Annotated in this window: 94 protein-coding genes, 1 tRNA gene, 4 pseudogenes and 1 riboswitch (1 of these 100 running past the window's edge); of the genes and pseudogenes, 54 read left to right on the top strand and 45 right to left on the bottom strand. The window is 39.9% G+C overall.

The genetic code is table 11. From position 1 onward, the window contains the following. Together FTV32_RS05785 and FTV32_RS05780 are read right to left on the bottom strand one after the other, a co-directional pair. A protein-coding gene (locus FTV32_RS05785) for a UvrD-helicase domain-containing protein (protein ID WP_035264042.1) crosses the window boundary here: on the bottom strand, positions 1-2,591 show its 5' portion. The gene continues 1,129 nt to the left of window position 1, outside the view; 2,591 of the gene's 3,720 nt are visible here — the first part of the coding sequence; it begins with the start codon at positions 2,589-2,591; its stop codon lies beyond the left edge, outside the window. Further along, a complete protein-coding gene (locus FTV32_RS05780) occupies positions 2,588-6,256 on the bottom strand; it encodes an exodeoxyribonuclease V subunit gamma (protein ID WP_035264039.1) in 3,669 nt (1,222 codons plus the stop codon). Before FTV32_RS05780 ends, FTV32_RS05785 begins: the two co-directional genes overlap by 4 nt. Before the next feature lie 187 nt (positions 6,257-6,443). Between FTV32_RS05780 and FTV32_RS05775 the strand changes: the two genes are divergently transcribed. Beyond that, positions 6,444-6,956 carry a hypothetical protein gene (locus FTV32_RS05775; protein WP_035264037.1) on the top strand — a complete coding sequence of 171 codons (513 nt, stop codon included), beginning with the start codon at positions 6,444-6,446 and terminating at the stop codon, positions 6,954-6,956. Between the two features lie 64 nt (positions 6,957-7,020). Here FTV32_RS05775 and FTV32_RS05770 read toward each other — a convergent pair whose 3' ends face one another. Then, positions 7,021-8,475 (bottom strand): phosphate--AMP phosphotransferase, encoded by a 1,455-nt coding sequence (locus FTV32_RS05770; RefSeq protein ID WP_051586494.1) that lies wholly within the window; start codon positions 8,473-8,475, stop codon positions 7,021-7,023. Between the two features lie 195 nt (positions 8,476-8,670). Here FTV32_RS05770 and FTV32_RS05765 point away from each other — a divergent pair, with 195 nt between their 5' ends. The 14 genes from FTV32_RS05765 (at position 8,671) to FTV32_RS05700 (ending at position 24,466) form a co-directional block, all read left to right on the top strand. Continuing rightward, positions 8,671-9,381, top strand: coding sequence for a hypothetical protein (locus tag FTV32_RS05765; protein ID WP_035264035.1), 711 nt, complete (start codon positions 8,671-8,673; stop codon positions 9,379-9,381). Between the two features lie 224 nt (positions 9,382-9,605). Beyond that, on the top strand, positions 9,606-10,550 hold the full coding sequence (ubiE, locus tag FTV32_RS05760; RefSeq protein WP_035264034.1) for a bifunctional demethylmenaquinone methyltransferase/2-methoxy-6-polyprenyl-1,4-benzoquinol methylase UbiE: 945 nt from the start codon (positions 9,606-9,608) through the stop codon (positions 10,548-10,550). 19 nt (positions 10,551-10,569) lie between these two features. Further along, positions 10,570-11,226, top strand: a complete 657-nt coding sequence (locus FTV32_RS05755; protein ID WP_035264026.1) for an SCP2 domain-containing protein — start codon at positions 10,570-10,572, stop codon at positions 11,224-11,226. A 19-nt stretch (positions 11,227-11,245) separates the two neighbouring features. Then, a complete protein-coding gene (locus tag FTV32_RS05750) occupies positions 11,246-12,865 on the top strand; it encodes an AarF/ABC1/UbiB kinase family protein (RefSeq protein WP_035264024.1) in 1,620 nt (539 codons plus the stop codon). Between the two features lie 58 nt (positions 12,866-12,923). Continuing rightward, the gene (locus tag FTV32_RS05745; protein ID WP_035264022.1) at positions 12,924-14,009 is read left to right on the top strand and encodes a patatin-like phospholipase family protein; all 1,086 of its coding nucleotides are present in this window, start codon (positions 12,924-12,926) and stop codon (positions 14,007-14,009) included. 91 nt (positions 14,010-14,100) lie between these two features. Next, a complete protein-coding gene (gene hisIE / locus FTV32_RS05740) occupies positions 14,101-14,883 on the top strand; it encodes a bifunctional phosphoribosyl-AMP cyclohydrolase/phosphoribosyl-ATP diphosphatase HisIE (protein WP_035264019.1) in 783 nt (260 codons plus the stop codon). Positions 14,884-15,046: 163 nt separating this feature from the next. Next, the gene (locus FTV32_RS05735) at positions 15,047-16,540 is read left to right on the top strand and encodes a UvrD-helicase domain-containing protein (protein WP_035264016.1); all 1,494 of its coding nucleotides are present in this window, start codon (positions 15,047-15,049) and stop codon (positions 16,538-16,540) included. A gap of 27 nt (positions 16,541-16,567) precedes the next feature. Beyond that, the gene (locus FTV32_RS05730) at positions 16,568-17,935 is read left to right on the top strand and encodes an AAA family ATPase (protein ID WP_035264013.1); all 1,368 of its coding nucleotides are present in this window, start codon (positions 16,568-16,570) and stop codon (positions 17,933-17,935) included. A 314-nt stretch (positions 17,936-18,249) separates the two neighbouring features. Then, positions 18,250-21,087, top strand: coding sequence for a monovalent cation/H+ antiporter subunit A (locus FTV32_RS05725; RefSeq protein WP_035264010.1), 2,838 nt, complete (start codon positions 18,250-18,252; stop codon positions 21,085-21,087). A 3-nt stretch (positions 21,088-21,090) separates the two neighbouring features. After that, positions 21,091-21,456 (top strand): Na+/H+ antiporter subunit C, encoded by a 366-nt coding sequence (locus FTV32_RS05720; protein ID WP_035264007.1) that lies wholly within the window; start codon positions 21,091-21,093, stop codon positions 21,454-21,456. Further along, the gene (locus FTV32_RS05715; protein ID WP_035264005.1) at positions 21,456-23,267 is read left to right on the top strand and encodes a monovalent cation/H+ antiporter subunit D; all 1,812 of its coding nucleotides are present in this window, start codon (positions 21,456-21,458) and stop codon (positions 23,265-23,267) included. Before FTV32_RS05720 ends, FTV32_RS05715 begins: the two co-directional genes overlap by 1 nt. Further along, positions 23,268-23,792 carry a Na+/H+ antiporter subunit E gene (locus FTV32_RS05710; RefSeq protein WP_035264002.1) on the top strand — a complete coding sequence of 175 codons (525 nt, stop codon included), beginning with the start codon at positions 23,268-23,270 and terminating at the stop codon, positions 23,790-23,792. Further along, positions 23,789-24,064, top strand: coding sequence for a monovalent cation/H+ antiporter subunit F (locus tag FTV32_RS05705; protein ID WP_035263999.1), 276 nt, complete (start codon positions 23,789-23,791; stop codon positions 24,062-24,064). The genes FTV32_RS05710 and FTV32_RS05705 overlap by 4 nt, the downstream gene beginning before the upstream one ends. A gap of 9 nt (positions 24,065-24,073) precedes the next feature. After that, positions 24,074-24,466 (top strand): Na+/H+ antiporter subunit G, encoded by a 393-nt coding sequence (locus FTV32_RS05700; protein ID WP_035263996.1) that lies wholly within the window; start codon positions 24,074-24,076, stop codon positions 24,464-24,466. Between the two features lie 32 nt (positions 24,467-24,498). On the opposite strand, the gene FTV32_RS05695 is transcribed toward FTV32_RS05700, so the two are convergent. The 11 genes from FTV32_RS05695 to FTV32_RS05640 all read right to left on the bottom strand — a co-directional run bounded on the left by FTV32_RS05695 (position 24,499) and on the right by FTV32_RS05640 (position 40,043). Beyond that, the gene (locus FTV32_RS05695; RefSeq protein ID WP_035263995.1) at positions 24,499-25,389 is read right to left on the bottom strand and encodes a metal-dependent hydrolase; all 891 of its coding nucleotides are present in this window, start codon (positions 25,387-25,389) and stop codon (positions 24,499-24,501) included. 281 nt (positions 25,390-25,670) lie between these two features. Next, the gene (locus FTV32_RS05690) at positions 25,671-27,092 is read right to left on the bottom strand and encodes an FAD-dependent oxidoreductase (protein ID WP_035263992.1); all 1,422 of its coding nucleotides are present in this window, start codon (positions 27,090-27,092) and stop codon (positions 25,671-25,673) included. A gap of 72 nt (positions 27,093-27,164) precedes the next feature. Beyond that, positions 27,165-31,640: a glutamate synthase large subunit gene (gltB, locus tag FTV32_RS05685; protein ID WP_171076729.1), complete on the bottom strand. Its 4,476-nt coding sequence runs from the start codon at positions 31,638-31,640 to the stop codon at positions 27,165-27,167. Between the two features lie 413 nt (positions 31,641-32,053). Then, positions 32,054-32,899: a hypothetical protein gene (locus FTV32_RS05680; RefSeq protein ID WP_035263987.1), complete on the bottom strand. Its 846-nt coding sequence runs from the start codon at positions 32,897-32,899 to the stop codon at positions 32,054-32,056. A 14-nt stretch (positions 32,900-32,913) separates the two neighbouring features. Further along, entirely contained in the window at positions 32,914-33,993 is a 1,080-nt protein-coding gene (gene aroB / locus FTV32_RS05675) for a 3-dehydroquinate synthase (protein ID WP_035263978.1), read from the bottom strand. Positions 33,994-34,018: 25 nt separating this feature from the next. Further along, on the bottom strand, positions 34,019-34,561 hold the full coding sequence (aroK, locus tag FTV32_RS05670) for a shikimate kinase AroK (protein WP_035263975.1): 543 nt from the start codon (positions 34,559-34,561) through the stop codon (positions 34,019-34,021). A 36-nt stretch (positions 34,562-34,597) separates the two neighbouring features. Beyond that, complete coding sequence (gene pilQ / locus FTV32_RS05665) at positions 34,598-37,087, bottom strand: type IV pilus secretin PilQ (protein WP_257227593.1); 2,490 nt, start codon at positions 37,085-37,087, stop codon at positions 34,598-34,600. Between the two features lie 19 nt (positions 37,088-37,106). Then, positions 37,107-37,634 carry a pilus assembly protein PilP gene (locus tag FTV32_RS05655; RefSeq protein ID WP_035263973.1) on the bottom strand — a complete coding sequence of 176 codons (528 nt, stop codon included), beginning with the start codon at positions 37,632-37,634 and terminating at the stop codon, positions 37,107-37,109. After that, positions 37,634-38,362 (bottom strand): type 4a pilus biogenesis protein PilO, encoded by a 729-nt coding sequence (locus FTV32_RS05650; protein ID WP_035263971.1) that lies wholly within the window; start codon positions 38,360-38,362, stop codon positions 37,634-37,636. The genes FTV32_RS05655 and FTV32_RS05650 overlap by 1 nt, the downstream gene beginning before the upstream one ends. Further along, a complete protein-coding gene (locus FTV32_RS05645; protein ID WP_035263969.1) occupies positions 38,359-38,985 on the bottom strand; it encodes a PilN domain-containing protein in 627 nt (208 codons plus the stop codon). Before FTV32_RS05645 ends, FTV32_RS05650 begins: the two co-directional genes overlap by 4 nt. Beyond that, positions 38,985-40,043, bottom strand: coding sequence for a pilus assembly protein PilM (locus FTV32_RS05640; protein WP_035263966.1), 1,059 nt, complete (start codon positions 40,041-40,043; stop codon positions 38,985-38,987). The genes FTV32_RS05645 and FTV32_RS05640 overlap by 1 nt, the downstream gene beginning before the upstream one ends. A 168-nt stretch (positions 40,044-40,211) precedes the next feature. Here FTV32_RS05640 and ponA point away from each other — a divergent pair, with 168 nt between their 5' ends. Beyond that, complete coding sequence (gene ponA / locus FTV32_RS05635; RefSeq protein WP_180028178.1) at positions 40,212-42,737, top strand: penicillin-binding protein PBP1a; 2,526 nt, start codon at positions 40,212-40,214, stop codon at positions 42,735-42,737. A gap of 32 nt (positions 42,738-42,769) precedes the next feature. Here the strand turns inward: ponA and FTV32_RS05630 are convergent, their stop codons facing one another. The 9 genes from FTV32_RS05630 to FTV32_RS05590 all read right to left on the bottom strand — a co-directional run bounded on the left by FTV32_RS05630 (position 42,770) and on the right by FTV32_RS05590 (position 53,205). Further along, a complete protein-coding gene (locus FTV32_RS05630; RefSeq protein ID WP_180028177.1) occupies positions 42,770-43,576 on the bottom strand; it encodes a putative RNA methyltransferase in 807 nt (268 codons plus the stop codon). Between the two features lie 71 nt (positions 43,577-43,647). Then, a complete protein-coding gene (gene mraY / locus FTV32_RS05625) occupies positions 43,648-44,766 on the bottom strand; it encodes a phospho-N-acetylmuramoyl-pentapeptide-transferase (protein ID WP_092767279.1) in 1,119 nt (372 codons plus the stop codon). Continuing rightward, positions 44,767-46,170 carry a UDP-N-acetylmuramoyl-tripeptide--D-alanyl-D-alanine ligase gene (gene murF / locus FTV32_RS05620; protein WP_180028176.1) on the bottom strand — a complete coding sequence of 468 codons (1,404 nt, stop codon included), beginning with the start codon at positions 46,168-46,170 and terminating at the stop codon, positions 44,767-44,769. 9 nt (positions 46,171-46,179) lie between these two features. Further along, positions 46,180-47,676 (bottom strand): UDP-N-acetylmuramoyl-L-alanyl-D-glutamate--2,6-diaminopimelate ligase, encoded by a 1,497-nt coding sequence (locus tag FTV32_RS05615; protein ID WP_180028175.1) that lies wholly within the window; start codon positions 47,674-47,676, stop codon positions 46,180-46,182. Between the two features lie 7 nt (positions 47,677-47,683). Beyond that, positions 47,684-49,513 carry a penicillin-binding protein PBP3 gene (gene ftsI, locus FTV32_RS05610; RefSeq protein WP_035263956.1) on the bottom strand — a complete coding sequence of 610 codons (1,830 nt, stop codon included), beginning with the start codon at positions 49,511-49,513 and terminating at the stop codon, positions 47,684-47,686. Positions 49,514-49,522: 9 nt separating this feature from the next. Further along, positions 49,523-49,867 (bottom strand): cell division protein FtsL, encoded by a 345-nt coding sequence (gene ftsL / locus FTV32_RS05605; RefSeq protein ID WP_035263955.1) that lies wholly within the window; start codon positions 49,865-49,867, stop codon positions 49,523-49,525. Beyond that, positions 49,867-50,790, bottom strand: coding sequence for a 16S rRNA (cytosine(1402)-N(4))-methyltransferase RsmH (gene rsmH / locus FTV32_RS05600; protein ID WP_035263954.1), 924 nt, complete (start codon positions 50,788-50,790; stop codon positions 49,867-49,869). The genes ftsL and rsmH overlap by 1 nt, the downstream gene beginning before the upstream one ends. A 184-nt stretch (positions 50,791-50,974) precedes the next feature. Further along, on the bottom strand, positions 50,975-51,991 hold the full coding sequence (locus FTV32_RS05595; protein WP_035263952.1) for a sulfate ABC transporter substrate-binding protein: 1,017 nt from the start codon (positions 51,989-51,991) through the stop codon (positions 50,975-50,977). Positions 51,992-52,230: 239 nt separating this feature from the next. Continuing rightward, positions 52,231-53,205: a sulfate ABC transporter substrate-binding protein gene (locus FTV32_RS05590; protein WP_155756936.1), complete on the bottom strand. Its 975-nt coding sequence runs from the start codon at positions 53,203-53,205 to the stop codon at positions 52,231-52,233. Between the two features lie 405 nt (positions 53,206-53,610). Between FTV32_RS05590 and FTV32_RS05585 the strand changes: the two genes are divergently transcribed. The 5 genes from FTV32_RS05585 (at position 53,611) to FTV32_RS05565 (ending at position 56,663) form a co-directional block, all read left to right on the top strand. Beyond that, on the top strand, positions 53,611-53,925 hold the full coding sequence (locus FTV32_RS05585) for a hypothetical protein (RefSeq protein WP_035263950.1): 315 nt from the start codon (positions 53,611-53,613) through the stop codon (positions 53,923-53,925). A gap of 127 nt (positions 53,926-54,052) precedes the next feature. Then, a complete protein-coding gene (gene gltX, locus FTV32_RS05580; protein WP_035263948.1) occupies positions 54,053-55,561 on the top strand; it encodes a glutamate--tRNA ligase in 1,509 nt (502 codons plus the stop codon). 114 nt (positions 55,562-55,675) lie between these two features. Continuing rightward, positions 55,676-55,751, top strand: a tRNA-Glu gene (locus FTV32_RS05575). Between the two features lie 106 nt (positions 55,752-55,857). Next, the gene (locus FTV32_RS05570) at positions 55,858-56,199 is read left to right on the top strand and encodes a membrane protein (protein ID WP_035263946.1); all 342 of its coding nucleotides are present in this window, start codon (positions 55,858-55,860) and stop codon (positions 56,197-56,199) included. 158 nt (positions 56,200-56,357) lie between these two features. Continuing rightward, positions 56,358-56,663, top strand: coding sequence for an SEL1-like repeat protein (locus FTV32_RS05565; protein ID WP_051586493.1), 306 nt, complete (start codon positions 56,358-56,360; stop codon positions 56,661-56,663). Positions 56,664-56,714: 51 nt separating this feature from the next. On the opposite strand, the gene ettA is transcribed toward FTV32_RS05565, so the two are convergent. After that, entirely contained in the window at positions 56,715-58,376 is a 1,662-nt protein-coding gene (ettA, locus tag FTV32_RS05560; protein ID WP_035263944.1) for an energy-dependent translational throttle protein EttA, read from the bottom strand. 297 nt (positions 58,377-58,673) lie between these two features. Here ettA and FTV32_RS05555 point away from each other — a divergent pair, with 297 nt between their 5' ends. From FTV32_RS05555 to FTV32_RS05540, 4 genes are all read left to right on the top strand, one after another. Beyond that, on the top strand, positions 58,674-59,951 hold the full coding sequence (locus FTV32_RS05555; RefSeq protein WP_035263942.1) for an O-acetylhomoserine aminocarboxypropyltransferase/cysteine synthase family protein: 1,278 nt from the start codon (positions 58,674-58,676) through the stop codon (positions 59,949-59,951). 241 nt (positions 59,952-60,192) lie between these two features. Continuing rightward, complete coding sequence (locus tag FTV32_RS05550) at positions 60,193-61,080, top strand: SDR family NAD(P)-dependent oxidoreductase (protein WP_035263940.1); 888 nt, start codon at positions 60,193-60,195, stop codon at positions 61,078-61,080. Positions 61,081-61,196: 116 nt separating this feature from the next. Then, on the top strand, positions 61,197-61,496 hold the full coding sequence (locus FTV32_RS05545) for a hypothetical protein (protein ID WP_035263939.1): 300 nt from the start codon (positions 61,197-61,199) through the stop codon (positions 61,494-61,496). Between the two features lie 113 nt (positions 61,497-61,609). Continuing rightward, positions 61,610-61,927 (top strand): hypothetical protein, encoded by a 318-nt coding sequence (locus FTV32_RS05540; protein WP_035263938.1) that lies wholly within the window; start codon positions 61,610-61,612, stop codon positions 61,925-61,927. Positions 61,928-61,985: 58 nt separating this feature from the next. Here FTV32_RS05540 and FTV32_RS05535 read toward each other — a convergent pair whose 3' ends face one another. Beyond that, a complete protein-coding gene (locus FTV32_RS05535) occupies positions 61,986-64,181 on the bottom strand; it encodes a bifunctional SulP family inorganic anion transporter/carbonic anhydrase (RefSeq protein ID WP_180028174.1) in 2,196 nt (731 codons plus the stop codon). A gap of 195 nt (positions 64,182-64,376) precedes the next feature. Continuing rightward, complete coding sequence (locus FTV32_RS05530) at positions 64,377-66,743, bottom strand: Tex family protein (RefSeq protein WP_035263936.1); 2,367 nt, start codon at positions 66,741-66,743, stop codon at positions 64,377-64,379. Positions 66,744-67,225: 482 nt separating this feature from the next. Between FTV32_RS05530 and ompR the strand changes: the two genes are divergently transcribed. The 3 genes from ompR (at position 67,226) to FTV32_RS05515 (ending at position 71,284) form a co-directional block, all read left to right on the top strand. Then, entirely contained in the window at positions 67,226-67,990 is a 765-nt protein-coding gene (gene ompR, locus FTV32_RS05525) for a two-component system response regulator OmpR (RefSeq protein ID WP_035263934.1), read from the top strand. Between the two features lie 107 nt (positions 67,991-68,097). After that, entirely contained in the window at positions 68,098-69,558 is a 1,461-nt protein-coding gene (locus FTV32_RS05520; protein WP_092767308.1) for an ATP-binding protein, read from the top strand. A gap of 208 nt (positions 69,559-69,766) precedes the next feature. Next, entirely contained in the window at positions 69,767-71,284 is a 1,518-nt protein-coding gene (locus FTV32_RS05515) for an acetyl-CoA hydrolase/transferase family protein (protein WP_092767310.1), read from the top strand. 396 nt (positions 71,285-71,680) lie between these two features. Here the strand turns inward: FTV32_RS05515 and phoU are convergent, their stop codons facing one another. Together phoU and FTV32_RS05505 are read right to left on the bottom strand one after the other, a co-directional pair. Then, the gene (gene phoU, locus FTV32_RS05510) at positions 71,681-72,406 is read right to left on the bottom strand and encodes a phosphate signaling complex protein PhoU (protein ID WP_180028173.1); all 726 of its coding nucleotides are present in this window, start codon (positions 72,404-72,406) and stop codon (positions 71,681-71,683) included. Between the two features lie 96 nt (positions 72,407-72,502). Continuing rightward, positions 72,503-73,843, bottom strand: coding sequence for a TolC family outer membrane protein (locus FTV32_RS05505; protein WP_092767312.1), 1,341 nt, complete (start codon positions 73,841-73,843; stop codon positions 72,503-72,505). Between the two features lie 279 nt (positions 73,844-74,122). On the opposite strand from FTV32_RS05505, the gene FTV32_RS05500 reads away from it, so the two are divergent. The 7 genes from FTV32_RS05500 to FTV32_RS05470 all read left to right on the top strand — a co-directional run bounded on the left by FTV32_RS05500 (position 74,123) and on the right by FTV32_RS05470 (position 80,813). After that, positions 74,123-75,175, top strand: coding sequence for a hypothetical protein (locus tag FTV32_RS05500; protein WP_218947367.1), 1,053 nt, complete (start codon positions 74,123-74,125; stop codon positions 75,173-75,175). 40 nt (positions 75,176-75,215) lie between these two features. Beyond that, positions 75,216-75,335: riboswitch (TPP riboswitch) on the top strand. 87 nt (positions 75,336-75,422) lie between these two features. Further along, positions 75,423-77,318 (top strand): phosphomethylpyrimidine synthase ThiC, encoded by a 1,896-nt coding sequence (thiC, locus tag FTV32_RS05495; RefSeq protein ID WP_092767314.1) that lies wholly within the window; start codon positions 75,423-75,425, stop codon positions 77,316-77,318. 73 nt (positions 77,319-77,391) lie between these two features. Continuing rightward, positions 77,392-78,018: an NUDIX domain-containing protein gene (locus FTV32_RS05490; RefSeq protein ID WP_180028172.1), complete on the top strand. Its 627-nt coding sequence runs from the start codon at positions 77,392-77,394 to the stop codon at positions 78,016-78,018. A gap of 3 nt (positions 78,019-78,021) precedes the next feature. Further along, positions 78,022-78,828, top strand: coding sequence for a 3',5'-cyclic-AMP phosphodiesterase (cpdA, locus tag FTV32_RS05485; protein ID WP_180028171.1), 807 nt, complete (start codon positions 78,022-78,024; stop codon positions 78,826-78,828). A 206-nt stretch (positions 78,829-79,034) separates the two neighbouring features. Continuing rightward, the gene (gene dksA / locus FTV32_RS05480) at positions 79,035-79,556 is read left to right on the top strand and encodes an RNA polymerase-binding protein DksA (protein ID WP_035263919.1); all 522 of its coding nucleotides are present in this window, start codon (positions 79,035-79,037) and stop codon (positions 79,554-79,556) included. Between the two features lie 59 nt (positions 79,557-79,615). After that, a complete protein-coding gene (gene gluQRS / locus FTV32_RS05475; RefSeq protein ID WP_257227592.1) occupies positions 79,616-80,479 on the top strand; it encodes a tRNA glutamyl-Q(34) synthetase GluQRS in 864 nt (287 codons plus the stop codon). 79 nt (positions 80,480-80,558) lie between these two features. Then, positions 80,559-80,813, top strand: coding sequence for a zinc-ribbon domain-containing protein (locus FTV32_RS05470; protein WP_180028169.1), 255 nt, complete (start codon positions 80,559-80,561; stop codon positions 80,811-80,813). A 16-nt stretch (positions 80,814-80,829) separates the two neighbouring features. Here the strand turns inward: FTV32_RS05470 and ftsW are convergent, their stop codons facing one another. From ftsW to FTV32_RS05445, 5 genes are all read right to left on the bottom strand, one after another. Further along, entirely contained in the window at positions 80,830-82,026 is a 1,197-nt protein-coding gene (gene ftsW / locus FTV32_RS05465) for a putative lipid II flippase FtsW (RefSeq protein ID WP_035263915.1), read from the bottom strand. A 10-nt stretch (positions 82,027-82,036) separates the two neighbouring features. Next, entirely contained in the window at positions 82,037-83,392 is a 1,356-nt protein-coding gene (gene murD, locus FTV32_RS05460) for a UDP-N-acetylmuramoyl-L-alanine--D-glutamate ligase (protein ID WP_180028168.1), read from the bottom strand. 150 nt (positions 83,393-83,542) lie between these two features. Continuing rightward, entirely contained in the window at positions 83,543-83,791 is a 249-nt protein-coding gene (locus FTV32_RS05455; protein WP_035263913.1) for a DUF6587 family protein, read from the bottom strand. A 24-nt stretch (positions 83,792-83,815) separates the two neighbouring features. Continuing rightward, entirely contained in the window at positions 83,816-85,672 is a 1,857-nt protein-coding gene (gene feoB / locus FTV32_RS05450) for a ferrous iron transport protein B (protein ID WP_092767324.1), read from the bottom strand. After that, on the bottom strand, positions 85,669-85,920 hold the full coding sequence (locus FTV32_RS05445) for a FeoA family protein (protein WP_092767423.1): 252 nt from the start codon (positions 85,918-85,920) through the stop codon (positions 85,669-85,671). Before FTV32_RS05445 ends, feoB begins: the two co-directional genes overlap by 4 nt. Before the next feature lie 170 nt (positions 85,921-86,090). On the opposite strand from FTV32_RS05445, the gene xerD reads away from it, so the two are divergent. From xerD to thrC, 4 genes are all read left to right on the top strand, one after another. Continuing rightward, positions 86,091-87,008, top strand: a complete 918-nt coding sequence (xerD, locus tag FTV32_RS05440) for a site-specific tyrosine recombinase XerD (RefSeq protein WP_180028167.1) — start codon at positions 86,091-86,093, stop codon at positions 87,006-87,008. Between the two features lie 109 nt (positions 87,009-87,117). Continuing rightward, on the top strand, positions 87,118-87,933 hold the full coding sequence (locus tag FTV32_RS05435; RefSeq protein WP_180028166.1) for a DsbC family protein: 816 nt from the start codon (positions 87,118-87,120) through the stop codon (positions 87,931-87,933). Positions 87,934-88,057: 124 nt separating this feature from the next. Beyond that, positions 88,058-89,362, top strand: a complete 1,305-nt coding sequence (locus tag FTV32_RS05430; RefSeq protein WP_035263907.1) for a homoserine dehydrogenase — start codon at positions 88,058-88,060, stop codon at positions 89,360-89,362. Between the two features lie 60 nt (positions 89,363-89,422). Beyond that, positions 89,423-90,562 (top strand): threonine synthase, encoded by a 1,140-nt coding sequence (thrC, locus tag FTV32_RS05425; RefSeq protein ID WP_092767330.1) that lies wholly within the window; start codon positions 89,423-89,425, stop codon positions 90,560-90,562. A 48-nt stretch (positions 90,563-90,610) separates the two neighbouring features. Here thrC and FTV32_RS05420 read toward each other — a convergent pair whose 3' ends face one another. Beyond that, a complete protein-coding gene (locus FTV32_RS05420) occupies positions 90,611-91,672 on the bottom strand; it encodes a serine hydrolase (protein WP_180028165.1) in 1,062 nt (353 codons plus the stop codon). A 217-nt stretch (positions 91,673-91,889) separates the two neighbouring features. Between FTV32_RS05420 and FTV32_RS05415 the strand changes: the two genes are divergently transcribed. The 4 genes and pseudogenes from FTV32_RS05415 to FTV32_RS17730 all read left to right on the top strand — a co-directional run. Further along, positions 91,890-92,525, top strand: coding sequence for a response regulator (locus FTV32_RS05415; RefSeq protein ID WP_092767334.1), 636 nt, complete (start codon positions 91,890-91,892; stop codon positions 92,523-92,525). 18 nt (positions 92,526-92,543) lie between these two features. Next, positions 92,544-94,115 (top strand): PAS domain-containing sensor histidine kinase, encoded by a 1,572-nt coding sequence (locus FTV32_RS05410; RefSeq protein ID WP_092767336.1) that lies wholly within the window; start codon positions 92,544-92,546, stop codon positions 94,113-94,115. Between the two features lie 17 nt (positions 94,116-94,132). Then, positions 94,133-95,261 (top strand): annotated as a pseudogene (locus tag FTV32_RS05405) (sigma-54-dependent transcriptional regulator); the annotation flags it as partial. A 107-nt stretch (positions 95,262-95,368) separates the two neighbouring features. Next, positions 95,369-95,548: pseudogene (locus FTV32_RS17730) on the top strand (helix-turn-helix domain-containing protein); the annotation flags it as partial. Positions 95,549-95,576: 28 nt separating this feature from the next. Here the strand turns inward: FTV32_RS17730 and FTV32_RS05400 are convergent. The 4 genes from FTV32_RS05400 to lptF form a co-directional block, all read right to left on the bottom strand. Further along, positions 95,577-96,752 (bottom strand): S41 family peptidase, encoded by a 1,176-nt coding sequence (locus FTV32_RS05400; protein WP_257227591.1) that lies wholly within the window; start codon positions 96,750-96,752, stop codon positions 95,577-95,579. 20 nt (positions 96,753-96,772) lie between these two features. Continuing rightward, positions 96,773-98,317 carry a 2,3-bisphosphoglycerate-independent phosphoglycerate mutase gene (gene gpmI / locus FTV32_RS05395; RefSeq protein ID WP_180028163.1) on the bottom strand — a complete coding sequence of 515 codons (1,545 nt, stop codon included), beginning with the start codon at positions 98,315-98,317 and terminating at the stop codon, positions 96,773-96,775. A gap of 123 nt (positions 98,318-98,440) precedes the next feature. Then, the gene (gene lptG, locus FTV32_RS05390; RefSeq protein ID WP_035263894.1) at positions 98,441-99,511 is read right to left on the bottom strand and encodes an LPS export ABC transporter permease LptG; all 1,071 of its coding nucleotides are present in this window, start codon (positions 99,509-99,511) and stop codon (positions 98,441-98,443) included. Beyond that, positions 99,511-100,611 (bottom strand): LPS export ABC transporter permease LptF, encoded by a 1,101-nt coding sequence (gene lptF, locus FTV32_RS05385; protein WP_092767342.1) that lies wholly within the window; start codon positions 100,609-100,611, stop codon positions 99,511-99,513. Before lptF ends, lptG begins: the two co-directional genes overlap by 1 nt. A gap of 143 nt (positions 100,612-100,754) precedes the next feature. Between lptF and FTV32_RS05380 the strand changes: the two genes are divergently transcribed. The 4 genes from FTV32_RS05380 (at position 100,755) to FTV32_RS05365 (ending at position 103,568) form a co-directional block, all read left to right on the top strand. Continuing rightward, the gene (locus tag FTV32_RS05380) at positions 100,755-102,194 is read left to right on the top strand and encodes a leucyl aminopeptidase (protein WP_092767344.1); all 1,440 of its coding nucleotides are present in this window, start codon (positions 100,755-100,757) and stop codon (positions 102,192-102,194) included. Further along, entirely contained in the window at positions 102,194-102,601 is a 408-nt protein-coding gene (locus FTV32_RS05375; protein WP_180028162.1) for a DNA polymerase III subunit chi, read from the top strand. The genes FTV32_RS05380 and FTV32_RS05375 overlap by 1 nt, the downstream gene beginning before the upstream one ends. Before the next feature lie 30 nt (positions 102,602-102,631). After that, positions 102,632-103,240, top strand: coding sequence for a hypothetical protein (locus FTV32_RS05370; protein ID WP_180028161.1), 609 nt, complete (start codon positions 102,632-102,634; stop codon positions 103,238-103,240). A 109-nt stretch (positions 103,241-103,349) separates the two neighbouring features. Then, positions 103,350-103,568, top strand: a complete 219-nt coding sequence (locus FTV32_RS05365) for a hypothetical protein (RefSeq protein ID WP_180028160.1) — start codon at positions 103,350-103,352, stop codon at positions 103,566-103,568. Positions 103,569-103,612: 44 nt separating this feature from the next. Here the strand turns inward: FTV32_RS05365 and FTV32_RS05360 are convergent, their stop codons facing one another. From FTV32_RS05360 to glnK, 7 genes are all read right to left on the bottom strand, one after another. Beyond that, positions 103,613-104,161, bottom strand: a complete 549-nt coding sequence (locus FTV32_RS05360) for a VTT domain-containing protein (protein ID WP_180028159.1) — start codon at positions 104,159-104,161, stop codon at positions 103,613-103,615. Between the two features lie 111 nt (positions 104,162-104,272). Further along, the gene (locus FTV32_RS05355; RefSeq protein WP_092767353.1) at positions 104,273-104,932 is read right to left on the bottom strand and encodes a riboflavin synthase; all 660 of its coding nucleotides are present in this window, start codon (positions 104,930-104,932) and stop codon (positions 104,273-104,275) included. 28 nt (positions 104,933-104,960) lie between these two features. Then, positions 104,961-106,253 carry a DNA adenine methylase gene (locus tag FTV32_RS05350; RefSeq protein WP_180028158.1) on the bottom strand — a complete coding sequence of 431 codons (1,293 nt, stop codon included), beginning with the start codon at positions 106,251-106,253 and terminating at the stop codon, positions 104,961-104,963. Continuing rightward, a complete protein-coding gene (gene ribD / locus FTV32_RS05345) occupies positions 106,250-107,347 on the bottom strand; it encodes a bifunctional diaminohydroxyphosphoribosylaminopyrimidine deaminase/5-amino-6-(5-phosphoribosylamino)uracil reductase RibD (protein WP_180028157.1) in 1,098 nt (365 codons plus the stop codon). The genes FTV32_RS05350 and ribD overlap by 4 nt, the downstream gene beginning before the upstream one ends. 31 nt (positions 107,348-107,378) lie before the next feature. Next, positions 107,379-107,843 carry a transcriptional regulator NrdR gene (gene nrdR / locus FTV32_RS05340; protein WP_092767359.1) on the bottom strand — a complete coding sequence of 155 codons (465 nt, stop codon included), beginning with the start codon at positions 107,841-107,843 and terminating at the stop codon, positions 107,379-107,381. Between the two features lie 138 nt (positions 107,844-107,981). Next, complete coding sequence (locus FTV32_RS05335; protein WP_092767361.1) at positions 107,982-109,376, bottom strand: ammonium transporter; 1,395 nt, start codon at positions 109,374-109,376, stop codon at positions 107,982-107,984. A 59-nt stretch (positions 109,377-109,435) separates the two neighbouring features. After that, on the bottom strand, positions 109,436-109,774 hold the full coding sequence (gene glnK / locus FTV32_RS05330; RefSeq protein ID WP_004650081.1) for a P-II family nitrogen regulator: 339 nt from the start codon (positions 109,772-109,774) through the stop codon (positions 109,436-109,438). 272 nt (positions 109,775-110,046) lie between these two features. Between glnK and FTV32_RS05325 the strand changes: the two genes are divergently transcribed. The 7 genes and pseudogenes from FTV32_RS05325 to FTV32_RS05295 form a co-directional block, all read left to right on the top strand. Beyond that, positions 110,047-110,274, top strand: a complete 228-nt coding sequence (locus tag FTV32_RS05325) for an accessory factor UbiK family protein (RefSeq protein WP_092767430.1) — start codon at positions 110,047-110,049, stop codon at positions 110,272-110,274. An 89-nt stretch (positions 110,275-110,363) separates the two neighbouring features. Further along, positions 110,364-111,203, top strand: a pseudogene (locus FTV32_RS05320) (YifB family Mg chelatase-like AAA ATPase); the annotation flags it as partial. A 100-nt stretch (positions 111,204-111,303) separates the two neighbouring features. After that, positions 111,304-113,091, top strand: coding sequence for a hypothetical protein (locus tag FTV32_RS05315; protein WP_180028155.1), 1,788 nt, complete (start codon positions 111,304-111,306; stop codon positions 113,089-113,091). 72 nt (positions 113,092-113,163) lie between these two features. After that, positions 113,164-114,015 (top strand): annotated as a pseudogene (locus tag FTV32_RS05310) (universal stress protein). Between the two features lie 223 nt (positions 114,016-114,238). Then, on the top strand, positions 114,239-114,673 hold the full coding sequence (gene arsC / locus FTV32_RS05305; RefSeq protein ID WP_180028154.1) for an arsenate reductase (glutaredoxin): 435 nt from the start codon (positions 114,239-114,241) through the stop codon (positions 114,671-114,673). A gap of 57 nt (positions 114,674-114,730) precedes the next feature. After that, positions 114,731-115,051, top strand: coding sequence for a metalloregulator ArsR/SmtB family transcription factor (locus tag FTV32_RS05300; protein WP_180028153.1), 321 nt, complete (start codon positions 114,731-114,733; stop codon positions 115,049-115,051). Between the two features lie 6 nt (positions 115,052-115,057). Beyond that, on the top strand, positions 115,058-115,343 hold a 286-nt coding region (locus FTV32_RS05295), incomplete at its 3' end, for an arsenate reductase ArsC (protein ID WP_180028152.1).

The raw sequence follows: 115,343 nt of genomic DNA, 5'->3' as shown, positions 1-115,343 counted from the left end.
GATTGCCCTTTTTGATCACTCATCATTGAATAAACGCGGTGTTGTGCTCGAGTTAAGGCCACATACCATAATCGTCGATGCTCTGCCAAAGCACGTTGGTCATGTTGCTCAACCTCTAATGGTTCCAATAATTCTTCACGCTTTAACGCCACGACACGTTGTGCGACGGACTTTCCAGTTCCATGATCCTGCACTTCACGAATTGAAAAGTTAAGTTCGCTTCGATCTGACAGTTTACGATCTGCGCCAAGCAAGAATACAATCTTAAACTCCAATCCTTTAGATTGGTGAATAGTTAAAAGGTGAACGCCCGCTTGATTACTCAACTGTCTTTCAATTTCCCACTCTCTTTCCATCGGATTTGAAAGCTGCCGCATATACCAATGATAAAGGGTATGCATACCTCTTAACTCATCACTGTTTTGGCTCAACAACTCTGAAATGTGTCGTAGATTGACTACTTCGCGTTCATTGTCATAGCTGAATTGCTCAACCAAGTTTGTCCAAACTTTGAATTCTGTGAGGAAACTTTGCCATGCTGTTAAAAAGCCTTGGCCCATCCACATTTCACGAATTTCTTCAAATTTCGTGATAAATAAACTTAAGCCATCTGCTTGAATTTGAAGTTGCAAAAAACGATGTAAATTAAAACCCATCAATCGTGTAAGTAAAGCTCTCTTTAATTTAGCTTCATCAAATGGATTCATGATGGCTGTCAAAATTGCACCAACATCTCGAGCAATTCCACTTTTGAAGACACTTTTTCGTGAAGGTCGATTTACAGGAATGCCTAACATCAATAAGTGATGATGAACTTTATCTAAATCAGGATTGTTACGAGACAAAACAGCGATATCATCTGCCTGAAGCTCAATACGTTGCCCCTGCTTTTCGAAATATAGCTGACTTTGGGCAGCCTGATTGAGCAAATCCCGTATCTTCCAAGCAACCTGCTCTAACTCGTGTTCCTTATCATTTACTTGAACCCAACGAAGCGGAGCATAATTTTCTAAACCGGATTGGATCAATACTGGATGCGGTCGAGTACCTGCTGTAACAGGCGTATATTCAACTTGCTCACCAAAATCCATTTGTTGTTGAAACAAAGCATCGACGACTTCGACCAATGGTTTCACTGAGCGATGATTATGCACAAGTTGGTAAAAACGCCCTGCTTTAGTTCCAACATCTTGATATGCTTTTAGGAACGTGAGCATGTCTCCACCGCGGAAACCGTAGATCGCTTGCTTACGGTCTCCCACCATAATCATACAACCCTGCTTCACACGACTTGGATGTCTCCAAATCTGCGCCAACATATCATCTTGATCTTGGTTGGTATCCTGAAACTCATCCACTAAAATAAGTGGGTAACGCGCGTGAACGTACTTTGCAAACTCCTGACCTTGCGCTCCCTGCAGTGCTTCGGCCAAAGTTCGAATTTGCTGTGAAAATGTGGTTTCTGATTTTTGCTGTAACAACTCTGGCAAACGTTGTTTTACTTGTTGTGCTAAATAATATTGTAAATAACTCTCCAAATGCTCGAGTTGTTGGTTGAGCTTGTCAAACTGTTTAAAAAACTCAGCAAGTTCAACAATAATAGGATGTTGCTCAAATGCCGCCAAAACATCGACGGGACATTTATTGAGAACTTTTTTTCTTAATTCATTCAACTGACTAAGATGAGTGCTGAGATGCGACGCAAAAATGACTTCAATGCCTTGGGATTTAACTTGATCAAGGAATTCAGGCAACAACTGCGTGAGTGTAATTTTTAATTTATCTTGATCGCGCCACTTCTTTGCGACTACAGCATAATACTGCCCTTCAGGATCATAAAAGTCTGTTAATGAATCTAGCGTTTCAAGCTCGATCTGTATGAAGCGCTCTGCATGAGTTCTGAAAGCGTCTACATCTATGGTCGGCGCTGGCACTGCTTTGAAATAAGCAGAGGAAAAATTCAAACTCGTTTCAATTAAATCGATATAAGCATCTTGTGACTTAATTTTTTTCTTAAGCAGCAAATAATCTACAGTTGATTGAGGCTGCTGTTGAATCCATGCCCGTAATTCATCATGAATTAACTGAACCGTATATTGTTTTGCATCATTGGTGATTTGCATTCGTTCAATTTTACCGCTCTCAAATGCAAATTCACGAAGAAGCTTTTGGCTAAAGCTATCCAAGGTCCCAACAAAGAGTTCTTCAAGCTGATCTATCACCAATTTTAAACGTGCACATGCATGTGCAATCAAGCCAGAAAATTGATTTAAAATCACTTGATATAAAATATCTGATTCTAATTTTGCACGCGCCTGAACTTGATCTTGAGTTAGCTCACGACATGACTCTAAAAGTCCAAGTACCTCGATTAAACGTGCACGAATTCGACTTTTCAATTCAGCCGCTGCTTTGCGTGTAAATGTCGTCGCAATAATCTGCTTTGGTAAATATTCTTCTAATAAAATTCTGACCATGAGGCTGGAGAGCGTATACGTTTTTCCAGTCCCCGCAGAAGCCTCAATCCAATGCAATCCAGTGAAATGCATATCCACAATTGGCTGATATGAGACTATAGGCTTTTGACTCATATTTCAGCCTCCGATTGATACATATATATCGGCTGATATAAGACATAAGCAAACTGATCACACGCTTGTTTTAATAGGTGCTCAGCATCTAAATCTTGTAAAATATACTGCCAATCTCGGTGCAAATGACTTTCTTCGCTGTCATTTAAACTATAACTCAGAAAGGCATCGCTTTTATTCCACTCATTTAATAGCTTATCGAAGTTGTTTAACTGCTGATGACCCTCTTCATCAGTGACCCATTCTAATGCTTTTCCATCTACCGCAAGTTTCATCAGCAATGCTGCAGGTAAAACGAGAGGCTCTATCTGAGCTTGTTTATATGCATGAATCCATTGGGAAAGCATATCCTTAGCTTGTTTCGTCGTCACGCCAGTACACATGATGGTTTTATCGCTAAAGATTTGGATGCGCTGCATTTCAGTTGCAAGGTGATCTGGTAAGTCTCGATAACTTAACCAAAATAAGTATTCTAACCACACATGTGCTCGTCGTTGTGCGCGTGCACTGGATGTTGAAACACTCACCCAACTCGTCTCATCCCCTTGAGGAACGGTCACTTGAAGATGTATATCATCTATTGCTATGACGCGCTGAGTGATTTTGGTCGGCTCATCAATATAGTACTTTTGCCTTTTTAATAACTGCTGATGTTCTAACAGACTCATTTTCAAACTGACTTCTTGTAATTTACCGACAGGAAGCTGGTCACTGAGTAATTCAGTCTGAAGCTTCGAAACATTAGGCTGCTGTTGTAAAAAGTCACGAATAGAGTATCGCGCCAATCCATCTAATAACAACGGCTCATTCACCTCAGGTAAATCCTGATCCTTTAAATTAGATACGCCTACGGTTTTTAAATAAAGACGCGCAGGAAAACAAATATCTTTGATCCATTGTTCAGCATCCAAGACCATGATGTCCTGATTCAATTCAAGCGTGGTATTAATCCAAGCCTCTCTATGACCACGTTGATCCTGACGATTGAGGTTAGAAGCCACGGCATACCATTCATCTTCATAGCGCTGATGCTGTTGCTGAAAACCATCAGGATCAAAGGGTTGCAAAGGATGTACCGTGTAGAGTGTGCTCAAATTCTGATGAACTTGAATGCCATCAATATCAATGAGAGGATTCGAGGAAGATTGATCTGATGTTTTTATGATCCACGCGAGATGTTGGAGTAATTCCTGAACACTACTCGATGGATCTCGTACTTCACCATCGGCTACATCAAAACCATTATAGAATAGCCAGAGATTATCTTTGGCCAATAACAAAGCGTCTAAAAAAGCACCTTGATCATCGTCCAAACGTGATCGATCACCAATCATTGGCTTGAGTAAATCCATTAAATCAAAAGGTAAATGACTCTCCCGATTTGGAAACTTCCCCCCATCTAAATTCATCATGACGATTAACTTATACGGTATTGGCCGAATCAAACCAATTTGACTAAATGTAATTTGTCCAGTTGGCAATGCATAATCAAGTTGCGATTCAAGGGTGCTTTGGATTTCAGTCAGAATATAGCTCAAAGGCAAACGTATGTTTTTAAGAATGGCTTGATCATGTTCTTCATAGAAATTTGCCAGCGTTAGCATTCTTATTTGCTTTTGAATAATCTCTTTAATCATCTCTAACGAGCTTACACCAGCGCTTTCAAACTCATTAACTTCTAAAATTAAACGATTGAGCCAAAATTCAACATGCTCTGACGTCTCTTGATCATTTTCGATTTCAATCATCGTGAGCCAATCTCGACGCTCTACAAAGTGCTTATATATTTCAATGAGCGTGGCAATTAAGTGAAAATCACCCGAGTCCACTACATGAGAACTTAAGGTCTCCTGAAACATCGCATGAACTGGAACAGCCACACCCAGCGCCAAACGATCTAAGGCATACTTAAAACTGAACCGATAGTCTTGATCATACTCCGCCAATGTTTTTTGCAGATGTTGCTCATCCAAACCTCGTCGAAATCCCGCTTGTCTCAACAACGATAAGATGCGCTCAGTCCCGTTAATGTCTAAGCAATATCTCACCTGGGTCGCTGCTAAGTTCAACCAATCAGCAAAATCATCAATGGTAAATCGACTTTGTATCAGTTCAATTCGCCCTAACACTGAACGCCATGCCAATACTGTATCTAACTGCGTGATACCAGCTAGCTTTACTGGCAGATAAACACCTGTTGCAGTATTTTTTTGCGGAAACACACTCCGTATCAAAGGCTCAATTTGTTTCAGATCAGGCGCAAGAACTAAAATATCACTCGGACGGCGTGGTGCTTCTGCTGTTGACTGAGCAAGCCATCGGGTCAATTGATCTTTTAAGACTTCAAGCTGTCGTACAGCGGAATGACAAACATGAATGTGGATTGAATCGTCTGCTGGATCTAATACATAACTTTGAGCTTGAGGTTCAACCAAATGTAAAATATCTGATTGCAATTGGCTCAGTAAATGCTGCGGTGCTTCATCCACAAAAGCATCTATCCATTGCCCCTCATCACCCGAGGAAAGGTTAGACAACAGAGAAAAGTGATCACGTGCCTGCTTTCCCATTCGTGTTAATAAGGGATGTCTGGACTCACGTGCCAGCCCATTAAAGCTCAGACTAAAATTCTCAAAAAACTGCTCAACTTCATTATCAGCTGGTTTTCTTTGATGCTTTTGCTGAAACTTTTCGATATATCGCTCTTTGAGCTTTAAGTCATATTTTTTTTTCCAATTCGGATCGACACTATCCGCCCAATATTCTTGTGAGGGATTGTAATGCAAAATCAACACATCAATGTACTGACCCAAACGGCGCAAAAACTGTAATTGACTTGGTGGTAAATCCAAGAGTGTAAAAACGATCAGTTGCTGTGGTAGTTTTTTGAGGGCTATTTTCTGTTGCTGTTCATCACGAAGTACACCCCAAAAATCATGATCAATACTTTGCATTTCAACAAAGTCTTCATGAAAAATATTGAGCCATAACCAACGTTGCCAAGCCTCTAATTGTTGTGCCTGCGAAAATTTAAAACTGGAATCTTGATCGTTTAGATATTGTAATTGTTGTTCAATATTGAGTGCTTCATTACGCCCCCATACCTGAATCCAATTTTCAGGACAACGACAATCATATTCACATGCTCGGCGACAATCTGCTCGATAAATCATGTAATTGCTGAACAATTTTGACACTTGATCAGACACCCAATACAACATGCTCATTTTTTTTCGATATTGTTCATTTGACTGTTCAATACGTGCTGCGCTGTCATAGATACGTGTGATTAATGGGAATAAAGGATGTTCAACCTCAAGCTGATTATGCGCACGCTGTATAAAAGGTTTGAGTGCTTGGAAAATACGCCACTTCATAATCAGACGTGGAATATTCGCTTTACGTACTTTATCTTTGTCACTCAAAATTTGCTGGTAGGCATACCATTGAAAGCCACGAATACGTTGATGGAAAAATGTATTTGCACTGATGCCTTGGTGCTCAGATAACCGTTGGGTTAACCACTCTTGCATTGCCGCAGAAGGCACCACAAAATGTTGTTGCTGTAGGACTGCAAATGGGTTGTTCGTGGGACGCTTTTGAGTTGTGATGATGCCTTGTACCAAAACTTCAATGCGCTGACTTTGAATTACATGAATTCCCATAAGGTCCCTTTCACCATACAACGAACACGTTATGAAGTTGTGTGAACAAAATCATAAACATAAATTACTATACATCTTAATCTGACTATGTCACTTTTACTTTATGACTTTAATAAAACTTTCATCTCGCGCTATGTTCATCATGTGATGGATCGAGAACCATAGACTTTGATTAGGTGATAAATAAATGAAAATTGATAAAATTCCAGAAACAATCGACCCAAATTTAAATTTAGAACAAATTCGAGATGAATGTCTTGAACTCGTCAAAAAACGCTCTTATGTTTCAGCAGGTGTTGCTGTCATTCCTGTGCCCTTTTTAGATGTTGTGATTGACGTAGGTATGTTGTCAATTTTAATTCCAGAAATTAATGCTCGCTTTGGCTTAGCTCCTGAACAAATCAGCGTTTTTGATCCTCAAACCAAAAAAATCCATTGGAACGAACTACGCAAACGCGGTTTCGAGTTTTCTGGTCTAGTCGTGGCTCGTACTGCCGCTAAAGCTTCGCTGAACAATATGGCAGCCAAAGTGTTGACCAAGCAAGTGACTAAGTTTATTCCATTGGGCGGTTCAATTATTGCAGCTAGCTTGGGTTATATTGTCATGAAAAAAGTGGCTGAGGCTCATGTTGAAGAAAGCTATAAACTTGCCAAAAGCATTCAACAAAAACAACAAGCAAATGTTGTGAAATACGCTTAACCCATAAAACCTTATACGTATAAATAAAGCCCTGTAAGGGCTTTATTTATACCTCTCACCAGCTCTAAACATCTACTTTTAATTGTTTCAAAATTGCCTTCAAAATTTCAAGGCGTGCAGTATATTTATCATTGGTAGCAATGATATACCACGGCGCATCTTCGGTATTTGTTCGGTGGAGCATGTCTGCTGCAGCCAATAAATAATCATCCCAACGTTTGCGATTACGCCAATCTTCAGCCGTAATTTTAAAACGCTTATGCGGTGTTTCCTCTCGTGCTTTGAAACGATTGGCTTGCTCTTCTTGACTGATGGCCAACCAAAACTTAATAACGACTGTTTGCGTATCTACTAGATCTTTTTCAAAGCGATTAATCTCATCATATGCACGTTTCCACTCCACATCCGTTGCAAAACCTTCAACTCTTTCCACCAATATACGACCATACCAAGAGCGATCGAAAATCGAGATTTTTTCATCTTCAAGCAGTTTATTCCAAAAACGCCAGAGATAAGGCCGCGCCAATTCATACTTTTCGGGCGCAGAAATGTTATAAATTCCATATTCTCTTGGATCGAGCTTTTTCACAATACGCTTGATCGCACCACCTTTACCTGCGGCATCCATCCCCTCAAAAACGATCACCGTTTTTTGTCCTTCTGCGCGTAATGCTTCAGCGACCTTCTTGGTCAGTTTCTTGAGTTCAGCCTTATACTGATCTTTTTCAAGTACTGCTTCATTGGGGGACGTTAAAATTTCTGGGATATCCGCTTGATGCCATTTTTGGCGCTTTTTTTGAGGATGATTTGGCAAATCTTTCAGTCGCGCTAATACAACTTCTGCGAATTTCTGATCACGACATACTTCATCTTCACAATCGATAATGACCCAGTCTTGGGTAAATTTTTGACGCAATCGTTGCACATTTTCATATTGTTTTTTATTGCGCCAATCCAGCCCATGCAATTTATGCCAACGCTGCTCCGAAGGTTCAATTTTATCTAAACGCTTCTGTAATGATTTCCACGATAAATCAAACCAAACTTTCACGACATCAACATGATTATTTTTTAAATCCTGCTCAAAGCTTTGCATTTGCTGCAAATAATTTTCGAACATGGTTTCATCAAATGGTTTTGAAACATGTAAGGATGTGGCTAAAAGATCACTATACCAATTTCCAAACATGACGATCATTTGTCCTTCAGCAGGAATATAACGTGCATAAGGTTGCCAATATGGGATATTCGGCTGAATAAGGTGAGGAGGGTCAGCTTTGACTTTCAAATATCGTGGATCAACCCATTCTCTTAATTGCTTAACCGATTCTCCTTTACCTGCTAACTCAATGCCACTTACCAACACCACTAAGCTTTTGGCATTTTTCTTACCACGTGTATCTTTGAGAGCATATTGCGCTTCAATTAAGTCTAAATTGATCTGATCTGCATCAAATATTTTGTTCTTATCTTCGGGTTGATCAGTATTTTTATCAAATTGTTGTTTTGGTTCAGACATAGCCCACTCAAAATTATTGTATTTTCGACAGTATACGCAAGGAACAGTATCAACTTAAATCTTCAGGTACAATTTATTGCAATTGTCTTTTCATCCATGACTGACCTGAAAGGTTTTATTTTAGATTTCAACAGTCATAGTCGAGCGCAATCCAACCTATTATGCTTTTTTCAGTCCTTTTAATTGAGCTAGAACATGTCCAAACTTGCTGCATTAGATCAACTTTTAGAACAATACAAACAACTCAATTATCATCAGGATCCGGCACTTAAACAAAGGTTAAATGATGCTCAAAATTGGCTAAAACAGCGCATACTTCACACACATGCTGAGTTATTCGCTGAAGACAAAAATAAGCTGATGGCTCAATATTTTATTAACCGTCTTTATGGTGGCCCTGAATTTGATGACCTAGCATTGCAAATCGAACGTTTACTAAAATACGCACACAAAGCTGAAAAAATCATTCCAGAAAATGCCATTAAAACTGGGTTAAAATCTGTAGGACTGGCGGTCTTGGCGATGCAACTGGATGAACAAGTTGCACAGTATTTACTCCAACATTATCCAAAAGACCAACCAATTACTGATGAAATGATGCGTGAAACTTTAGTGGCTTTAGATCAAGAGCAAGCGCGCCATGAACAACTCAATCTGTTGGATGAGCTCGGTCTGAGTCTGGACAAATACATGCGTTCATTCATCATGCACACAGCGTTTAAAATGTGTAAAGGTGCAGCAAGCAAATATAATTTTGAACTGATGTATGACTTTATTGGTGAAGGCTTTGTCGCTATGAAACCAATGAAATCGGCTGCGACCTTTATTCGGAGTTTTACAGAAAAAGAGCGAATCATTGTAAATAATGTCCACTCAGGGAAAGAAAATCCCTTCCAAATCGCTTAATTAGAAATCATTAGCAAAGATTCTGATCAGCCGAAAAAGCGTAAAAGCGTCTGGTCAGAATATCGAAAATAAAAGAACATCTTCTCATTTCATGGATGAAACTTCGATTTAATTCTGTATATTATTCATATCAATTGCATAATCTAGACTGAAAAAAACTGAAGAATCTGTCATTATGCAGTTTAATTCAGATTTAATATTATTTGTGTTCAGGAGTGACTCGAATGTCTAATGAAAATCAACAGCCTCATGCTCAGGTTGAGCCGGCAAATAATAAAGACAACGTGAGTCCTTTTTTAACAGATCCATTACCAACTGGCGCACCTCAAGGTCAGCAACAATCGCTACAAGAGCAACTGACAGATACGCCAGTACATTCTTCAGTGCCGAAATATAATTTGCCACGTGGTGCGAATACTGGAAACGTTGGACCAACGACACACTTCGGTTATAAAACCGTAAATTCTGAAGAGAAAGCGCAAAAAGTCGCTGAAGTTTTCCATTCAGTTGCCGCGAAATACGACATTATGAATGACTTAATGTCATTTGGTATTCATCGTTTGTGGAAACGTTTTGCCATTAATATGTCTGGCGTTCGCCGTGGGCAACGCGTTTTAGATATCGCTGGTGGTACTGGTGATTTAGCGAAAGTATTTAGCCGTGAAGTTGGTCCTACTGGGCATGTTGTATTATCTGATATTAATGAATCCATGCTGAATGTAGGTCGCGACCGTCTGATCGACGCGGGTTGTACCAACGTTGATTTTGTACTGGCGAATGCTGAAACCCTCGAGCCTTTCGAAGACAACAGTTTTGATTTACTCACCATCAGTTTTGGTCTACGTAATGTAACAGACAAAGATGCAGCGCTTGCAGCAATGTATCGTGTACTTAAACCAGGTGGTCGCTTACTTGTATTAGAGTTTTCAAAACCAGTCTTTGAGCCTTTCTCAAAACTCTATGATTTGTACTCATTCACTGCTTTACCAATCATGGGTAAAATTGTGGCAAATGATGCTGAAAGCTATAAATATCTTGCTGAATCAATTCGTATGCACCCAGACCAACGCACATTGAAAAGCATGATGGAAAATGCGGGCTTCCAAAACTGCGATTATCACAATTTAACAGGTGGTATTGTTGCAGTTCACCGTGGTTTTAAACTCTAACCACAGGTAGCACTTCGTCATGTGGTCAATCTTAGCACTGGGTGCAGTTGAAAAAACCATACATCATTGGATTAATTTGGATGCGATTACTCGTATCCAATTTAACCAATTACAAGGGAAAATCCTTCGTGTTGTGATTGATACACCACAGCTTTCCGTTGATGTGTTTTTTGATGAAAATAAAGTTCGTTTAGAACCAACAGTAACAGGTCATAGCACTCAACCCTCTATTTTCGAACAGCGGCCTTGGGAGCAAGCTCACACGATTACTGAAGCAGACTCCACATTGCATGTTAATAATGTGGTCGACTTGTGCAAACTATTTCTAGCAAATGACATTGGCAATATCCCCGTTCAAGGTGACTATCGCCTTCTGCAAGACATTCAAAAAATTATACAAAATGCTGAGCCAGACTTCGCTTCGCAATTGAGTGATTGGATCGGACCTAATCTTGCAAGTCAAATCGGCAAGGTTCAATTAGCACCACAACATTTAATTAAGTCACTTCAATCTCATCTTTTTTTTGCGGAAGACTTTTTAAAAGAAGATACCGGACTATTCGCACCACGTTGGCAAATGGACGATCTTCTCCATGGAACTCGCCAGCTTAATCAAGATATTGATCGACTAGAAGCAAAAATTCAGCTTTTAAAATCAAAATTTAACCCTTCGTAGATTTCAGGTAATTGCATATATGATTCCGCACATTAGACGTTTAATCGAACTTTGGCGTATAGCTGCGCACTATAGACTCGACACGTTGGTTCCTGCGGAAGATATTCCTGCAAAGGTTCGCCCCCTGCTGAATCTTATACGTTTGCATCCTGCTGCACTTTCTAGTCGAGAACGTAAAAATCCTTTAAAGCTTAAAGAAGCTTTAGAAGAAATGGGGCCACTCGCAATTAAATTAGGGCAGCTCCTCTCTACGCGTCGCGATCTAATTCCACCAGAAATATTACAACAATTGGTGTTATTACAAGATCGTGTTAAACCTTTCGATCTTGGAGTGGCTAAGCAAAGAATTCAAGATTCGCTTAAAGCAAATGTTTCCACATTATTTGCGCGCTTCGATGATAAGCCGCTAGCTGCTGCTTCAATTGCTCAAGTACATACCGCTGCTCTTCACGATGGGCGTGAAGTTGTCGTGAAAGTAACTCGCCCGAATATACGTGCTCAAATTATTCAAGATTTTGAAATTTTAGAATGGCTTGGTCACTATTTAGAAAAAAGGCTAGAAGCTGCCCGTGCTTTGCATCTATCAGAAATTATTCAAGATTATCGTCAAATCATTTTAAATGAACTCGACTTGACTCTTGAAGCCGAAAATACACGACGTATGCGCCATTATTTTACTGGCTCAAGCATGATGTATGTGCCTGAAGTGTATATGGATAGTCTGGATGTGATGGTGGCAGAGCGCATCACCGGTGTGCCTATATCAGATACTGCGACCTTTGATCGTTTAGGAATGAATCGTGCAGACTTAGCAGAAAAAGGCTTAACAATCTTCTTTACTCAAGTGTTTCGCGATAATTTTTTCCATGCAGATATGCATCCGGGTAATGTTTTCGTAGAAACGATTAATCCGCAAAACCCAAGATTTATTGCGCTCGATTGCGCCATCATGGGCGAGCTTTCCAAGCATGATCAAATGACGATAGCACGTATGTTGCTGGCAGTCATGAACAGTGATTTCATGCAATTGATTCAGATTGTGCATCAAGCAGGTTGGATTCCACCAGGCACGGATCAAGATGCTTTAGCACGTGAAATGCGTCGTACAGTAGGACCTATGGTTTCGAAACCGATGCATGAGTTAGATTTCGCAGGCATATTGATCCAAGTGATGGACATCGCTCGACGTTTTCATTTAGAAATCCCACCGCAACTGATGTTATTGCTTAAAACCTTAGTGCATGTTGAAGGCTTAGGTACAGACCTTTATCCTGAATTAGATATTTGGAAGTTAGCAAAGCCAATTCTAACGGATTGGGTTAAAGCCCAAATGAATCCTCAAAAAAATATTAAAGAATTAGGACAAAAAATTCCCGACTTATTATTAGGTGCTCAGGATTTACCAACTTTACTGATTGACAGTCTTAACGGTTTAAAAAATCAGTCTGCATGGCATGCTAAACAATTGAATGAACTTCAAACACTGCGCTTGCAAATGGAACATCAGCAAAAGCGTAGTTGGATTTTCGGAAGTGTAATCGCAATTTTGCTCTCAATCGCTGTGATTGCACCATGGTTCATCTCCATGATTTTAATTGTGTTGGCATCCTTCATTGCTATGTGGCGTATGGTGAAATAAGTTCACTATCTCATGTCAAAACTTACTACTTCAATAGGTTTTAGTCGCTGAATTGCTTATGATACAGATCCTCAAGACCACTCAACCTTGCTTGAATATTCATGTAGGTTATAAAGCAAAACAGGTCATTGAAGAACAAGGTTTACAAGCCAGTGCGGTTGATTTTGTTCCTGGAGCAGCAGGTGGTCCTAAAGGTATTGGAATTCAAGGATTGGACCAAGCTGTTTTTGGTGAGTTCTTTGCTCAAGCACCGAAAAAGCGAACTTTAATAGGCTCATCCATTGGGAGTTGGCGTTTTGCAAGTATTGCAGCGCATGGTGCACAAGCAGGCACATCCAAATTAGCAGACTTATATACCCATCTTGAATTTCGACCTAAGATGAATATTATTGAAGTTGGAGACGTCTGTCGCGGCATGCTTAAAGCCCTCCTTCAAGGTAAAACCAATCAAATTATTGATCATCCCGACTACCATTTGGCTATTTTGTCAGTAAAGTCATCGAAAAAATTTCAAAGTGATCATCCTCTTATGCTTGCCCGTGCAGTTGCTGGCATTATCGGTCTCAATACTTTTTCGAGAGCTAAAATTGGGCACTTCATGCAACGTACAATTGCCCAACCACACAACGCTTCACGACTTTCACTCATCAAAAATGAATTCGAACATCTTGATTATGCGTTGACTGAAAAAAATTTAGAAGATTGGTTAATGGCATCTGCATCCATTCCATTTTTGATGCCGGCGGTCAGAAATATCGAAGGTGCAGATGTCGCTGCTTATCGTGATGGCGGGCTAATCGATTATCATATTGATCTACCTTTACCGAGTCATGGGATTGTCCTCTACCCTCATTTTACAGATCAAATAACACCAGGTTGGTTCGATAAGTTCCTCAAAAAACGTAGATCTAATGCTGAATATCAAGCACGAACCGTATTGATTTCACCCTCTGAGTCTTATTTAAGATCACTTCCTTTAGGACGTCTTCCTGATCGCAAAGATTTCACACTGAAAGGGCTTGATCAAAAAAAACGAATCGAGCTTTGGAAACAGTCTGTAGCTGAAAGTCAACGATTAGGGGATGCATTCCTAGAAATGATCCATAAGCAAAACTTTGAAGAATACATGCAAGATCTTAAATAAATTAATTTCTACTCTCCCCTACAAAGATTTATTCGCTTAAACTAATGACCTACAATTTTGTAGTGTCTCATTTAATTCTGGTGAAATCCTTATGAACAATACGCAATGGCTCGATGAAGTAAAATTTAACGAACAAGGTTTAATCCCTGCCATTGCTCAGCATCATCAAACAGGTCGAGTGTTGATGGTGGCTTGGATGAATCGTGAGTCTTTGGCACTTACAGCAGAAAAAAGTCAAGCTGTTTACTACTCTCGTTCACGCAGCAAATTGTGGCATAAAGGCGAAGAATCAGGTCACTTCCAAACTGTGCATGAAATTCGTTTAGATTGTGATGCTGATGTGATCGTTCTTCAAATTGAGCAACATGGTGGCATTGCTTGCCATACGGGACGTGAATCATGTTTTTATCGCCGCTTAACATCAAACGGTTGGGAAATTGTAGACGCTCAATTGAAAGATCCGAACCAAATTTATGGCGAAAAGTCTGAGAATGCGCATAGTAAAGTGATGAATGCATCAACAGCTCAAGCTGAGCAAGTCGATGTATTACATTATCTTGGTCAAATGATGGCAGAACGTAAATCTGCAGATCCTGACTCTTCTTATGTGGCAAAGCTTTATCATAAAGGTCTCAATAAAATATTAGAAAAAATTGGTGAAGAAAGTTTTGAAACGGTAATTGCTGCTAAAGATTTCAAACAAGAAGCGACGCTGGATCACCAAAATGATTTAATTTATGAAGTTGCTGATGTTTGGTTCCATACCATAGTCATGCTGGGTTACTTCGATCTTGATATTCAACTCGTTTTAAATGAGCTTGCACGACGTCAGGGTCTATCAGGACTTGTTGAAAAAGCGAATCGCACGCATTAATTTACTCTTATAAAGCCATGTTCAAACATGGCTTTTTTATTTAATTCGGCTTTTTAAGTCGCCGAAGACTCCCCATCCAAAAAGAAGAAGATTGAACTCTCCCCTTTGTAAATTCTTGCTATACTCACTGATCATTTTAAAACCATTGAAGATTTATTAACCTGTGTCTGTCATTGTCAAACCCACCTTAGAACAAGAAATTGCGATTCAACAAGCGCAATCTGGTCAATCCTTCAAAGTGATTGCCTATGCAGGTACAGGTAAAACAACAACGCTTAAATTAGTCAGTGATGCGATGCAACAGCGTCGCGGTATGTATCTTGCCTTTAACAAAGCGATTGCCAGCGAGGCTCAACAAAAATTTCATCAGCGCGTGGATTGTCGTACATTCCACTCTTTAGCATTTCGAAGCGTTCCACGTGGAGTGACTGATAAACTTAGACTCCCACGCTTGAGCCCGAGCTTTATTGCCAAAGAATACCGTTTGCAACCCATCACATTACGCCGACTCATGGGGGGGCGTTACGAAAAATATGCGCTTATGCCTAGTCGTTTGGCGGGCTTAGTTGCAAATGCTGTCAGTTATTTCTGTTCAACAAGCTCGCAATATCCTGCACCCCGCCATATTCAAGCACCAAGTTGGCTACATGCTGACGATATTGCGGTATTACAGCAACACCTTTATCCTGCAGTCGAACGTCGTTGGTTAGAATCAATCGACCCTAATCATCAGGCTGGCATTGGGCATGACATCTATCTCAAATTATGGGCTTTATCAGATCCTTTTATACCCGCAGACTATGTATTATTTGATGAAGCACAGGATGCTGACCCCCTAATGCTGGGGATTTTACTCAAACAAAAAAGTACGCAAGTCATCTATGTCGGCGATGCACATCAACAAATTTATGCATGGCGTGGGGCAGTCAATGCGATGCAACAAATGCCTTTACCCGAATCGCGCCTAACCACTTCATTCCGTTTTGGTGATGATATCGCTGAAGTTGCTAATCACTTATTAGGCGCACTCAATGAGACTGTTCCGTTGATTGGCAACCCCGAACTCCAATCAAAAGTCGTCAACAAGCCTCATACCAAAATGCGAGATGCGATTTTGTGCCGTACTAACGCACGCGCGATGGAACTTTTACTCTCAGGATTAGTTCAAGGAGAAAAAGTGAGCCTGCAAGCCGATCATGCGAAATTAAATCGCTTTGTTGACGCTGCAAGCTTACTTAAACAAGGTAAAAGAGTAACAGACGTTCCAGAGTTAGCTTGGTTTAACTCTTGGCATGATGTGCATGAATATTGTGAAACAAATGATGGTAGTGACATCAAGCCTTTGGTTAAATTGGTCGATGAACATGGTACAGACCCACTCAAACGAGCACTTGCCAAAATCACACCCATTGAACAAGCGGACTATGTAATCTCAACCGCTCATAAAGCCAAAGGTTTAGAGTGGAATAGCGTGCATTTAGAAGATGATTACCAATTTAAAATTAATGGACTAGAACATAAAATTAGCGATGAAGAATTACGTTTACTTTATGTTGCATGCACACGAGCAAAAAGCAGCTTAAATATTCATCATATTTATGATTTAATACAACAACTCAAACTTAAATCCACGATTAAAACGAAAGCAACAGCATAATCCCCTACGATAAGTTGCAGGCAAAATATGAAAGTTCAATCTATTCAGTTACGTCACTGTTATCATTTTTCAGATATAAAAATTAAATTTGATCCAACTCAACGACCAATATCTATTATTTTAGGTGATCAGGCCTCCGGTAAAACTGCGATTATTAAAAATATTTATCAAGCTTTAACATGGTTTGCTGCACGTGCCAAAGATTTAAGAACCGCTGGTGTAGTTATGCTTGATTCTGATATTAAGCACAAACACATTCAAGCCAAAATAGATATTTGTGTTCAATATCCCATGGATATTGGATCTATTGAACAGGCTGCGACTGTGCAACACAATGAAGAGGGTTTGTGCGAATGGCAACTCTATAAAACATTAACCAGTAAAGGTGTAGGTCATAGTAAAGCGCTAACGACTCAATTAGAATCACTCGTTCATCTTTATCAACAAGCGATCAAACAAGATCCTGCTCAAGGCATGCCTATGGTGGCCTACTATCCTTCTGATCGCTTTATCAACGAAGTGAATTTACTAAGCAAAAATAATCCTGCTGTATTACAAACACATGCAGCCTACGAACTTGCAGCACTCCCTTATACAACCTTTGCTCGGTTCTTCGAATGGTTTCGTGAAATTAGCGACATCGAAAATGCACGATTAGCACAAGTTTTTCAAAAAATTCAAACCAATCAAAAATTATCCTCTCATCATGACCAAGAGGATTTAGTTGCAAAATTATTGAATCTTGAAGCAGAGATGCAACTACCATCACTCAAAGCACTCAAGAAAGCCATCCATACATTATTGCCATCGATCAGTGACATTTATATTGAATACACGCCCAAGATCCAATTGATGCTGGTACAAAATGGTCAAGAAATTCCTTTTTCGCAATTATCTAATTCGTATCGTCAATGGTTGTGTTTAGTGGGTGATATTGTTAGACGACTTTGTCTCCTCAATCCTCATAGTATTGACCCATGCCTTGATGGTGAAGGCATTCTATTAATTGACAATATTGATGCACAAGTGGATGAAGATTTTGTGCAAAACGTACTCAGCCGTTTGCATGAAGCATTCCCGCAAATTCAAATTATCGCATCCGCATGCTCTGAATTGATTTTAAACAATGAAGTAGATGTACAACATTTTAAATTAGAAAATCGAAAAATTGTTGAAATAGAACAAAACCAAATCAGGGAACAATATGATGAACTATTTGCTCAACTCATGGCTAATGATTTACAAGATGACCAAATCTCTGAAGTGAATCGACCTACTGATACGCTTGATGGCTTGCGTTTGTTTGAACACTTCAAAAATTTATCAGTGTCAGAAAAACAGCGCTTCATTGAGTATCTCCAAGCTGGAGATTTATCGAGTATTTCATCACCCTAATTGATTGGAAATAGATGAGTTAATCGGGTATGACTCACTCAATTTAAACAGAAATTTAAGCTTTTTTTCGCTATAATTCTGAATTGTGTAGCTAAAAAGTTTGATGTAATTTTATACATGTAATAAAATCTACTCATTCATTTTTTAATCAAAAAATGTCTATTTCTTTGCATTAGCTTTCCAAGTTGCGCAACACAACTTGTTTTTGTTTTTAAAATTCGTTCGGCTTTCAAAGTTTAAGTAGTTGGATGACTCTTTGCCATCCTCAAGCTTTTGAAAGATAAAACTCATCATAGGTTCCGGCCTACAACTCTATGGATACGAGTGTGCTACCGATTATTATATTGTTACCATTAATACTTGGCACTTTTCTTGTCCTCTGGCTGCAAAAAATCTCTCGCGGGGCGACAGCATTAGGGGCAATTGGAGTCAGCTTAACAAGTTTTATCTTGTTGCTGACTCAAGCCAAAGACGTCTTTCAAGGTCAAGTCATCTCTGAGCACTGGTCATGGTTACCACAGTTTGGTATCGACTTAAGCTTTAGACTTGATGCATTAGGCTTGATCTTCTCCCTCCTTATTACAGGGATTGGGACGCTCATTTATATTTATGCTTATTATTATTTAAATCATAAAAACTCTCTAAGTAAGTTATATTTCTTACTGATGCTGTTCATGGCCGCCATGCTCGGCATTTCACTTTCTAATAATTTACTTATTCTTCTTGTCTTTTGGGAAATGACCAGTATTTCGTCATTCCTTTTAGTGGGTTATTGGAGTAACTACGAAGCAGCACAGCGCGGCTCAAGAATGGCCTTAACCATCACGGGTATGGGTGGTTTAGCCATGCTCGGTGGTTTTATTCTATTAGGTCAAATCACTGGCACATATCAAATTGATCAAATCCTCAATATGACGACGCAGATTCAATCGAGTCATTTATTTGTGCCAGCCTTGCTACTTATTCTTTTAGGTGCATTCACCAAAAGTGCTCAATTTCCTTTCCATTTTTGGTTGCCAAATGCGATGGCTGCGCCGACACCTGTGTCAGCTTATTTGCATTCAGCGACAATGGTGAAAGCCGGGATTTTCTTACTTGCACGCTTAATGCCGATCTTTGTTGGTTCTGCCCTGTATCACAACCTTGTCACCTTTGTTGGTTTATTTACCTTATGTATGGCCGCGTTCTTTGCCATTTTTAAGGAAGATCTGAAAGGGTTACTCGCTTATTCCACCATTAGTCATTTAGGCTTGATCGTTTGCTTACTGGGAATTGGTTCACCACTCGCTGTGGCTGCAGCTATTTTTCACATCATTAACCATGCGACCTTTAAAGCTGCATTATTCATGATCGCTGGTATTATCGACCATGAAACAGGTACACGTGATTTACGAAAACTCAGTGGTGTATGGCAGTTACTTCCATTTACAGCCACTTTAACCATGATTACCGCTGCATCAATGGCTGGTGTACCACTGACCAATGGATTCTTATCTAAAGAAATGTTCTTTACTGAACTATTAGCGAATCTCTCGGGTGGTATAGGTGTCTTCGCAGCAATTATTGCAACACTCGCAGGTTTGTTTGCTGTCGCGTATTCCGTTCGTTTAGTTCATGGCGTATTTTTTGATGGTGATTTAGGCAAAGCGATTCCAAATAAAGATGCGCATGAACCACCAATTGGTATGCGTGCACCTGCAATTTTATTAGCTATATTATGTATTGCAGTGGGTCTATTACCAGCGCTCTTAGTAGGCGATATCGTTAATGCTGGTGCACGAGCAAGCACCAACCTTCCAGCTTTTGAAGGCGTACATCTAGCAATCTGGCATGGCTTTAATGTGCCTTTATTGATGAGTGCAATTGCACTGATTGGCGGTATTATTTTTTATTTTAGTCTTGCGAAGAACAGTAGAATTCGTGACATTGACCTTGATCCAATACTTGGCAAACTGCAAGGTAAAGTCCTGTTTGATCTCTTTCTAAAACATTTGCTCTTAAATTCGCGAAAATTAAAAAGAGCAACAGAAACAGGTTCTCTACAAAACTATTTATTGTGGATATTAATTTTTGCTGTTGCTTTAGTCTCTATGCCACTCATTGGTCAAGGTATTTATGCAGGTACACGTGAACTGACGCATGCACCATTGGTTGCAATCGTGCTTTGGTTATTATTGTTTTCAGCCTGCTGGATGATGCTTTGGTTTCACCATGAACGCATTAAAGCCGTTCTCATCAGTGGAGCCATCGGTCTTGTCGTGACGATGGTCTTTGTTACGATGTCAGCACCAGACCTCGCACTCACACAAATCACAGTCGATGTTGTCACAACTGTTTTACTTCTGATGAGTCTATCCCTCTTACCGCAACTTACACCTTATGAATCTTCACGCACTCGTCGTTGGAGAGATGCGGTGATTGCAATCATCGGAGGTCTAGGAATCGGTTGGATCACTTGGATGATTCTGACGCGTGATCACAATTCAATCTCATGGTTCTTTGTTCAACAATCTCTACCGCTCGGTGGTGGTTCAAATATTGTGAACGTGATTTTGGTCGATTTCCGTGGATTTGATACTTTCGGTGAAATTGCCGTTCTCGGTATTGCGGCGATTGGGACACTGTGTTTAATGGATGGAATGCGTGCTCATGGTACGACCATTACACAAGGCTTAACCTATCGCTTTAATCCATCACCGTTGATGTTCCGAATGACCGCATCTTGGGTCCTTCCGATTGCCTTAGTCGTCAGCTTATATATTTTCTTACGCGGACATAATCTTCCAGGTGGTGGATTTATCGCAGGTCTTATTACATCCATGGCGCTTGTGATTCAGTACATTGCGCTAGGTCAAGATCACACTGAACAACTCTTACGAGCAAAGTCTGGGCGTCTTTATGAAATTTGGATTGGTACTGGCCTAACCGTTGCTGGTTTGACTGGTGTCGCTGCGTGGTTCTGGGGTCGACCATTCCTGACCAGCGCTCATATTTATGTAGAGCCGATCATTCTCGGAAAAATGCATTTGCCATCTGCTGCAGCATTTGATGTTGGTGTCTATGTCACAGTCGTTGGTGCAACAATGCTCATGATTTCCGTTTTAGGCGACTCACGCAACTCAAGCATCACCGGCCCTGTACCGAAGGAGTAAAGAATGATTAGTTTAGAATTTTTACTCGCCTCCGCTATTGGATTATTGGTTGCCACTGGTATTTATCTGATTTTGCGTGCCCGTACTTTCCCTGTGGTATTAGGCTTGGCCATGATTGGCTATGCAGTGAATATGTTTTTATTCGCTATGGGGAGAATCCACCTCAATGCACCTGCTATTTTAACCAATGCCACTCAGGTTACAGATCCATTACCTCAAGCATTAGTTTTGACCGCAATTGTAATTGGTTTTGCAACCACTGCTTTTATCGTTCAACTGGCGCTAAGAAGTCGTTATGAATCTGGTACTGATCACGTCGACTCAAAAGAAGAGATTATTAATACAGACCCACGCGAGGATGAGCCTTAATGATGAATTTTTATGATTTATGGCTCACTCACTCGCCAATTTTAAGTATTTTAATTCCGACATTTACTGCATTTATTTTGGTGCTACTGGGTAACCCTGGTTCAGGGTCTTTAGCACATGACTGGCGTCAACCTTGGCGTCGTGGAATCAGTTTAACATCGGTTTTCCTTGGTTTAGTAACTGCAATTATCTACTTAATTCAGGCGAGCTCTGGTCAAATCTTTGTTTATAACTTAGGTGAGTGGTCTGCCCCTTTCGGTATTGTACTTGTACTAGATCGTTTGGCAGCTTTTATGCTCGTGCTCACCTATGCCCTTGCGACACCCATTATTTGGTTTGCAAGTAAAGAATGGGATGAACGTGGACGCTATTTCCATGCGATGAGCCATTTTTTACTCATGGGATTATGTGGAGCATTTCTAACAGGCGACTTATTTAACCTGTTTGTTTTCTTTGAAGTGCTGTTGATGGCTTCATATGTATTGCTTCTACATGGTCAAGGCAAAGCACGTTTCCAACTTGGTATTCACTATGTAACGATCAACCTATTAGCGTCTGCATTCTTTTTGATTGGCTTAGGGATGATTTATGGTAATACTGGTAGCCTGAATATGGCTGATGTGGGTCGAATTGTACGTACACTCGAAGGTGATCAGTACAATATGGCTGTTGCAGGCGGATTAATGCTGTTTGTAGTCTTTGGTATCAAGGCTGCAATCCTCCCTGTCGGACTATGGTTACCTAAAACTTATGCCGTCGCCACGACCCCTGTAGCCGCATTATTCACCATCATGACCAAAGTGGGGATCTATGCCATTTTACGTGTGAATGGAACCGTATTCACCGATGAGCTTTCACGAGAAATTCTCAGCACTTGGCTGCTTCCAATTGGTTTAATTACGACTATTTATGGTGTAATTGGTGCGATTGGTGCAGAGCGCATGCGTCGTTTTGTTGGCTTTATGATCCTATCGTCTATTGGAACGATTGCAATCGCACTTTCCCTGATGACAGCAGATGCTTGGGCAGCAGCGCTATATTACCTCGTGCATAGTACGATTATTGCCGCTGCATTCTACTTACTATGCGGTTGGATTACTTCACAACGTGGCGCATTTAAAGATCATCTAAAAATCGCACCAATCATGAAACAGCAGACGCTAGTTTCGATTTGCTTCTTCATTATTGCGCTCATGATGGCAGGTCTTCCACCTTTCAGTGGTTTTTTAGGTAAGATCTTTATTCTGCAAGCGGCTTCTGTATCTAGCTATCAATTGCTCATTATTATTGTCATTCTGATTGTGAGCTTGCTTAGTATCATTGCTTTTACGCGCTTAGGATTTGTCATTTTCTGGCGTTCTACAGCACCTGAAAACAATCCTAAAGAAGAAGCATATTTGGAATATCAAAAATTACCAAATCAGGCACCACCTCGTAATCACACCACGATTTATATTTTCCTGATTGGCCTTGTCGCTTATGTGGCATTCGCAAATCCAATTACTCAGTATATTCAATATACCGCAGTCCAACTGAATGATTCTGAGCAATATATTTCAGCTGTCCTGAAAAAAGATGAACAAGGCAAAGTGATTAGTGTGCAACAATTTGATCCAAATTATCTGCCAGAAACAAAATATGGCGGGGAATCTGCAGATCAAAATGCGCATTATATTCCACATATCGTAAGCGAGAAGGCACTCGAAGGAGAACATATCTCTGAGTACAAGCAACGTCAAATTAAAGAGCAAGAATTGAATCAGCTTCAGCCTGAAGAAGTTCAATCTAAACTTCAACCGATGGAGCAATAAATGAAACAACAAAGTTCTCTACTCGATCGAGTTTTCCCGCATCCATTTGTTTCTGTGATTGTGGGAATAAGTTGGCTAATGCTGGCACAAAGCGCTCAGTTTTTTGATATTTTAGTTGCCATTGTGATTGGTTTAGTCATCCCAAAATTGGTACAACCTTTTATCGTTCGCACACCCAATATTCATTGGGATTTAGCGTGCAAATTAATTTTGGTCGTACTTTGGGACATTATCATTAGTAATATCCGTGTCGCTAAGCAAGTGCTTGGACCAACTGACCGTCTACATCCCAAGTGGTATCGTGTTCCATTAGATACTGATCATGATCAGGTCAACAGCTTATTGGCAATGATCATTACGACTACACCTGGCACAGTGAGTGCTGGAATCGACCAAGAACGCGGTGACATTTTAGTTCATTCAATTAACTCAGATGATCCCGAAGCTGATATTTTGGAAATCAAACAACGCTATGAAGCACCACTTATGGCGATTTTCCATGTGAAACAAGGAGATTCAGCATGACGATCTTACTTTATGCATTGGGAATTAGTTTGATTGGCATTACGATTTCCATGTTGCTCTGCTTAATGCGTTTAGTCATTGGTCCTTCTATGGTAGATCGACTACTCGCACTAGATACTTTATTTCTGAATGCAACCTGCTTGGTCGTGGTACTTGGAATTTTTTGGGCAAGTACTTCATTGTTCGAAGGTGCATTGTTGGTGGCAATGCTTGGATTCGTATCCACAGCAGCATTGGCTCGTTATTTTACGACAGGCCATGTGGTGGACTAGGAGAACAATATGAATACTCAGCTCATCATGGAAATCTTAGTTTCATTCTTCCTTCTTATCGGTGCCTTCTTTACCCTTGTAGGTGGAATTGGAATCGTAAAGTTACCCGATCTGTTCATGCGTCTGCATGCACCTACAAAGTCGAGCACACTAGGCTTAGGTAGTTTTTTAATAGCAGCCATGATTTATTCAGCTTTTCATAGTCGCTTTGGGTTTGCTGAACTACTGATTACATTACTTGCCTTTATTACGGCACCTGTATCGGCAAATTTAATTGCACAAGCTGCATTACATTTACGTTTACGCTCTACATCAGGCGATGTCCCCGAAGCACTAGACCGCCCTCTCCCTTGGCAGCGCCAAAGAAGAATGCGTCAGTTTAATCAAGACTCATCTAAGTAATAAAAAACCTAGCTTTCGCTAGGTTTTTTTTGTTAGCTATACAGTACAGGTTGGGGATGCTCTTGGAAGCCTTCCACTTGATATTCTTCAGCTAATTTTGCCTTCCAATGATTCACGATATCCGTATAGTCAATTTCAGAAGGATGAAAATCTTCTTTGTAATATGATAAATATTCTGGAATTAGCTCGATCATCATTTTAGAAATTAAGTAAATACCATATAAGTTTCCACTGACCTTCGGTAAGCTTTTTCGACGATCTTGCCAAAATAATCGAGTTGCTGAATAAAATGTAAGACTCGCAAAACCTGTGGTTACGCTACGCATAATATTGCGGCGCACTTTGGTATCTTTATATACCGCTTGGTAGACATCAAATGCAACTGCTCGATGCTCGATTTCCTCAATTGCATGCCACACCCAAAGCTTAGTTGCATCTTCATCTAAGGTCGACAGCACTTCAGGATGACGAAGAATATAACCACCCAATAACGCTGTAAAATGCTCAAAAGCACAGGTAATTGCTAACTGCAATTTTGGATGGGTAGTACGAATAAATTCATCGCGTCGCGCTAACCATGCTTGAAAGTTATCAAGTTGATAATCATCACGGCGCCAAGCGTCATTAAATTCCGCATGTGCTTTTGAATGCATCGCTTCTTGACCAATAAATGCTGCAATCTGCGCTTGTAATTTTTCATCTTTCACTTTATCTCGTACATTACGAACACTATGAACAAAGAATTGTTCACCAATTGGAAAGGTAGAAGAAAGTGCCGTCAACAAGTGTGACATGACAGGAGAATTCGCGAAAAAATGGCGTCGTATGGCTTTAGGATTATAATTTAAACGTCGTATGGTAATCCCAATCGCTTTTGGACGATTTAAATAAGATTTATCTTTGGCGATTTGTGTAGTTGTCATTTTAGAGCCTATATGGATATAGCATTTCTTATTCATACTGTCAGAATAAATCAGATTTAATATTGCAAAAATAACCACACAGACAAATAAATTATATTTTTTGCCAATAAAGTCGCAAATTAAATTACAACTCCATTCTCTTTTTTAATTTAATTACATGATTCTTAAGATAGTTCTTGAATTGGATACTTTTGAATATTCAACAAGAGATTGTCAAACAAGTCATGCATATAAATGAAAAATCCTACCGAAGTAGGATTTTTTGTAAGGCATGTTTTCGTTTAAACATCAAGATAATCTAAAATACCTTCAGCAGCCTGACGTCCTTCCCAAATCGCAGTTACGACCAAGTCAGAACCACGCACCATATCTCCACCGGCAAAGATTTTCGGATTAGAAGTTTGGAACTTGTATTGTTGATGCTCAGGAGCAACGACACGACCTGAACCATCTAAATTAATACTTACATCATTAAACCATTCTGCAGGGCTTGTACGGAAACCAAAGGCCAACAGCACTGCATCAGCAGGTAAGATTTCCTCTGAACCTGGGATCGGTTCAGGACTGCGACGACCACGACTATCAGGCTCACTGAGTTGAGTCGTCACAAATTTAACACCTGTGACCTTTCCATTCTCACCCACGATTTCGATCGGCTGACGATTGAACTGAAATTCAACACCTTCTTCTCGCGCATTTTTAACTTCACGGCGTGAACCTGGCATGTTTTCTTCATCGCGGCGGTATGCACAAGTGACAGATGTTGCACCTTGGCGGATTGAAGTACGGTTACAATCCATAGCAGTATCACCGCCACCGAGTACAATAACTTTCTTACCTTCCACACTGATAAATTCTGAAGGATCTTTTTCCCAACCTTGGCAACGATTCACATTGGCAATTAAGAAATCAAGGGCATCATAAACACCTTCCAAATCTTCACCTGCGAAACCACCTTTCATGTATGTGTATGTTCCCATACCCATGAAGACAGCGTCATAATCAGCAAGCAATTGATCAATGGTGATGTCTGTGCCAATTTCTGTATTTAAACGGAATTCAATCCCCATGCCTGTAAAGATTTCACGACGACGTTTCATCACGTCCTTTTCCATCTTAAACTCAGGGATACCAAAGGTCAGCAAACCACCTATTTCTGGGCGCTTATCAAATACGACAGGTTTAACACCATTGCGCACCAAAATGTCCGCACAACCTAGACCTGCAGGGCCTGCACCAATAATCGCGACTTTTTTATCTGTCCATTTGACATGAGACATGTCAGGACGCCAGCCCAATGCAAATGCCGTATCATTAATATACTTTTCAGCATTTCCAATGGTCACCGCACCAAACCCATCATTTAGTGTACATGCACCTTCACACAAACGGTCTTGAGGACAAACTCGACCACACACCTCCGGTAGTGTATTAGTTTGGTGGCAAAGCTCTGCTGCTTGAAAAATACGACCTTCAGCAATCAGTTTTAACCAGTTTGGAATATAGTTATGTACTGGACATTTCCATTCACAGTAAGGGTTACCACAACCTAAACAGCGATGTGTTTGGTTTTTCGCAACTTCGGCTGTAAAAGGTTTATAAATTTCCACAAACTCAGCTTTGCGGACGTTGAGATCTTTTTTCTCTGGATCTTGGCGTGCGACATCCAGGAATTGAAAGTCATTATTAAGGCGTTCTGCCATGTCTCTCTCCGTGGGTAGATGCAGTCTGTTGTTAGTTCAGCTGCATCTGCCTATATATCTGCAGTAGTGGAATTATTGAGGATCAGCTTGAGTTGTTTTTAATAAAGTCTGCAAGTTTGCAGCTTTCGGTTTCACCAACCAGAATTTACGGCTGTAGAAATCAAACTCATTACGGATCTTATACGCCCAAGCACTGCCAGTTTCCTTAATATGCTCATCTAAAATGCGGCTTAAGAACTCTTTATGTTCTTCCATTGATTCGGTCGAAATACGATTAAGCTCGATCAACTCGTGGTTATAATGATCAACAAAGTCATTATCTAAATCAAGTACATAAGCAAAACCACCTGTCATACCTGCACCGAAGTTATGACCAACTTTACCCAGTACCGTCACAATACCACCTGTCATGTATTCACAGCAGTGATCGCCTGCACCCTCAATCACCGCGAACGCACCTGAGTTACGAACAGCAAAACGTTCACCAGCTGTACCTGCAGCAAATAATTTACCGCCTGTTGCACCATATAAACATGTGTTACCAATGATCGCTGTTTCTTGTGTTTGGAATGGAGAACCCTTCGGTGGGAAAATTGAGATACGACCACCCGCCATACCTTTACCCACATAGTCATTCGCATCACCCTCAAGCTTGATATGCAGACCACCCGCATTCCATACACCAAGTGATTGTCCAGCAGTACCTGTCAAATTCACTTTAACAGGGTGTGCTTCCATACTTAAATTACCATAGCGACGAGCGATCTCACCTGAAACACGTGCCCCAATAGAACGGTCACAGTTACCAATACTAAAACTGTATTCACCACCTGTACCAGCTTCAATCGCAGGCAATATTTCTGCGATCATAGACTCAGCCAAAACACCTTTATCAAATGGTGCATTTCCTTCGACTTCGCAATATTGAGCTTTGCCTTCAGCAGCTGGATGTGATTCAAGTAAAGCACTTAAATCTAGGTGAGCATGCTTATCTGTTTCGCCAGGTAGCATTTCTAGTAAATCGGTACGACCAATCAAGTCTTTCAAACTTGATACACCTAATGCAGCCAACCACTCACGTGTTTCTTCAGCAATAAAGGTGAAGAAGTTAATGAGCATTTGTGGTTCACCGATATAGTGCTCTTGACGCAAATGATCTTGCTGAGTCGCTACACCAGTCGCACAGTTATTTAAGTGGCAGATACGGAGGTATTTACAACCCAACGCAATCATTGGTGTAGAACCAAAACCGAAGCTTTCCGCACCTAAAATAGCTGCTTTCACGACATCTAGACCCGTTTTTAAACCACCATCCGTTTGAACGCGAACTTTACCACGCAAATCATTTACACGAAGGGCTTGATGCGCTTCAGAAAGACCAAGCTCCCATGGCGAACCCGCATGATGAATTGAAGACAATGGCGATGCTGCTGTACCACCGTCATAACCAGAGATGGTAATAAAGTCAGCATAGGCTTTTGCAACACCCGCAGCAATCGTACCCACACCTGGCTCGGATACCAGTTTTACAGAGACCATCGCTTGAGGGTTAACTTGTTTTAAATCAAAAATTAACTGCGATAAATCTTCGATTGAATAAATATCGTGGTGCGGTGGTGGAGAAATTAATGTCACACCCGGTACAGAGTAGCGTAAACGTGCAATTAAGCCATTCACTTTACCACCTGGCAACTGACCACCTTCACCCGGTTTTGCACCTTGTGCCACTTTAATTTGCAGTACTTCTGCAGAAGTTAAGTAAGCAGGCGTTACACCAAAACGACCTGATGCGATTTGTTTGATTTTTGAGTTCCGGATTGTGCCGTAACGCGCTGGATCTTCACCACCCTCACCTGAGTTCGAACGACCACCAATTGTATTCATTGCAATGGCAATCGCTTCATGTGCTTCTGGTGATAATGCCCCTAAAGACATCCCTGCAGAGTCAAAACGCGGAAGAATCGCTTCTACAGATTCAACTTGATCCAGTGGAATTGAATTTTCTGTTTTGAGTTTAAATAAATCACGAATGGTTGCCACTGGACGATTATTTACAAGCTCAGCATATTCTTTGAAATCTTCATATTTCCCAGAACGTACAGATTTATGTAGAGCATTAATTACATCAGGATTAAAAGCGTGATATTCCTTATCAAATACAAATTTCAGCAAACCACCTTGCTCAATTGGCTTACGTGATTTCCAAGCGGTTTCTGCTAATTTTTTCAAATCATTTTCAAGATCAACAAAAGTCGCACCTTTAATACGGCTTGGAACACCTGTGAAGCATTTATTAACAACTTCTTCAGATAAACCGACAGCTTCAAATAACTGCCCACCACGATATGAAGCAACAGTCGAAATACCCATTTTTGAAAGGACTTTCAGCAATCCTTTTTCAATCCCTTTACGGAAATTCGCTTGTGCATGAATCGGATCACCTAACAACTCACCTTTCGCAATTAAATCATTAATGACGTCATATGCAAGATATGGGTAAATTGCTGTTGCGCCAAAGCCAAGCATTACGGCAAACTGATGTGGATCACGCGCTAAAGCTGTTTCAACAATAATGTTTGCATCTGTACGTAAACCTGCATGGATGAGGTAATGGTGGATAGCACCCGTTACCATCGCTGCATTGGCTGGTAAGAACCCTTCACGGATTTTCTTATCGGAAATCACCAATAGGGTTTTGCCATCACGAATTGCTTGCGCTGCTTCTTCACAAATACGTGTAATCGCGGCTTCTAGACCTTCAGTCTCTGCATAGTTTAGATCAATATCTGCAATCTCATAGCCCTTACGACCTAAAGTGCGAATTTGATGCATTTTAGAGTTTGACAGTACAGGACTTGAAATAATTAATCGATCCGCATGCTCTGGACCTTGTTCAAATACATTTTGTTCACGACCCAAACATGTTTCTAAAGACATTACGATCGATTCACGTAATGGATCGATTGGTGGGTTAGTTACTTGAGCAAACTGTTGACGGAAGTAATCTGTTACATGGCGTACTTGACGAGACAATACTGCCATCGGCGTATCATCGCCCATCGAACCTACTGCTTCTTGACCACTTTCAGCGATTGGACGTAATAACTGATCTCGCTCTTCAAATGTCACCATAAACATTTTTTGCGCTGCTTTTAAAGCATCGCCTTTTAAGCCTTGATCACATAGATATTCTTCTAGCTCTGGGCTGCCTTGGATACGCACTGAATTTTCACGCAACCATTGACGATAAGGACGCATTTTTTTCAGATGATTACTGACGTCTTTAGTATCCAGCAATTTGCCAGTGAAAGTGTCAATGACTAAGATCTGACCTGGTCCAACACGACCTTTAGATACTACGTCTTCTGGTTCATAACCCCAGACACCAATTTCTGATGCAAGTGTGATGTAACCATTCTTAGTAATTACCCAACGTGCAGGACGTAAGCCATTACGGTCAAGCATACAAATCGCATGACGACCATCTTGAATCACAAGACCTGCTGGCCCGTCCCATGCTTCCATATGTTTAGAGTTGAACTCATAGAATGCACGTAAATCAGCATCTAAAGTTTCAACGTTTTGCCATGCTGGTGGAACGAGCATGCGTAGTGCACGGAATAAATCCATACCTCCACCAACCAAGATCTCGAGCATGTTGTCTAAACTTGAAGAGTCAGAGCCAGTACGGTTTACGATTGGGTTGAGCTCAGTTAAACCAGGCAAGAGCGGGTTTTCAAACTTTGGTGTACGTGCCATCGCCCAGTTACGGTTTGCTGTAATGGTATTAATTTCACCATTGTGCGCTAAGTAACGGAAAGGTTGTGCCAATGGCCAACGTGGCAATGTATTGGTTGAGAAACGCTGATGGAACACTACAATGTGTGATTCCAAACGTGGATCAGCTAAATCTGTATAAAAATCTGCAATCGCTTCAGGCATCATTAAGCCTTTATAAGAGATCACAGTTGAACAAAGTGTTGTAACGTAGAATGAACTATCTTGACTTAATTTTTGTTCAGCACGACGTCGAGCCAAGAATAACTTACGATTAAACTCAACTTCTTCAACACCCATTGGACAGTTAACAATTACTTGTTCAAAAGCTGGCAAAGACTGCATCGCAATTGAGCCTAATGCTTCATTATTGGTTGGCACTAAGCGCCATGCAATTACACGCAAACCTTCTGATTCAATTTCTTTAGTCAGCACTTGTTTTGCATGTGCAGCAATTGCAGGATCTAGGCTAAGAAAAACTGTACCTACTGCAAAAATTTCACTGAGTGTAATATCACTTAAACGTTTTGCTTCTTCACGGAAGAATTGCTTAGGCATAGCCAACAGTAGACCACATCCATCACCCGTCTTACCATCTGCAGCAATACCACCGCGGTGCGTCATACAACTTAAACTATGAATCGCGGTCTTGACCAAGTCATGACTCGCATCACCTTGCATATGGGCGATTAATCCGAAACCACAGTTATCTTTAAACTCATCCGGTTGGTATAGACCTTTAGCGGGAGCTACAGTATTAGGCGATGGCATGTGCATAGCGTACCCTTCTTCAACATGGCCCTCATTGGGCAAAACTTATCTATTCTTCAAATACGATTTCTTTATAAAACAAAGACATGATTCTGTATGTCTTTCGTTATTGAACGTCTTTTCTGATTTAATTTCACAAATGTACGAGACGATTTGCACTCATTTAAAGCAGATCAATTTGACTAAATCGCACACTAAATTAAGGTCTTCGCTCCAAAATAGGGACAATTTACTTAATCAGTGCACCAATAAAGCAAAATCTATGCCAATATTTATTTATTCCGTGCAAGCGTTTTATTTCAATTATTTTGTCATTATTAACCGAAAAGGCACCAAATTAGAACCACTTTATCGCACCAATGATGTGCAAATTTATTATGCTTTCGTTTAATTTTGCGCCATTTTATACCATTTTAATTAAATGGATCACTAATTTGAGCCTCTTGATTCCGTTTATCCGTATTATTCTTTGAATTATCGCTCGAAATAGGGTCAACATTCGATTGCGAACGTCTCACATCAACCACATTTCCTGACTGATCTTTTCTTGTAATAGTCACATTGGTTGTTGCCTTAGCAGGATCAGCCACAGGGGTTGGCTTAGGACGAACCAGCAATGACTCATCAATCAATGGTACCGCTGCAGGTCGTAATTTAATTTCGTATAATTTTGCAGTTGTTAGTTCTTCAGAACCCATGTCATTGACTTGACCCACAAACTGATTAAAGCCAGCAACTTTAGGCGCTACAGAAGGTGGTAACTTTAAATCCAATCCATTTAAAGTTGTCTTGGCAGCACCTTCCCCCATAAACAGCCCATAACCCAAAATGTACTGTTCAACTTGATCCTCACCACTCAAACGAAAATAAATGTATGGTTTACGATCAGTTTGCTTATTAAGAAAACTTTTAATTACATCTTCATTGGTAACGCGAAATAGTTCGATAAAATAATTATTTTTATTGTCTTGAATAAACTTTGTGCCTCTAAATTCAGGCAAATGGTTTCCTGAAGCCACTTTACGCGCAGTTAATTCCAAAGGTCGCACTTGATCAGTCAGCCCGCCCAAATAATTTGTTGCTGCCACCTTTTCAGGTTGAATCTGGACTTGAGTTTCTTCAATTTGCTTAGACTGAGTAACCAACTCTTTGCTATCAGTCAAAATCCAGAATACAAAAGATGCGACTAAAAACAGTATGCCACCGATCAACCAAATATATTGTTGCGCTGTGCGTGGGGATGAGTGGCGTACCGTCATGAGAAAACCTAAGATTATGCTTGATTACGTAAAATCGCTTGTTTCATTAATTCCACATCAAACTCTTTGGTAATTACTGCTTGCCCTAGCGACTTCAAGAGCACTAAACGTAATTGACCATTCAGGACTTTTTTGTCATGAGACATATATGCCAAAAATTCATCAAGTGGAATTTGAGGACATTTTATCGGTAATTTCGCACGTTGAATGATAATTTTTGTACGTTCAAGGTCAGCTTCTGTGATCCACCCCATTAAATAAGATAAATCTGCCGCCATCACCATTCCCGTCGCCACAGCCTCACCATGTAACCACTCACCATATCCCAGATAAGATTCAATCGCATGTCCAAAGGTATGACCTAAATTCAGTAATGCACGCTCACCCTGTTCTTTCTCGTCATTGGCCACAATTCGCGCTTTGTGTGCACAAGAGCGGTACACTGCTTCAGCAAGTAATTCTGGATGTTGTGCAACGAGACCATCCATGTTTTCCTCAAGCCATGCAAGAAAATCAACATCTCCTAATAGGGCATACTTAATGACTTCAGCCAAACCTGCTGATAACTCACGCTCAGGCAATGTTTTAAGTTGCGCCATATCCGCAAGTACGACCTGTGGCTGCTGGAATGCGCCAATCATGTTTTTGCCTAATGAGTGGTTGATTCCAGTTTTACCGCCAACGCTCGAATCGACTTGCGATAGCAGCGTAGTCGGGACTTGAATAAAATACACTCCGCGTTGGAAACAAGCTGATGCAAATCCAGCCATGTCACCAATCACCCCTCCACCCAAGGCAAGCACTGTACAATCTCGGTTAAATCCTGCCTCAAGCAAGGCATCAAAAATTAAATTCAAATGTTCAATATTTTTATAACATTCACCATCAGGTAGAACACATGTCTCAACTTTTTTACCTAAACCTTCCACAGCTGATACATAGTGATTTAAATACAACGGTTTAACCGTTTCATTGGTGACAATCATGACCTGTTGCCCATGAATATAGGGTTCAAGTAATTGTTGCGGATCTAAATCACTACCAATGAAAATAGGATAACGGCGTTCACCGAGTTCAACGAATAAGGTTTGCATGATGTTATAAGCCAATAAAACAAATTTAATTCAATTCTTTTGCGACAATCACATTAAGAATACGTTGTGCCAAATCACGCGCAGCACCTTGATTCGTTTCAATAATATGATGTGCAACTTCACGATACAGCGGATCACGAATATTCAATAATTCACGTAATTTCTGTTCAGGATTTTCGACTTGTAATAAAGGTCGATTTTTATCACGGTAGGTTCTTTGAAGTTGTATTTCTACGGGAGTATAAAGATAAATCACAATACCTCGATCTTTTAGATAAGATCGATTAATCGACTGAGTAACTGCACCGCCACCCGTCGCAACAACTAAATTTTGTTTTGATGTTAAATCATCAATTACCAGTGATTCACGATGTCTGAATCCCTGTTCACCCTCTTTCTCAAAAATCCATGGGATGGTCGCCCCAGTTTTTCTTTCTATCTCATGATCACTATCAAGAAACTCTCGATGAAGTAAATCTGCAAGATGTCGACCAACGGTTGTTTTACCAGCTCCCATGGGCCCTACCAAATAAATATTCGGTAGGGTTTCAAACTCTTTGCTTGGCAAGGAGTCACCTATTGAATTGCTTTCATTGAAACTATATTAATTGTTTCTAGTTTGCCTGTCATTAACAATTCTTGGTGTCACAAAGATTAATAACTCACGCTTATTCTCTGTTTTACTGTCTTTTCGGAATAGACGACCAACAGCAGGAATATCACCAAAGAAAGGCACCTTGGTTTGGTTAAAAATCGTTTCTTGCTCGAAAATACCACCTAGCACCACAGTTTCACCGTTGTTCACAAGCACATTGGTATCAATTTGATTTTTATTCAAAATGATTTCCCCATTCTGTGCATAACCTGCTGGTGAATCACTGGTAATGTTCAATTTCATTTGAATTTTACCATCAGGCGTAATACTTGGTGTTACCTCTAAGCTTAACAACGCTTCTTTAAAGGAAGTCGTCGCCGTTGCAGCACCACCTGCAGTTTCAGTGGTTTGGTAAGGGATTTCCTGACCTGAAGCAACTTTCGCTTGTTGCTTATCAGCAGTGAGAACTTTTGGGGTAGAAATAACTTCACCGTAGCCATCAGCTTGTAGTGCCGACAACTCAAGGTCCAGCATAAAATCAGACATATTGATTAAACCAAATGCAATTTTACCTGCAGCCCCAGCCACACCTAAATCCACATTTAAGTTATCAGGACGTTGAATATTATAACGACCATCCTCACTTGGTGATTTTAAATCCCACAGCGTTTGATCACTACCACCAACCAAAAGATCATTATTGGTTGCAACACCTTTCGATACTACCCCCCATTTCACACCCATTTCTTTAGTGAAATCTGTTGTCGCGCGTACAATACGAGCTTCGATCATGACTTGTTTTACAGAAACATCCAATAAATCAATCATCTTGCGAATTTGATCAATTTTTTGAACTGTATCATTAATGATCAATGTATTAGTGCGTGGATCAATTGAAACTGTACCACGTGGACTTAATAATGACCCGACACTGTCCCCCAATGGGTCAGTTGTTGAGTTTGTATTATTACCATTGGATGAACGGCTGTTACGACCTTCAGTAATCAACTTTTCAATATCTTCAACTTTGGCATAGCTCAATTGAATATATTCGGTTTGCAATGGTGCCAATTTCACACTTTGTGCAATGGCTTTCGCCTCTTCTTCTTCGGCTTTAATCAATTCTGGAACAGGTGCAATCCAAATCACGTTTCCGTTGCGACGCTTATCCAAGTTCTTGGTTTTCATTACAATATCAAGCGCTTGATCCCAAGGCACATCTTTTAAGCGTAATGTAATATTCCCTTGAACTGAATCCGAAGTCACCATATTAATGCCGGTAAAATCAGCCAACAATTGTAATACGCGGCGCACTTCAATGTCTTGGAAGTCGAGAGAAATCTTATTACCTGTATATTTCGGTGTACGATTTTGGCTGCTTAAGCCTTTTTTCTCTTCTGGGCGTTTTAGACTGATCGTTAACTTACCATCTGTTTGATAAGCCATATATTCGAAGCTACCGCTCGACTGAATGGAAATTACACCATTTGACTTATCATTATAAGCGTCTACTGTAGAGACAGGCGTCGCAAAATCATTAACGTTTAAACGGCGCACCAAATGCGATGGAATTTTGTTACCGAGGAAACGCACCACAACTTTGCTACCTTGCTGTTGTACATCCACTGGTGTATCTGCTGTTTTTAAATTCAGTACAACTTGTCCCTCACCTGCACTACCGCGCTCAAAACCAATATCTTGTAGTCCTTGTACTACTGCTTGATAAGCGACAGGTGCTGGCGGTGTATACGCAACAGGCTGCTGATAAACAGGAGCTACTGGAGGTGGTACAGGTGCTGCAACTTGCTGACTAACCACTGATGTAGGTGGAGCGGCAGGTCTTAACACAGTAGGCGTTGGTGCAGTTGGTTTCAATACCTGCTGTGCTGCAACAGGAATCACAGGTGTTGGAGTTACAGGTGTCGTTGCCACAGCTGTAGCCGCAACAGGTGTAACGTTATTCGTCAGATTAGGACGTATGACTGGCTTTAAAACACTTGGTTTAGTCGTTGGTTCTGCTGCTTTGGCTTGTGTAACCACTGGCGCCGCTGGTGTTGCCACTTTCGCAGAGTTCGGATTATTTATTTTTAAAATAAAGGTATTGCCTTCAACACGTGTCGTGTAGCTACCTTTCTGCGTTAAATTGACAGTTAACCGTGAACGCTGATCATTAGAAATGACTTCAACTGAGTTTGCTTCAGTGGTCGACACAGGTATTTTAGTATTCGCCAGTGTTTGACCTGCCTGCATAAAATCCAAAACGAGTCGAGATGGATTTTCCAATTGATATGACTGTGGCTGTGGAGGTAATCCGTTAAACATGACACGGATTTCTGTTCCTTGACCTGGCACCTGCAAAGGCACAATATTGGTCATCGTAGTTTTAGCCGCCGCTGCCTGCATAACAGCTATAGAAACAGTGGTCATAGCGAATTGACGAAGAAAACGGTTCATATACTGTCGATCCCCACCCCAAAAATTTTGCATACTCTTTTTCATTGTTATTCCTTAACTCGTCTTAACCAACAGGCCCAAGCAACACTAAGCTTCTTGGTCTTTCGATATAACCATCTCGACCATCTGAAACAATTTCAATCAGATCGATTTGAGTCGGCGTTATCTTCACGATGCGCCCTTGGTTCATCCCCATGTAATTACCACGTTGCACACGCTCAATCTCACCATCAGGGGTTTGAATCAAAGCGAGAATCTGTCCATTGTTACGTTTTAAACTTCCTTTAAAGTTTAACGTTTCCAATGCATAGCTTTCTAAAGGCTGTGGTTGACGATTAAAATTAGGATAAACACGTTTACCCGACATGATTCTTAGCTCTGTTGCCAATGAGTTTGGCAAGAATGGACTTCGAAGTTGATGCGCCGAGTAAAGAAAATTTGGAACTGGATTAAATACAGGTGCCGGTTCTATCGGTAAAGGTGGTTGGCTACGAATATTCGCCATTTCTTGATTGACCGCATCAATACGCGAATCACATCCCACCATAGTCGCTGCAATAACTAATCCGCACAAAAGCTTAAATGATTTCATTATTGTCCTCCTGCTGGCATATCAGCTGGTGGAACAACCGCTGAACCTACCGTATCTTCAGTCGATGCAACATAACGATATGTTTTGGCTTTTAATGAATAATTGATCAGTGGAATATCAGATTTTTTATCTGTACTTGGCGTCGCTGTAATCACAAAATCATGTAAGGTTACGATACGCGGTAAAGACGCAATTCCACTCACAAAACGCCCAAATGAATGATAATCACCTGTCGTTTCTATCGAAATTGGCTGCTCAATAAAGAATTCTTGAGCCACTTCATTTTCGAGACGGATATTTTTAAATTTGAGCCCTGAATTCACACCTGTTAAGTTGATGTCCTCAACTAAACTTGGAATTTCTGTTTCTTTTGGCAATTGTTGTAATTGCTCATTGAAATTCATTTCCATTTGTTGCAACTGTGCTTGGTATTGCTGCAAATTACGGAGCTTAGAATCCTTTTCTTTAAACTCTGTCAGTAAATTTGCCTCTTGTGCTTTAGCAAGATCAATGGATTCAAGTTTTGGTTTAATCACCAAAAAGTAACCAATAGCACAAACAAATAGGAAAATAAAAATCCAACAGGTAATTTTTACAGACAGTGGCCAACTACCGTAGTTATTGGAGTCCAAAGTATTAAATTGCTGAAAGAACTTTTCAACAGTCATGGACTTCTTTTTTGGTGCAGTGACATCTGAATCAAAGTCATTTAAATCATTACGACTCATGGTGCACCTCCCACATTATTCGCGTCCATCTCTGATGTCGGTTGAGCAATTGCACCCAAGTCGACAGTCACGATAAATGTACCGTATGACTCTTCAACTCGAGGGATTACCGAACTTGGTGCTTTTTCCTTCACTTCTGGCGCAGCCAAGAATGAATTCATAAATGCATTTCGGTACCACTGGGAAGCTTCTAAACCACGTAATAACTCTGCTACCGCATTCGGACTTTCTGCTTTACCTTCGATGGTAAATTTATTACCAGTACGGGTAAATTTCGTCAGATACACCGTTTCAGGAACAACACGTACCAATTCATCTACTAAACGCACAGTAACAGGTCGTTGACCTTCAAGACCTTGAATCAGTTTCATCCGCTCAATCACTGCATTTCGACGTTCTTGCAATCCTTCCAAGGATTTTAATTGAACGTCTAAACTTTGATTGGTGCTTACAATAAGTTGGTTTGCTTGTTCTTGGTCTTGCAATTTATGATTCAAGAAGAACCAAGCTGCTAAAACCGATAAAATCGCAAGTAATACCACTGCGATACAGATATAAACAAATTGCTTTTTTCGCTGTTCTCTTAGCTCTTCGCGCCAAGGGAGTAAATTAATTTTAGCCATTAATCAAAACTCCTCAATGCCAAGCCACACGCCACCAATAATGATGGTGCATCATTTTCTATTTTTTTCAGGTCGATTTGAGGAGAAAAGCCCATTTGTAAAAATGGATTAGCAATAGTGACACGATATCCCAATTTTTGTTGCATCATTTTTGCAAGACCTGGGATATTGGCATTACCACCCGCCAATAAAATATGATCAATCTCGTTAAATTGAGAAGAAGAGAAAAAGAACTGTAATGAACGCGCTGCTTGTTGAATCACTGCATCAAGGAATGGCATTAAAACTTCTGTTTCAAAGTCATCTGGTAAGGTGTTGTCTTTTTTAGCACGCCCAGCTTCATCATAAGATAAGCCATAACGATTTTGCACATCTTGAGTCAATTGCTTACCGCCAAACACTTGTTCGCGCGTGTAAATAATTTTGCCATTTTGCATAACTGATAAAGTCGTCATGGTATGACCAATATCAAGAACACCAACAAGATTTGCACCAATCGGCAATGTATCTGCAAAGACTTCAAAACTACGTTCCAGTGCATAGCTTTCAACATCGGCAACTTTTGGGGTAAGCCCGACCAAATCCAATACTTCAATACGAGAGTCCACGTTTTCAGTACGTGTCGCAACGAGTAAAACGTTCACTCTGTTTGGATTGTTTAATCGCTCAGGAAGAACTTCAAAGTCTAAACTGACTTCGTCAAGTGGGAATGGTATATATTGCTCAGCATCCATACGAATCTGAACTTCACGCTCATCATCGCTCATGTCGGCATCCATCTCGATGACCTTGTGAATCACCATAGACGTAGGCACTGCAAAAGCAGCATTCGTTGATTGCGGATTTGCAATATTAATCGCGCGCTCTAAAGCATCAGCCACGTTATCCTGATTGAGGATGTTTTTTTCAACAACACTCCCATCAACCAATGGACTTAACCCGTAACTTTCAACCCAATAGCGACCGTTTTTAACTGATAGCTCTAATAGCTTAACAGAGGTCGAACTAACATCTACCCCCACTAACCCCTTATTTGGCTTACGATATAGTCTAAGCACAATGCAATTCCTATTATTTTTTTGTCCCCAACAACAGCACAATACAAACTAACTACACTTGGTCTAATTTTTTTGCGGATATAATAACTCAACTAACATTCTGTTAAATGAGAAGCTATACTGACCTTCTATTAGTTTGCCTTTAGCACCTATTAAAACTTACTTGTTATGAAAAAGCTATCTTGTTGTGGACAGATTCACCCTTTTTTTTTGCTGATTATCATTATCTTAGTCACAATTCCAATGGGCTTTTATGGAATGTATCTCTATATTGCACCATCTTTGCCAGAGATGACTGCTTTTAAGAAGGCTCCATTATTAAAACCGCTGCAAGTTTATACAGCAGATAACCAATTAATCGCAGAATATGGTGGCAAACTTTCTGTTCCAGTTGAATATGAGCAAATCCCACAAGATTTTATTCATGCTTTTTTAGCTGCAGAAGACTCTTCTTTTTTTGAGCATAGCGGTATTAGTTTTAAAAGTTTAGGACGCGCAGTCAGTGAATCGATCACGGGTTCTGACATTCAAACTGGTGGTTCTACGATCACCATGCAGGTGGCTAAAAACTATTATTTAACACCAGAACGAACACTCAAGCGCAAACTCACCGAAATTTTCTTAGCACGTAAAATCGAACAAAAATTATCAAAAGAAGAAATTCTAACTCTCTACGTCAATAAAATTTTCCTCGGTAAAAATGCCTATGGTATTGCCGCAGCAGCAAAAATTTATTACAACAAGAATTTAGACGATCTTTCAATTGCCCAAATGGCAATGATCGCGGGCTTACCAAAAGCACCCTCTAAATATAATCCTGTGGCCAATCCTGAACGTGCGTTAGAACGTCGCAACTGGATTTTAGGTCGTATGCTACAGTTGGGTTATATCAGCCAAATTGAATATGAAGATGCAGTATCAGAGCCTATCGCCTTGGACATGCCTGATCGCGGTATTAACAATAAATTCCCTTATGTCGGTGAAATGGTTCGTTCGGAACTCGTCAAAAAATTTGGCGATCTCGCGATCGATTCTGGATATAAGGTTTACACCACTATTGATTACAATCGTCAAGCCTTTGCCGAAGAAGCAGTTCGTGTTGGTTTAGAAAATTATGACCGTCGTCATGGCTGGCGTGGCCCAGAAGCTCATGACAAACCCTTAAAAGATTTTGTGCCATTTGCAAACACCTACCCTGCTGAAGTCACTAAAGTTTTAAGTAATTCTTTTGAAGCAACTTTACAAGATGGTTCATCAGTCACTGTTCCTTGGTCTGGAATGTCTTGGGCGAGACGCTATCGCAATGCCAATAGTGTGGGTGGTGCACCGAGCAATGCCTCGCAAATTGTGAAAGTCAAAGATATTGTTCGTCTGCGTCCAAATCAAAATCGTAGTATGTGGTCCTTGGTACAGGTACCTCGTGTACAAGGTCAGTTAATTGCACTTAATCCAAATGATGGTTCCATTGTCGCGATCGTTGGTGGATATAATTTTTATCAATCGAAATTTAACCGTGCATTGCAAGGTTGGCGTCAACCTGGCTCTATTATCAAACCATTTGTCTACTCGCTTGCACTTGAACGAGGTATGACGCCGCATACCATGGTTAGTGATAATCCCATTACCATTGGTAAATGGTCACCACGCAATTCTGATGGGCGCTATTTGGGGATGATTCCATTACGTCGCGCTTTATATTTGTCACGTAATACTGTCTCTGTTCGCCTTTTACAAACAGTCGGTCTAGAACGTACTCGCCAATTGTTTATGGATTTTGGTTTGCAGGATGATCAGATTCCACGTAACTACACGATTGCATTAGGAACACCTCAAGTACTCCCTGTTCAAATGGCAACAGGCTATGCCGCAATTGCCAATGGCGGTTTCCGCGTGCAACCTCACTTCATTAGCCGTATTGAGGATGCTTACGGCAAAGTGATTTATCAAGCCAATCCTGAATACGCATGTATTTCATGTATTAAATCTCAGAAGCAAGATACAACCTCTGCTGAAGCAACAACACCAGACGACGAAATTATTGAAGTTACCAATCAGTCTTTAGAGGATAAGCAACCCACTTTAACCGATGAAGAGCGTAGCCAATATCGTCAAGCACATCGAATTTTAAAATCCAGTTCAGCATTTGATATGGCGAATATTTTACGAGACGTAATTCAGCATGGTACTGGTCGCGCAGCATTAAAAATTGGTCGTGGTGATTTAGGAGGTAAAACAGGAACAACCAATGATGCAAAAGATGCTTGGTTCGCTGGCTTTAACGGCAATCTAGTCGCAGTTTCATGGGTAGGTTTCGACCAACCGACTACGCTAGGTCGTCGTGAATATGGGGGTATCGCTGCTCTTCCAATTTGGAGTGACTTTATGGAGAAGTCGCTTGCCAATACACCATATGCTTGGGTAAGTTTAGATAAAAATGCAAAAGCTCCTTTAACTCGAGAACAACGTGGTCGTGTACATACATTAAACCATGAGCAAAAAGATAAAACTCCACCTTTAGCTCGTCCAATTTATCGCCCTGCTCCAGTGGTAGCACCAACGAATGATCGCGATTTTGATGATCTACCAGATAACGATCAACCGTTAACGCCGACGTCGTCGACACCACCGGATATGAATTCAACACCACAAGTTAAACGAGATTCAATCGAAAATTTGATTAATCAAGTTCAATAACCAAAATAAAGCCCTCTAAAAGAGGGCTTCTTTTAACTTTTCTTTTTTAAAATATAGATCTGAAACTCTGCACTCAGTTCAAATTTTTCAACTTGCTCTAATTGCTCACGCCGTTCAGGTTTGGCCTTATAAGCATATGGCGTCATTGCGATAAGACACTTTAGGTCATTCTGGTTCAACACCAATGGTGCCTGAATTAAGCTTTCATCAATTAACTCAAAGTGCTCGCTCAACTGTGCTACAAATTTATGTGGCTCATGTGCCTTAACTTCTTCAAATAGTGCTTCTCGCATTTTATATAAATGTTGTGGACCTGGGGTAACAACCATTAAATACCCCGATGATTTTAATACACGTAATATTTCCGCCTCGGGAATAGGACTAAATAAACTGGTACATAAATCGATGGTCTCGCTTAAAACAGGCAACACAGCCCCCGTACCCACAACCCAAGTGACATTTTGATTTAATTTTGCTGCTACCTGAACTGCAGTTTTAGCAATATCCACCCCCACAACTTGTATCGCTTCAGCTTCCATTGCATTGGTGTAATATCCTTCACCGCAACCAATATCTAAAAGATTTTCAATACGTAATTCTCGGATTTTAGCAACGACAGCTTGCTGTAATGGCGCATAAAATCCCGCTGATAAAAACGACCGTCTAGCTTGAACAGACTCAGGGGTATCCCCTGGATTTTTACTATGTTTATGCTGTACGACATGCAAATTCACATAACCTTGCTTTGCAATATCGTAACTATGATTACTCTTGCAGCGCCATGTTTTCCCCTCAAGCGCCAATGCCTCGCGACAAACAGGACACATCAACAGATTCATCATTTTCTCCAAAAAATTTTAGCGATGAAAAAAAGTCGGCATAAGCCGACTTGATCTCATTTGATTCTTGCTTAGCGCAATTTTAAGGTCATTAGACCTAAAACTACTAGCATAATTGTGATAATCCAGAAACGGATGACCACCTGTGTTTCACGCCATCCTTTCTTTTCATAGTGATGATGTAACGGCGCCATAAGGAAAACACGTTTATTTCGCATACGAAGCGAACCGATTTGTAAGAATACAGAGACTGCTTCGACTACAAATACACCCGCCATAATTGCAAATACAATTTCCTGACGTACCATCACCGCAATAGTTCCCAGCATCGCTCCAAGCGACAAGGCACCAACATCACCCATAAATACTTGTGCAGGATGCGCGTTATACCAAAGGAATGCTAAACCTGCACCTATCATTGCAGCACAAATAACAACGAGTTCAGATGAATATTTCACATAGGGAATATGTAAATAATTTGCAAAACGAACATCACCCGCCAAATAAGCAAACACCCCTAGGCCCGCCGCAACCAATACAATTGGCATAATTGCAAGACCATCTAAACCGTCAGTCAGGTTAACAGCATTCGACGCACCGTTAATCACTAAATAAGTGAATATGATAAAACCGATCCCTAAAGGTATTACCGATAAAGGAATTGTAAGATCTTTAAAGAAAGGGATCAGCAAATCCAACATATTCGCAGTGTGTACAGGATTAGTTTGCTGAGTCGCAATTACGTAGAGTGATATCCCTGCACCCAAAGAAGCGACAGATGTCCAAAAAAACTTCTTACGCGCTGGCAAACCTGCATTGTCTTTATAACGGATTTTAATCCAGTCATCCGCCCAACCTACGGCGCCAAATATCACCATCACGCCAAGCACAATCCAAACATAAGGGTTTGAAAGATCTGCCCAAAGTAAAGTTGAAATCCCAATAGAAAGCAAAATAAGGAGACCACCCATGGTTGGTGTTCCCATTTTTTTGGCATGGTTTTCCGGAGCGAAAGAACTTACCGCTTGGCCATATTTTAAAGCTTGTAACTTACGGATCATGACAGGACCAAGGACTAGACCTATCGTGAGTGCTGTCAAGACACTGAGCAGCGCACGTAATGTTAAATAACGAACCACTTGGAACGAGCTGTGATAGCCGGAAAGTTGTTCAAATAACCATAACAGCATTTAGAGTTTCTCCATCAAATCTGCCATCAACGTTTCCATATGGGTATAACGAGAACCTTTGAATAAGAAACTCATTTTTTGCGGTTGATGTGTTTCGATTAGACTAATTAAAAATGGTAGAGCTTGCTCTTGATTGAGGAAAGCTTGTAACTTTTTCCCGTACTGAGTACTACGTGCGCCTTCCTGTGTTGCTGGTGCAAACTCACCAACAGCAACAACAAAGTTGAGTCCGCGAATCGAAACCAAATCTCGCCCGAGTAAATAATGTTGTTGAGCAGCAGTCGGACCTAACTCACCAATATCCCCAATCACCATGACACGAATACCTTCTTGCTTTGCAAGCACTTCACCCGCTGCACGCATCGACGTCGGATTGGCATTGTATGTATCATCGATAAATAAAAAATCATTTTTTTGAATAAAATTCAAACGCCCCTTTGCACCCACAGCTTGTTCTAAACCCGTGACAATATCATCCAAGCTGATATTTAATGACAATGCAAATGCAGCAGCTGCCAAAGCATTTTGAACATTATGCTCACCAGCAAAAGGTAAATCCACGGGTTGGACACCTACAGGCGTATGTAATTTAAATTGAGCACTTTGTGGATTCAGCTGAATATCTGAAGCATAGACATCGCCACCTTCTCCAAAACTTAAGGTTTTTGTTGTTTTTACACTTTGACGGATCTGGTCTATATAATCATCAGCTGCTGGCACGATCGAAGTTTCTGAAACATGACCATAGATTTCAGATTTAGCTTTACAAATTCCGTCACGCCCACCGAACTCACCAAGATGAGCCGTACCGATATTAATAATACCCGCAACATGAGGTTGAACAAGCTTCGAGGTATAGTCAATTTCTCCTTGATGACTAGCTCCGAGCTCCATCACTGCATATTCATGATCTGGTCGAAGCTCCAATAGCATCATAGGCACACCCAGATCATTATTGAGATTACCTCGCGTGATCAATGTCGGTGCTTTGCGAGCAAGAATACTACCAAGTATTTCTTTAGTCGTCGTTTTGCCGCTACTACCAGTCAGTGCTATAACTTTTAATTGCGTATGCTGAGCGCGACGAAATGCACCAAGCATACCTAATGCTAATCTCGTATCTGTTACCACCAACTGATAAATATCGATATCTAAAGGCCGTTCAACAATCGCAATCTGACAGCCTTTTTCAGCCACTTGTTGAACAAAGTCATGCGCATCAAAACGCTCACCTTTCAGGGCTAAAAAAGCATCCCCCGACTCCACATGACGTGAATCTGTCAAAATACGCTTTACTTCTCCAGTCGGTTTTTTATCATTCAACCAATACCCTTGAGTTGCGGCAACAAGATCAGACAAAGTCCATGGAACAAGTGTCGCAGTACTTGTAGTAGATGTGTGCATAATGATTCCTTAGTCTGCTGGATAAGATGCTGGCTCAGTCGCATGCTGACCCTTAATGGCTGCTTGGACTTCTACCACATCATCAAACCAATGACGAACACCATCAATCTCTTGATAATTTTCGTGGCCTTTGCCTGCAATCACAACAATGTCACCTGCTTTCGCTGTTTTCACTGCAAACTTAATCGCTTCACGACGATCATGAATTTCATGAACCTCTCTGTTCGAAAATTCAATTCCAGCCTTCATGTCAGCAAAAATTTGTTCTGGGTTTTCAGTACGTGGATTATCTGAGGTAAGCAATACAACATCTGCATGATCTAAAGCAGCCTGTGTCATTAATGGTCGTTTACCGCGATCACGATCACCACCGCACCCAAACACAGCCCATAATTGCTGTGAAACATGACGTTTTAATGTTTTAAGAACCTGAATTAATGCATCAGGAGTGTGCGCATAATCCACGACAAACAAACGATGTTGATCACGCAACACTTGCATACGCCCTGGCGCGCCTTTTAACTGAGGAACTAAAGCGACTAACTGAGATAAATCTAAACCCGCCTGTTCAACAGAGATTAAGCTCGCAACCACATTTTCAATATTAAAGTGACCTAATAACGGACTATGCACTAAATAGCTTTGGGTCTTGGTCACCAATTCAAAATGAACACCGTCTAAACTATATTGAATCTCTTCAACACGGTAATCCGCGGGTCGAGTGGTGGAATAAGTCAAAATTTTAGGTTTTGCTGGATTTTGCTCCGCCGCTTTGAGCATGATATTTGCGTAAGCATCATCGATATTGATAATTGCAACTTTAAGGCTCTCAAACTGAAATAAGCGTGATTTTGCCTCAGCATAGGCCTCTAAAGTTTTGTGATAATCCAAATGATCGCGACTTAAATTACTGTAAGCTGCAACTTCAATTGGCGTTCCATTGAGACGCCCCTGTTCAAGACCATGGGAGCTGGCTTCAATAGCAGCAAACTTAGCCCCCTGCTGAGCATAAGCATGCAATTGATTTTGCATATGCAATGCATCTAACGTGGTATGTGTAGATGCTTCAAGGTGAGGCAAAATCCCATTTCCTGTCGTCCCCATCACAGCACATGGGTACTTACTTAACATCAGTAGCTCTGCAACAAGCCTTGAAATGGTCGTTTTACCATTGGTTCCCGTGACAGCCAATACTCGAAGTGGATTTACTGGCTGTGTCTGTTGCAAATAATCTTTCTGCCATTGTCCCATGAGCATACGCACATTCGGAACGATCAAACTTGGCGTTAAACCTAAATCTTGTTCTGAAATAATAGCCAAAGCACCAAGATCTAATGCCTTCTGTGCATACTCTGCAGTTTTTTCAGGTTGAGAAAGACTAGTCAAAGCAATAAACACTTGTCCTGCTTCAACTTTACGACTATCTAATTGGAAGCCATTAAATGCTTGTTGCATCCATTCTGCTGGATGATCTACAGCGTAGATTTGTTGAAATGTAATCGACATTCATCACCTATGGAATGGATTTTGGAGTATCTAAGGGTTTATCCAATGGTACGTTTAATAGTCTCAGCGATTCCTGCATTACTTTTGCGAAAACAGGTGCTGAGACAGTACCACCGTAATATGTGCCTTTTGGATTTTCGACCACGACGACCATCGCCAAACGTGGATCACTTACAGGTGCAACACCTGCAAATAAAGCTCGATATTCATTGGTCGAATAACCTTTACGGTCAGCACGTAATTTGTGTGCTGTACCCGTTTTACCTGCAACGCGATAACCTGGTATTTGAGCACGAGTCGCTGTACCGCCTGGTAATGTTGCTGTCTCCATCATTAACAAGACTTGATCCGCAATTTTAGGATCAATCATTTGTTCACCTTGAGGAGCTTCATCCAGCTTGTACAAACTTAAAGGAACTTTCTTCCCTTTATTTGCCAGCATGGCATAAGCATCTGCCAATTGGAGTACCGTGGCATTGAGACCATATCCATAGGACATGGTTGCAACTTCTGAAATATTCCATTTACTTGGCGGTAAGATCAGACCTGGGCTTTCACCAGGGAATTTAACAGCCGAACGCTGTCCAAAACCAAGACGCTTATAGAACGTTGGTAGAGTCGGATAAGGCAAAGATAAGGCAATTTTCGCTACACCTACGTTGGAGGATTTTTGAATAATGCCACCTAAAGTAAGCGCTCCATAATTATGCGTATCACGAATTGTATGATTACCGACACGCATCGACCCTGGGGTGGTATTAACGACTGAGTTTGCAGTGTACTTACCACTTTCAAGCGCCATCGCCACCGTTAATGGTTTCATCGTCGAACCTGGTTCAAACGAGTCAACTGCACCGCGATTTCGCATTGCATCTTTATTGGATAAACTTTTTTTATCATTCGGGTTATACGACGGCCAACTGGTCATCGCTAGAATTTCACCGGTTTTGACATCGACCGCAATTGCTGTAGCAGAACGTGCATTATTTGCCACACCTACCGCGGTAAGCTCTCGATACATAATGTATTGCAGTCGAGAGTCAATACTCAGTGTAATATTTTCCCCAGCTTCAACTTCTTTAATAACTTCTGGAACTTGAACACGGTTACCATGCTTATCACGTACAATTTTCTGTTCGCCATTGACCCCTGCAAGCCGCTTATTCAGCTGCATCTCCAAACCTTCAATCCCTGTTCCCTCGGTATTGGTTAAACCAATGATTTGAGAGTTGGGTTGTGGTTGTGGGTAATAACGTTTATATGATTTTTCAGAATATACGCCAGCAAAATTGCGTTGTGCTAACAGAGCCGCTTGAGCAGGTGGTACTTCTTTTTTCAATACTAAATAACGTGAACGAGCTCGATCTTGAACACGCTTTTTGAGGTCAGCTCGATCCAGCCCAACTGCATCTGCTAGCTCATCTAAATTCAGGTTTTCCTGTGGTAACTGATTTTTTAATTTTCGACTGGTTGGATTCTTTTTTAACTCTTCAGTAATTTCATCAAAAGTTGCTTTAGTTTCAAAATAATGTTGAGGATCAATCACCACCTTCATAATTGGTGTACTAATTGCCAAGGGAACGCCATTACGGTCGCTAATAACCCCTCGCATCGCACTTAATTTTTCAGTACGTAAAATTTTTGCGTTAGCTTTATTTTGCAAAAAGTCTTTATTCACAATTTGAACATAAAAGGCACGTGCAACCAATACCACAAAAAATGTCAGGACTAAGCCCCACATTAAATAGAAACGCCACATATCTACAGCAACGGTTCTTTTCTGTGTAATTGGCTGCTGTTTTTTACGTGTTTGTTTTGTTTTGCTTTTATCAACCATTCAGCGTGCCTATTGATTTTTCGCGGTTTCAGCAGGAAGTGAAATCACCACAGTCTGTGATGTTGGTGGTGAATACATACGTAATTGTGTCACTGCACGTGTCCCAATCTGTGCAGTCGCTCCAAATGTCTGTTGCTCAATAAGTAGACGACCCCATTCAGCATTAATGTCTTCAAGCTCACGCATATGCGTATTAAATTCACGAAAATCTTGACGATAAGAATAGACCTGATAGACCACCATAAATGCGCTCACCATGACCATAGCGGTTAAAATGCTATAGATCAGTATTTTTTTTCGCACCAAGGGCGTTGCTACAGGTTCCTGTTGTTCTACGTCTTTTTCCTTTTTCATTATTCGCCTTTAAAATTTATTCGCTCTGCAACTCGCAACCAAGCACTTCTAGAACGCGGATTTTGTTTCACTTCTTCTTCACTCGCACGTACGCGATCAATTTTTTTCAAACGACGAGTTTCTTTAGGTTTCTGAGGTAAGCCCCAACCATCATCCTCAGCTAAAGTCGACTCTTTTTGAATAAATTGTTTAATAATTCGATCTTCTAAGGAATGGAAACTGATGACCGCTAATCGACCTCCATTATGAAGCATATCCAGTGCTTCAGGTAAAAAAGCATGCACATCTTCTAATTCTTTATTGATTTCAATTCGAATTGCTTGGAATGTACGTGTCGCAGCATGCTTATTCTTTTCCCATTTCGGATGGGCAACTTTTACAATTTCAGCCAATTGACTTGTAGTCTCAATATAACCTGCTGCTTTAATCGCTTTCGCAATGCGGCGGCTATATCGTTCTTCACCATATTGAAAAATAATATTCGCTAAATGCTCTTCATCAACTTCAACCAACCATTGCGCTGCAGTTAGGCCTTGAGAGTTGTCCATTCGCATATCCAATGGACCGTCTTTCATAAAGCTGAAACCACGTTCGGCCTGATCAAGTTGTGGCGATGACACACCCAAATCTGCCATAACACCATCGACAGTTTCAACACCGCGTTGATTTAAGGCTGTTTTAATATCTGCAAAACTTGCATGAATAATGGTAAATCTTGGATCTTCTTGTTCTAACTGAGCAGCCACAGCCAAAGCCTGCGGATCTTTATCAAATGCATAGACACGAGAATGTTCATCTAATTTAGACAAGAGAAGCCGAGTATGACCTCCTCGACCAAAGGTGCCATCTACATAAATCCCTGTATTACGCCCACCCAATAGAGCATCTACAGTTTCATGAAGTAATACAGAAATATGCGACATAATAACGTTTCAGAACATCTAAAAATTTAACTGCACATTATTACCTTGTTTTAATAAAGCTCCAAACGACTTTTTGTAGGTAAATTTTACTTTCTATAGGCAAAACCGTTTCATTCACTGGAATGTTCAAATAAAAAAGCCTCACTTAGAGGCTTTTTTATTGAATTTCAATTACTTCGGTATATTAACGACGGCTGTTATAAATCTGATCAAAAATCGCACCATTCACAAAATGTGCTTGTTGTGCTTTTGCCCAATCACCGAAAACCTCATCAATGGTGAATGTTTTTAACTTAGGAAATTGTTTTGAGTATTTTGCTAACACTTCAGCATTACGCGGACGATAGAAATGCTTAGCAGCCATCTCCTGACCTAATGGTGAATATAAATAGTTGATATAGCCAGTCGCCAACCATTTATTGCCATTTTTATCTACAGTACGATCAACGATGGCAACAGAAGGCTCTGTTAAAATCGAAATAGATGGATAAACAATATCAAACTGATCTTTGCCCAAGGCTTTTTGAGTGACCAGTGCTTCATTTTCCCAAGTGAGCAACACATCGCCAATTTTACGCTCAGCAAATGTCGTCATAGAAGCGCGCGCCGCAGAGTCCATCACTTTGACGTTATGGTACATCTTACCGACAAAGTCTTTTGCTTTCGCTTCATTACCACCTGGTTGTTTGAGTGCATAACCCCAAGCTGATAAATATACCCAGCGTGGTAGACCACCTGTTTTAGGGTTTGGTGTGATGATTTCTACACCCGGCTTAACAAGATCTTGCCAATCCTGAATTTTTTTAGGGTTACCTTTACGCACCATAAAAACAATAGTTGATGTATAAGGTGCAGAGTTATAAGGGAACTCTTTTTGCCATCCTTTATTGATTTGACCCGATTTCACGATCTCTTCAATATCATTTGCCAAAGCCAAAGTGACAACGTCGCCTTTCAAGCCATCAACCACAGAGCGTGCTTGTTTACCTGAGCCACCATGAGATTGTTTAAAGTTGACTTTCACTCCAGTTCTTGACTGCCAATATTGACCAAATGACTGATTAAACTCATCATAAAATTCACGAGTCGCATCATAAGATACATTCAGGAAATCACGTTGTGCTGCTTGAGAAGATACGCTGAACGATAAACCTGTTGCGAGTAAGCCCGCTGTAAGCAAGGCTTTAAATTGAGTTTTCATAGTCAAAAAATCTAGATATACATAATTAATCTAAATATATGAAATAAAATCATATTCATCAATTTAATTTAGACATGTGATTTACGTTATATTGCTACCATTTTTCTTTCAAGATTATGAATTAATTCATAAATCATCTTAAATACAGTCTATATTCAAATATATAGTATTTTATGGATTTCTTATAATTAAAAATGGATAGCATATCGCGATCCATTCACATAAGTTCTAAAAATAGATTATTTTTCTGCTGAAATTTGGTCGTAAATCGCGCCATTTACAAAGTGCGTTTGCTGCGCTTTCGCCCAACCACCAAATACTTTATCGATGGTAAATAATTGTACCTTTGGAAATTTAGTACTGTATTTAGCTGCGATTTTTTCATTACGTGGTCGAAAATTATGTTTAGCAGCTAATTCCTGCCCCAAAGGTGAATACAGATAGTTAAGATATCCTTTTGCAAGATTACGATTCCCATTTCTATCTACGGTTTTATCTACGATGGCAACAGAAGGCTCAGCTAGAATTGAAATGGATGGATAAATAATTTCAAATTTATCTTGCCCCAAACCTTGCGTCGCTAAGAGCGCTTCATTTTCCCAAGACAGTAAAACATCACCAATTCCACGTTCAGCAAAAGTCGTGAGTGATCCACGGGCTCCTGAATCTAACACTTTGACATTTTTGTATAATCGTTTGACTAACTCACGAGCTTTGGCATCATTTCCGGCAGGCTGTTTAAGTGCATAGCCCCATGCAGATAAATAAATCCAACGTGGCGCACCACCTGTTTTTGGGTTCGGGGTAATGATCTCAACACCTGGTTTGACTAAATCATTCCAGTCTTTGATATTTTTTGGATTGCCCTTTTTTACTAAAAAAACAATGGTAGATGTATAGGGTGCTGAATTATTGGGAAATTCTTTTTGCCAATTTTTATTGATATAACCTGCTTTTACAATTTCTTCAATATCATTTGCAAGTGCCAAGGTCACAACATCTGCTTGTAATCCTGTTGCTACAGCACGTGCTTGTTTCCCAGATCCACCATGAGATTGCTTAAATTGCACGTCTTGACCAGTACGTTTTTTCCAAAACTCACCGAAACTTTGGTTATATTCTTGATAAAATTCGCGAGTGGGATCATAAGAAACATTTAAAAATGATGTATTCGCCTGTGCAATCATACTGAACAACAATGCCCCAATACTCATTGTGCCCAATAATTTATTGAAAAAGTGCTTATTCATTAAAATCTCTTTTTTATTACATTTATGAATTGCACTATATTTTTTATTTACTTCAGTCACAATGTATTCAATAGACGAATTAAATCATTGTAAATATCTAAATTTTATATACATTTTCTTCATATGAATTGCATTTTTATCACTTATACTCTCTTTAAAATTTACCGCATAACATCATATCTTCACCAAATCTCCATATTTTATTGATAAAAAGAGGCAAAATTTATTTCAGCTACAGGTTGAGTAACTTAAGGATTGTTGAATAACAAATTGTAAGAAAGTGTGATGCATTTGTGCTTTTGTGAATTTTATGTTTAAAATGTAAACCTAATTACTCTTACAATAAATTCAAAATAGGGGAAAATTGAAATGAATTTGTGCTATTTACAAGCATTAAGCTTAACTTTATGTGTTTTTGGTATGAGCCAGACACATGCAGCAGCGTTACAAAACCCTGCTAAATCACTACAAAACTCTGGTGTTGCTGAAAAGTCTTTAACACCTATCGAACGCGCATTGACTCAACAAAAACGTGAACGTGCTGAGAACAAACCTTCTTCAGAGATGGATCAGATTAAAGTGATCACCTCTATTAAGAATGCTCCAACGCAAAACTTCCTAGCATCGCAACACCAACAGTTTTCGCGTTTTTTACAAAGTTTATTTCCTCAGCACACATCTTAAGCACCATTTTTCTCAATCTCCCCAATTGAGTCAAATTTAGCCCAGTCCGATTTAATGAATTAATCATTAAGCCACTGGGCTTTTTGCTATAATAAAACCAATTTTTATTTGATAACTTTTTCTGGCTATGACAGTTCGTACTCGTATTGCACCATCTCCTACAGGTTTCCCCCATGTAGGTACTGCTTATATCGCATTATTTAACCTATGCTTTGCTCAACAGCATGGCGGTGAATTTATCTTACGTATTGAAGATACAGACCAACTCCGTTCAACACCTGAATCAGAAAAAATGATTCTCGATTCATTGCGCTGGTTAGGTTTAAATTGGTCAGAAGGTCCAGATGTGGGTGGCCCTCATGCGCCATATCGTCAATCTGAACGTATGGATATTTATAAAAAATATGCGTTAGAACTGGTTGAAAAAGGTCATGCATTCTATTGTTTTGCCACTGCTGAAGAATTAGATCAAATGCGTGCAGAACAACAAGCACGTGGTGAATCTCCTCGTTATGATGGTCGTGGTCTAAAACATACGCCAGAAGAAGTTGAAAGACGTTTAGCGGCTGGCGAACCGCATGTTATTCGCATGAAAGTACCTGAAGAAGGGATTTGTAAATTTAATGACTTACTGCGTGGTGAAGTAGAAATCCCATGGGCACAAGTCGACATGCAAATTCTGCTGAAAACCGATGGCCTACCAACTTACCACTTAGCAAACGTTGTTGATGACCATTTAATGGAAATCACTCACGTGATTCGTGGTGAAGAATGGATTCCATCGGCACCTAAACACCAATTGCTTTACCAATATTTTGGTTGGGAAATGCCTGTGCTTTGCCACATGCCACTTTTACGTAACCCTGATAAGTCAAAACTATCTAAACGTAAAAACCCAACTTCAATCAATTACTACAAAGATATCGGTGTATTACCAGAAGCATTATTAAACTATTTGGGTCGCATGGGTTGGTCAATGCCAGATGAACGCGAAAAGTTCAATTTGACTGAGATGATCGAGAATTTTGACATCCAACGTGTATCGCTTGGGGGTCCAATTTTCGATGTAGAAAAACTCAATTGGTTAAACGGTCAATGGATCAAAGCACTTAGCCCTGCTGAGCTTTTAAATACTTTATTGGCGTGGAAGGCAGATCGTGCTAAGTTAGAGGAAATTGCGGCTGCAATTCAACCACGTATTAACCTATTGTCTGAAGCAGTGAATTGGTCAGCACATTATTTTAATCACTTCCCTACACTGTCTAAAGCACAATTCGAAAGTAAAAAGTTATCTGAAGAGCAAGTTCGTCAAAGCCTACAATTTGCAATTTGGCGCTTAGAAAGCTTATTTACTTGGAATAATGACACAGTTAGCCAAACGCTAATGGATTTAGCTGCACAAATGGAAATTAAATTACGTGACTTTATGCCTGCGTTCTTTATTGCCATTGCGGGTTCTACTGCTTCAACGCCAGTGATGCAAACCATGGTGACCATTGGTCCTGATTTGACTTTTGCTCGCCTGCGTCATGCACTCGAAATCATTGGCGGTCCAAGTAAAAAAGAGCTTAAAGTATGGGAAAAATTGAATCAAAGCTTAAAATTGCCGAAAAATGATGCAGTTGATGAAGCTTAATTAAATTTTTTATTGACGCATGAGTGTTATATCCCTAATATAGCGCTCACACAGATTGAGCACTTAGCTTGATACCTAGATTGCTTTTATAGCATTGACTGTGTTGCCTCATAAGTCCCTATCGTCTAGAGGCCTAGGACATCGCCCTTTCACGGCGGTAACCGGGGTTCGAATCCCCGTAGGGACGCCAAATTCTAAAAAAACCACTGACCTCGATCAGTGGTTTTTTTTCATCTATACATTTTTGATTTTAGTTTCGATGTTATAGAATTAAGTAAAAGAAATACGGAGCGCTCATGCAGTACCAATGCCCTAAATGTCAAAGTCGTAAAATTCTTCCTTTAGCGAGTGCTAATGCACCTGCTGTACGACCAAATGTTCCTAAAAGCTTAATCATCCTCGTACCCACTCTATTTTTACTCCTATTATTGGTCATTATTAGCGTTGTATTGATGATTTTTAGTAATGGTGCTGGTGAGACACTTCAAATTGCAACTGTGATCGTATTTTTAATTGCAGTGATAGCGGGTGTGATGTTCTGGAAAGATTTACCAGATTTCAAAATTTCGATGCAAGCCTTCATGCAATCTCAAAAGAAATGGAAATGCCGTGAATGTAATCACGAATGGGAAAATTAATTGTTTATTTTCATCTATCCTTAAAGCTCATTTGAGCTTTAAGGACTTAAAATTAAATAAATTTAAATTTTATATATGAGTAGTAGACAAAACCTTCAAAAGAGCATAATTTAATGAAATAGATCTCATTTTTGCATGGATAAGCAAGGAGAACCATAATGATAATAAAACTATTTCAATCACTATTCTTTGATCTAAAACGTACTCGAACAGCTAATTTATCCAATCTCGAGCCATCCACATCCTTAAACCCTCGAAATCAAATGTGGTTATACCTACGTGATGCATTACGTGGGAATGCTGAAGCACAATATCAATTAGGTCTGAGTTACTTAAATGGTGAACTAGGTTTGGATCGAAATTATCAAATTGCTGAAAAATGGCTGAACCAATCAGCGAATGCTGGAAATGAAAATGCAAAAAGAACTCTACTTCAAGCTTATAGTCTTTTAGCATTTTCATAGAATTAATTCATAAAAAACCAGCCTGAAGGCTGGTTTTTTTATTAGATGGAATTAACCACCAATTTTGCGATATTTCTGGCGCTTAGCCACTAAATCATCGCCATCACGTTTACGACGGTATTCTTCGAACTCAGCATAGTTTCCTGTGAAGAATTCTGGTGTTTCACCTTCGAATGACAAGATGTGCGTTGCAATACGGTCAAGGAACCAACGGTCATGCGAAATGACCATTACAGTACCCGGGAATACTAAAATTGCATCCTCAAGGGCACGTAAAGTTTCGATATCCAAGTCGTTCGATGGTTCATCGAGAAGGATAACGTTTGCACCCATTTGTAGAATTTTCGCAAGTTGTAAACGGTTACGCTCACCACCTGACAATTGACCTACACGCTTCTGCTGATCTTGGCCTTTAAAGTTAAAACGACCAATATATGCACGTGATGCGATTTCATATTCACCAATACGTAAGATATCTAAACCGCCAGAAACTTCTTCCCAAACCGTTTTATTGTTATCTAAGGTGTCACGAATCTGACCCACGTAAGCCACTTTAACTGACTCACCTAGCGTTACCGTACCTGTATCAGGTTGTAATTCACCTGTCATCATACGGAATAGTGTAGTTTTACCAGCACCGTTCTCACCCACGATACCCACGATCGCACAAGGAGGAACAACAAAAGATAAATCTTTGTAAAGTGTACGATCACCAAACGATTTGCTGATGCCTTCAACTTCTACAACCTTGTTCCCTAGACGTGGACCAGGTGGAATGTAGATTTCAGACGTTTCGTTACGTTGTTGGAATTCACGAGAGTTAAGCTCTTCAAAGCGTTCCATACGTGCTTTATTTTTCTTTTGCTGACCTTTTGCATTAGAACGAACCCATTCAAGTTCTTTTTTCAATGCTTTAGCAAAAGATTCTTCTTGCTTCTGTTCTTGCTCTAAACGAGCATTTTTCTGCTCTAACCAAGAAGAATAATTACCTTGATAAGGGATACCCATACCACGGTCAAGCTCAAGAATCCACTCAGCAACGTTATCCAAGAAATAACGGTCATGCGTAATCGCAACGATTGTACCAGGGAAGTCTTTTAAGAAACGTTCCAACCATGAAACAGATGATGCATCCAAATGGTTCGTCGGTTCGTCAAGAAGCAACATGTCTGGTTTAGACAAGAGCAAACGGCAAAGTGCCACACGACGGCGCTCACCACCTGACAATTTAGTGACATCAGCATCCCAAGCTGGCAAGTTTAACGCTGCCGCTGCTTGTTCAAGCTGGTTATTTAAGTTATGCGCATCCCAAGTTTGAATAATTGCTTCAAGCTTTTCTTGCTCTTTTGCAAGTGCATCAAAGTCGGCATCTTCAGCTGCATATTCAGCGAAAACTTCATCAAGACGAGCTAATGCATCAAGTGCTTCACGAACGCCATCTTCAACGTTGCCACGAACGTCTTTTGTTTCATCTAATGGCGGCTCTTGCTCAAGGTAGCCGATCTTGATACCTGGTTGTGCACGAGCTTCACCAGAGAAATCTTTATCTACGCCAGCCATAATACGAAGCAAGGTAGATTTACCTGCACCGTTTAAACCAAGAACACCAATTTTAGCGCCCGGGAAAAATGATAAAGAGATGTCTTTAAGGATTTCGCGCTTAGGCGGAACCATCTTAGACACACGGTTCATCGTGTAAATATATTGGGCCACGTAGGACTCCTCTATAAAAAAAACAAAATCCGCTGTAAATACAAATCGCGGACAAATAATTAGGGAGCATTATACGATGAATACGATAAAAACATAAGCCATACGCCCGAACTTGCAAGGAATGTTACAAGTTTATTTTTCATCAAATTCACCATTCAAAGTGCACAAGAATATGGCTTTTAAATGAGCAACATATGAGAATTTTAGATAACTTTTTCAATATTTTATAAATTTTATAATATGATTAGGGTGCTATATTCTCATTGAACAATTTTTAAACCACAAGAAGATCTCAAAATGACATATAAGGACGAAACCCTCGCCATCCATGCTGGATACTCACCTGAACCAACGACTAAAGCAGTTGCGGTACCCATTTATCAAACGACGTCTTACTCATTTGATAATACGCAACATGGCGCAGACCTATTCGATTTAAAGGTCTCTGGGAATATTTATACACGGATTATGAACCCAACGACTGCTGTGCTTGAACAACGTATTGCAGCACTCGAAGGTGGGATCGGCGCATTAGCACTTGCATCAGGTATGGCAGCCATTACCTATGCCATTCAAACCATTGCTGAAGCTGGGGACAATATCGCTTCTGTATCTACACTTTATGGTGGTACATATAATTTATTTGCACATACGCTACCAAAACAAGGGATCGAAGTGCGCTTCTTCGATTATCAAAATCCAGAAAGTTTGCGGGCACTTGTTGATGAAAAAACTAAATTAGTCTTCGTTGAGTCTATTGGTAATCCACTCGGCAATATTATTGATTTAGAGGCGATTTCCAAGCTTGCACATGAACTTGGTATTCCTGTGATTGTGGACAATACGGTTGCTACACCAGTGCTTCAAAAATCTTTTGAATTTGGTGCAGATATTGTTGTTCACTCTCTAACCAAGTACATCGGCGGACATGGTAATTCGATCGGCGGTATCATTGTTGACAGCGGTAAATTCCCTTGGGGTAAATATCCAGATCGTTTTAAAGCGTTAAATACGCCCGATCCAAGCTATCACGGCGTGAACTATGTCGAAGCGCTTGGTGAAGCAGCTTATATTGCACGTGCTCGTGTCGTGCCATTACGCAACACAGGTGCAGCGATTAGCCCACAAAATGTTTTCTTAATCCTACAAGGTTTAGAAACATTAAGTCTACGTATGGAACGTCATACTGAAAATGCTTTAAAAGTTGCTCAATATTTACAAGCTCATCCAAAAGTAAAATGGGTAAATTACGCAGGATTACCTGATCACCCGCAGCATGCTTTAGCTCAGAAATACGTTAAGGGCAAACCTTCAGCAATTCTTTCATTTGGTGTACAGGATGGCTTAGCAGGCGGAACTCGCTTTATTGATGCCCTACAATTATTCACACGATTGGTGAATATCGGTGATGCAAAAAGCTTAGCATGCCACCCAGCAACCACAACGCATCGCCAACTGAATGAAGAAGAGTTAAAAGCTGCTGGCGTTTCTACGGATATGGTTCGCTTATCTATTGGAATCGAACATGCTGACGATTTAATCGCCGACCTAGAACAAGCGCTCGCTCAAGTTTAATTTTGATAATGCATTAGAAATAAAGCCTCATGATTGAGGCTTTATCCTCATTTACCTTAGGGTCTTTTTTAGTTATTTTACTCGTATTATCAAATACAAAAATTAGAGCATTTACTCTAATTTTTACAATAAATTCATAAACTTATGCCATGGTTTATTTTCATTTTTCCACTATACTGATTTGTATGACACGTTGCAAAAGACGTGTTGCACAATTCATTGCATTTACAGGGAGAATGAAGTGAATAAAAAATTAGAACAGCGTTTTAAAAAACGTGTCCATGGAAAAAATATTCTGATTACAGGCGCATCCAGTGGTATCGGTTTAACTGTTGCACATCAATTGGCTGCGGCAGGTGCGCATGTATTATTGGTGGCACGAACTGAGGAAACTTTACAACAAGTAAAATATGAGATTGAGCAAAAAGGGGGAAAAGCTGACATTTTTCCTTGTGATTTGAATGATATGAGTTCAATCGATGCTGTAACGCAACAAATCTTCGATAGCGTCACACATATTGATATTCTAATTAATAACGCAGGTCGTTCGATTCGCCGTGCAGTCCATGAGTCCATCGACCGTTTTCATGATTTTGAACGCACGATGCAACTCAACTATTTTGGTGCTGTTCGCCTCATTTTAAATGTCCTTCCACATATGATAGACCGTGAACGTGGACATATTATTAATATTAGTTCAATTGGTGTATTAGCCAATGCTACACGCTTCTCTGCATATGTCGCTTCAAAAGCTGCATTGGATGCATTTAGCCGTTGCCTATCAGCTGAAGTACATGCGCATAATATCGCTATCACCTCGGTCTACATGCCTTTGGTCAGAACGCCGATGATCGCTCCAACTAAAATATATAAATACGTGCCAGCACTTTCACCGAATCAAGCTGCAGATTTAATCGCTGGTGCTATTGTGAACCGTCCAAAAAAGGTAGCGACTGGTCTTGGAAAACTTGCATCAATTACTTATGCAATTGCACCTGATATTAATAATAAATTGATGTCGATTGGATTTAATTTATTTCCAAGCTCTACTGCTTCTGTCGGTCGCCAAGAGAAATTAAACATTGTACAGCGTGCATATGCCCGACTATTTCCTGGCGAACATTGGTGATCGAACAAGTTAATTTAAGTACTTTGTGAGATGATCTTGTTACATTTTCACTGTGTGATTTTAATTATTCTTTAAGAATTAAATGCCATGATCAAAACATAAAATAGGAGTTTGTCATGGCTCAAATTTATTTTTTTAGATTATTTTTTCTAGCAGTTGCTGTTTTGATTTTTACTCAAATCATGAGCATGATTATTCAGCAACATTACTCATTCGACACCTTATTACAGCTAGGTTTATTTTTAATTTTGCTTGAGCTGGGATTCAACATAAAACCAGCCGATGCTCAAAATAAAACTGAATTGGATCAACAGCAGATGAATCATGCCAAAGCACCAAAGTCTTATGCATATCATTTGTCAAAAATAGGTTTAGGCACTATTGCATTCAGCTTGATCTTACCGAATCTTATTTAGTGCTAATCATGATTGGGTTCAAATCTAGGCGTAAAAAAAATTTTGAGATCATTCGTTAGGTGGCAGAGTTATGTTATAAACCTTGCATCTTATTGATTTTATGCTTTGTACTTATGCGTGGTTTAGCTTTAGTGCTGCAATTTGCAGCCATCGCATTTGCGATATTCCTCATTTATCAAGTTACTCTAGGTTTTTATACTCAAGAATTTAAAGTTTTAGACGTAGTCGCAGATGTAGGAACTATTCTCATCTGTATCGATCTTGCCGTATTCTTGTGGCATAGCCGCCAAACTAAAGCTGCCAACCTACAAGACTATGCACAAAAGATCGAACAATCAGTTCCAAAATTCGTAAAAATTTCACGAAAATTAGGTCATCTCGGGATTTTATTGATCTTAACCAGCTGGATTGTCCCCATGATTAATGGATAAATTAAAAACCTCCCATTTGGGAGGTTTTTAATATCACTTACTGATGAAATGAGATCATTTAAGATAAAAAGTTGACTTGACCAGATTTCACATCATAGATTGCGCCAACAATCCCAATCTCTTTACGCTCAATCATGTCTCTTAACGTGTCACTATTTTTAATAATATAATTAATATTATTTCGCACATTTAACACAGTTACGGCATCAATAAAATTGGTTGTAAGTTGATAATTACTCATATCATTTTTGACTGTTTCCGCCGCCTGCATAATCGGCTTCAAAAAATGCTGAACGTTCGGTGTATCTTTTAGTTGACTCAAATCCACCTTTTGCTCAAATAAATGACAAGCAGATCCTACCGCACCACAGTCCGTATGCCCCAATACCACGATCAGTTTTGAACCTTTGGTTTTACATGCAAACTCTAAAGAGCCCACGACTTTTTGACCAGCAATATTTCCAGCAATACGCAAACTGAATAAATCACCGATTCCTACATCAAAAATGCGCTCTGTCGGTGCTCTAGAATCCATACAACCCAACACTGCAGCAATAGGATGTTGCCCTGCATTTGACGTAACTTGAATTTGGCGAGCAATATTATGGTGTAAACGCTGATGATTAATAAAACGCAAGTTCCCGTCTTTTAGCATCTGTAAAACTTGATCAGGACTGAGCTGTTTTTGGAGTTCTTGCGTACTCACATCAAGATCGAGCTCGTCCTCTTTTATTTCAGGATAATGTGCTTTAAAACCTTGTAAATTAACTTTTATCCCCTGCTTTACCGCCACTTCACTTTGAAAGTCCTTAATAATTTGATAGATATCTGGATCAATATAATAGGTATTGGATGCATCGATTAGCACATTTTCATGCGGTTTAACTTTTTCTAAAGCGGTGACGAGTGCGGCACGATTTAAAAAACTTAAATTCGGTGCTAATTCAATACGGGTAAGTGAACCATGCAAGTGTTTTTCATGGATCACACGTACACCACGGTGTAAATGACTCTGTAAGATAATCAATAAACTGATCACTAGACCAATCATGATGCCTTTCAGTAAATCAGTTGCAATGATTGCAACTACCGTGACAATAAAAGGTAAAAATTGTTTCCAACCTTGCGCATAAATCCGTTTAAATAGGCTTGGTGTTGCCAATTTAAATCCAGTCAAGATTAAGATTGCTGCCAATGAAGATAGCGGTATCGCATTGATTAATGGGGTGAGCGCCACCACTGCAACAATCAGTAAAAAACCATGAAAGATTGCAGAAAATTTGGTTTTAGCTCCACTGGTTGCATTCACTGAACTACGAACAATGACTGAGGTAATCGGCATACCACCGATCAATCCTGACATAGAGTTTCCAACACCCTGTGCAAATAATTCACGATTCGGTGGTGATGAGCGCTTTTGTGGATCCATCTTATCGGCAGCTTCTAAATTCAATAGTGTTTCAAGAGAAGCTACCACCGCTAATGTAATTGCACCCGTATAAATTAAACTATTATTCCAATACGAAAAATCTGGAAACTGGAAAATCGTTTCTGAACCAGAAAAGATATTCGGAAGATTAATCAATTGTTGAGGGTTTACTGCATATGGAGAGCCGATTTTCAACATGATAAAGTTAAGAAGTCCAGCAAATATCACCGCAATCAAGGCTGAAGGCAGCGGCAGTTTTTTTAATTTACTACTATCCCACAGTAGGATTAACGCAATACAACTTAGACCAATTAATCCTGAGCCAATATCAATATGACTCAGTACAGATTGAATTGACCATTGATCAATCAAAACAAAGCCTTTGACATCCAAACCAATCAATTTAGGTAATTGACTGATAATCAGTAACAGACCAATCGCGGCAAGCAATCCCAAAATCACATTGGTGGGTACGAAATTTGAGAAAACACCTAACCTAAAAATACCAAATAATATTTGTAAAATTCTAGCTAAAAACAATGTGAACAAAAAGGCTTGATAATTACCTTGTAGTAATTCAATTTGGGTCAATACAATCGCCACTAAGCCTGCAGCGGGACCAGATACACTGATATGTGAGCCACTAAAAAAACCAACAACGATTCCACCAATCACGCCAGCAATAATGCCTGAAATGAGTGGTGCACCTGATGCATGAGCTATGCCCAAACAAAGCGGAAGTGCAACAAGGAAAACAACCAGACCTGAGAGCAAATCACGACTATAAAATCGAGGTTTCAGCTCTTTATTTTGAGATATACTCATGTTTAATTTTTCTTAATTATATGACTTATAAAGTTAAAAATAATTTTGAAGTGAATTGATTATTAAGTTTTTCTTGTTGTTTTACACCATCTTAAAGTTTACATTTAAAATAAATCACCTTGATGTTCTTCATTTATTTAAAAACATAAGCATAAAAAAACCTCCCATATGGGAGGTTTTTTACCTGATTAAAGATTACTTCGAACCTTTAACCCCTGCTTGTAATAATAATGCACCTAAACCACCAATTTTCTGTTCTTGTGGTTTCTGCTGCTGAGGTTTTTTCGCATGTTGTGGGCGATCACCCTGTGGACGTGCTTGCTGAGGACGCTTCGCGTGTGGTTTACGCTCACCACGTTGCTCTTGCTGGCCATGAGTTTCACGACGTGGCTGGCGCGTTGCCTTCGCAGGTGCTTCAGATCCTGCAGGACGCATCGATAAATTAACACGATTACGTTCCACATCAACTTGTAACACACGCACTTGAACAATTTGCCCTGGTTTCACAAACTTATGTGGATCAGAAATAAATTCATTCGCTAGTTCTGAAATATGAACTAAACCATCTTGATGAACACCAACATCAACAAATGCACCAAAGTTCGTTACATTGGTCACTACACCTTCAAGCTCTAAGCCTTCAGTCAGTTGTGAAACCTCAGTAATGTCATCACGGAACTTCGCTGTACGGAACTCTGGACGTGGATCACGACCTGGTTTTTCAAGCTCCGCCAAAACATCTTGGATCGTTGGTAAACCAAATTTATCATCAACAAACTCTTCAGGTTTAACCTGACGAATGATTTCAGTATTGCCAATAATATCTTTTACAGTGGTCGCTTTCGCTTCAACAATCTTGTTGACTAAACCATAAGACTCAGGATGAACTGCTGATGCATCCAATGGTTCTGAACCATCTTGAATACGTAAGAAACCTGCAGCTTGCTCAAAAGTACGCTCACCTAAGCGTGGTACTTTTTTCAAATCTTGACGATTATCAAAACGACCATTCTCTTTACGGTAGTCTACAATTTGCTGTGCTATAGATTTATTTAATCCTGCGATGTAACCCAAAATCGCTGAAGATGCTGTATTCACATCTACACCAACTGAGTTCACACAGTCTTCCACTACAGCTTCAAGCGTTTTTGCCAAGCCTGTTTGATTCACATCGTGTTGATATTGACCTACACCAATTGATTTAGGATCAATCTTCACAAGTTCAGCCAATGGATCTTGTAAACGACGCGCAATAGATACTGCACCACGAATCGATACGTCTAAATCTGGTAATTCTTGTGAAGCCAATTCAGATGCTGAATATACTGAAGCACCTGCTTCAGATACAGACACGCGCGTTAATTTAAGATCAGCATGAGCAGCCATCATTTCCGCAACAACAGCTTCTGTTTCACGACTCGCGGTACCGTTACCAATAGCAATTAGCTCAACATTGAATTCACGGCATAAACGTGCCAATTCATTGATTGAGCCTTCTTTATCTTCTTTAGGTGCGAATGGATAAATCGTGCTGTGTGCCAGTACATCTCCAGATGCATTCACGACAGCCAATTTCACACCCGTACGGATACCAGGATCCACACCTAAAGTAGTACGTGAACCTGCTGGTGCAGATAAAAGTAAATGACGTAAATTTTCTGCAAATACTTGCATTGCTTCTGCTTCAGCAGCCAAACGCTTTTCTGTCAGAAGTGAATGCTCAATTGTAGGGCGGACTTTGCCGAGCCAGAATAATTTTGCAGTCTGCTTCAGAAAATCTTGACGGGCTTGAGGTTGAACTTGATCAAGATTGTATTCAGTTTCAATGCGCGCCAAAGGAGCATCATTTTCACCATCAACTTTTAGACCTAGTACATTCTCTTGACGTCCACGTAACATTGCCAATAAGCGATGTGATGGAACTTTGTTTAAATTTTCAGAAAAATCGAAGTAGTCACGGAATTTTTTACCAACTTCTTTTTTCTCTTCACTAGCAACTAAGCTTTTTAAAACTGCTGTTTTTGCAAACATCGCTTTAAGCTCTGTCGTGAGTGCAATATTTTGTGCCCAGTCATCAATGAGAATATGCTGAACAGCGTCTAATTGACTCTCTAAATCAGGATAATCTTCATGATTAAATCCTGCTAAAGCTTCTGCAGGTTCAACATTTTCATTATAGATTTTTTCAGCGATTGGGCCTAAACCAGCCTCTTTTGCTTTAAATGATTTACTCGTACGTTTTGGACGATACGGTGCGTAAATTTCTTCTAATGCATTTTTTGTTTCAACGGCATTGACGCGAGCTAACAAATCATCCGTGAGTTTATTTTGTTCTTTCAGTGATTCAATGACCTTTTCACGGCGTTCAAATAAATCACGAAGGTAAGTTAATCGGGTATCCAGTTGACGTAACTGCGTATCGTCTAAGCCTTGAGTTACTTCTTTACGGTAACGTGCAATAAATGGAACACTAGAACCTTCATCAATCAGCTTAATGGCAGCTTCTACTTGGTTTGGACGTACGGCAAGTTCACTTGCCAACTGCTGAACTAAGTCAGTCATCGTGTTAAATTCCACAAGGATAAGGACTAAAAGTTAGTGATTATAAAGACCGAGACTATAAAATCCACAATTGTTTTGAATATTTGCAATGAAATTTTAAATAAAAGTCTCAATTTTTCTAGTTTTATCTCCCAGAGAAAAAGCTTCTAGTGAGATCTCTGATCAATTATTTGAGTGTAATGCGTCATTGTGTCATCACTTTGACAATGAACTAAAACATTTAACTCTTTATAATCACTTTATTTTTCTGATTTTGATGTAAATTTTTTGCTTTCAATACCACTTCAAATTAGCTTCATATTGAATAGCGATTTTATTTTAAATTATTTGCTTAAAAACAGGTCAATACATGTTGTGATTTGGTTTCAGAACACACTTAAAATTGTAATTTTGAGCAATTTGATACATAGTCTTAACAAGAACTTAGGCATTATACTGAGACAAATGACTATTTATAAATACAACTTTTAAGGGAGTGCATCATGAGTTTAGTTGTACCTGCTGAAAATACTGATGTAGTACACAATGACACTGACAGAGTTGAACGCATTCTGGTCGTCGACGATGATGTGCGTCTTCGTACCCTTTTACAACGGTTTTTAGAAGATAAAGGTTTTGTGGTTAAAACCGCACATGATGCCACGCAAATGGATCGGTTATTACAACGTGAACTTTTCTCGCTCATCGTTTTAGATTTTATGCTTCCTGTAGAAGATGGTTTGAGCATTTGTCGTCGTTTAAGGCAGTCTAACATTGACACTCCTATTATTATGCTCACTGCACGTGGTAGCGACTCTGATCGTATTGCAGGGCTTGAAGCAGGTGCTGATGACTATCTACCAAAACCATTCAACCCAAATGAATTGTTAGCTCGTATCCGAGCTGTACTACGTCGACAAGTGCGTGAGGTTCCTGGGGCACCAAGCCAGAATGTTGAAGTGGTTTCATTTGGTCCTTGGTCACTCGATCTATCGACTCGAACACTGACTCGTGAGGGTCAAGTGGTGACCTTAACTACTGGTGAATTCGCAGTACTCAAAGCATTGGTGCAACATCCTCGTGAACCGTTGACACGTGATAAATTAATGAATTTGGCACGTGGTCGTGAATGGGGAGCAATGGAACGCTCTATTGATGTTCAAGTCTCTCGTTTACGTCGTTTAATCGAGGAAAATCCGGCTCGTGCACGCTATATTCAAACGGTGTGGGGTGTGGGATACGTATTCGTACCAGATGGTGCAGAATAATTTTTTAAACAATGGACTCCGCCATCAATGATGTCGGGGTCTTTATTTTATGTATTAAACAATTACATGCACTTATTCTTTTTAAGCCCAAACTCTCAGGTTAGACCGTGAAACTTGATCCTATTGACCCACAAAAATTTAATGAATTTGTTGCGTATTCAGAGCGAAAACGAACGAAATGGGAACGCTTTCTTGACAAAATCAAGCCGCGCTCCGCTGCAATGCGAACAACAGTTTTGGTTGTTTTTGTGGTGTTCTTTAGTCTGTTTATGTCACTTTGGTTTTTTTGGAAAACCCTCTATTTACCAGAGATTCAACAGCATGCACGCTACCTTGCGGTTGAACTCGAAATTATCAACAACCCCGACCTTCGAATTTTTCATGGTGACACTGAACTTGATGTTGACACATGGTTAAAACAGCGTGTTGGAATTGAATACGTTACAGACCCTGCTGCGTTCCCCAACCAGCGCGATAAAGTCATTGCTGAATTCTTTACGAACCAAGTTGAAAAACGTTTGGCCAAAGAGCTCGACGTGCCTGAGGTCACCGTCTATTTCCAATTTAAACCTAGCCCACGTATTTGGATTCAAACCCCAGAAATGAACGGGAATTGGGTTCAAGAACCGTTAAAAACTTATGCAAATTATAGCCCCGAATTGATTTTGGCATGGTTTCTTGGCGTACCGCTGATTTCAGCCATGATTATCTTAACTTTAGTGAGACAGCTCAATCGCCCACTACGCCGACTTCAAAATGCAGCAAATAGCTATAGTAAAACTGGAAAAGCCCCCTATCTTGAGACGAACCACGGACCTTTGGAAATCCGCCAAGTCAACCAAGCCTTTAATCATATGATTTATACATTGGAGCTCACTGAACGTGATCGTCAAATTATGTTGGCTGGTATTTCACATGATTTAAGAACCCCGCTCACTCGAATTCGACTGAGTGCTGAAATGATGTCAGATGATGACTTCTTGAAAGAAGGCTTAATCTTTGATGTGGATGATATGGATGCCATTCTTAATCAGTTTATTTCTTACATGCGTGATGGTTCAGATGAAGACCTAAAAGAAACCAATATCAATACCCTTTTGCAAGAATTGGTTATTCAGTTTAAACCCCTGGATATTCGCTTTGAACCAGAAGAACTCCCACTGATTACTGCTCGTTCGCTTTCCCTCAAGCGCTTAATTGGTAACTTAATTAATAATTCTAAGCGTTATGGTGCTGAACCCATTGAGCTAAGTGCGAAAGTCGAGGGAGATCATCTAAAAATTTGTGTTGCTGATCACGGTGATGGAATCCCAGAAGATCAAATTGCAGACCTTATGCAACCTTTTGTACGTGGCAATGAAGCACGTACCATCCAAGGGAGTGGTCTTGGTTTAGCCATTGTAAAACGAATTGTCGATATTCATGAAGGTGAATTAAAAATTCATAATCGTCCTGAAGGAGGTCTTGAAGCTATCATTCTACTGCCCCTTTCAACACCTCAAGTTGCTGATATTTCAACCAATAGCACCTTAGATAAAATCAGGCAAACCATCACCGAACGATTTTGATGAATGGTGAATAGTTGAACGGTTGAATTGGTTTAATTATTCACCACAATGAAAATTAAAAATAAAAAACAATATCTTACAAACCATAATATATCTTTATATCCGCATTTTTTGAAAAAATTAGACCTTAGCCTAACAGGTATGCAAAATGGCTCGCTTGATCGGTACAATCGGTGCCAGATCCAGAATATCAAGAGAAGAGTAAACCATGTCTTTAGATCGCATTCGTTTAGAGTCACTTCATGAAAAAGTCATTTCAGCTGAACAAGCTTCAACGTTTATTGAAGATGGCATGACCGTAGGTATGAGTGGTTTCACGCGTGCTGGTGAAGCTAAAGCAGTTCCATTGGCATTGGTAAAACGCGCTCATACAAACCCTTTAAAGATCACTTTAATCACTGGTGCGTCTTTGGGTAATGACTTAGATAAACAGTTAACTGAAGCTGGCGTATTGGCTCGTCGTCTACCTTTCCAAGTCGATAATACTTTGCGTAAGGCGATCAATAAAGGCGAAGTAATGTTTATTGATCAGCATTTGTCAGAAACTGTTGAACAAATGCGTAATAAACAATTGAAAAAGCCTGATATTGCTGTAATCGAAGCTGTAGCAATTACTGAAGATGGTGGCATCATTCCAACGACTTCAGTAGGTAACTCAGCAAGCTTTGCAATCTTTGCAGAAAAAGTAATTGTTGAAATTAACACAAATTTAAGCCCAGCATTCGAAGGCTTGCACGATATTTATATCCCATCTTATCGTCCGACACGTCAGCCGATTCCACTCACTCAAGTCGATGAGCGTATTGGTACACACGCAATTAATATCGATCCTGCTAAAATTGTTGGCATCGTATTTAACAGCGAATTCCATGATTCTCCATCAACAGTGACTGCACCAGATGATGAGACCCAAGCAATTGCAAACCACTTAATCGAATTCTTTGAAAAAGAAGTCGCTGAAGAACGTCTTCCTAAAAATTTAGGTCCATTACAAGCAGGTATTGGTTCAATTGCCAATGCGGTATTAACGGGTCTTAAAGAATCGAATTTTGAAGATCTCATCATGTACTCAGAAGTACTTCAAGACTGTACTTTTGAATTAATTGATGCTGGTAAAATGAAATTCGCTTCTGGCTCATCAATTACACTTTCTGCACGTTATGGTGAAAAAGTATTCAATAATCTTGAGCAATACAAAGACAAACTTGTATTACGCCCTCAAGAAATTTCAAACCACCCAGAATTGGTACGCCGTTTAGGGATTATCGGGATCAATACTGCGCTTGAATTTGACATCTACGGCAATGTGAACTCTACGCACGTATGTGGTTCAAAAATGATGAATGGTATTGGTGGTTCAGGTGACTTCGCACGTAATGCGCATATCGCAATTTTCGTGACTAAATCAATCGCTAAAGGCGGTGACATTTCATCTGTAGTGCCGATGGCATCTCACGTAGATCACACAGGTCATGACGTAGACGTTCTTGTTACTGAACAAGGTCTTGCTGATTTACGTGGTCTTGCACCGCGTGAACGTGCACGTGCAATCATCGATAACTGTGTTCACCCATTGTATAAAGATGCATTAAACGACTATTTCGATCGTGCATGTGCTAAAGGTGGACAAACCCCTCACCTACTTACAGAAGCGCTTTCTTGGCATTCTAATTTTGAAGAAACAGGTCATATGTTATCTGCACCTGCTGAAGCAAAATCTGCATAAGTACGACTTTAAAAAAGCCCTGAATATCAGGGCTTTTTTTATTTCAATGATTCTAAAATACTTTTAAATCATCATGATAATTGACATAAACCAATAAAATAGGCAGGATTGAATAAGATACTTAAATGTGAGCTAGTTTACATTTTATTAATATTAAATTACACAAAACCACACTTTTATAGCTGAACTTTACACATAATTTAAATATTATTATTTCATAGCAAGATTATGAGTGAACAAATAATAATAACAGCGTACTGTTTCATCAGTTTTCCTTCCTAGATTTCCCCCAAAATCTAGGAATTTTTTTGTCTATATCTTTTACAAAAATCAAGTTTATTATCACATAAAAAAACCTCGATATTCGAGGTTCTTGTGTATTATATGAATTCTATTTTAATGATTACCTTGAACTTTTTCTTCAATCTCTTCCACACTGGTGTGTCGTACGTCATAGCCTTTAGCCATATAAATCACTTGTTCAGAAATATTTCGCGCATGGTCACCAATACGCTCCAAAGAACGGAGCACCCACATGACATTCAGAACACGAGAAATATGACGAGGATCCTCAATCATGTAGGTCATTAATGTACGTGTAGCAGATTGATATTCACGATCGATATCTGCGTCAGCCAACAATACTTTAAGTGCTTGCTCTGCATCAACACGTGCAAATGCATCCAATGCATCATGAATCATTACTCGCACTTGGTTACCGATATGACGTGTTTCCATATAACCACGAGGTGACTCACCTTCTTCACATAGATTTTGGGCTATACGTGCAATTTTAGCTGCTTCATCACCTATACGTTCTAAATCGGTATTGGCCTTGCTCATTGCAATTACCATACGGAGATCACTCGCAGCAGGATGACGGCGTACTAAAATCAAAGTCAAGCCTTCATCAATTTCACGCTCGTAGCGGTTTACCGTATTATCTTGAAATTGGACATCTACAGCCAAATTCAAATTGGTGTCTAAAAGAGCATGAATGGCATTAGCAACTTGTTGCTCAACCAAACCACCCATTGCCATAAATTTGGTATGGACATCTTGCAAATCTTCGTTAAATTGAGAAGAAATATGGTGGCTAAGTACAGGATTATTAGAGCTCAAAGTCTTATTACTCCACACAGCGTGAATTGATTGAAATTTTTGCCATATTAAAGCATATCAATTGTGAATATTTGATGACAAAACAATCAATTTATTCTATTTTTCAACTAACCATGCATTCATTTGACGAAGCTCATTTTCATTCAATTGACCCACAGAAGCCTTCAACCTCAACACATTCAACACATAATCATATTGAGCATTCACAAAATCTAATCGCGTTGCAAAAGCATTTCTTTGTGCAAGCAACACATCAACCATACTTTTAAGCCCTTCATCATACTGAGCTTGGGATGCTTTCGCGACTAATGCGGAAGAATCCATGGCAGCTTTGCGCGCTTGCAATGTAGCACTATCCATATCAATTTGTAGGTAAGATTTTTTAGCATCTGTGGTTGCTTTACGTATCGCAGCTTCTAATTGGCGTTCCGACTTTTCAACATTTTTTGTCGCTTTATCAATATTAATTTTAGTTCGTCCACCGGTATAGGCATTCCAGTTCATTTCTACACCCACCTGATCAAATTTCCCATCACTTGATATAGCTGTTTGTGGTGACTGTTCACTATAACCATAAGTGGCTACTGCTTCAACTTGAGGATAAAGCGCCGCTTGCTCTACACGTCGCTGATCATTGGCATATTGACGTTGCAAACGCGCTTGTAGAATTTCAAGATTCTGTTCTTGAGCCAATTTGGTCCATTCACTCATGATATTCGGTACAGGCTTTTGATACTCGAAATCATCACTTAAAACAGCGAGCTTTTCTTGGTAAGGTCCAATCAACTGAGCAAGTTGCTCTTGTGCCAAGATTAATTGAACACCTGTCGCAATTCGATTTGCTCGCGCATTTTGATATTGTGCATTCGCTTCGCTGACATCGCTTTCAGCAACTAAACCTTCTTTGAGTTTGGCATTCATCATATTGAGCTGCTCGAATAATGCTTTTTCTTCTTGAGCGTTAGTGAGCGTTAAAGCCTGTTGACGTAGTACATTAAAATAAGCTTCAGAGACATTTAATATATGTTGTTGCTGTTGCTGTTTTAAAGTGACTTCACTCAGTTGAACTGAGGTTTTTACCTGTTTATATCCCTGCCAAGCATCCATTCTGAAAATGGGTTGTCGTGCAGTAATCGCAATTTGACGAGTGGTCGATGTCGATGCCAACAGGTCAGAACTATTAAAAAAAGGATTCGATTCTGTACTTGAACGATTTACATCTTGGTTTTTACGCGTCACATTTCCTGAAACAGTTACTGTCGGCAGCAAATTACCTTTTGCTAAACCTATATTTAACTGATCAGCCTCATACTGCAAAACGTTGGCTTGCCAATTTGGATCGGTTTGCTTTGCTCGCTCATAGGCTTCAACGAGGTTCAATGCAAAGCTCATCGGGCTAAGCGCAATTAAACTGACTGCAAGTAGAGTTTTTTTCATGATAATGACTTCACAGCACCTTAAGCATTTGAATAACAAGTAATTAGAATAGGATGTTGCAAATATAATCTTTAATCGAACTTTTTACGTATCAATTTTATTATTTTTTCATTTAATCCGGAGAATTATTTTGAATTATGCACATTGATGTATGTTTTTCATACATTATTTTAACGCTTGATTGCGAAGCAACTACAATAAATTTCACTGTACGGTTTTAAAATAAGTGAAAATCTATTTGCGCCTCATTTCACACTTTAACTGTATTTTGATATCTCAATGAAGTCATTTTTGCTCACGTTTAAGCCTATTCGTCAATTATTGACTCTTATGGTCGTAAGTCTTGGCTTAACTGCGTGTCAAAAACCGATTTCCGAAGAAATACCTACTGAATCTCCAAACCCAACTCAAAACCAGAACACCACACCTGATCTCAACCTCATTTGTCAAAAACTCAAAAAAGAAATGCTCGGGATAACTGCTCAACGGACTACATTCGCCATTGAGCAAATCAATCAAGATATTCGACTTTGTCTTCCCTTAATGCCATTTCAGGAACAGAAAGAATTGATCGGTTTGGCAGACATCATGTATAGAAATTTCTTAAGTATAGATCGATCAGCTGATCAGCAGAAAGCTTTTGATTTATATGCTCATGACCAGTCGCAATTTCCAACGATTCAACAATCACAAATTGAAAAATTACATCCACGAGATCAATATTTACTTCGGCATAAGGGTCAAGCGTATATTGATCTCGTCGATATTAACCACCAAGCAACCTATCAAAGAAACCCATATTATTTAGCACGAGTATTTGCCCCCTATTTCCCTGAGGCAGAACAAGCATTTATGCAAGAACTTGCTGAACAAAATCAGCAAGCACAATTTGAAGATCCTCATTTTCATCTTGAAGCACAAGAGATTTCTAGACGTGCCCAGTATTGGGAAAATTATCTAAAAAAATACCCTCAAAGCAGTTTCCGTTTAGATGCAGAGTACCTTTATCATTTTTATTCAAATCTATTATTTAAAGGTCTCAAACATGATCCTGTTTCTCATGATTTTGAAGGACGTGTTGAAATTGCACCCGATGCTTTAGCTGAAATCGAACAACTCGCAAATATGAAAAATAGTCGTTTAGCAGATCAAGCGAGACTTTTCTTAAAATTTATCGAACTGGATTCACAACAAAAAAGTAAATTAACTTCAAATCAGACTGATCAAAATCCGCAAGTTCTTATACAGCTAAGTCACTATTTAAACTTAAAAACTGTTGATCTTGAAAATCGTCGTAATTGCTTTAAAGACGCAATTTGTTATGCATCATAGTCTGATGACTTTAATCTGACTTTATATGTTAATATTTTGGCATCGCTTGACGGAGCGCGAGTAATAACTCGCTGAGATCACCTAAAACATTGTTTTGATGGTGAGTACCGTTGAACCTGATCAGGTTAATACCTGCGTAGGAATCAAGCCATCTAAAAACTTTGTTCTAGGTTATTCATTCAGGATAATTCCGCCACCGTTTTTGATCGTGCTTGATTCGTTGATATCATTCATAAGGATCATTGCAATGAACCAATTAACGAATCTTTCAAATACAGATCTCTCTGCTCAACATGAGCAAGATGCTCAAGATCTCACCCGCATTTTACCAGCGTCAAAAAAAGTCTATGTTCAAGGTTCTCGTCCAGATATTCGCGTACCCATGCGTGAAATTGCACTCTCCGATACACCAACGGGCTTAGGCGGTGAGTATAATGCTGCCATTTTGGTGTATGACACTTCAGGTGTTTATACCGACCCTGAGATTCAAATTGATTTAAATCGAGGCCTACCAAACCTCAGAGATACATGGATTGAAGAGCGCGCAGATACAGAACAACTCGCGACATTAAGCTCAAAATTTGGGCGAGAACGTCTTCAAGATATTCGTACAGCTGGCATTCGTTTCGCACATATCCAGAAACCTCGTCGAGCTAAACCAGGACATAACGTTACGCAAATGCATTATGCTAAGCAGGGTATTATCACGCCTGAAATGGAATACATTGCGATTCGAGAGAATCAAAAACAACGTGAAGGTGTGGATACTCGCCAACATGTTGGGCAAAACTTTGGTGCAAAAAACTTATTAGAAATTACACCAGAATTTGTACGTCAAGAAGTCGCAGCAGGTCGTGCCATTATTCCTGCCAATATCAATCACCCTGAACTCGAACCGATGATTATCGGACGAAATTTCCTAGTGAAAATCAATGCCAATATTGGCAACTCAGCACTGGGTTCATCCATTGATGAAGAAGTGGCAAAAATGACATGGGCAACACGTTGGGGTGCTGACACCATCATGGATTTATCTACGGGTAAAAATATTCACGAAACACGCGAGTGGATTATTCGAAACTCCCCTGTACCTATTGGAACTGTTCCGATTTATCAAGCATTAGAAAAGGTGGATGGAATCGCAGAAGATCTTACATGGGAAATTTTTAAAGACACTTTAATCGAACAAGCTGAGCAAGGGGTTGATTACTTCACGATTCATGCTGGTGTTTTATTGCGCTATGTTCCTCTCACAGCCAATCGCTTAACGGGCATCGTTTCACGCGGTGGTTCAATCATGGCACAGTGGTGTCTTGCACATCATAAAGAAAATTTCTTATACACCCATTTTGATGAAATCTGCGAGATCATGAAAGCCTATGATGTCTCATTCAGCTTAGGTGATGGTTTACGCCCTGGGTGCATTCAAGACGCCAATGACGAAGCCCAATTTTCCGAACTGCGTACATTAGGAGAATTAACCCATCGAGCTTGGGAACACGATGTGCAAGTCATGATTGAAGGTCCTGGTCATGTTCCTATGCATATGATTAAAGAAAATATGGATTTACAACTTGAGGTTTGCAAAGAAGCACCTTTTTATACATTAGGACCATTAACAACAGATATTGCACCTGGTTATGATCATATTACTTCAGCAATTGGTGCAGCCATGATCGGTTGGTATGGAACAGCGATGCTTTGTTACGTAACACCTAAAGAGCATTTAGGTCTACCCAATAAAAAGGACGTCAAAGATGGCATTATCACCTATAAAATTGCAGCACATGCTGCAGACCTCGCCAAAGGACACCCAGGTGCTCAAGTCCGTGATAATGCGCTTTCAAAAGCCCGTTTTGAGTTTCGTTGGGAAGATCAATTTAACTTAAGTTTAGATCCTGATACGGCACGTAGTATGCATGATGAAACTATGCCTAAAGAGGCACATAAATCAGCGCATTTCTGTTCGATGTGTGGACCTAAATTTTGCTCAATGAAGATTACCCAAAATGTGCGTGAATACGCTCAAAATCAACAGTCTGATAATCTAGATCTCAAGTTAAATCAAGAGATTGAATCAGGTCTCAACGCGATGAAAAATGAGTATCATAAGCAAGGACAAAAGTTGTATCAGAAGCTGTAAAAATTAAAAAATCTGTTTTTCTTTAATGCAATCTCAGTTAGGATGAAATAAATTTTTGTCCTAACGTATACGAATGAAAATTCTTGAAAAAGCTACTTACAATAATAAAGATTTTAAGGTCCATTCTCGCGAATCCCTTTATCAAGGATTCATTCGTATAGAGAAAGTGAGCATCACACATCGTTTATTTGGTGAGAATACTTATACCCCAACAATTCATCGTGAATTAGTGCTTCGAAAAGAAGCTGCTGGTGTACTCATCTACAATGATGCACTCAAGCGCTTTGCACTGATTGAACAATTCCGAATTGGCGCAATCGATGATCCTATCTCCCCATGGCAACTAGAAATCATTGCAGGCGTATTAGATGGCGATGAATCACCTGAAACATGTATTCAGCGTGAGAGTTTAGAAGAATCTGGTTGTGAAATTCGTAATCTGGAACATTTATTTACCTTCTACCCTTCTGCTGGTGCGTGCGATGAAGTTTTTCATTTGTATGTTGCAGAAGCAGATCTTCCTGAGCAAGGCGGTATTCATGGTATGCCAGATGAAGGTGAGAATATCCAACTGCATATCTTAGCTTATTCAGATCTTGAACCATTATTGGCATCCAAACGATTGTGTAATGCACCTGTCATCATGGCTCTGCAATGGCTCAAACAGCACATTGCCACTACCTCTATAGCGCTGAGGTAATTTATGACGCCTTTAATCAAACAGAATAAAAATGATCAGCTCATTATCCAAATTACCGATACTCATCTCATGGATCATCCTGACACGCCGTTTGTTCAGATAAATCCTGAACAAAGTTTTCATGCAGTGATCAATGATATTTTAAATCGCTATCAAGACATTGATGCGATTATTCATACAGGTGACTTGGCACAGGTACCACATGAGGCAACTTATCAGCGATATTTGAGTTTCATGAAAAATTTGAATATTCCGTTTTATCAAATTCCAGGGAATCATGATGATGCCGAATATTTTCCTTTTGCAGCGCCTGATCCTATACCGGCCGTGTTAACTTTCGAAACGTGGAAAATCGTCCTATTAAATAGTGCTGTGCCCCACAAAGTAGATGGTTGGATTAAAGCAGAACAATTGAATCATTTATCAATGATTCTTCAGGAAACACAGCATCACCCTGTCATTTTGGCGTGTCATCATCACCCACTTGAAATGAAGTCCAAGTGGATTGATCGACACATCTTAAAAAATTCAGATCAATTGACCCAGATCATGGCAGAGTATCAACACATTCAAGCAGTGATCTTTGGACATGTGCACCAAGATTCGTTGAATGTTTGGAAAAATATTCAATTTTTATCAACGCCCTCCACCTCCGTTCAGTTTAAACCAAAGACTGAAGATTTTGCCTTTGATGACCTTGCACCAGGCTATCGCAGCCTACTACTGAAAACTGACGGTAGCTTTGAAACACGTGTTCATCGCCTACAAAATTTCGTGCAAAATATTAATAAAGAAATTTCAGGTTATTAGCTTTTCTTTTAAAGTGTTTTGGTTTAAGTTATCTGTCCGAATGGAATCTGAACAGTCCAAAACAGATATTCATAGCTTTCATCTTTGATAAAAAATCTATATGATGACGCCCCCGATAGCAACAATCTATCGGAAGCGATAAAAACACTTGCATATCACCATATTTTTTGCGTACGCAAACACGCATATGATGAGGAATGCCCTTTATGGCGAATGACAACCAAAATCAAGTCTTGGAAGAAAACAACGTAGTTGCTGAAAAAGTAAAACGCGTGCGTAAGACCAAGCCAAAGACTTCCGAAGGCGGTACTACAGCGAGTCTATTTGGCATCGAGCCTTATCAGCCGAAAAAAAATGAAGAATACATGTCTGAAGGTCAACTTGAGCATTTCCGTCAAATTTTATTGGCATGGAAAGACGAGTTAATGTCAGAAGTGGATCGAACATTAAATACAATGCAAGATGAAAATACTGCATTGCCTGATGTAAATGACCGTGCAACGCAAGAAGAAGAGTTTGCGATTGAGCTTCGTACTCGTGACCGTGAACGCAAGTTAATTCGCAAAATTGAACAATCTATCGAAGCAATCAAAAATGATGACTATGGTTTCTGTGAAACCTGTGGGATCGAAATTGGCTTACGTCGTTTAGAGGCTCGTCCAACAGCGACGCTTTGCATTGATTGCAAAACTTTAGCTGAAATTAAAGAGAAACAAAATAACGGTTAATCATGTTATTTAATAATCCTTCCCTAACCCCTCCTTTGATAAAGGAGGGGGACAACAGGATGGCTTATGTGGGTCGGTTTGCGCCATCGCCAACCGGCCCTCTTCATTTTGGATCACTCATTACAGCTGTTGCAAGCTATTGTGAAGCAAGATCTCATGCAGGCAAATGGGTTGTACGAATTGAAGATACAGACATCCCTCGCATATATCCTGGTAGTGAAGAACATATCTTGTCATGTATTGAAGCTTTCGGTTTCGAGTTTGATGACGAAATTATCTTTCAAAAAGACCGTTTAAACATCTATGAATCTGTCTTAAATGATCTTCAGCAACATGACCTCACCTATGCCTGCCAATGTACACGAAAAATCTTAGGCTCTAATCATATCTATAGCGGTACTTGCCGCGATTTAAAACTACCACACGATCAACAAGCCATTCGGGTTAAAACATCAAACGAGTTGATTTGTTTTGAGGATCTTTTACAAGGTCAGCATTGCTCTAATTTGACCAATGAATTAGGAGATTTTGTTCTTAAACGTCGCGACGGTATTATTAATTATCAGCTCGCCGTGGTTGTGGATGATTATCTACAAGGAATGACTCATGTTGTGCGTGGTGCTGATTTGCTGGATAACACTGAACGACAAATTTGGTTAGGGCGATTATTGGGCTACCCTGAACTTCAGTATATGCATTTGCCCCTAGCAATGAATAAAGATGGTACAAAGCTTTCTAAGCAAAATTTAGCTGTAGCACTTGATCTCACCCAAGCCCCCCAACTCTTGAACAAAGCTATTCACGCATTAGGACAAGATCCAGTTGATCTAGATCAACCAAATCGTATGCTTCTACAGGCAATTCAACAATGGGATCGTAAGAAAATTCCAGTTGGCACCACCATACAAGGTGTTTTTGAATAGTGTCCATACAGAATCATGCTTGTTATTCAGCTGAAAATGTTTTTGAATTCCATTTAGCTAGATTAATCAGGAGTTCATTATGTTTTTTATTTTTGGGGTAGGACCTAAAACCATCAAAACGAAAAAGGGGCAATTTCTATGCCCAGTCTGTCGTACATATAGCAATTATGAAATTAAACAACAACGCAATTATTTTTCTTTATTTTTTATTCCATTGATTCCACTATCAAAACCCAAATCTGGTCAAGTCACCTGTTTAAACTGTGGCACACATATGCCAACGATGGTGTTGCAGCAAAATAGTACCCCACCATCATCAGATTTGAATGCTTAAGATACAATCGTGTATCTTAAAAGCTAGATACTTCCTTGGCCTGATTCTTTTCTTGGGTTGTTGCTTCAATTTTCAGCATTAAACTGACCATGACAGCACACATAATCAGAGATGAACCACCATAACTAATAAATGGTAAAGTTAAACCTTTAGTTGGGAGCAGCCCCATATTCATGCCAGCATTTACCATAATTTGCAGAACAAAAATAATGCTAATCCCGTAAGCCAAATAACCCGCTCTCAAAAATTGATGCTGAATGGCACGATGCCCTATTCGAATACACGCACCCACCATAAGAAATGACAGTGCGAGAACAACCGTAATGCCCATGAAACCGAACTCTTCTGCCAAAATAGCCAACATAAAGTCCGTATGCGCCTCAGGGAGATAAGACATTTTTTGAATACTATGGCCTAAGCCTACCCCTAACCATTCACCACGTCCAAAGGCCATAAGCGCATTTGAAAGCTGATAACCAGAACCTAAAGGATCTGCCCATGGATTGGTAAAAGACATTAAACGCTCGAAACGATAAGGCTCGAACACAACCAGCACTACAAATGCCATGATAATGGCACCCAATGCAATACCAAACTGGATTAGTGGTGCACCTGCAAGAAAGAACACCCCTAACATCGTTAAGGCAACCACTACCGTTGCACCTAAGTCAGGTTCAGCAATAATCAAACCAACTGTACATAGCATTACTGTTGCTAATCGTGCTAGCCCTTTCACATTATTCCGCACTTCTTCTGCCCGACGGACAACATAATCTGCAGTAAAAATAGCCATCATCACTTTCGCAGCTTCAGTAGGCTGGAAGGTAAATCCTGCGATTCGAATCCAACGCGTCGAACCGTTCACTTCCGAACCGACTAATAACACCGCGACAAGCAATGCCATAGTCATCATCCATAACGGAAATGTGTTATTAAACCAGGTATTTAACGAAACACGATAAACCAAAATTGCTGCGACAAACGCAACCACGATGGATATGGCATGGCGGATGACATAGTGGAATGGATTTTCATGCAATCTTTCTGCGTAAGGCATAGAAGCTGAACCAACCATCACCGTTCCAATACAGAGCAGTGCAATCACACAAAAAATTAGAACATTCCTTGATGTAATTTCACTTGGAATACGTGGTAACCAACGTTGGTAAATTTTATTCACTTTATCAATCGTTGTCTGAGCTGACTCAGCCATATCTTGGTCCTTATTGTTCTTCGTGCAGCGCATTCACACAAGCAACAAATTGATGTCCGCGTTGTGGATAGCCAGTAAACATATCAAAACTTGCACATGCTGGCGAAAGCAATACCACATCATGTTGCTGTGTATTTGCTTGGCATAATTTTACTGCTTCTTCCAATGACGTAGCGTGAAGAATTTTGGTTGTGCCTTGAATTGCTTGTTCAATCACTGGCGCATCTTCACCAATGAGTACCGCGAGTTTTGCAAATTCCGTTAATGATTTTCTTAAAGCAGTAAAATCTTGCCCTTTACCTTGACCACCTAAAATGATGGCAACTTTAGCTTTCTGTCCTGCGATCGCCGCACCTAAGCCGTCTAATGCTGCTAAGGTTGCCCCAATATTTGTACCTTTTGAGTCGTTATAATAACGAACACCTTGCACTTCTTTAACAAATTCGCAGCGATGTTCCAACCCCTTGAAGGTTTTCAAAGTTTCCAGCATAACCTCTAATGGTAGACCTATCGCTTCACCTAAAGCTAAACACGCAAGTGCATTTGCGACATTGTGTGTCCCTTGAATATACATCTCAGAACTTTTCAATAAACGTTCACGCCCCCTTGCTAGCCACATCGTACCATCAGTATCTCTGAGTACACCATACTGATTCATATCTGGTGCATTGAGCCCAAAACTCTGCATTGGCGTTGCATCAGGTACTAAAGGACGTGTCAAAGAGTTATCCCGATTGAAGACCACTTTCTTGACACCTTGAAAAATACGATGTTTGGCAGTGTGATATCCCATCATATCACCATGACGATCGAGATGGTCTTCGCTCATATTTAAGACGACAGCAACTTCAGCATTTAAGTTCGATGTAGTTTCTAATTGGAAACTGGATAGTTCTAAGATATATAGCTCTGGATCATCTTTGGTTAAATCTAAGGCTGGACGTCCTAAATTCCCCCCTACAGCGACTTTTTTGCCTGCATATTTCGCCATTAAGCCGATCAAGGTGGTCACTGTGCTTTTTGCATTAGAACCTGTTATTGCAACAATAGGCTTTTCAGTCGCACGTCGTAAAATTTGAATTTCACTGACAACAGGAATGCCTTGTGCAAGTGCTGTTTGAATCACTGGCAGTTTAGGATCAAGCCCTGGACTGATAATAATTTCCTCAGCAGACAACAACATTTCTTCGTCAAATTTCCCAAAGCTAGTTTGGACTTCAGGTGGAATTTGATCATGTCCAGGTGGAGAGGTCCTCGAATCTGTTACTGCAACGTGATAGCCTTTTTCATGTAGAAAATTTACCGCAGCAACACCCGAAATTCCGAGTCCTGCGACAACTTTTAATCCACCACGCTGTATTAACATTTCTGCCCCATATTTTAGTCTAATTAGAAACTGCCGAAATGTTAGCACTTTGCTGCTTTGAATGCTTTTTTTGATTTCATAATCTTGACATTATTTTGTGTCCATGCGTAAAAAAACCGCCAATTTAGGCGGTTCTCTTATTGAAGTAAACTACTTCCATTTCACAGCTTGAGGGTTTAACTTGGGTGTTTCCTTGTCTGAAACAGGACAAGCGCAATTTCCGCCACAACCAGCAGTCATTTTGGGTTTAAGCCACTTTGATAGTGCCTTCCACCCTTTTCTTTCCGTGGCATCTGACAGTTTCATAAAGACTGAATTTGACGTCTGTGGAAAAACCTTTTTGAATACGACCAATGCACTCCAAAGGACCAATGCCGTAATAATTAGAATTTCAATCATCTCAGTCTCCTCAACTCTTCAGATTTAAGCTAACACGCTGGTCGCGACTTGATAGGTTAAAAACGACATAAAATACGCTAAACCAAATAAATAGACGGTCATAAAGCCAACTGTCTTCCAAGAACCTGTTTCGCGTTTCACTGTCGCTAATGTCGCCAAACAATGTGGTGCATAAATGAACCAGACCAAAAGTGATAATCCTGTTGCTAAAGACCAGCCCAAATCCCCACCACTACTAATCAGTGATGCCAAGCCTTCCGACATCGCATCCTCATCAACAGCAGACAAAGCATACACGGTGCCTAAAGCAGCAACGACAACTTCACGCGCAGCCATGGCTGGAATTAAAGCAATACAAATCTGCCAATTAAAGCCTAATGGCGCAAAGATTGGTTGCATCAAATGACCTAACATCCCCGCAAATGAATAATCAATCGCAGGTAATGTTGCACCCTCTGGTGGTTGTGGGAATGTGCACAAGAACCATAATAAAATAGAAAGCGCAAAGATGATTCCACCGACTCGCTTCAAAAAGATTTTTGCTCGATCAAGCAAGCCAATCCACACGTTTTTCAAATCTGGAAAACGATAGCTTGGAAGTTCCATCAATAACATATGTTGAGATTTATCTTTTTGGAAAAACTTCAACACAAACGATACGATCAGTGCACTCACAATCCCTGCCATATATAGACCGAACAGCACTAAACCTTGAAGGTTAAATAGTCCCCAAACCGTTTGAGAAGGCACAAAAGCTGCAATCAACAACGCATAGACGGGTAAACGAGCTGAACAAGTCATCAATGGCGCAACAAAGATCGTGGTCAAACGGTCTCTTGGATCACTAATAGTCCGTGATGCCATGATTCCAGGAATTGCACACGCAAAACTCGACAGTAATGGAATAAATGCACGTCCCGAAAGACCTGCTTTATACATCAACTTATCAAGTAAGAATGCCGCTCGGGGTAAATAACCTGATTCTTCAAGCACCAAGATAAAGAAGAATAAGATGAGAATCTGAGGCAAAAAGACAACTACACCACCTGCACCCGCGATAATTCCATCAACCACTAAACTATTGAGTAATGGATGTGCAATATTCTCACCAACGACTTCACCCAACCAGCCAAAGAACGTCTCAATACCATCCATGAAGGGTGCCGCCCAAGCAAAAACTGCTTGGAAAATGATGAACATCATCACCGCTAAACTGAATAGACCAAGTACTGGGTGCAGAAAGATTTTATCGAGAAAAACTGAACGTTTATCATCAAATTCAACAAATTGAACGGCATCTTTGACAATCGCTTCAACTTTGTCGTGATCAGATCCTTTCAAACCTGTCAGCTCAGTTTGAGGAACAGCATATTTGCCATGATCTAGCGCATTCATCAGGTTTTCAATACCTGAGCGACGCACAGCAACCGTTTCTACAACTGGAATGCCTAAGCGCTCAGAAAGCTTTTGGGTGTTTATTTGCATTCCACGGCGACGAGCTTCATCCATCATGTTAAGTACGAGTAGCATTGGACGACCCAATTGGATCAACTCCAAAACTAAACCAAGGTGCAACTTCAGATTGGTTGCATCAACAACGCATAAAAATGCATCTTGATGACCTTCTTCCGCAATTTTCCCATAAACAACATCACGGGTGATTTCTTCATCTGGACTAGTTGCGTCTAAACTATACGTCCCTGGCAAGTCTAAAACACGAACCGCTTTACCTGAGTTTAGCGTGAAGTGACCAATTTTTCGCTCAACGGTTACACCTGCATAGTTACCTACTTTTTGGCGTGTTCCAGTCAAATGATTGAATAATGAAGTTTTACCACAGTTAGGATTACCAACAAGGGCAACACGCAACGCATCGCTCATGCCGACACTCCTTCTATTTCAATTTTTTGTGCTTCATTTTTTCTTAAGGCAAAGCGAGTAAAACCCACTTGAATGAGAATTGGATCACCGCCAAACAGTCCTTTCGTAATGACTTGTACTTTAGTTCCGGAAACAAATCCTAGCGTTTCTAAACGACTTGCCACCATATCTGTAGAAGTACCATCTACAGTGCGATGCACTTGCGTAATGATGGCAGATTGTTTGACTTTCAAATCAGATAAACGCACCGTACCTAACCCTAAAAAATTTTGAACAGTATACATACAAATGAGAATTATTACTGCACTCTCATCAAGAATGATTCGCATCTTCTTATAACACATCGACATGCATAGAAAATTACACTACATTAGATAATCTCAATTAAATCAATCGAATTTCCCAATCGAATATCCCTATGATTAATAAGAAACCTCGAGTTCCTGCACCCATTCAAATTCCAGAACAACTTTCGTTCTTACACGGATTTCGAGATTATTTAATCGCTCAGTCTGTTAGCCCACACACCCGAAATGCCTATCTCACAGATTTAGTCCAATGCAGTACTCTGTTAATCAGCCCCATGACCTTATGGTCACATGATGATATTTCAGATGTACTGATTGAGCTCACCAAACAAGGGAAAAGTCCTCGATCAATTGCTCGCACTTTATCGGCACTTCGGTCTTTCTATAAATTTTTAAGAGAGCAAAATTTAAGAACAGATAATCCTATAGCCGCACATAAAACACCCAAGTTAGGACGAGCGTTACCTAAAGATTTATCTGAGCAAGATGTTGAATCACTCATTCAAGCACCAGATACAAACACAGCGTTAGGCTTGCGTGATCGCACGATGTTTGAAGTCCTTTATGCTTGTGGTTTACGCGTGAGCGAACTGATTAATTTAAGAATAGATCACATCAATCTCAATCAGGGTTTTTTGCGAATCTTGGGCAAGGGAAATAAAGAACGTTTAGTTCCTTTGGGGCAAATTGCTGTGGAATGGATTGAAAAATATTTAGCAGAAGCTCGTCCACAACTCTATAAAAGTGCTACAGATTACTTATTTCTGACCCAACATGGCGGGATTATGAGCCGTCAAAACTTTTGGTATGCCATCAAACGTTATGCCCTCCAAGCAGGTATAGCGACAGAGCTATCCCCCCATACATTAAGACATGCTTTTGCAACTCACCTGCTCAATCACGGTGCAGATCTCCGAGTGGTACAAATGCTCCTCGGGCATAGTGATTTATCGACAACACAAATTTATACGCATGTTGCACAAATTCGCATGCAACAACTTCATGCTCAGCATCATCCCCGTGGCTAAGTCATCGATCTGAATTTTGTAGCACTAAGCTATAATTTACGATTTGAGAATATTTTTTGTTATGCTTAGCACAGTAAAAATAATGCTGAAAACTTTAAAAGGGTTGTTTATGTTATTTACCCGTTCGAAAATTTTATTCGCTTCTACCCTTGCAACGACGCTTTTTATCAGTGCATGCTCCAAATCTGAAGACACGCAAAAATCTGATGGGACTTTAACGGCAACTGCACCAGCAACGGGCCAAGCATCAAATTTAACTGAGCGAAATGCGCAACAACGCTTGATTCAAAAGTTAGAGAAAAATTTTAAAACTGCCAATATCAATGCCAAAATTATCGAGATTAAACCAACCGAAGTACCAAATCTTTACTGGGTCAATTTAGAGGGTATGACTGCGGTATACACTACTGCAGATGGTCAATATATTTTCCAAGGTGATTTACTACGTTTAGGTAATAAAAAAGTTGAAGATATTGGACAATCCTTCCAGTCGGCATTGAGTAAAGGATTACTAAGCCAGTTAAAAGCTGAAGATCTCATTATTTATCCAGCTAAATCTAAAACCAAACATATCGTTTACGTTTTTACAGATATCAGCTGCCCTTACTGCCATAAATTGCATGAACATATGGATGAAATCAATTCTAAAGGAATTGAAGTTCGTTATATCGCGTGGCCACGTGGAGAACAGTATTTCCCAGCAATGGAAAGTGTCTGGTGTAGTAAAGATCGTAAAACTGCATTTGATCAAGCTATTTCAGGTCAACAATTAAACAATACCAACTGTGAAAATCCTGTTAAAGATCAGTACCAAATGGGTTTAAAAATGGGTGTAAATGGAACACCTGCAATTTACAGCTCAGAAGGTGTTTATCTTGGTGGATACATGACAGCAGATGAAATACTACGTAGCTTAAATAACTAATATTTATGAGATAAATTACTGCTTTTTATACATCAATATTTAACTCGATTGACCCTAGAGTCTGCCTCTTTTTTTAGCTATGATCTAGGTTCAATAAAATTTTACATATTTTTTGGAGTGTGACGTGAAACCAGTTCGTCTGGCAATACTCGGTCTAGGAACCGTAGGTGGTGGTGCCCTTAAACTATTACAAGAAAACGCTGCTGAAATTAGACGTCGCACCGGTCGTGAAATTCAAATTACTTATGTGGGTACTCGTCGCCCTCGCCCAGATTTAAATCTTCCAGACTCAGTTAAACAAAGTGCCGACCTTCTTGATATCGTTCGTCAACCTGATGTTGATGTTGTTGTTGAAGTCATGGGTGGTATTCACCCTGCTTATGAAGTCATCAAAGAAGCAATTGTTCATGGCAAACAAGTTGTCACTGCCAATAAGGCGCTTTTAGCTGAACATGGTAACGAATTATTTAAACTTGCTGAAGACAATGCTGTGCAGATCGCCTATGAAGCAGCTGTTGCTGGCGGTATTCCAATTATCAAAGTAATTCGTGAAGGCTTAGCTGCCAATAAAATCGAGTGGCTTGCAGGCATCATTAATGGTACAGGCAACTTTATCCTAAGTGAAATGCGTGAAAAAGGACGTGCTTTTGCGGACGTTTTGAAAGAAGCGCAAGAACTTGGCTATGCTGAAGCAGATCCAACTTTTGATGTAGAAGGGATTGATGCTGCTCACAAGTTAACCATTCTTGCATCTTGTGCATTTGGTATTCCACTTCAATTTGATAAAGTTTTTACTGAAGGAATAGGCAAAGTTACTGCTCAAGATGTGAAGTACGCCGAAGATCTTGGCTTCCGTATTAAGCATTTAGGTATTGCACGTCGTGCAGAAAAAGGCATTGAACTACGTGTTCACCCAACGCTCATTCCAGATGACCAGTTGATCGCAAATGTAAACGGCGTTAAAAATGCTGTTCTCGTACAAGCGAACGCAGTCGGCCCAACTTTATATTATGGTGCTGGTGCTGGTGCTGGTCCAACTGCTTCTGCCGTAGTCGCTGACGTTGTCGATATCGTTCGTGACATTTCTTATACTGAAGACGGTGCTGGAACTATTCCACAATTAGCATTTGAAGCACTCACAGACTTACCAATTCTAAGTCGTGAAGAAATGACAACGGGTTACTACATCCGTATTAATGCTGAAGATCAAACAGGCGTACTTGCTGAAGTTACTACGATCTTGAGTCGTGCAGGAATCAGTATTGATGCCATTATGCAGCAACCTCGCTTAAAAGACCTTATTCCTATCGTGATTCTGACAGATCCTATTGTTGAATCAAAAATGGATGAAGCGCTTTCACAAATTCAAGCATTACCCGTCATCCATGGCGAAATTGTACGAATTCGTTTAGAATCGCTTGATAATTAATCATCTCGGGTAGAGGGTACTGCTGCCCTCTCCAGCTCTACACACAATTGGAACATCATCATGTCTAATGCCAATCGTTACACTGGTTTAGTTGACCGTTATCGCGACCGTTTACCAGTGTCTGCAACTACTCGTGCAATCTCCCTAGGCGAAGGTAATACACCACTGATTAAGCTTGCGAATATTCCACGTTTAATTGGCAAAAATGTTGAAATTTATGTGAAGTACGAAGGCTTAAACCCGACTGGTTCATTTAAAGACCGTGGTATGACCATGGCAGTCACTAAAGCTGTTGAAGAAGGCTCTAAAGCGATTATCTGTGCATCTACAGGTAATACCTCTGCTGCCGCTGCCGCTTATGCTGCTCGCGCTGGTATTAAAGCATTTGTTTTAATTCCAGAAGGCAAAATTGCAATGGGTAAAATGGCTCAAGCAATGATGTATGGTGCGATCACAATGCAAATTCGTGGTAACTTCGATGACGGTATGCGCCTTGTTAAAGAAGTTGCTGACCAAGCACCTGTAACTATCGTAAACTCAATCAACCCTTACCGTTTGCAAGGTCAAAAAACGATTGCATACGAAATCGTTGATGAATTAGGTCGTGCACCTGACTATCACTGCTTACCAGTAGGGAACGCAGGTAACATCACTGCACACTGGATGGGTTATACTGAAGCTGTTGCAAACCAACCTGCGGATCAATTTGAGCAAGTAATTTATGATGCTGAAACTGATCAGTTCACTGGTCCTAAACCTGAAGGTTTACCGACGATGGTTGGCTATCAAGCTTCTGGCGCAGCACCATTCTTACGTGGTGCACCTGTTCAAAACCCTGAAACTGTTGCAACAGCAATCCGTATTGGTAACCCACAAAGCTGGAACCATGCGAAAGCGGTAGTACGTGACTCTCAAGGTTGGTTTGATGAATTAACAGATGCTGAAATCTTAGAAGCTCAACGTTTGCTTTCTATGTATGAAGGTGTATTTGTTGAGCCTGCTTCTGCAGCTTCGATTGGTGGTGCAATCCGCGATATTAAAGCGGGCAAAATTGCTGAAGGCTCAGTCATTGTTTGTACTGTAACAGGTAATGGTCTTAAAGATCCTGATACTGCTATCAAACAGTGTTCTGATGCAGTCATGCTTTCAATAGATGCAACGATGGATCAAGTACGCGATTCAATTTTGTCTAATATGTAAGATTGCATGATAAAAAACCCTGCATATGCAGGGTTTTTTATTTATGGTCTAGATCGCACGTGGTAACTGACTGGTCCAACGCATTAAGCGAACAGCATCATCATTACGAGCTTGAGTATTGCTTGCTCCTAAAAGCACAACTACAGCTGGACGATTATTCAAAGTCGTATGCATCACCACACAACGCCCAGCCTCATTAATAAATCCCGTCTTTGAAATGTTAATATTCCAGCCACCGTTACGAACGAGAGAGTTCGTGTTGTTCGATTTCAACACACGATAACCGAGGTTAAAATCATAAGTTGGCGTCGTAGAAAATTGACGAATAAGACCGTACTGTGATGCGGTACTCACCAAGATACCCAAGTCCCGCGCAGAAGCAACATTGCGAGGATCTAGACCTGTAGACTCAGTAAATTTAGATGAATGCATCCCTAAGGCACGTGCTTTATTATTCATAGCAGAGACGAAAGCCGCACGACCTCCTGGATATGTTCGAGCCAAAGCCGCAGCTGCAGGATTTTCAGATTTCATTAAAGCGAATAATAAGGCTTCAGCACGATTCATTGTGTCACCTACACGCAATGTCGAGCTTGAGTTTTTACCACCCGCACCTGCAAAATCAATGCTTTGCAGCGTAATATTTTCAGACATATTTAATTGTGCATCTGCGATCACAACAGCTGTCATTAACTTTGTAACAGACGCTATCGGAAGAGCAGTATTCGTGTTCTTACTAAATAAGACCTCACCTGTATTTGCATCCATGACCAACGCTGCACGCGCGTTCACTGAAGGTTGATTACTATAGCGACTGTTATCAAGAATCTGCGTAGTTGGTGATGTTGAGGTCGCAGGGCCTGTAGATTTACGAATTGTTGTTGTAATCGTGGTCGTTGCTTGAGGTGTATACTCTTCTGAAGAGGAAGTAGAAGCTTTGACACTATCATTATTTAAGAATTGGCTTGCATCTTCAGATGACCAACTGATACTCGCCTGCCCCGGTGCAGAATTAGCATGATTAATTAATTCTGCAAAGCTCAATGAGCTCATAGAGAGTAGTACTGATGTAGTCAGCACATGCATTAGCGTTAATTTCTGTTTTTTCACGATAACTTACTCATCTTACGGAGGCATTTTGCATCATTGCTAATCACCTCAAATATGACTTACATTTAGGTACAAACGTGATTAATATTAAACCACGTGATTATGCACAGTATTTTAGTAAAGATTAGGAATAGCATTGCTATTTTTGTTAGTCCAATGCAAGCAATTTTTGCATCATGTAACAAAAAAGTAAGAATAGATTTCAGAGGAGGTGTTTGTGATCACGGTATTAGTGGTAGATGACCATGAGTTAGTTCGTACAGGTATTTGTCGTATGCTTGAAGATCAAGCAGATATTCAAGTCATTGGTCAAGCAGAGTCCGGTGAAGAAGCAATTAGTCTTGTTCGTCAACACCACCCTAATGTCGTCTTGCTCGATGTGAATATGCCTGGTATCGGTGGCGTAGAAACCACTCGCCGTTTATTACAAACAGCACCTGACACTAAAGTTCTCGCCGTCAGTGGCCTAGCGGAAGAACCCTATCCATCACTACTGTTAAAAGCGGGGGCTCGTGGTTATATCACGAAGGGAGCTCCGATCACAGAAATGGTGCGTGCAATTAATAAAGTCATGCAAGGTGGTAAATACTTCAGTGCAGATATTGCTGAACAGCTTGCGAGTTCTTATTTATCTGATACACAAACCTCTCCTTTTGACGCACTTTCTGAACGTGAAATGCAAGTCGCGATGATGGTTGTGAATTGTATTAGTGCCCAAGAAATTTCAGACAAACTCTTTGTTAGCGTAAAAACAGTGAATACCTACCGCTATCGTATATTTGAAAAATTAGGAATCGATAGTGATGTCAAACTGACGCATTTGGCAATTCGTTATGGTTTGATTAAGCCTTAATTTGATCTGAGTATTCCAATGACGTCTGCTGCTTCAATTTCTATTTACCAAACGATCTACCGTCTTGGAACACTATATTCAAGTTATCGTATCATTATCGCCCTAAGCTTAACGCTCATATTCCTACTGACGATTGATTCTGAACGTTATTTTTATCAATACGAATCAATCTATTTTTACGCTTTACTCCTTTATGTTGCAAGCAGCATCGTACAAACGATCGTTTTAAAATACTTACCACAAGCTATTTCTAAACAAATTATCACCTTATTTGCAGTTGATCTGCTCTTTCTAAATACGCTTACTTTTGCACTCGGTGGTCCCAATATCGCAATTGGGTTATTGTTTGTCATTTCCGTCTTTGCAGCAAATTTTTTACTCAGTAAAAACCAAGCCTTATTCATCACATTGGTCGCGGTGATTGGGGTCGTATATCAACAGTTTTTTGGTAGTTTGTTCTCCATTGAAAGTCTAAATAATATTGGTGACAGTGCCTTTCTTGCCTTTTTATTTTTTGTGGTTCATGGTATTGGTCAAGTATCAATACAACGGTTTCAAGTACTCGAATCGGTCAATACACATCAAGCTAACGAACTCTTTAAATTACAAAATATTAATCGTTATATTCTTGAGCAAATCGAAGTTGGTTATCTGGTCTTAGATGATCACTGTAAAATTATCGTCTGCAATCCTGCTGCATGTTCACTACTCGGTATTTCGCCACTCTATGCTCATGAACAATATAATCTTGCAAATTTTCAACCAGATCTCTATGAAATTCTCAAAAACACATTAGTTGCTCATGGAGAGCGCTTTCAATTTGAATCACATCAATCATCCTATACGGTTGATATTCGTATTCAAAAACTGGTTACACCTCAACAAGCACTCACGCTATTAATTTTGGAAGATGCGCAAAAGCTTAATCAGAAAGTTCAACAAATGAAATTAGCTTCTCTTGGTCAATTATCAGCCAGCATTGCACATGAAATACGTAATCCTTTAGCAGCAATCGTACAAGCCAATGAACTTAATGATGATTCGGATGAAGAACAAAAACGTATGCTCAATCAAATGATTGCTAAGCAAGCAAAACGTATTGATAAAATCATCAAAGACACATTGGATATGGCAAAGAATAAAAAAACTGCCAGTGTACTGATTCATTTTGAGCAGTTTATGCATGATCTTATTCAACAAGATTTAGCAGATATCAGTTCTCATATCCAATTACAGCTTGAAGCCAATATTGAAGTTTATTTTGATGAAATCCAACTGCGACAAGTTCTGATTAATTTAATTCGCAATGCTATTCGTCATAATGATCCGACCGCAGAGTACATTTTTGTCAGAAGCAGTTGTTCAGAAAATCAAATTTTTATTGATGTTATCGATTTTGGCAAAGGCATCCAACAACATGATTTATCTCAATTATTTCAACCATTTTTTAGTACTGAAACCAATGGAACTGGTTTAGGATTATATTTATCACAAAGTATTTGTGAAGCTAACCAAGCAAAATTGAGTTATATCGAGCAAGAACAGCAAGGTGCATGTTTTCGTATTACATGCCATAAGACAGACGTTTAGATGGATAAGATCAGGTTATGGTAAAGCAACAACCTTTAGTACTTTTAGTCGATGATGAACCTGATTTATGTATGTTGATGCAAATGACCCTTTCTCGGATGGGCATTAAAACGCATATGGCACATCATTTGAAACAAGCGCTACATTTTCTAAGCGAATATAAATACGATGCGTGTATCACCGATTTCAATTTACCAGATGGCAATGGCATCGATTTAGTTAAATACGTCACCCAGCACTATCCGAAGACACCCATCGCGGTACTGACCGCCTATGCCAATATGGAGTTGGCAATCTCCGCTTTAAAAGCAGGCGCTTTCGATTTCGTCAGTAAGCCCATTAATCAACAACATTTGCATCAATTGCTTAAGAAAGCATTACATACCCCTGCAGTGGATGATGATCTCAATCAGCTTCCACTTGAGGAACAACTGCTGATTGGTGTCTCAGAACAAACTCAACAGCTTCGTACAGCAATCAAAAAAATAGCACGATCACAAGCACCCGTCTTTATTACAGGTGAATCAGGGACTGGTAAAGAAATCGTTGCGAATCTTATTCATCAACTCAGTAATCGTCATGATCATGCCTTTGTCGCGATCAATTGTGGTGCGATGAATGAAGACCTGATGGAAAGTGAATTATTTGGTCATATCAAAGGCAGTTTTGTGGGTGCTGACCAAGACAAACAAGGGTTAATTCAAACAGCTGACGGTGGAACATTATTTTTAGACGAAATTGCAGAGCTTTCACTCGCCATGCAAGCTAAATTACTGAGAGCAGTTCAAGAAAAGAAAATCCGTCCGATTGGCAGTGATAAAGAGCTTGATGTTGATTTTAGGATTGTCAGTGCAAGCCATCAAAATCTTGAGCAATTGGTTCAGCAAGGCAAATTTAGACAAGATCTATTTTTTAGAATTCATGTGATGGATTTACGTCTTACCCCACTCCGCGATAGACCCAAAGATATTCCTGTTCTAGCTCAACATTTTATTGATAAAATCAGTAGTGAATGGCGTATTGAAGCCCCTCAACTGTCTCAAGAGGCGATACAATTCCTTAAACAACAACCATTTACAGGGAATGTGCGCGAACTTAAAAATATCATCGAGCGTGCACTTACACTTTGCGATGATAAGCTCATAGCCGTCGAGCATGTTAAAAGCCCTTCATTAGGCTTAACATCCCCACCTTTAGCACAACAACCAAATAGTCAAATTGAAGGAACTACTGATTTACCTTCTCAGACACCCAAAGGTTTGCCCGAAGAGGGATTAGAACAATACCTTGAGAAAGTAGAAAAAGAAGTTTTAATTAATGCGTTAAACTCAACGCATTGGAACAGAACCCTAGCCGCCAAAAAATTAGGAATGACATTCCGCTCATTACGATATCGTTTAAAAAAATTTGGTTTAGATACTGAAGATGAATAACTTAGCATCACCCCGATATTGATGATATTTAACGGCTTCTTAACAACAAATCGGCTGCGTGTTGGAGGTAAACCTCTTCTTTCATATCCTGCGGCCAAGGATATTCGATATTAGGGGCTATGCCTTGCCCATCAATCTCGACGCCATTGGGTGTTAAGTAATGAGATACTGTCATTTGTAGTGCCGCACCATTTTCAAGTGGAAAGAGTTTTTGCACAACACCTTTACCATAACTCTTTTCACCAATGATTACGGCGCGTTGATGATCTTTCATTGCTGCCGTAAATACTTCTGCTGCAGAAGCCGAACGTTGATTAATCAATACTCCGACTTTAAGCCCTGTAAATTCATGTCCAGGTAAAGCTTGGAATTGTTGATCACCTTCTGAACGGCTACGTGTAGATACAATCAAACCCTGATTTAAAAATAAATCTGCCGTTTCCACAGCAGAAGATAATAATCCACCCGGATTATTTCTTAGATCTATTAAAACAGCTTTGAGTTGTTGGCTATGATGCTCATCGATATAACGTTTTATTTCATTCGCAGTATCTTGCTGAAAAACTTTCACCTTTAATAGTAAAACTTGATTACTCAGCATATGTGCTTGTATATCGGCAACATCTAGTTTTTGATTTCTCACTAAAATAACTGGAGATGAGTTCGGTGATCTTTGTAAACTGATGGTTGATCCAATCGAGCCGCTGAGCAAGTCTTTGACTTGATCTTGGTTTAACAATCTAAGCTCTTGTCCATCAATTTTGTAAAGTGTAACGCCGTTGGCCAATCCTAATTTTGCCGAGTCACTATCGGGATCTAAATTTTCGATCTGCCATAAACCTCGTGAGGTATCAAAGCTAAGATCAAAATCGATACTCGCTAAATCCTCCTCGGTATATTTGAGGAGTTGGCGATAATCTTCTGGAGATAAATAGCGAGAGTAACGATCTAGCCCACTCACCAAACCTTGGATCGCTTGTAAAAATAACTGATCGTCAGTGACTTCAGTGACATAGTTTTCTTTTACTGTACCGTAAATCTGAACAAACTGCTGTATAGATTCAATCGGAACTTCTGAACTGTTTGATGACCAGTCTTCTTCTAAAGGATCAACTGCTGGACCCTTAGATCCAGCAGCGAAAGCATGAACCCCATTCAAACTTAAAGCTAGACCTAACATGAGTTTGAATAACAATGGATTCATACTGAGTTCCTTCTTATTTTTTAAACTAAAGTCACTAAATTGCGACCTTTCATTTCAGCAGGAACAGGCAACTGCATTAAATTCAATAATGTCGGTGCAACGTCTGCAAGCACCCCACCCTCTGCAATTTTTGCTTGAGTTGGACCTACATAAATAAATGGCACATGCTCAGTTGTATGTTGAGTATGGACTTGACCACTTTCATAGTCCTGCATTTGTTCAACATTACCGTGATCCGCAGTGATCAACATATGACCTTTCTTCGCCATCACTGCATCATAGACACGACCTAAGCTGACATCCACTGCTTCTACTGCTTTAACGGCAGCATCGAATACCCCTGTATGTCCAACCATATCGCCATTTGCATAGTTCACAACGAGTAAGTCAAATTCACCTGAATTAATTGCATTCACTAACTCATCAGTGACTTCATAAGCACTCATTTCTGGTTTTAAATCATAGGTTGCAACATTTGGTGATGGAATCAAAATACGTTTTTCACCTGGATACTCATCTTCACGACCACCACTGAAGAAGAAAGTCACATGGGCATATTTCTCAGTTTCCGCGATACGTAATTGAGTTTTACCTAAATTAGACAGGTATTCACCAATTGAATTGACCAACGGTTCTGGCATATATGCCACCGGCGCATTAATTGTCGCTTGATAGCGCGTTAACATGACAAATTTCGCAAGCTGAGGCACAACTTTACGCTCGAAACCATCGAAGCCTTGTTCAACAAATGCTTTTGTCAATTCGCGAGCACGATCTGCACGGAAATTCATAAAAACAACAGCATCACCATCTTGTACTGCGGCTACATCCCCAATACGTGTTGCTTTCACAAACTCATCTGACTCTTCAGCAGCATACGCTTGTTCGAGACCTTCCACAGCAGACTCAACTACGCGAACAGCCTCACCTTCTGTTAATAAACGATATGCTTGTTCGACACGATCCCAACGGTTGTCACGATCCATTGCGAAATAACGACCGATCATGGTTGCCATTCGACCCTGACCTGGGTATTGGGCAAATAATGCATCTAATTTCTCTAAAGAGGGCTGTGCACTTTTTGGGGGAGTATCACGACCATCTAAGAAAGCATGTAAATAGACTTGAGCACCTCTTTTTAGTGCCAACTCTGCCATAGCAACAATATGATCTTCATGAGAGTGAACACCACCTTCAGACAACAATCCAAAAATATGTACTGCTTTTTGATTTTCTTTTGCTTTTTCTACAGCATCAACCAATACTTCATGTTTATAGAAATCACCAGTACGGATATCTTTGGTAATACGAGTGAAATCTTGATACAACACGCGTCCAGCACCAAGATTCATATGACCAACTTCTGAATTCCCCATTTGGCCATCTGGAAGACCAACATCTTCACCTGAACCTGAAATCAGACCATGTGGATGATTCTGTTTCATTGCAGTTAAATTAGGTGTTTTCGCTGCAAGAAAAGCATTATCTTCGACCGCTTCACGATGACCCACACCATCCATAATGACTAAAACGTGAGGGATTTTGCCAGCAGTTGCATCCGTCATGATATACACTCTTTTCTGTTTACAAATTAATCAACGTATCTTAACGAATTTTTCATTAAGACTCTATCTGAACACGATGGCTTTGATTGATCTAGACCATCTATTTTTCAATTTAAAAATTCTCTAGCGCGCTCGATATAGCAAATAGCTACCTACCGCAAAGATAAGCACAATTGGCAGAAAAACAAACCAAGCGGGAGATGGTGAATACACCAAACTCGCGTACCCTAAGAAGTCTTGTAGGTAGTAAAAACCAAGCCCTACAAATAACGCAATTACTAAACGAAATCCCATGGATTGTTGACGTAAAGGGCCAAAAATAAATGAGCAAGCAATCAGTACAAGTGCCAACAATGCAAATGGCGAAGCCACTTTTTGCCAGAATGCAAGTAAATACGTTTTAGGAACTTGACTATATTCATCCATATAGCGCATAAAACTGATCAATTGACTTGGAGCTAAATCTTCAGGATCAATCGTCACCATATGAACATATTTAGGTTGAAGCGCTAAAGCAACATCCTGCTGAGGAGTTTGAATCAGTCTCGAATAGCCTTCAGGAAAAATATCCATCTGACTGGCTTCAATTAAAGACCATTGTCCATTTTGTACAAATTGACCTTGATTCGCAGTCAAGACTGACTTCAGACGATAATCTTGATCAAAGTCCATCATCTCAACTTGACGTAACTGCCCTTGCGCATTTGCATAGTCAATATAAATAAATCGTTGACCTTCTCTAGTCCAATACCCTTTGACTTCGCCAAGCTCAGCAACAGAACGACGGTCTTTAATACTTTCCGCCCGCTCATTGGTGTAAGGAATAACATATTCACTGAGTAAAAATGAAAGCAATACCAAGAGCATTGCTGAGCGCATGACCCAACCCACAATACGCCACAGGCTAATCCCTGAAGCGCGCATGACAATCAGCTCACTATTTGAAGCCATTGAACCCAAACCGAGCACTGCACCAATCAATGCTGAAATAGGTAAAATTTCATATAAATATTGCGGTGAAGCCCATAGAACATGAATAAGCGCTTGCCAAGCTCCATATCCTTCTTTCAGGCTGCCTAATTCACCCATATAGGTAAAAAGAATTTGAAGGGCTGATAAAATCGCTGTAGCACCCAACATCGCCAGCGCTGTGGTTTTCGTCACATGTTTTGCGACAATTCGACGTGCCAACATTATGATTTCACCTGCTCAATTCGTTTTTTTAACTTAGGTGCTAGTTTTTGTTTACGCGAGAAAATCGCTGCACCCACTGCATAAACAATCAAGATAGCGGGATAAGCCCAAATACCAATCTCATCTTTACTAATTCTGGTTTTAATCGCCATTAATGCCACAATCAAACTAGCAAAAATTAAGAGTGCAGGAAATAATTTTAAATATCGTCCTTGGCGTGGAGTAACCTCAGACAATGCCGTTGCTAACATCAATGCCACAATCAATGTAAATGGCACAAATATTCTCCAGCCCAATTCACTGGCTACTACAGCATCTTCACGAGTTTCAATCAACTTCGAAATTGGTAACGCTTCTACATCACCACTTTCAAATTTCGCCTCTTTATCACTTTCAAGACGCAAACGATATGAAGCAAATTCAGTATGACTATATTTCGGACTATCTTGATAAATTTCGTAACGGCGACCTTGGGTTAAATCAACAACACTCGCTGTTTCACCGACCATTTCAACACGTGTCGCTTCTTTCGCTAAAATCATGATGTCAGGTTTTTCAGGCTTATCTGCTCGCTGATAGAAGAAAATTTCTTTTAAGTTTTTACGATCTTCTGAAAGTGCACCAGCATAAATGGTATAAGGACCTGAGGAAATAAACTCTTTTGGACGTACCAAATCAAAGCCTGATCGAACCGCTTGGGTCGTCGTAAGCTTTTCAAATTCACGTATACCCCATGGAGACATCCATACCATTAATACCGTTTGAATGGCCAAATAAATGGCTGTGAGAGGTAACAATAAACGAGCCAATTGATTACGACTAACACCACTGCCATTGAGAACCGCCATTTCATGATCTACATACAGTCGGCCAAACACCAACATGAGACCAATGAAAAAACCTAAAGGTAAGATCAATGTCAAAAATTCTGGAAGACGGTAGCCAATGATGCTAAATAAAATACTTGCATCCATTCGACCCTGAGCTGCCACGCCAAAATACTTGATCAAACGCCCACCCAACATGATGAGTGTAAGCAATGAAATCACAACCACAGAGGTAGATACCACTTGTTTGACGAGGTAACGTCTTATAATCAAAGTAATCTTCCAAAATTAGGTTAAATCGGCTAGCGCTAGTTTACCCGAATGTTAAAAATATAAAACCTCATTGAAATTCTATCATTGGTAGTGTTTCAATGGTTTAATGATTTAAACGGTCTCAATAGGCACACAACAAGCATATGAAACTTTCAATTAATACATCATTGGCACAAATTTCAGAAAGCCAACATTTGGTTATTTTAGTCGACTCTGAAAACACCCATGCAGTTAAAAGCAACTATCAAATCAACAATTTAGACAGCCTAACTGAAGCAGCTCAATTCAAAGCAGGTTTCAATGAGTCTTTATCGTTATTGGGTCAAATTGAAAATCAACCGAATAGCATTCTACTTGGCTTAGGTAATGCACAAGAAGTTAAAGCTGCAAAATTAGCAAAAATTGCACAAACTATTATCAAAGCTTCACAAAAAAAATTCAAACAAATCAGTGTTGATATTTCAGCTTTGCCGAATGAGTTACACTACTTATTTGCACTTAAACTCACTCAATCTGCCTATGCTTTTGACGAGTTTAAGTCAAAAAAAAATGACTTTATACTCGAACAAGTTCATCTAATTGCATCAAACTCTACGCTAACGTCAAATCAACTCAACTTAATTCAAGCAATTGAAAGCGGTCAAAACGTTGCACGTGATTTAGCAAATCGTCCAGGAAATATTTGTTTTCCTGAATATTTAGCGGATCATGCAATTGCATTGGCAGCAGAATTCCCAGATTTATTGAAAGTAACCGTGCTAGATGAACAGCAAATTGCTGATCTTGGCATGAATGCATTTCTTGCAGTCAGCAAAGGTTCAGATCGTCCTGGACGTATCATTACTCTTGAATATCAAGGTCAACTTGAACAAGCTCCTATCGTCCTCGTGGGTAAAGGGATCACTTTCGATACGGGTGGTATTTCATTAAAACCAGGTTTAGGCATGGATGAAATGAAATACGATATGGGTGGTGCAGCTTCAGTTTTAGGAACCATGCGCTCACTCTGTGAAGCTCGCCTTCCGATTCATGTTGTAGGTGCAATTGCGGCCGCTGAGAACATGCCATCAGGTCATGCAACTCGTCCAGGTGATATCGTCACCACGATGAGTGGTCAAACTGTTGAAATTCTAAATACAGATGCCGAAGGTCGCTTAGTCCTCTGTGACACGCTGACCTATGTCAATCGCTTTAACCCAGAACTTGTGATTGATATCGCAACATTAACAGGCGCTTGTGTTGTTGCTTTAGGCTCTGTTTTAACAGGTATGTTCACACCAGATGATGAACTGGCACATGAACTTTCTCAAGCTGGTGAACAATCCTTTGACCGTGTATGGCGTATGCCTGTCTATGATGACTACCAAGAACAGCTTGACTCTCCATTTGCCGATATTGCCAATATTGGTGGTCCAAAAGCTGGTGCTGTTACAGCTGCTTGCTTCTTGCAACGCTTCACACGTGAATATCGTTGGGCACATTTAGATGTTGCTGGTACAGCTTGGACATCTGGCGCAGCAAAAGGTGCAACTGGTCGCCCAGTTCCATTATTGGTTCAATTTCTTGCAAATCGCGTAAATTAATGTCTAAAATCAGCTTCTACTTATTTGAAATGAGTCCAGAACGACAGGTCCAAAGTGCCTGTCGTTTATGTCGAAAAATTCTGCGTAACCCTGCAAAAATATGGATTCATTGTCCAGAATTGAACATTCAAAATGAACTCGATGATTTACTTTGGAGTTTCGATCCGCAGAGTTTTTTGGCACATGGCATTGATGATCAATCAGCAGCTATTTGTATTTCGTCTAAGCTCCCTGAAACTCAGGAATGGATCGTGTTTAATTTTCACATTCATGCACTTGAAGATCCTTCACGTTTCAGTCACATTATCGAAATTATTGAAAACAACGAAGCTGCCAAAGAAATTGGACGAGAGAAATATAAAACCTATCGAAAATTAGGTATCTCACCTCAAACACATAAACTTTAGCGCGTTGTCATTGGAAAAAGGAGAATCACGGTGGCCATTAATGTCGGTCAAGATTTTAAAAAACGTTGGTTGAAAGCGCCAGAAGCGGTTCGCCAAGCTTTTATCGACGACCTTAATCGCATCAGTGATTTACTCGAACCTCAAACTCAACCAGAGCAATGGCTAGACCATGATAATCGTGCCCAGCAAGTGGCTCAATTAAAGGTTGAACAGGCTTATGCGGATGAAAAAGCACGATTAATTGAAGAAGCTCGTATTCTTAAGCAATTGGCTTTAGAAAAATCATTAGCAGAAAAACGTGCACTGCAAGAGGCTTATAATCAAAAGCTTCTACAAGATGAATATCTTAAATTTCAACAACAAACCGATTCGCTCGTACAGTTACGACAAGTGATTGATGCAGAAATCGATGAATATACTGAAAAATACCAAAAAGTGACTACACCCCATCGGGACTTTTCAGGAAACTCTCCTGCGCATTTATCAATTCATCAAGATTTAGATACGATTCGTTTACGTCTCGAGCTTGAAGCTGAAACCATGATTGAAGATACCGTACAAATCTTTAAATCAAAACTTCAAGCAGCAGCAAAAGAAGAGATCGAACTTATTTTAAAAAATACATCTCTACCTTCTTAGAGGCTCGAACGGTGGATGCTTAGTGTCATCAAAATGAAACATATTTGTCACACCATGAATGTGATTTAAATGCTCTCTGCGATTTGACGGACATGAGGAAAGTATCACCATGGATCTTTTAAACAACATCTCTGAACGAATCACTCATTTGAAATCTGGCGAACATGTCACGATCAGTGCTCAAGAACTATTGATTAGTCGAGCAGATTTTCAATCGGTTTTAGTGTATTTAAAACATGAGTCGAAAAGAGGCGACTTTTTAATTCAAGATGAAGCTTTGGTAGAGAATTGGTTTGATCGCACATCACTCACCATTAATAAAATTTAAATGAGCCCACTGAGGGCTTTTTTTATCTGGTTTGAAGTATCAATTTAAGCAAAAAAATCTAAAACGGCTGAGAATATATTTCCCATGCCATACCCCATACCTAGTAAAAGTGCGATCCAAATCCAAGCACCAATAATATTGTAAAACATGAAACTGCTATAGCTCATATATCCAGAGCCAGCAGCGAATGGAGCAAAAGAACGTACAAAAGGGATAAAGCGCGCAATTAAAATGGTCTTACCACCATGTTTTTCGAAATAAGCATTCGTTTTGGCAATATACTCAGGTTTTAACCAACGTGAGTGGTCGCTAAAATATTTAATACCAAGCCATCGCCCTGTATAGAAATTGAGAATATAACCAAGGACTGAGGCGATAAATAATAACAATCCCATATAGTGCAAATGAATCAACTCAGTGGTCGAACATAAAGCACCGATGGCGATGAGCAAACTGTCCCCAGGTAAAAAAAACATGAAAACGGAACCATTTTCCGCAAATATCACTAAAAATAAAATTGCGTAAATCCATACGCCATATTGCTCTAATAAACTAGGTAAAAGCTGCTCTAAATGCAGTAAAAAATCAATCATTCTGAAGTTCTCTGAGCATGTTGCTTTCTCCTTTAGATAGATTGTATACCTAATTTATTTAAACAAAAAAACAGCCTAAAAATTTAGGCTGTTTTCTATTTTAATCATTTTTTAACGTAAAAAGCCATTCTGTGCTAAAAATTCCATGCTTAATTTAGACTCAGGTTTATGTTCAGCAGCCTTATCCCCAAGCAATAAACGTTCAATATATCGTGCAAGTACATCGACTTCTAAGTTTACTTTAGTCCCGACTTTCCACGTACTAATATTGGTCCGCTCTGCAGTATGAGGAATAAGATTTAAACTCAACACATTGCCACGTAGATGATTGATTGTAAGACTAATTCCATCAACTGTGATGGAACCTTTCTCCGCTAAATATTTTGCAATTTCAGGCGGGGCCGTTACCTCAAAATAGAGTGAACGTGCATCTTGACGTTGCACAGTAATTTCACCAACAACATCTACATGTCCACTAACAATATGACCACCAAAGCGAGTTGTTGGTAACATCGCTTTTTCTACATTGACGGTTTGCCCAACCTTCCAACTCGATAAAGTTGTACGATGAATACTTTCAAGTGACACATCTGCTTCGTACCATTGATTGCCCCATGCAATAACAGTTAAGCAGATGCCATTAGTCGCAATAGAATCACCCAAGTGAACATCAGACATATCAAGATCAGTCTGTATACGCAAGCGGATATCACCACCTACATTTTGTAAACTTTCGACTTTTCCTAAACTTTCAACAATGCCTGTAAACATAATGGGTACTCTTAAATTTGTTCTATTTTTACCATAAATCCAATTGTTCAGCGACGCCTGTAGTGTCAACTCCACCCAATTCAGCATAGTGGTGTAACTGACCAAGTAACTGTCGAATTGGCGGTCCTGATTTTGCGTGCGTGTCTGTAATCACGATAAACTCAAGAACGCGCGCACGCTCAGACTGACGCTGCTTACTCACACGATATCTTGGAACATCTTGAGTCAAAATTGTGACTCGTCCACGCTCTAAATTCGCTTTAAGTAAATCACCAGCCTCAATATTTCCATCTGTTGAATAGCTGGTCAAAATATAGCGTGCATTAATGGTTTGCAAAAGCTTTTCATACGCTTCTTTGGCATGTTTAGAAGAATTGTATGGGCTTGGTCGTTCTTTACGCCAAGCACGGTCGATTCCACTCTTGAAACCCTTAGTATCTGGACTTGGTAAATCTACCTGATCCCATAAAGTCAAAGCATTCAATACATGATAGTTGCTACTATACGCATGCTGATTATAGGGTGGATCCAAATATGCCACATCGACTTCGAAACCACTCATTTGATTTGCTAAGTGTTGAGCATCCACACACCACATTTCAGCTGCTGGGCCTGTCAGATTTGAATTTTCACAAAAACGACTTGGGGTCAGCCATAGTAATGATTCAATTCGCTCTAAAGCCGTCTGAGTTTTACCGCCCCAGCCGTGATGGAAACTCTTAAATACGCCTGACGTATTACTCACAAAACTTGCTGAATACAATAAAGGTGCAAGTAAAGCGCTCATTTCCACATCATCAATTGCACCTTGAGCTTGCCAGGTTGCAATTTGTTGACGAATTGCATCAATGCGCATGCCATTTCGACGTTTGAAGAATAAACGGTCTCGTGAAGGATCATAGATCTCATCATTACGAGGACAGAGATTGTGTGTTACCCATCCTTTGACCTCAGGCAAGCGATTAAGATAATCAATTGCTTTCTGATATCCGCCTAATTCTTTAAAAGCAGGAGCTTCAGTACATGATAATATGGCATGATTGAGTGCGTGGCTGTAAGGCTCCCAATCATTCGCTATTACTCGGTAGCCATTTTGACGAGCCAAACGAGAAACCACACCACTCCCAGCAAAAAAGTCCGCAAAGATAGGCGCTCGACCTGAACTCGTATTCAAAGTTCCAGTGCTTTCTAATGCCTCAAGAATCAAATGTAATAAACGACGCTTGTTGCCTAAATAAGGCACAAGTTGATTAAACAAATACTCATCTGTCGTACGTGCTGCATGGCGACGTTTATGATAAACCGTTGACTCTGTACTCATAGCGACTCTTGATCAGGGATTAATTTTAAACGGATGTCATCACCTAACTGAGTTACATCTTGAAGTTTAAAACGGAGTTGTTCTGCCATTTGTTTAAATTCAGCATTAAACATTGGACGAGCTGATTGACCTAATAGTGTAGGTGCAATATAACTAATCAATTCGTCTACCAAATTTTCCTGCAAAAATGCAGTAGATAGGGTTGCACCAGCTTCCACCATCACATCATAGATTTGAAAATCTTTTAAGACTTTTAGCAACTCAACTAAGGGCTGAACTTCGAATTGAATCACGCCAAGTTGTGCAAGTTCTGCTCGAAATGGTCCCATGACCATGACAGTATCAGGATTCTCTAACACTTTAGCATCTAAAGGTAAGCGACCTTGACGATCTAAAATCACACGTTTTGGCTGCACAACTCGTTCTAATTGAATATTCGGTAGAGCTCTAACATTCAACTGACAATCATCAGCCAACACTGTTTCAATACCCGTGATCACTGCACCAGAAATTGCACGCCAATGTTGAACATCCTGACGTGCCAATTCACCTGTAATCCACTTCGACTCCCCTGAAGCCATTGCTGTACGACCATCGAGACTCGACGCGACCTTTAAACGTACATAAGGTAATCCCTTAGACATAGCTTTAAAGAAGCCTAAGTTCAAAGGACGCGCTTCCAACTCACAGATCCCGACTTCAACGTCTATACCTGCTTGTTGTAGGATAGCCACACCTTTACCAGCAACCAATGGATTAGGGTCTGAACAAGCCACTATCACTTTTGCAATGCCCGCTTCGACCAAACCTTTAGCACAAGGAGGAGTACGACCATAATGCGCACAAGGTTCTAATGTGACATACGCGGTTGCACCCTGTGCTTGCTCCCCTGCTTGACGAAGTGCAAACACTTCGGCATGTGGTTGCCCAGCTTGGGGGTGAAAACCTTCACCAATGATCTGTCCGTCTTTGACAATGACACAACCCACATTAGGATTTGGTTTTGTCGAATATTGACCTTGCTTCGCCAATGCTATTGCACGACGCATCCACATTTGATCTTGATCGATCTGTTGTTGCGAGAACTCAGACATTCATAACCTTGAAGTTGAATTTGGGGCGAGATTAATGTTCTTGATCTCGGTGTTGCATTTGTTCGATTTGACGGCGAAATGCTTCTACATCTTGGAAATCTTGATATACAGAGGCAAAACGTACGTATGCGACATGATCAAGGGCAAATAAAGCCTTCATTACAATTTCGCCTATAGTACGCGAACGCACATCACGTTCACCTAGTCGACGAATTTGAAGTTGAATATCACTGACCACCGCTTCAATTTGTTCTTGTGTCACAGGACGTTTTTGTAAAGCATGCATGAGTGAACGACGAAGTTTCGCTTCATCATAAGGTTCGTTTTTACCATCGGACTTGGTGACACGAGGCATCACCACTTCAAAACTTTCAAAAGTAGTAAAACGCTCATTACAACTAATACATTCACGACGACGGCGAATTTGGCAGCCTTCAGCAGCTAAACGTGAATCAATCACCTTACTATCAGCGGCGTTGCAAAATGGACAATGCATAGCAGTTTAATTGAACAAATTCTATTTGCACCAAGTGTATCAAAAAATTCTGCTCATGTTGAGCTTTCATCAATATATAGAAAAAAAACAGCCCCAAAGGGCTGTTTCACACTATATATTGATTGTTGTGTTTAATCGTTATTCAACGCGCTCACCATGTTGACTTAAATCCAGACCCATACGCTCATCGTCTGACTCAACACGAATACCGATGATTAAATCAATGACTTTTAAGATGATGAATGTCAGGATTGCTGAATAAGCGATTGTTGCAAGAACACCTTCAACTTGTACCCATAATTGGCTTAATACGTTTGTAGGTGCTGCATCGCCCATGATGAACTCACTTGCAAAGAATGCGGTTAGAATTGCGCCAACGATACCACCAACACCGTGAAGTCCAAAGGCATCTAATGAGTCATCCGCTTTCAATGCACGTTTTAATGCTGTAATACCCCAGAAGCATACGACACCACCAATTAAGCCCATCGCTAAAGCACCACCTACTGTCACGAATCCAGCAGCTGGCGTAATCACAACCAGACCCGCTACCGCACCTGATGCGGCACCCAACACAGAAGCTTTGCCACGAACCACTTTTTCAGTGATTAACCATGAAATGGCAGCAGCGGCAGCAGCAACTTGAGTTACCACCAATGCATAACCTGCTGAACCATTTGCACCTAATGCAGAACCACCATTGAAGCCAAACCAGCCGACCCAAATTAAACTCGCACCAATGACAGTCAATGTAAGGTTATGTGGTGCCATTGATTCTTTGCCTAGCCCCATACGCTTACCAAGCATATACGCCGCAACTAAACCAGCAACACCTGAGTTAATATGAACAACAGTACCACCTGCAAAATCAAGTGCACCATCGTTACCTAACCAACCACCACCCCATACCCAATGTGTAATAGGAGCATAGACAACCACCACCCAAATTGCGATAAACGCAACAAAAGCACTGAATTTCATACGCTCAGCAATAGAACCACTAATAATGGCAACGGTAATGATTGCAAATGTCATCTGGAAGATGACAAATAAAATTTCTGGAATTGTTCCACTCAATGCTTCTGTAGTGATACCAGACAACATAAATTTATCTAGACTTCCAATAAAGGCATTACCTTCACCAAAAGCAAGTGTGTAGCCAACCACTACCCAAGCGATACTGACCACCGCAGCAGCGACAAAGCTGTGTGCCATGGTACTTAAGACATTTTTTTTACGTACCATACCGCCGTAAAACAGCGCTAAACCAGGAATGGTCATGAGTAAAACGAGTGCAGTTGAAACTAAAATCCAGGCAGTGTCACCCGTATCAAGAACTGCCCCTTCTTCAGCAGGAGCTTCTTCTGGAGCTGCTGGTAGTGTTTCAACCAAATTAGAATCTGTAGATGAAGCCTCAGTTTCAACAACTGCAACTTCAGTAGAAGTTGGTTCTGACACTGCTTCTTCAGCCCATGCGACAGAACCACCTAAGAGTGCGCCAGACAAGCTCAGCGCCATTAGCATTTTTTTCATTCGTATCCCCCAACCTAGTTTTTGTGAGTTATTCGCTACTCAGCAAACTTCATGCCAAATTAAACTGCGTCAGCACCAGTCTCACCAGTACGGATACGGATAACTTGTTCTAGATTCGTCACGAAAATTTTTCCGTCACCAATTTTGCCAGTACTAGCTACACGTGTAATTGATTCAATCACTGAATCAACCATTTCGTCACTGATTGCGATTTCAATTTTTACTTTAGGTAAAAAATCAACCACATATTCAGCACCACGATAAAGTTCAGTATGACCTTTTTGACGACCAAAACCTTTTACTTCAGTTACGGTGATCCCTTGAACGCCAATTTCAGAGAGTGCTTCACGCACATCATCTAATTTGAATGGTTTTACAATTGCTGTTACGAGTTTCATGTTGTTTTCCTTCGGCTTTTTTCACCAGTAAGGTTTTATGTTCAAATTTCATGCCAAACTTCATAATGGTTGGGGATATTAATCAGCCAGCATGAACTTATTTATAACCTATTTTATACGCCTACACGGTCTTATGTTCTAAAAATATTGGGAATTTTGATGGATTTTTTTTATGTTCTTATTGGTTTAACCTATGAAATGTAGTTAACACTAGGGTCAATCTAAAACGGATGTTAAACTTCAATGTTGATGACTTATTATTCGGAAGAACTATGATTGAAACTTTATTACAGGCAATCTTAGAACAGGTTGACCAACCCAAGAAAGATTTAGAAAAAAATGTGAGAGCGTTGTTAAACGAAGCGATTAGTAAAATGGATTTGGTTTCTAAAGAAGAAATTGAGCGTCAGAAAACTGCACTAAACAATGCCAATTTGCGTTTAACAGAACTTCAAACGCAATTAAAATCATTAGAAAGCTTAATTTCCGATCAAAAATAAGCAACATTGCACCAATACAGTGCTTAAACACAAAGTTAGTGATTAAAAATAAAGCAATTCTAAAAATAATATAATAATGGTTCAGTTTTATGTCATTTGCCAAAATTTATACCCGAGGTCTTCTTGGTTTACATGCACCACTGATTGAAGTCGAGGTTCATGTCAGCCAAGGATTACCTTCACTCACCATTGTAGGTCTTCCAGAAGCTGCTGTTCGAGAAAGTAAGGATCGTGTCCGTTCTGCAATCATTAATAGCGGTTTTCAATTTCCAACCAAACGGCTGACGATCAATCTAGCCCCAGCTGATTTACCCAAAGATAGTTCAAGGCTTGATTTACCTATTGCTTTGGGGATTTTAATCGCTTCAGGGCAACTACATGATCAAAATATTGACCGTTTTGAATTTATAGGTGAATTGGCACTCGATGGTCTGTTAAGACCTGTAACTGGAACTTTGACTATCGCAATGGCATGTCAAACCGCAGGTCATGAGTTAATGATTCCTGTGAGTAATTTGGATGATGCAGCCCTTCTTCCCAATTTTGAGGTGTATACAGCCAAGTCATTAAAAGATGTTTGCCAACACTTTGATCAATCGAGTCCAATTCAACCCATATTAGCGAATAAAACGATCCAACCTCAAATAAATCGATTTGATCTCGCTGATGTCAAAGGTCAATTACGTCCAAGACGCGCCTTAGAAATTGCAGCAGCTGGTGGACATTCTATTTTATTTAAAGGCCCGCCAGGCACTGGTAAAACACTGCTTGCCTCAAGATTGTCTGGCATCTTGCCCCCATTAACCAATCAAGAACACTTAGAGGTCGCAAGTATTTACTCCATTGCAAATACACCTTATCAATTTGGTCATCGCCCCTTTAGAGCGCCACATCATACGGCATCCGCTGTGGCCTTGGTTGGTGGTGGATGTCGGCTCCACAAATAAATCAGAGTTTACACAAATAAACTAGAGCAAGAATAAAAAGTATATTATCTATAAGCTTTAATTTTTCATTTTGTAAAAATATATGCCTGTTAATAATGACAAAATAACGACTATTGATTGCTTCCCAAATGATAATATTAGTCGAGTGGTTTATAGATATGGTGGACTTGTTCGAAATGAAGATAACGACTCAACTAATCCTTTTGTCGAAGTGTTATTAATTGAGATTAGAAAAAGTGATCAATGGTTATTTTTAGATAAGTGCTCAACATTCCTTGTTCCCGTACTTGATCTTGATGCTGTTCAACATGGCAGTATTTGGGATGGAAATGTTTTAACCGATCAATCCTATCGATTTTCAGGCAAACTCATTACAAAACGATTTTCTTTCGACTTCACCAATAATAAACCTAAGAATATAAAACTTACTGACAGAGTCCCCAATACTTCTGAATACTACATTCCTTTAAAAAACTATTTCCTCCCAAATAAAGTTGATTATGTTCTTCAAGGCTATCCATTTACCAAATACACCAATGATTCATATCGTAAAGTGAATCACTGCTTAATGCATTCTAATGATGGAACTCAAGTCATCACTTCCTCAATTCATGTTTTACATAGCTTATTCGTCAATCGTAAGGATATTCGCGGACTCTTATTAGGAACTTCAAGCCAATCCATCATTAATCGCTTTTTAGAATCTTATACAACAGAAGTTGAGGATGATAATATTGAATATAAAATAAAAATCAGAAAGCCCTATGAAGATATTGGCGAGACTGCAATTATTTTTCTTGCCAATCTAGCCTTAAATCAGCATGTTCAGACGATAGTTGATAAAATCCAAAGAAGTATGGAGATTACTGAGTTTAATCATCTTCAGCATGGCACAGGCACACGATATCCAATTGTATTTCCGCCACACCCTACAAAGCTTTTTCTTGAAGCAGAAGGAATTTGGCTAGATGACAATAAGATACGCTTTTTTATTACTAGAGTGAAAAAATTTGATCCTATTAACGATCACATGATTGATGTCAATAAAGACCTCACTAATACTATTTCAAAACCTGATGAGAAAAACCCTCGACCTCGTGAAAAAACTCAAAATAAAAATGAGCATATCAATACACAAAAACCACCATCAAGAACAAGCGGTGAATACCGTAAGCGATCTGATGTGGAAACTGGAAATACACAAGATATTTTGAAGTATTCTTTTAATGAACCAACCAATGATCCAATTGAGGTTGGCACACCCAATCATCCATATTCAGATAAATCAAAAGATGTCGAAACATCATCTGATGAACCATATGGCAATAAAAATACTAAGATCAAAAAATCTGAAACTACAGATACACCACCTAGTAGGGATGAGCGCTTTGATATTCAATATATTATTCAATCTCTCCAAGAACTTTCTTCAGAAATGGACTCTCCTCTAGAACACCTGTCTGCAATTAATGAACATGGAGAAGTGATAGCGAGTATTAATTTACTTCAAATCAAAAAACTTGTGCCTGAACCCAAACATCCTTCATGGATTGATTATGATAAAGGGCGAAAATTATTGTTCTTAAAATTAGACTTAAAAGATCAAAAAGATTTTTCCTATCTCATCGATATACATAAAAATAAAAATCATGAAGCATTTTGTGCTTTTCTTATCTTTACACAGCAGAAGTTAACAAGCGCACAAATTAAAAAAATCTGCATTGAGCTAGAAAGTGCCAAAGGAATCAAAAAATGGGCACTCTATTGTGATAGTTTTATTCATAAAATGATTGCAATAAAACATTTATACGCAACACCAAATGAATGGAAAAATCGCTTTAAAAACTTATTCATAAGTCTACAGAAGTAGATGGGTTTTTAAATTAAAGAGTATTTTTTACACAACCTTATGTATGAGTAATCACTAAAAGGAGTTAGAACAATGTCAAAAATAATTGCATGTATAGATGGCTCACTCGGTACAAATACCGTATGTGATTATGCAGCTTGGTTTAGCCAAAAACTCAACGCACCTCTTGAACTTTTACACGTAATCGATACACCCAAAGCTCAAGCACCTCAAGATTTGAGTGGCGCAATTGGCTTGGGTAGCCGTGAAAAACTTTTGCAAGAGTGGGTTGAGCTTGAAGAACGCAAGGGCAAGATTGAGCTTGAACATGGAAAAGTTTTGCTAAGAGAAGCAAAAAAATATGTACTCGAAAAGTTCAGTTTGGATGCTCATAGTTTCCAAAGACATGGGAGTTTATTGGAAACTGTTGTTGGATTGGAAGAAGACATTCTTGTGTTGATTATGGGCAAACACGGCACTCAGACTTAATACCGTTCTGACAAAATTGGTTCGCAGATCGAAAGTATTGTACGTGCTATTCATAAACCCGTATTGATTGCATCCTCTCCATTCCAAAAGCCACATTCATTTTTAGTTGCTTTTGATGGTAGTCCAACTGCAAGAAAATGTGTTGAACGCATTGCGTCAAGCCCATTACTTAAAGGTCTTGCAGTACATTTGGTTTATGTAGGAAATCCGAATAGTGAAATGCAAAATCAGCTCTCTTGGGCAAAAGAGCAACTTGAATCACAAGGTTTTAATATCACCTTGAATACGTTGGATGGTGAAGTTGATAAGGCAATTATCAATTACGCTGAACAGCATCAAATCGATTTGATTGTGGTTGGGGCTTATGGTCATTCAAAGATACGTCAATTTTTTATTGGTAGTACCACCACTAAAGTGATCACAAGCGCTAATAAACCAGTCCTGTTACTACGATAATTTCATGAAGGGGTAGATTTTTGGTCTACCCCTTTATTTTTAATAAGTTATAAAGCGATAAAATAACTCATAATTGGAAAATAGAGCTATAACCATAAAACTGAGAAGACATCATAAATATAATAATGCCAGATCAAGATTTTATAAAATAGAATATATGTATTTGCATATATATGTTTATTCGTATATAAATATATTCAAAGATTCAATTGAGTTTGAGCAAATGTCTGCTACTCCAAAAGTGAAGATTTATCACAACCCTGAATGTGGAACATCACGCAACACATTGGCCTTAATTCGTAATGCCAACATTGAACCTGAAGTGATTGAGTATCTAGTTACACCACCATCGAAAAATGAACTGATTCAAATGATCGTAAATGCGGGTTTAACCGTGCGAGAGGCAATTCGTAAAAATGTTGTGCCGTATTCTGAGCTAGAACTAGAACGTGATGATTGGACGGATGAACAGCTTTTAGATTTTATGCTTCAGTATCCAATTTTGATTAACCGTCCATTCGTGGTAACTGAATTAGGAACTCGTTTAAGTCGTCCGTCAGAACTTGTTTTAGAAATTCTGCCCCTCTCACAAAAAGGTGCTTTCACTAAAGAAGATGGTGAACAAGTGATTGATGCAAATGGGCAGCGATTGAAATAAAAACTTCATGGATATATGTGAATATCAATATATCCATATGTTTGAGTGAGTGAAAATATGGATCAAATCAATTTCTTTAAATGTTTGGCTGATGAAACACGATTCAACATTGTCATGTTGGTTCTTGGGAATAATGAGCAGTGTGTCTGTGATTTGACTGAAAAACTAGAGTTGAGCCAACCCAAGATTTCACGGCATTTAGCCTTACTGCGTTCTTCTGGTCTTTTACAAGATCGACGCCAAGGACAATGGGTCTATTACAGTCTCAATCCTAATTTACCCACTTGGTGCATAAACGTACTTAACACCCTTAAAAATGCTGATTTACAGCCAAAAGTTGCTCCATCATTTCAACAAATCAATAGTTATTGTGAGTAGAAAAATATGAAATTCCTTTTTTTGTGTACTGGAAATAGTTGCCGTAGCATCCTGTCAGAAGTGCTGTTTAATAGTCGTGCCCCTGAGGGTTGGAAAGCATACAGTGCAGGTAGCAAGCCATCAGGGCAAGTACATCCATTGACCATAGAAACTTTAGAAAATCTTGGTCTTTCAACAGATGGTTTGTGGAGTAAAACCATTGATGATTGTGAACAATATCAACCTGACGTGGTGATTACGGTTTGTGATTCAGCAGCACAAGAAGCGTGTCCGCTTTATTTAGGTGGAGCGA

It is taken from the genome of Acinetobacter sp. YH16032, from assembly GCF_013417345.1.
Lineage (GTDB): Bacteria > Pseudomonadota > Gammaproteobacteria > Pseudomonadales > Moraxellaceae > Acinetobacter.
Note: the sequence above shows the minus strand (reverse complement) of the source record. Positions and strands in the feature narration are given on the sequence as shown.

What these genes read in the sequence shown, in the direction of transcription:
- FTV32_RS05780 (WP_035264039.1), bottom strand. Translation starts at nt 6,256, where the DNA reads ATGGGAATTCATGTAATTCAAAGTCAGCGCATTGAAGTTTTGGTACAA.
- FTV32_RS05775 (WP_035264037.1), top strand. Translation starts at nt 6,444, where the DNA reads ATGAAAATTGATAAAATTCCAGAAACAATCGACCCAAATTTAAATTTA.
- FTV32_RS05770 (WP_051586494.1), bottom strand. Translation starts at nt 8,475, where the DNA reads ATGTCTGAACCAAAACAACAATTTGATAAAAATACTGATCAACCCGAA.
- FTV32_RS05765 (WP_035264035.1), top strand. Translation starts at nt 8,671, where the DNA reads ATGTCCAAACTTGCTGCATTAGATCAACTTTTAGAACAATACAAACAA.
- ubiE (WP_035264034.1), top strand. Translation starts at nt 9,606, where the DNA reads ATGTCTAATGAAAATCAACAGCCTCATGCTCAGGTTGAGCCGGCAAAT.
- FTV32_RS05755 (WP_035264026.1), top strand. Translation starts at nt 10,570, where the DNA reads ATGTGGTCAATCTTAGCACTGGGTGCAGTTGAAAAAACCATACATCAT.
- FTV32_RS05750 (WP_035264024.1), top strand. Translation starts at nt 11,246, where the DNA reads ATGATTCCGCACATTAGACGTTTAATCGAACTTTGGCGTATAGCTGCG.
- FTV32_RS05745 (WP_035264022.1), top strand. Translation starts at nt 12,924, where the DNA reads ATGATACAGATCCTCAAGACCACTCAACCTTGCTTGAATATTCATGTA.
- hisIE (WP_035264019.1), top strand. Translation starts at nt 14,101, where the DNA reads ATGAACAATACGCAATGGCTCGATGAAGTAAAATTTAACGAACAAGGT.
- FTV32_RS05730 (WP_035264013.1), top strand. Translation starts at nt 16,568, where the DNA reads ATGAAAGTTCAATCTATTCAGTTACGTCACTGTTATCATTTTTCAGAT.
- FTV32_RS05725 (WP_035264010.1), top strand. Translation starts at nt 18,250, where the DNA reads ATGGATACGAGTGTGCTACCGATTATTATATTGTTACCATTAATACTT.
- FTV32_RS05720 (WP_035264007.1), top strand. Translation starts at nt 21,091, where the DNA reads ATGATTAGTTTAGAATTTTTACTCGCCTCCGCTATTGGATTATTGGTT.
- FTV32_RS05715 (WP_035264005.1), top strand. Translation starts at nt 21,456, where the DNA reads ATGATGAATTTTTATGATTTATGGCTCACTCACTCGCCAATTTTAAGT.
- FTV32_RS05710 (WP_035264002.1), top strand. Translation starts at nt 23,268, where the DNA reads ATGAAACAACAAAGTTCTCTACTCGATCGAGTTTTCCCGCATCCATTT.
- FTV32_RS05705 (WP_035263999.1), top strand. Translation starts at nt 23,789, where the DNA reads ATGACGATCTTACTTTATGCATTGGGAATTAGTTTGATTGGCATTACG.
- FTV32_RS05700 (WP_035263996.1), top strand. Translation starts at nt 24,074, where the DNA reads ATGAATACTCAGCTCATCATGGAAATCTTAGTTTCATTCTTCCTTCTT.
- FTV32_RS05695 (WP_035263995.1), bottom strand. Translation starts at nt 25,389, where the DNA reads ATGACAACTACACAAATCGCCAAAGATAAATCTTATTTAAATCGTCCA.
- FTV32_RS05690 (WP_035263992.1), bottom strand. Translation starts at nt 27,092, where the DNA reads ATGGCAGAACGCCTTAATAATGACTTTCAATTCCTGGATGTCGCACGC.
- gltB (WP_171076729.1), bottom strand. Translation starts at nt 31,640, where the DNA reads ATGCCATCGCCTAATACTGTAGCTCCCGCTAAAGGTCTATACCAACCG.
- FTV32_RS05680 (WP_035263987.1), bottom strand. Translation starts at nt 32,899, where the DNA reads ATGACGGTACGCCACTCATCCCCACGCACAGCGCAACAATATATTTGG.
- aroB (WP_035263978.1), bottom strand. Translation starts at nt 33,993, where the DNA reads ATGCAAACCTTATTCGTTGAACTCGGTGAACGCCGTTATCCTATTTTC.
- pilQ (WP_257227593.1), bottom strand. Translation starts at nt 37,087, where the DNA reads ATGAAAAAGAGTATGCAAAATTTTTGGGGTGGGGATCGACAGTATATG.
- FTV32_RS05655 (WP_035263973.1), bottom strand. Translation starts at nt 37,634, where the DNA reads ATGAAATCATTTAAGCTTTTGTGCGGATTAGTTATTGCAGCGACTATG.
- FTV32_RS05650 (WP_035263971.1), bottom strand. Translation starts at nt 38,362, where the DNA reads ATGAGTCGTAATGATTTAAATGACTTTGATTCAGATGTCACTGCACCA.
- FTV32_RS05645 (WP_035263969.1), bottom strand. Translation starts at nt 38,985, where the DNA reads ATGGCTAAAATTAATTTACTCCCTTGGCGCGAAGAGCTAAGAGAACAG.
- ponA (WP_180028178.1), top strand. Translation starts at nt 40,212, where the DNA reads ATGAAAAAGCTATCTTGTTGTGGACAGATTCACCCTTTTTTTTTGCTG.
- FTV32_RS05630 (WP_180028177.1), bottom strand. Translation starts at nt 43,576, where the DNA reads ATGAATCTGTTGATGTGTCCTGTTTGTCGCGAGGCATTGGCGCTTGAG.
- mraY (WP_092767279.1), bottom strand. Translation starts at nt 44,766, where the DNA reads ATGCTGTTATGGTTATTTGAACAACTTTCCGGCTATCACAGCTCGTTC.
- murF (WP_180028176.1), bottom strand. Translation starts at nt 46,170, where the DNA reads ATGCACACATCTACTACAAGTACTGCGACACTTGTTCCATGGACTTTG.
- FTV32_RS05615 (WP_180028175.1), bottom strand. Translation starts at nt 47,676, where the DNA reads ATGTCGATTACATTTCAACAAATCTACGCTGTAGATCATCCAGCAGAA.
- ftsI (WP_035263956.1), bottom strand. Translation starts at nt 49,513, where the DNA reads ATGGTTGATAAAAGCAAAACAAAACAAACACGTAAAAAACAGCAGCCA.
- ftsL (WP_035263955.1), bottom strand. Translation starts at nt 49,867, where the DNA reads ATGAAAAAGGAAAAAGACGTAGAACAACAGGAACCTGTAGCAACGCCC.
- rsmH (WP_035263954.1), bottom strand. Translation starts at nt 50,790, where the DNA reads ATGTCGCATATTTCTGTATTACTTCATGAAACTGTAGATGCTCTATTG.
- FTV32_RS05595 (WP_035263952.1), bottom strand. Translation starts at nt 51,991, where the DNA reads ATGAAAACTCAATTTAAAGCCTTGCTTACAGCGGGCTTACTCGCAACA.
- FTV32_RS05590 (WP_155756936.1), bottom strand. Translation starts at nt 53,205, where the DNA reads ATGAGTATTGGGGCATTGTTGTTCAGTATGATTGCACAGGCGAATACA.
- FTV32_RS05585 (WP_035263950.1), top strand. Translation starts at nt 53,611, where the DNA reads ATGAATTTGTGCTATTTACAAGCATTAAGCTTAACTTTATGTGTTTTT.
- gltX (WP_035263948.1), top strand. Translation starts at nt 54,053, where the DNA reads ATGACAGTTCGTACTCGTATTGCACCATCTCCTACAGGTTTCCCCCAT.
- FTV32_RS05570 (WP_035263946.1), top strand. Translation starts at nt 55,858, where the DNA reads ATGCAGTACCAATGCCCTAAATGTCAAAGTCGTAAAATTCTTCCTTTA.
- FTV32_RS05565 (WP_051586493.1), top strand. Translation starts at nt 56,358, where the DNA reads ATGATAATAAAACTATTTCAATCACTATTCTTTGATCTAAAACGTACT.
- FTV32_RS05555 (WP_035263942.1), top strand. Translation starts at nt 58,674, where the DNA reads ATGACATATAAGGACGAAACCCTCGCCATCCATGCTGGATACTCACCT.
- FTV32_RS05545 (WP_035263939.1), top strand. Translation starts at nt 61,197, where the DNA reads ATGGCTCAAATTTATTTTTTTAGATTATTTTTTCTAGCAGTTGCTGTT.
- FTV32_RS05540 (WP_035263938.1), top strand. Translation starts at nt 61,610, where the DNA reads ATGCGTGGTTTAGCTTTAGTGCTGCAATTTGCAGCCATCGCATTTGCG.
- FTV32_RS05535 (WP_180028174.1), bottom strand. Translation starts at nt 64,181, where the DNA reads ATGAGTATATCTCAAAATAAAGAGCTGAAACCTCGATTTTATAGTCGT.
- FTV32_RS05530 (WP_035263936.1), bottom strand. Translation starts at nt 66,743, where the DNA reads ATGACTGACTTAGTTCAGCAGTTGGCAAGTGAACTTGCCGTACGTCCA.
- ompR (WP_035263934.1), top strand. Translation starts at nt 67,226, where the DNA reads ATGAGTTTAGTTGTACCTGCTGAAAATACTGATGTAGTACACAATGAC.
- FTV32_RS05515 (WP_092767310.1), top strand. Translation starts at nt 69,767, where the DNA reads ATGTCTTTAGATCGCATTCGTTTAGAGTCACTTCATGAAAAAGTCATT.
- FTV32_RS05505 (WP_092767312.1), bottom strand. Translation starts at nt 73,843, where the DNA reads ATGAAAAAAACTCTACTTGCAGTCAGTTTAATTGCGCTTAGCCCGATG.
- FTV32_RS05500 (WP_218947367.1), top strand. Translation starts at nt 74,123, where the DNA reads ATGAAGTCATTTTTGCTCACGTTTAAGCCTATTCGTCAATTATTGACT.
- thiC (WP_092767314.1), top strand. Translation starts at nt 75,423, where the DNA reads ATGAACCAATTAACGAATCTTTCAAATACAGATCTCTCTGCTCAACAT.
- FTV32_RS05490 (WP_180028172.1), top strand. Translation starts at nt 77,392, where the DNA reads ATGAAAATTCTTGAAAAAGCTACTTACAATAATAAAGATTTTAAGGTC.
- cpdA (WP_180028171.1), top strand. Translation starts at nt 78,022, where the DNA reads ATGACGCCTTTAATCAAACAGAATAAAAATGATCAGCTCATTATCCAA.
- dksA (WP_035263919.1), top strand. Translation starts at nt 79,035, where the DNA reads ATGGCGAATGACAACCAAAATCAAGTCTTGGAAGAAAACAACGTAGTT.
- gluQRS (WP_257227592.1), top strand. Translation starts at nt 79,616, where the DNA reads ATGGCTTATGTGGGTCGGTTTGCGCCATCGCCAACCGGCCCTCTTCAT.
- FTV32_RS05470 (WP_180028169.1), top strand. Translation starts at nt 80,559, where the DNA reads ATGTTTTTTATTTTTGGGGTAGGACCTAAAACCATCAAAACGAAAAAG.
- ftsW (WP_035263915.1), bottom strand. Translation starts at nt 82,026, where the DNA reads ATGGCTGAGTCAGCTCAGACAACGATTGATAAAGTGAATAAAATTTAC.
- murD (WP_180028168.1), bottom strand. Translation starts at nt 83,392, where the DNA reads ATGTTAATACAGCGTGGTGGATTAAAAGTTGTCGCAGGACTCGGAATT.
- FTV32_RS05455 (WP_035263913.1), bottom strand. Translation starts at nt 83,791, where the DNA reads ATGATTGAAATTCTAATTATTACGGCATTGGTCCTTTGGAGTGCATTG.
- feoB (WP_092767324.1), bottom strand. Translation starts at nt 85,672, where the DNA reads ATGAGCGATGCGTTGCGTGTTGCCCTTGTTGGTAATCCTAACTGTGGT.
- xerD (WP_180028167.1), top strand. Translation starts at nt 86,091, where the DNA reads ATGATTAATAAGAAACCTCGAGTTCCTGCACCCATTCAAATTCCAGAA.
- FTV32_RS05435 (WP_180028166.1), top strand. Translation starts at nt 87,118, where the DNA reads ATGTTATTTACCCGTTCGAAAATTTTATTCGCTTCTACCCTTGCAACG.
- thrC (WP_092767330.1), top strand. Translation starts at nt 89,423, where the DNA reads ATGTCTAATGCCAATCGTTACACTGGTTTAGTTGACCGTTATCGCGAC.
- FTV32_RS05410 (WP_092767336.1), top strand. Translation starts at nt 92,544, where the DNA reads ATGACGTCTGCTGCTTCAATTTCTATTTACCAAACGATCTACCGTCTT.
- FTV32_RS05400 (WP_257227591.1), bottom strand. Translation starts at nt 96,752, where the DNA reads ATGAATCCATTGTTATTCAAACTCATGTTAGGTCTAGCTTTAAGTTTG.
- gpmI (WP_180028163.1), bottom strand. Translation starts at nt 98,317, where the DNA reads ATGACGGATGCAACTGCTGGCAAAATCCCTCACGTTTTAGTCATTATG.
- lptG (WP_035263894.1), bottom strand. Translation starts at nt 99,511, where the DNA reads ATGTTGGCACGTCGAATTGTCGCAAAACATGTGACGAAAACCACAGCG.
- FTV32_RS05380 (WP_092767344.1), top strand. Translation starts at nt 100,755, where the DNA reads ATGAAACTTTCAATTAATACATCATTGGCACAAATTTCAGAAAGCCAA.
- FTV32_RS05375 (WP_180028162.1), top strand. Translation starts at nt 102,194, where the DNA reads ATGTCTAAAATCAGCTTCTACTTATTTGAAATGAGTCCAGAACGACAG.
- FTV32_RS05365 (WP_180028160.1), top strand. Translation starts at nt 103,350, where the DNA reads ATGGATCTTTTAAACAACATCTCTGAACGAATCACTCATTTGAAATCT.
- FTV32_RS05360 (WP_180028159.1), bottom strand. Translation starts at nt 104,161, where the DNA reads ATGATTGATTTTTTACTGCATTTAGAGCAGCTTTTACCTAGTTTATTA.
- FTV32_RS05355 (WP_092767353.1), bottom strand. Translation starts at nt 104,932, where the DNA reads ATGTTTACAGGCATTGTTGAAAGTTTAGGAAAAGTCGAAAGTTTACAA.
- FTV32_RS05350 (WP_180028158.1), bottom strand. Translation starts at nt 106,253, where the DNA reads ATGAGTACAGAGTCAACGGTTTATCATAAACGTCGCCATGCAGCACGT.
- ribD (WP_180028157.1), bottom strand. Translation starts at nt 107,347, where the DNA reads ATGTCTGAGTTCTCGCAACAACAGATCGATCAAGATCAAATGTGGATG.
- nrdR (WP_092767359.1), bottom strand. Translation starts at nt 107,843, where the DNA reads ATGCATTGTCCATTTTGCAACGCCGCTGATAGTAAGGTGATTGATTCA.
- FTV32_RS05335 (WP_092767361.1), bottom strand. Translation starts at nt 109,376, where the DNA reads ATGAAAAAAATGCTAATGGCGCTGAGCTTGTCTGGCGCACTCTTAGGT.
- glnK (WP_004650081.1), bottom strand. Translation starts at nt 109,774, where the DNA reads ATGAAACTCGTAACAGCAATTGTAAAACCATTCAAATTAGATGATGTG.
- FTV32_RS05325 (WP_092767430.1), top strand. Translation starts at nt 110,047, where the DNA reads ATGATTGAAACTTTATTACAGGCAATCTTAGAACAGGTTGACCAACCC.
- FTV32_RS05315 (WP_180028155.1), top strand. Translation starts at nt 111,304, where the DNA reads ATGCCTGTTAATAATGACAAAATAACGACTATTGATTGCTTCCCAAAT.
- arsC (WP_180028154.1), top strand. Translation starts at nt 114,239, where the DNA reads ATGTCTGCTACTCCAAAAGTGAAGATTTATCACAACCCTGAATGTGGA.
- FTV32_RS05300 (WP_180028153.1), top strand. Translation starts at nt 114,731, where the DNA reads ATGGATCAAATCAATTTCTTTAAATGTTTGGCTGATGAAACACGATTC.